This is a genomic window from Candidatus Acididesulfobacter guangdongensis (assembly GCA_004195045.1).
GTDB lineage: Bacteria > SZUA-79 > SZUA-79 > Acidulodesulfobacterales > Acidulodesulfobacteraceae > Acididesulfobacter > Acididesulfobacter guangdongensis.
On sequence record SGBC01000001.1, the window covers coordinates 576715 to 692057 of the forward strand.

Below are 115343 nucleotides of genomic sequence, written 5' to 3' on the forward strand. Positions count from 1 at the left end.
CCGCTCAAATCTTTTATTATTGCCGGAACAGTTTTAAAATTAAGCTGCTTTGCAGCTCTGTATCTTCTTTCGCCTGCTATAAGGTCATATATCTCGCCTCCGGCGCCGCCCTCCGTATTTGCGGAGGATTTTGTTATGAGCAGGGGTTGAATTATTCCGTTTTCTTTTATTGAATTTTTTAATTCTTCCAGTTTTTTATCATCAAAATATATTCTTGGCTGATAAATTCCGGTTTTTATTTTATTTATATCTATCTCAAATATTTTATAATCGGAAGTTTCAACGCCTTCACCGTTATCGGACAGTAAGGCTCCGAGTCCTCTTCCAAGAACATTCCGCTTGATTTTCAAGGTTTTATCCTGCTTATGCTCAAACATTTTTTAATATAATTTAATATAAAAAGTTATCTATAAAGTTATATATATTATATCCTTAATCCTGCAATAGAAAGTTATCTACTCGGAAAAGGTGTCACGGAAAAGGTGTCAGACACCTTTTACTTCCTTTTACTTATATATATTTTATTGCTTTTCATTTTATCTTATTGCTATTTTATTTTTTATTAATATGATCCCTATTTTCAGCTGTAATGCGGCTGCAGCACTACTCAATTATACAGCATCGCACTTATGCCGCCCTATTCATAATTTCTTTAGTCAGTTCTAAATAGCTGCTAGCTCCTTTAGAATTAATTTCATACAAAATAATAGGTTTGCCAAAACTTGAACTTTCCGACAATTTAATATTTCTCGGTATAACATTTTCATAAATTTTATCGCCGAAATATTTCTTAACTTCGTTTATTATCTGGTGGGTCAGGTTCATTCTTGAGTCGTACATTGTAAACAGAACGCCTTCAACGGTTAATTTTTTATTCAGTTTTTGATTTACTATTTTTATTGTGCTCATAAGTCTTGATATCCCTTCTAACGAATAATATTCACACTGCATCGGTATAAGGGCGCTATCTGAAGCAACTAAAGCATTGATAGTGAGAAGTCCAAGCGACGGAGGCGTATCGATAAAAATAAAATCAAAATCCTCCGAAACTTTTTCTATTATATTTTTCTTCAGCAGATACTCTCTATCTTCAATATCGACAATTTCAACCTCTATACCGGCTAAATCTGAAGAAGATGGAATCACGAACAAATTTTTCATTTCAGTAGGCAGAATAGCTTTTTTTGTATTGGCAGAATCAAGCAGACAGTCGTAAACTGTAAGCGCATTTTTATCGCTTCTGCTTATCTGTATATTTAATCCGCTGGTTGCATTCGCCTGAGGATCTGCGTCAATAAGCAAAACTTTTTTTTCGTAAGCGGCAAGACACGCCGCAACATTGACGGCTGTGGTGGTTTTGCCTACTCCTCCCTTCTGATTGGAAATGCAGATAGTCTTAGCCATATAATATTTAAAGCTTAATTTAAATCTTATTAATTATCTTAAAATTCACGATTTGTTTAAATTTTTTATCCCTGTCATTATTATTTTTATACATTAAAATTTTATCAATGTAAAGACTTTTATCGCCATATTTTCCGTTTGTAATTGTATTCGCATCTTTTAGATTAGTTAAAAATAATATTAAATTTACCGGCGGTTCTAAATTTTTCATTTCTAATGAATCTATTAAATGAAACAATTCATTTACATTGAACGCCGCTCTGGTAATTATTGCGTTAACTTTCGGCAATTCATATATTTTATATATATTTTCATTGATGCAGTAAAAATTCTCAAAACCAAGCTTTCTTGCGGCATATTTCTGAAATGCGCTTTTTTTCAATACTGATTCAATTGAATATAGCACCGCATCAGGATTAAAAATTTTTAATATTATTCCAGGCAGACCGGCTCCTGAACCTATATCTAATAATTTCAATATGTTTTTATCTTCATACTTAGTTATATTTATATTTATTATTCCTGCATTATTCTCACCGCAGCCATTATCATATTTATTATATTGATACTCTGTATTGTTTCTTAAATTTTCAGAATTTTCATAAAAACCGCAATCCAGTATTTTAAATACCATTAATGAATCTATTATATTTCTTTCAATAAATTCAGACGGTTCCGTGATAGCCGTAAGATTGATTTTTTTATTCCATTCTATTAATTCTTTATAAAAAATATAGGCTTTTCTTAAAAGTTCTTCTATTTTGCCCGATGTCGCAGTTCCGCTAAAAATTATTTTATTTAAATCTTTTTTATATAATGATTCTTTTAAATATGCGGTAAATTCATTTTCATGCATTTTATTATATTCAGCAGTTGAAATTGATTAATTAATTTAGTTTAATTTATCGGAATATATTTGTTTCACATGAAACATTAATAATCGGTAAGTTAAAACAATTTAAAAAATTAAATTTAAAATAAGCTCGTCAAATGAAACATCCCGCTGCTGCGATCCGTATTATATGTTACAACTATATAATATATAATATGAAAAAATATTTTTATTGTTTAACGAAGCACAATGTGGTACCATAACAGAAGGAACGGTGATCTAAGTTTTAATAATTCAATTTATTAAATTTATTCTTTGTTTCATTAATAATGCAGCAACGTACGACTTAGATTTAAATCTTAATAAAATTGTAATATATTTGTGATAGCACTGCAACATTATTTATACTATAATCTAAAATTTATACTATAACCTGAATATCATTGATTAATTAATTTTAAGGAGAAATTTTGAAATGAAAAACAAAAAGTTTATCGGATTTTTTATTTTTATTGCTTTAATAGCTTTTATCGCAATAAAACCAGCCAAAGCTAATGCTTATGGCATGAACTACAGCAGGTTTTATCTCGCAGTTAATGGCGGTCTGAGTTCAACATCCCTCGGCAGCGGTCTTTCTTCAAAGTCCGGCGGAACCTATAATATTACGCTAGGCGATAATTATCATATGAATAATATAGTTATAGGCGGAGGCGCCCTGCTCGGTTATGCCGACAACGGCAGCTACAGCGGCAGCGGATATTCATTTAATGTTAATTCTGTATATTATGGAGCTTTTGTCAAAGGCGGGTACGACTATGAAAATTTTACCCCTTTTGTAAAAGTAGGATACATCGGATATTCATACTCCACATCTGACAATACCGCTATTTACAGTATAAATTCTGAAGGCGGCGTTTTGTACGGTGTAGGAGTAAAATATTCTTTTACTAGAAATTGGGGCGTAACTGCGCAATACATGGGCGCATCGCTATCAAGCAGCTACAGAGAGAACAACTATTTAATCGGCGTTGACTACAGTTTCTGATAATCTTGCAGCATAGTTAAGATTATAAGAGTATTGCATCAAAACAGATTTATAAAATCAGATTACCGGTTTATAAGGTCGGCTGCAGTCACGGTTAAACCGACCGTACCGGTGATTTGATTTTAACATATTCTTCTTTTAAACTCCTTATATGATTTTTTTATATACTTCCCAATTGTATGATATTAATTACCTCATAAATATGCAGCATTTATATCATATTCTATGTCTCCCTTAACGAATTTTTAATATTTAATTAATAAAATTTTAATAAAATTTAACATTTGATTAATAAAATTTTTAATATACTAATCTTAAGTTGCATTTGAATATTGCTAAATTTATAAAAAAATAAACAATGGGACGGCATAGATTATGAAAATAAAATTTATATCAAATCAAAGGGGTTTTAGCGGATTATTCGGTTTAATATCAGGCATTATTACAATAAGTATATTGAGTGCCGCATCATTATCTATCAATAGCGGAATAATCAACACAAATGAAATGAATAAGGTAATTAATATCGTTAATTCGCTTATTAAGGCGGAAAATTCAGCAATAAACAATTATTTTATTAAAAACAATTCATCGCAAATAGGCTCAAATTCGGATAGCAGCGCTAATCAGAACGGTTATAACTTTTACATGCCGTTAAGTAAATTAATTTCTTATAATTATTTTGCTTCAGGAATTTTGGCAGAATATGGAGGATTAAAATCCGGAATAATTGGCGAAAACAGGAGTCTCGAAATAAATAATATTCCGATTGCAATAAAATTATTTGAACCGGTCGTTAACGGTATATATTATTTTGAGATTGAGATTTATCCCGTTAATGGAAATTTAGCCGGATTTACAAATTATGTTAAAGGTATTGCAGAAGGTATCGACGACAGGTTCGGCGGTGATAACACCGTAACAATATATTCTGGGAATAACAAAATATGGCATCAAGGTTTACTTGCGTCCAAGATAGTTTATATTTCTAATATAACAGGTCTGTTCTCAAGCGGCTTATCGCCTGACCCTTCTCAAAGCGCATCCGAAAATACAAACGGATATACAGGCAAGACATTTTATATAAATTTTGCGCAGGTTTATGCAAATTTTAATCCGTACGCCGGTCTTTACAATGACGGTCCTTCATCAAGCGCCGGATATACAGAGTGCGGAAATAATATCGTAATTACCAACATAACCGACAACCTTGTTTATTCCAGTGCCGAACTTACTACTTCAACAGAAAATTATTTTGGCACTACTTATACATGGTATAATTACTGCAGCGGCGGCATACCGTATAATTATAATGCATCATTGCTATCAAGCTGGGAAAAAATTTACAGCAACGAAAACAACGGGTCAAGCTACGTCTATCTTTCGCCTTTTCCGGCAGATATGCTCCCTAAAATACAATATTGACAGATAAATTATGAGATATTGGATATTAAATTTCAATTAAACGATAGGTAATGATAGGCTTTGATAATTTTATTCTTTAAGCTTATGCTTTTAGATTACATGTAGTGCAATAAATAATAGCGCAAGCTATAAATATTGCTTTTAATTATTTTTTTTATTAATACAATAAAAGCATGTTCAACAAATTTACTTCATTAGAAATATTAAAATATTTATCATTGAAAATTATATTAAAATTTGTCGGGTCTGCCCCTCCATAGCACGCCGCCCATGGAAATTCCGCATATTTCGGCATTACAGGCAAAACTATATTGCCTTTAGAAAATGCCTGCCTCAAGTTTTCCAACCATAAATCTCCATATCTCAACGGTTCAGAAACTTCTTCCTGATTAAATGTACGAGGCGGATAATCTTCAGATCGTTCGAGCTCCTGCCGCCTGATCATGAATTGCAAATATGCCGCCGGCAGCGCAACCCATATTCTTTCTGAATTTATTTTCTTGCCTAAGCTATTTAAATGATTTCCTTCGTCGGTGTTTAAAAAATATTTTATTTCTTCAACGGCAGTTAATAATTCGTGCGGAAGATTTAACTGTTTTTTGTTCGCTCCAATACTCACAGATTTCAATAAATTAAGCGTTTTCTTAATTTTATCTTCAGCGTCGTTAAAATTTGCATTATTAAAAACAAAATTTTCTGAAGATGAAAAATCAGACCAGTCTTCAATTATTAAAGGACCCTTAAAATACATACTATCTGGAATATTAAAAAATCCTTCCGAATTCTTATTTTTTAACAACAGAAGAATATTCGGATCGCTTAATTTCTCCAGTAACTTTTCTGCGTATTCTTTGCTTGCGCAAGACTTTGCGCCATCATCACTACAGCAATTAGACTCAAGTCTGAAGTTTAAAAAAATACTTTCTATATTTTTAATCAATTCTTTAAAAACCCCGAAATAATCAGAATTTGTATTTCTCGCTATCATTCTGTTTGATTCTTTTAAAAATATGTCGACACTGTCCGATAAAGAGTCGGAAATATACTCATTTTCTATTCTTCCGACGGGAACAAACGATATTTTTTGTTTTAATCCTGAATCTCCGGTTATTCTTGTAAATATTGAAGACCTCAGCATTATAATAAATGTTATAAGATCAACTGACTGCCTTAACCATCTCCTCTTCATAATTTGTTTATTTTCTTCCTGCTGCAAACTATCGCTATAAGCATTTTTAATAAAGTAATCATTTACTAACATTATGATTTTTTTGTCTAAATCATCCCCTGAAACTTTCTGCCCGTTTTCATCCGTAAACGCTCCTCTCCCCCTATAAATAAGCTGAACTATTTCCATTAACGAAGATGCTATATTAAAATTCGGAACCAACGTAATAATTGTATCAGTTTTCGGAAAAGATATACCTCTTCCGCCGGAACTTGTCATAAGAAATACTCTCGTTGCGTCTCTTATATTAGGGCTTACCAATCTTTCCCTTTCTATTGCAGAAACGGAAGAATCTAAAATTTTAACATTGTCTTCATTTAAAATAAGTAAATTTTTATCAGTTAATCCTTTGGTTTTATAATATTCAAGAAGCTGCAGTTTTAAATCAGAAAGGTAGTTCTTATCTTGAGCAAAAAATATTATTTGATTAGATTCATTTTTTTTAACGGCACTTGCAATTTCATCTACACAAATGGATAAATTTTTATCCCTGAAATTTTTATTTATCGATTGCTCCTTAGTATCTAAAATTCCGGTTCCTTCTTTATTTTTTCTTTCGTTCAATTCTATGTTGGACATTTTAACCTTGTAATCAATTTCTATGTTTTTAGCAGGAAAACTATTCGCCATAACATGTATAGACTTATATGTACGCATGTTTATTCTCAAATCGTGTATCTTCAGGTCAATACATCTTTTTCCTCTGGATGGAGATATTAAAATTTTTTCAGGCGAAGTTTCTTCTGAATTTAAAAATTTATCTAAAACATTCTCGTTATTCAATGATGCATCTGATATAATAAGCGAAATTTTAAACTTGGATGCGCCGGAATTTCGTGCATTTCCGACATTGTTTAGCGGTTTAAACGGATCTGCAAACTGCTTTTTCAACCAGCCTAATATTTCCTTCACAAATAAAGAACCTGAATCGCTTCCAGTTATTTCATCCGCCATGACAATTATATTCGGAATCCGTTCTGCAAAACGCATTCTTTCTTCTCTCATAGCAGACGAACCGGATTTGTTGCTTGCAAAGATTTGATCCAGCGCATCTACCGTGGATGATTGAGCTGAGCCGCCGTTCTTTTTATTTTTAGTTAATCTATAGCCCTGAAGAGCGAACGATAAAACAAAACGATTTATATCGATATTGGAACTCATTATATCTTTTAAGGCATTAGCGAGACACCTTATAACACCAGACTTAACCCGCGTATTTACCTTAAAATCACCCTCAAAAATTTCATTTTTTTTATATTTGTTGCCCCCATATCTATTCTCAATTTCTTTTTCTTCTTCTTTAGATATAACTAAAATTGAACCTTCGGGTTTTTTAAAGGTTTTTTCATCCATTCCGTCGGCAACTACGCATCCGCTGAGAAATCTATTTTTTTCGGTAAAATTCTTTGCATACAATTTGTCGAAAGAATTTATTAGTCTGGAATTTGACGTCAGTGTAACGCTTTTTTTTAAATTATTTTTGAAACTGGCAATTTTTTGTGTAACATCTCTGTTAATTACAACCCTGGGACTTGCATAAATGAACAGATAACCCTCTTCAAAACTGTTAAGATAATCAATTAATGCCGTCGTTTTTCCAATCCCGGGATTTCCTTCAAGCGCTAGTATATTTACAGAACCAAGCTTTTGATATTTTAATATGATTTTGATAAGAGACGCATGGATATCCCTCAATGTAACACCGTTATTTTTATGATTAATAATGTTAAGCTGCTCTGTAATAATTTCTCTAAAAGTTTTTGGCAAATCTACGATAGACGAAAAAGGCTGCAAATCTGACAGATTCGGATAATTATCGTCTGTCAATTCTTCCGGCAATAATTTTATAGCTTCTTCAACGGTAAACAGCTGCGACATGGAAAAATAATCAGAACTGCCCTCCAGCCGTTCGCTGAATTCTAATGCTAAATCCTGCCCATTATTTATATTGTCTATATATTCGTCTAATTTACCTATTTCTTTAATGCCGTTGTATAAATCCTTTGGAAGTTTATTAAAAATACCGTTGCGCAGAAATTTTTTTATGGATAACTCAACATCGTCAGACTGTTCGTCTTCAAAATTATTTTCTTTATGTTCGGGAATATTTCGATAAGCTTCGCCTAATTTCTTCATTAATTGGAATTTTATATAATTTTTATTATTTGTGCCTTCCTTGATTTGACGAAAATCTGTAAAATTTTTGCCTGTATCGCCATAATTCTGTGATGCCGCACTAAACTCAACATCTGATAGGTCATGTTCGGAGCATGTGGAGGAAATGCTTTCGACACCCACCGGCGTTAATGCTAAAGCAGTTATGTCAAGTAGCCCGCGGTCTAATTTATTAAAATATCGTAAAACTGGAACAGAATTATAAGCATAGCTGCATGCCTGGCATAATTTGTAAAAAGGTTTGTCTTTTGAAGTGAATGCAGACAGATAGGAGCTGATATCATTAGACAGATCAAATGATTCGCCGTCTACTTCAGCAGATATATTTGTAAATACACTTCTTGCATTTATATATGCCCAGTAATGCATAATCTCTTCTAAATGAGCTTTTTCATCGTTAAAATCTTTTATGCCTCCGGCAAAATCTGTATTATAGGAATACTCCTGAATGAGCAGGTAATCTTTATATTTATCTATATTGCCATTGCCGACGCCGTCTTCGGCATAAATGCCGTTTTTATAACTGTCGTATTTTTCTTTATTATTTGTATATATTTTATTTTTTTTGTTTTTCAGAAAAAGTATAAAATCTGCATTGACAGGCATCCCGCGACCGCTGATTCTCAATCCGTTTTCGGACAACGAAGCAATGTCGCCGAATTGTCTGATAAAATTTCTTGCAGTTTCTTCCATGGTTAATTTTACGCTATCATTATCATTCTCGTTGTCAGGAACAACTAAAGGGCACCACAGAAAATCTAAATCAAGATATTGGGTTAAATCAGATATCTGGGTACCGGGAAAATCTTTACAGATATTTTTTAAATACTCCCTCGTAACAGTAAACCCATTACCGAAAGCAAGAATCGACATATGCTCCAAAACACGCTTAAACAGGGACTCAAGGTTCTCATCTGTCAATGAGCATGATTTTATTACCGACAAATAAATGCTGTTGAGATTTTTGGTTCTCCAATCTGCCAGTACAGATGCCGGCTGAAACAAATTTTCGTCTAACATGTTATTTTCAGTGAGACAGGCAAGTACACCCCTTTTTGCAAAAACTTCGTAAGCCTGCCCAAAGATAGACGCGATAGATGTTTTGTGTGTAAAATTTTCCATTAGATTTTATATAACCAGACTTTTTTATAGCAAAAAATACTTATTGATGCAATTTATGCAAAACATTTTTTACATTAGTAAGCACTGCAGAAAATGAAAATACAGCACGCGCTTTATCGCTGTTTAAGTGCAAATTAGTTTCGCCTGCTTCGCCAATATAATTTATATTCGTAAATGCAAACGGATTTAGTTTTGGAAGAAATTGTTTTTTAGAAGAGATTTTTTCTCTTTCTATAAAATGCACGCCTCTCAGCAAAAAGATTATACTGTTGTAAACATCCTTATCTCCGGTAATGCCAAGTATATTCGCTCTAATTTTTTCATAAAGAACTTCATCTGAAAATTTTGCCTCGCTATCAAAAAAATACGTGCAGAAACCGGATTGTGGATAGTATGCTTCATCATAAATTGACAATGTAGCAAACGTGTATATAGGCAGTGAAGTCTTATATAATGAAGATGACATCCTCCTGTCGTCGTACATTTTGTAATTCTCAGAAAACGATGATATCTCAAATCCACTTTCATTCTCATTGTCCCTTTTTCTGAATCTGGTTGCAGAAAAAACATCTTTTCTCAGGGGATAAATAAAGACATCGCTTATCTCAATATTTTTTATATAATCGAATGTAGAATTTAAATAATTATATTCGCTGCTGTCCCGGAGTATGTGATGTCTTTCAAATTGATGCGATAATAATATAATATGATTGTAATTTTCATTCTTTAGCCTTGCTATTTCTTTTATTATATATCTGGGATGTTCAAAAAAATCATTGTCTATAAGATTTACGTCCGTTTTATCTAAGAATATAGATAATTTGTCATCCATATCGGTATTTAACTTATAGGTTTTTACAATCAGCATATCGGATTTATTTCCAGAATATGTATTTACAGGTCTCGTTATATAAGATATAAGAGCCGTATTATTTTTAATATTGTTGACATATTGATAATCATCATCTTGACGCTGCATAGAGCTAATAGAGCTAATAGAGCTAACAGAGTCAACAGAGCTGTCTGCAGCAGCATTTTGCACACGGCTGTCTTGAACTTTCCCATCGTTTAAAGTGAAAGCTAAAGTAGAATTTCTATCTGTTTGCTGGACAATATCAATATTTTTAGATTGTTCACTATTATTAAAAACAGTGCAATTCTTGTCTTTTTTAGCTATTACAATAGGAAAACCTCCCTGAAAAGCAACAAAAGCGCTTCTCTTACGCCATTTTATACTATCGTCGTTCTGTCTCTCATTAAGATTATAACCCTGCATTTTAACTAAAAGCTCATTAGAAAGGATGAGTTCTATTGCGTGGCACATGGCATAAAATTTTTCATCCCTGCTAGGATAATCATCATCATCCTGCAAACGCAAAATATGAACTTTAACATTTTTTGATTCTAAACCGTTGTTAAGACCCTTGATTCTGTTTATAATATAATACGATATAAGATAGACTATTATAGACAAAGCTGAATAATTGCCGACGGAAAAACTGTCTGAAAACTTATTTCCGGTTTTTGTTAGGGTTTTGCTATATAGCATGTTTAAGTCTATTTTATATCTAAAATTAATACCGGGATTTAAACATGCTATATTTTTTTTGCCTGTTGTATGCCAATTTTTATAATTTTCCTCCGGTACAAAACTTATAACGAGAACTTTATCATCCAAATTTCTTTCAATTTTAAAGTTTAGCGGTTTTTCTGCCGATTTATGCAGTATTTTTTCTTTGATTGCAGCCTCTATCTCAACCGTTAATATGGAATTATCGTTCAATCTGTTTATGTCTATATTTCTGCTTTTATCTACAACATCTATATATCTATACCAATTTTGATAGCATCTATCGTCTTTCAATGAATTTCGCCGGCTTGGATTTTTAAAAATCTGCCCTTCGCCTATTGAATCAATATCTATAATATCGGCATCTAATTTTAAATAAAAATTATTTATAGCAGAACTTAAATTTTCTCCGAGCATTTTTTTATTTTTCAATATTACCGAAATTTCAGACGCTATATCATCTACAATCTTGTCTTTATGACTTTTTTTAAGACAGTCAATCATATATCTGATTGTTTTTTTCGGATTGTCTTTTAATCTTGTAATTAAATCGTTTAAAACTTTTTCAAAATCGTCTGCATTCATCGTCTGCCGTTCAGAACCGCATTCCGGATTATTAGACGGGATAACAAGATATAAAAGAATGAGGCTTGATAAATTCTTTTTCACTATTAGATCTTTCAAATAAAAATTTAATGCCGCAGACGCTGTATTGTTAGCTGAATTACTATTAATGCTGTCGGACAGATTCAAGTTTTTATATAAATTTTGTTCTATTTTTTTCAACCTTGATTCAAATGAAGATTTGCCGGTATATATATTTTTTCCGTTTAATTTAAATCTATAAGTTATCTCCCTTTCAGTTATATACCCGTATTTTAATTCTGACAGCTGAACAACCCAGTCCGCCCATACCGGCAACGCCTTATAAAAAGACACGGAATCTGCGTAATCCTCAAGCGGAAAAGCAAAATTAAGCCCAAAATCTCTGCTTATATCAATATAGTAGCTTTTTCGGTTATCAGTTAAAAATCCAAAGAATAATTTAACGTTATTAATATAACATTCTAAATTTTTAGATATATTTTTCTGATAGCTTAAAATTTCCATCAATTTGAATGTTACCCTTAATCGCACTCTGGAAAGAGCATCTCCTGAAATAAAATTTAAAAGTTCATCTACTTCATTATCTGGTTTATTTTTTTTTATCTCTATAGATTCAACAATGGATTCAATTATATCTTCTTGAAATTCTTCTGATTGAAGTTTTTTCTTGATGCCGTTAATAATATTGCCGTAGATGTTGCCGTCTTTTACTTTTTCTATAACCGTAAAAACACGTGCTAAACTATGTTTAACGAATTCTTCTGATTTTATTTCGTCTGCATCGACAAATCTTATCGGCACGAGCGCTGCACAATCACCCCTATTTATGCTGCTGTTGACAAATCTATCATCAAAACCCATCTGTTTTGCTAAATTAAATATTGCCGTTTTAGAATTTTCTGTAAGCAGAGAACTTATTTTATTATCATCTAAGGTTATGGATAATTTTGAAGATATTAAATTATATAATTTTTCAACATTTTCAGAAAAAGATTTTTCAGTATCCGGATGAATGTAGCCGCCGATTTTATGAACTTTTTTATTTTTAATTCTGCCGGTTAATTTATTAAAACCGCTTATAAAACCATTTTCCGTGTCATCCAGAAATCTTTTAAACTCCGTGTGCTTAGACAAAGCGAACAGGAACGATTCCAATCCAATATCTAAAATATGATTATCTTCGTCGAATTTGAAATCGAAACATTCATCCGTCGATTCGGATAGTGCTACGGTTATTAACTTAACAAGCTGCGATAAATTAACACACGGAATTTTACTGTTTAAAGATATAGACGCGCCTTCCATAATTTAAAATATATCTATTTTAATTTGCTTATTATTTAATTTTATTATTATTATTTAATTTTATTATTATTTAATTTTTAAATTTTATTGTATTTATATATTTATTTAACTCTCCGCCGAGAAGTCCTCATCCGTAGGGGCGATTATGATGGGCGGTATTCGGTATTGTTACTTACGCCGCTTTTCTTTCCGTTATCCGGCTGTCATACTGCCTATAGTATTTATTTTATGAATTCATTTTTGCATTTTCTATGTATTATACTATAACATATAATTTACCGTAATAAAAATAATAATAGAATAGATAGGTAGATAGATAGATAGATAGGTAGGTAGGTAGATAGATAGATAAACAGACAGATAAGTAGATAGGTAACGTTTACAGATCAAAAACAACATTGTTTTTAATTAGTTCACTGTAAAATTTGTTATAATTTAATCGTATTCATATTTCTATAATTTTCTATATTTTTTATTATTTTTTATTATTTCGATTCAATCTTGTTCTACAATAAGCAGCAATAAGTTAAATAAACGACTAAACAACTCATTTATTATGAAAATATTATGAAAACTATATTGGTATGCGTAGCCGGAATAACACCGCAGATTATTACAGAAACATTGTATTATTATCTGATTGAGAAAAAACCTCCTATATGGATAGATGAGATTTATGTACTTACTACTTCAGTCGGGAAAGAAACAATAATCAATTCACTTTTAAAAAAAGAGCATGGAGTATTTTATAAATTTTTGTCAGATTTCCACATCGGCTTCCAGAAAATAAAATTTAATGAGAATTCCGTGATTCAGCTCGGCGGAGATTCATATATTAAAGATATTTCGACAGATATGGACAGCGCTGTCATCGGCAATGAAATAGTAAATTTTATAAAAAAAATAGCTATCGATAAAAATACGAGGATTATATGTTCTATCGCAGGCGGCAGAAAAACCATGGGCGTTTATTTGTCTTTAGGTCTGCAGCTATATGGCAGGGAGCAGGATATACTTTCTCATACTTTAGTGTCGCCTGATTTTGAATCCACAAAAGACTTTTTTTACATTCCTCCGGTTCCAGAAAATATTGGGATAAAAGATAAAAATGGAAAAATTATCAAAATTATCAACACAAAGGACGCTACAATAATGTGTTCAGAAATAATATTCGTCAGACTTAGAAATTTTTTAAATATCAAAGATGAATTATTTTACGATGACCTCGTAAACATTGTTCAAAAAAAGGTGGACTACTGCGGCACAAAGCTTATATCTATAGATTTAAAAAATAAGGCGCTTTTGCTTGGAAATAAAAAAGTTATTTTAAAACCTATTGAAATTTGTCTCTACAATCTCTTTTTGTCGAATAAAAAGATGTGCGTGCAGGAATTTTGCGGCGATTGCACGGATTGCTACATGTCTTTAAATGAAATGCGTTCGCAGGAAGTATATAAAAATATTTTAAGATTTTATAATATTATTTATACTGAAAATAGCGGACAATATGAACGCTTAAAAGAATCTTTTAAAAATGACGAAAAAGGAGAGGACTTTTTCAGCCAGAATATTTCCAAAATAAATAAAACATTGAAACAGCATTTAAATCCTTTTGAATTTGCGGTTTATAAGATTTCCAAAATGGGTAAATATAACAAAAGGTACGGTATTTACGTTGATAAGAAAAATATTCTGTCGTGAAATTATAAAAATTCTACTTCTATCCAGCCTATCGGTTCTTTATTCTCATTAATCCAAAGCGAACTTTGATATGCTGCTTTATTTGTAATTATTTTACCGTTCTTTTGTATAGTAATTTCCCTAATTTTATCCAAGCTTTTTGAACCTCCTCCGCCAAGTCTTCCAAGCTTTAAGATATTTTTATTTTTATCTAATTCAAATTTAAAATTTTCAGCATATTTAAATCTTTTACTTTCAATATCGTAAATTTGAGAACCGAATTTTTGTATTGCTTTCATTAGAAGCTCCTTTAACGTATTTTCGGGTTTCTCTTTAGGTATTCCGATATTAAAAAGCAAAGGCATTCTATCTGCAAAATTAGATTTAATAAATTGGTCGTCAATATAAATTTCACCTTCAAACGATGTGTTCTTACTAATTGACTCAAGCAATACTGGCATATGGGTTACATTGCCGGATTTATTTAAATTATTCGGACGGATAATTTTTATATAATTCAAATTATTATTTTGGGTATCACCGGCAGAAAGTTTAAAATCGCTCACATTAATCAACCGAAAGATATCGCTTTCAAAACTTCCGGTTATATTTTCTTTAATATATTTATCTACAATTTTAATTTTTTCATTAATTGTACGTGTTTCCTTTTTTTTTAAATCTGTTTCGCGGCTGAATGATCTTTCTACTTCTAATAATTCTTTTTTAATATTTGCCGCTGTGTTTTCATTATTATCTAACATATAAGACTGAAAAGCATTTTTTAAGGCTCCCTTAAAACTGCTTCCCGGAATATACGGCTGTTTATCTAACCCTCCTCTTATAAAACAGTCCACAGGGGCACGGAAAGGCTCTTTAATATTTTTATCCAGGTAATTAAAGGCTGATTCTGGTGCATCTGCATCTGAATCGTCGATAGGGATTTTATATTCTACAAAATCAGTACAAGATTGAGAATAAATATTCATTAATTGTTTAAAATCGAATGTTCCTGAAGATGTTAAACTCAATAATGCTCTGTAGTAAAACCCGCCGTAAATTTTATCCATATAATCTGATTTATTTATAAAATTTAAGGTTTTTCCTTTTTCATCTATAAAATAATCGGTAGGATAATAACTTTCACCGTTACCTATAAACAATGAAGTAAGCGTTGTAATTTTTACTTTAAAATTCATAATATATTATTCTCCTATAAAGAAAAACGGTATAATATATCCGCTATGCCAGTAATCGTTATATTTAGAAGCAAACACATTTTTAATAGCGTTGCCGTAATATTCTTTTTTAATGAGCGGCTTAAAAGTTGAACCAGGTGTCAGAAGCACTACAGGATTTTTAAAAGGAGTGTCACTGCTGGCAGCGGTACCGCCCATTTTTGGAAATTTAGCATGGCTCTGTATAAATTTATATTCTAATAATTCGTTTTTATCAATATTTTCAACATAACCGTTAGATAAAGACATAATCCAATATAGAACAAAATCATCGTCTGGAGGAGGAATTAGCAGTTCCTTTTCTTCAAATTCTTCTTCTATTGAAAAGTTAAATTTTCCTTTGCCTGTAGATTTGTCTTTTCCAAAACCGTTTTTTCCGATTAGATTAAATACCTCTTCAATTTCGTCTTTTGTAATCAACGAAGTTGAATATTTAACAAATATATTAAGCTCTGTATCTTTAGAATAAAAAGTTTCTTCAACGGTAAATAATTTATTATTAGAATAATCTCCTAATCTATCTATATAATTTTTTTGAATAATAATGTTAGTCGTCTGTTCAACGTTTTCTTCAAATCCGCCTCTGATATTGTCTCCTTTAGAAGTCTGTTTTTCATCAATCCTTCTGCGAATTAAATCGTTTATCTGCGTTAATGTAAGCGCTGTCTTTTTATTCTCATTGTCTTTTAATAAATTAATAAAATCTGTTTTATCTAATAGTGCTGTTTTTTTAATGTCCTTAACGTTTTTATCGTTTAACATAACCGGTTTTAAATAAGGTTTTGGCAATTTATCCGCAAAAAAAGCATTGCTGAATACAACAAAAGGCTCTTTATCAAAATTTTTTAATAAATCTACGAGCCTATTTTCTCCGTATTTATATAAAAGATTCCAGCAGAAAACACCAAAAAGCGTATCGCTTTCAATCTTAGTAACAAAACTTGATGTCGGTTTAATTTCTATCTTCAGACAATTCATTATATTATCGTCCTTATAAAATAATTTTTTATCAAATCAAAAATAAACAGATACTTATTTCTAAATTAAACAATTTAAACTGTTAAAAAAACACAGTCTATTTTTTGATTTCCTGTTCAATATCTTTCAAATCTTTCAGAATATACACATTGCTCCCGTTGTCATCTGATTCTAATTTTGTTGTAAAATTTTCTATACTTACATTATTTTCAAATTCAAATTTTATTTTTCCATATCCTCTTGAACCGCTTCCGCCTAAAGCTGTAAGCTCTAAAAGTTTTAAACCTAAAATTAAATATTTGAAATTTTGTTTATCAATATCGTTAAAAACTAAATAGCTCAAACTGAAATCAAACTCGGCGCCTGCAGGAACTCTTTCAATATTTCTTGGTCCTGACTTGGAAGCTGTGCCGGAAAGTCTGTTAATAGATACTTCAATTTTTTCTTCTGTTAACGCATTCTTTTCAATCATTTTTTTTAAACTTTCTTTACTTAAAGGGCAATCGTTAAAACTAACTCTGGTTGGTCCGCCGTGATAATTTTGCTCAGCGCTGCCGTTACCAAAAATTAAAGTGATCTCATCCCCGTCGCCCTCTTTAACAAAGTGTGGCGTTCCTTCTCCTTTATTGTTAATACCAAATGTTCCTAAATACCATTCAAGCAGCGTTCTTATTTTGCCTTTTAAACTGCTCCCCGGTATATAAGGTTCATCATTTAAAGGATTTTTTATAACTGGATTATCTATTCCGCCGATATGAATTTCATCGTTTCCCGCACCTATATGAAGACCGGAAATAAGTTTTGTTTTACCTTTTAACTCTTTTATTTCTATTAATTTTTGAATCATATTATATATCCCTCCTTAAACTTAATTTATATAATTAAACTTAGTTTAATAAAATTAAGATAATTTAACATAATCAACGTAATTTTATTTATTATTTCATATCCGTTAAACATATAGCTATATTAATCAAAGCGGTATAACAATACACACCGTCTTTAAATCTACTTTGGCAGCGTTCCGGTGGAATATGCAATTATAGATTCGAATAGCGTACAGAATATATTATAATCTTTATTTGTTTTCACAAGATTTAAAACATTATGCTTAATAAATTCATTTAAAAACATGGTTATATGGTCTCTCTGGCAAGCGTAATTTGCCTTTGCGGCTATCATTTTAATATAAGGAAGCTCTTTTTGAAATTCCAACTCCGGGTTTTTGCTGTATTCTATCTTATTTTTGATTGTTAAAATGTCGTTATAAAAACGTCTTAATTGAGTAATTTTATTTTGACCTTCTTTGCCTGTACATGTACTACCTCTTTTTGCAATTTGATTAACTATTTCTTCAGCTTTTTCGCTGAATAAATTAACATTAATATTTTTAGCTTCGCCTATTTCGTCGTAATATTTAATACTATTTATAAAATTCTTTGAATCAGCGTCTAACACTTTTTTAGAGTATTGCTCATGTCTATTATGACTATTACTATTTTGCGATGATTGATTTTTTGGATTATTATTATAAGATTTATTGCCAAATTTGTTATCCATTTATCCTCCTAACTTCTTAATTTACTTAATTTATTTTATTGTATTATTATTAATATATAAATTATCAATATATAATATATTGTTATGAATTTTTAGATAAATTTTTTGATATTTTTTATCTTAATTTTTATTTTCTGTTTTCATATATTATTAGACTTAAAAGAACTTTTAATTTGTCCGAAAACTTTTCTATATCGTAGCCTATTCCCTTCATACTATTTTTTTCGGATTCATTTATTTTTTTATTTTCCTCAATTTTTCTGGCTGTATGATACCTTAACAGAGCTTTCCATTTTGCATTTTCAAGAATACTTTTTTTATTTTTTAAATTTTTTTCCATTTCAATAAACATTAAAATCTTATAAATATACTGCACTGAAGTAGCGTCATAAATAGACTTATATCCATCATATTTCCCTAAAATCTCTTTTAACTCATCATTTCGCATTGTTGTTTGAAAAATTCTTACTGCGTTTTTTCCGTCCAATTTTTTGGCAGCCGTTAATTCTTCTTCGGCGATATCCGCAATTTTTATGAAAGGGACATCTGGTTTGATTAAAAAAATACTGTAGGATACATGAATATAATCATTGCCGCCGATAAATTCTATAAACGTCTTATTTATTTCCCTCCATAATTCAACTATTTCTTTGTAGTTTCCTATTAAAAATAAATCATCGCCTCCGGAAAATACAGTATAAACATTTTGATATTTATCTTTTATTAATTTTTGAATTTTAAATGTGAAAAAATAATCAATCATTCTAGACAGAGAAATAACTTTCGGAAAATTAATCATATCATTTTTTTTATTTTCTGCGCTATCGTCAGCATCAAAATTTTGATTAGTCTCTTTATTTAAACATTTTTTAAACCCGTTTATAAATATTTGACCCATATTATCAATATCGGCTTTTAAAACACCGAGAAATTCCTTGCCGGATATAATTTGCTCTCCGCTGTTTTTAATGTTTCTGTCCTCATCCGCATTTTTATAATTTTTATTAGTTATATTTAAGGCGGATGCGGCTATATGATAAAAAGTTTTTACAGATCCTTCGTCTATTTTATCCAGCTTATCTTTATACTGGTCTTCTATTTTTTTATATCTGATATCATCAATATCCTCTTTATTAAATACCGGTATGTAATTGACAATACGTTTTTTTGCAATTCCCATAAACTCGTCGTCGTAATCCGTTATATCAAAATAAATATCGTCATTGTTTTTCAAGCCGACGCTTAAAGAATTATTTAAATTATTAATATTTTTATTTCTCAGCGAATCGTTGTTTGTTAATTTTATTGATTGCAATAACCAGTTAATATTATTATTCTTATCCGGGTCGGAATTTATATTCAATTCAATTAGATTTGTTTTTGGAATTTTTTCTCCGTTATCTTTAAATTTTTTACATATATTGCATATATGTAAATCTTCTTCTTTTACATAATTCTGAGCATCGGCGGGATGTTCGCCGCAAATATCGCAAACTTCGTTACCTGCTTTTGATATGCTATTAATGTAATCTTCATATACATATCTGTCATGGATATACCGCAATTTTGCTTCTTCAAATTTTAAACTTAAACCTTTATAAACTGAACTAAATTGTCCAAGCTTAAAATACTCCTCGCCGAAACAGTAAGTTGCAATTATAAATTTTGTTTTGCCGAATGTTAACTGCTCCATTTCTTTTTTTATAGATTGCTTAAATTCATCGATAATATTATCCAGACCGGAGAAATTTTGGGATAAAATAACAAACTTTCCTCCAGCGTTTAATACAATAGAGGAAGGCATTAAATCTAATTTTTTACACAATCTATGCGCTATATTTTCTGTAGCAGTCGATACAAATAAAGACCTTGCTCTAAGTATTTTTGCGACATATTTATTTGAATCGCCTTTTAATGAGAAAATAAAATCCTGTATGCCGGAAAAATCTCCTTGAATTAAACAAAAATTGTTTTTTTCTTCGTTGCTGCTATCTGAGCTAATATAATTATTGTGATTACCGTCACCGCCCTGTTCATCTGATTTCAATTTTCGTTGATTAAGGAGAGCGTTCGCAATAGCTGCGACGGCTATTGAATGGTCTGCCAAAGAACTTTCAGGAGAAGTATTAAAACATGAAGCCGGAACTAGTGAAAAATATTTTTCATTTAAATACATTAAAGAAGTTATATAATTTCTTTCATTAAAATTACTTCCCACAAATATTATTTTTTTTAAATCGTTAATATATCTTTCATATAAGCTTAGATAATGTTTTTCGGCTTCTTGTTTTTCATAATCTTTTAAATTATCGTCAATAATATACGGTTTCGTTTTATAATTTAAGATATCAACATCGTATATTAAAGTGGGCTGTTTTGTTTTATTATAAGTTTTGGCGCCGACATCGGATAAATTTATTTGAGAAAAAATAGGATTTAATCTGCATAACTTATAATTACTTTGTTTTTTGTATATATTTTTATTTTCATCTTTCAAGTCAATGTCAGCGCCGATACTTTTTTTGTTTCGGTCGTCTCTGTCTAAACTGCTTGCTAAATGGTCAGCTTTTTGAAGGATTGATTCAAATCCCGAAAGTTCTTTTTTATGATGAGATGAAGCTAAATCTTTTAAAAAGGGAAATATATCCGGCAAATCGGCATCATCTATTGATTCTGCAGTATGCGCGGCATGAAAATATTGATTATCTACAATATATTGTTCGTTGTCACGGTTTTTGATTATTTTTCCGCTTCTCTGTCTTACTTTACCAACATCATGGAATAGAGAAGCCACAACAATTTTAAAGCTGTCGCTGAAATTATCCATATAATTACCCTATTTATTTTATTTCATAAATTTTAATATATTTATTTTTATTCCCCATCCATTTATTTATATTTTATTTATATTTGTTTTTATTTTTACTCGGGTGGTTCCATTTTATAAATAGCATTTATTACTTTTATATTATCGCTGTTATCTTGAGACACATACAAGATGGGGCTTTGAGATTTCAATGAAAAAAATGTGCCTACAACACTGACTAATTTCTGCCCTCCGGTAATATCATAAGCTATTTCGGTATCATTAATTTCTTTATAATTTTCATAATTTTTAATTTTATTTTTATTAAGTTGTTTACGTTCTTCTTGTATATATTCTTGATAGTATTCTTTTTTAATATCTTCTTCTATCTCCTCAAATATCTCGGAAAGTTCGGTAAAATTTTCAAAATCATTTAATTTTCTTTTAATTATTTTAATACCATCTTTAGCGTCAGAATTGTTATTAGAGAAAAAAATCTTAATCAATTTTTCTAGTTTGTCTAATTGGAGGTACGAGCCCTGTTTATTTTTATTATCGTCATTATTATAATTGCCGCTATTATCTGCATTAATGCTGCTTTTTTGAAATTTATTATCTGCATTGTTTACTGCGTTCTGTGCATTACATGTACCCAATAAAATAACATACCTTAAGCAATTTGGGTGCTTAGTTTGATTTTTTTTTATTTTATAAATAATTTTTAGAGGAACTTCCCAATTAAACCCTAATCTATTTTGTTTTAATCTTTCAAATTTTTTTATTTCATTAAAAAAATCATTTACGCAGTCTATATTATTATTGTTATTGTTTTCGTAATTTTTAATTTGAAAACTAAAATCATCCTTAAATTTTATTGAAACTTCCTGTCTGTTTTCTTCAATCTTCAACTTTTCATATTCTCTAAATAATGATATCGGCAAAACAACTGCTTTAAATTTATTTTCACCGAGATTTTGTTCATTGGCTATACTATAAAATTTAAATCTTTTTTTATTTTTAAAGATTAAATAAACAAGCAAAGCTATGATGATAATTATAATTAACGATTTAACGATAAGAACTAATACTATATTTTTATTTGCAGAAAAAAACAAATATCCGGATAAAATATCTATTATATTTGTAAAATAAACGCTCAATATCCCTAATACAACGAGCCATAAACTGATTAAAAAACTTAAAAAGATATAATCTTTGTGTTTTTTTAATAATTTAATCTTATTATGCATTATTGAAACATTTAATCATAATTATTTAGATTGGAGGACTATTGAAAAACGTTGAAAACGACTTTCGATAATATTTGCATAGTTATTCAATAAAATAACAGTTTATATTTAATAGGTATATTTTTTTTAATCTGTAATGTCAAGTAATATTTATAAAAAATTAGGTTAATAACTGTTAAATAACCCGCTTATATCAAGAAATATCTTATAGCGATAGCGATATAAAAATAAAAAATAATTCAAACCATTAAATTTAAAAAATTATAAATTATTTAATTGCAATACACAATGCAATAATAATTATAAATTATTTTATCAAATATAAACAATTTGTCTGTATTTGTAACCAAAAACAACATTGTTTTTTTATTTAATAATTTAATAATTTCTAAACAAAAAACTTCTTATTTTTTAAAATTTTTTTAAGTTAAAATAATTACATTTAAATATGCGGTTTATCTAATAATTCGTAATTTAGAGCGTTTCTGAACATATATTGATTCCAGAACATATATTGAGGAGATTTATTTTGAAAAATTAAGAATTTTTTGATTGCAAAATACAATTATAACTATATTAAATATAAATGAAATATACCTTTTTTCTGCCCGCAAGCGAGTCCGAAAATTTCCTTTTTATGTCTAAACTCGAAGAGCCTGTGGCTATTACCTTTAGGTTAGTAAAATGATCGTGTAAAAGTTTTAACGCGTTAGAGGGGTCGCTAAGAAGCTGAATTTCGTCTAAAATCAGAAGGGATGGCTTTTTAATATCTATGCCTTCGATTGATAAAAAATTTTTAAGCGTGTCAATGCTTGGATGGTTAAAACGGCTCCTATATGACATATCCTCAAGGTCTATATAAAGCGAGTTGAACGAATTTTGGGAGTTAAGCACGTTGATGGAGTTTGATGACGAACCGGAGACAGATTTACAGGAATTAGATTTATCATTGATGGATTTATCTTGATTGTATGAACACTACTTCTCGTCCGGCAATTTCTTCCCAAATTAATTTTATTATATCTCTGTCGAATATCATAAATACAAAATATTAACATTAAGGTTATTGCAAAATTCAATTCATTTTATTCAATTTATTAAGTTATGAAATAATTTAATTATAAATAATTGTATTGTATACAATTTACATAGTTATTTGTTTATATACATATAAATTTTACATAGCAATTATACCATGAAGCTATTTTTAAAATCAATAATAATTAATTATGTATTAGCCCTCCCCCCCCCCCCAATTGACTGGAATAAAATTAGACACTATAATTAAGTCAATAGGAGTTACTTTACACTAAAATACCGGGGAATTTAAACGCTCTTTCCCTGAGGAAATTATATTAACATTAACAACTTTCTCAGCGTAATCTCAGACATAGAATTTATCGTCTCCAACCCTTGAGCTATGTTTTGCTGCCGTTTACATTATCAAGGACAGGGGGATTATTATTTAAATATTCCAAAAGAAAAGCTTTCGAAACCTTAACTTGATTTTTTACTTAATTATCTATATAATAAAAGTAAGAAATACTTACTTATTAAGGAGATTTGTATTATGGAAACTACAAGCATGTCCGTTAAAGGTCAGGTGGTAATACCTAATAAAGTTAGAAAAGCGTTGGGTTTAAAGCCAAATTCCAAACTGATTATAATTCAGGACGGGGGCAATATACTTCTAAAGCCTATAGAAGAACCAGAATTAAAGGATTTTAAAAATCTTATCGCCATGGGGGATGAAATTTCTAAAAAATTAAACCTAAAGCGCAAGGATGTCGGTATGGTTATAAAAGAAACAAGGGATAAACAAAAATGCGTATAGTAATCGATACCAATATATTTTGCTTTGCAATTCCGACCGTTCTCGCGGCCTTAGAAATATTATGGTCATTTTCTTTTAACAATTTTTCCAATCTCTCCTTTGTCCATTCCGTTTTCTTGTCAGGTTTTAAAAATTCATATCTGTCCCAATCTTTGATATAAAAATACAGCTCCTTAACCCAACTTCACCACTAAAGTCCAAAAACCGTTGATGTTCCTATATCTCATTTTTTCTATGGGGACTACACGATATTATGCAATAAAAATTTGAAATAAAATTGCGGAATATTCGGGAGATAATAAATATAAATTTATAAATTTACGTTTATTAAACCGTCACTTTCTCCTGATTTATCGTCACAGAATGTATAATACCAAAAACACCGAATTAAAATTCCTATTTTCACCGACGGAAAAGTCAGGTCGTTACTTTTTATTAAAATAGATATTCTATATTATTTTCTTTTAAATTTAAGATGTTAGTATATAGAATTTAGAGTCAATAATGTAGAATAGATACCCAAAAATCTAAGTTACGGAGGGTATCCAATGGTAACGAAAGACGAGTATTATAAAATTAAGGCTTTGGAATTGCAACAATTTTTTACACTCTAAGTTAAGAATACTTTATTTTATTTCTTTTATTTTGTATTTTAATATTTATCTTTTTATATTTAATAATAAAGCTAACAATAAAATCATGGAACCCCCTGCGTGTCCCCTCATTCGGGTCATTTATTCCTATGGTCACTTTTACCGGAAGACTTTATTTTAACTTTTATTTCTGTCTCAATCCCCTCATTCGGGTCATTTATTCCTATTTTGAGTGTAGATGGCGGATATTACCATAAATCTACAGTCTCAATCCCCTCATTCGGGTCATTTATTCCTATATTTACGTAGTCTTATGAAACAAAATAAAGTCCCTTTTTATGTCTCAATCCCCTCATTCGGGTCATTTATTCCTATGTTTAGATTTAAAAGAGGTTTCGCATACAATAAAAAGTCTCAATCCCCTCATTCGGGTCATTTATTCCTATAAAGAACAGATAGCGGAAAGAACCATTTCGCTGCTCGGTCTCAATCCCCTCATTCGGGTCATTTATTCCTATTTTAAAAAAGGATGAGTATAAAAAACTCATCCATGATCAAGTCTCAATCCCCTCATTCGGGTCATTTATTCCTATCTACACAATTTTGATTTTTTATTATGCCTGTCTATGTCTCAATCCCCTCATTCGGGTCATTTATTCCTATTTATGAACGTCTATGATGGGTATGAAGATGCCCATCACGGTCTCAATCCCCTCATTCGGGTCATTTATTCCTATAGTCGCAGGACTGAGATTAAGAGTAATCGCTCCAGGTCTCAATCCCCTCATTCGGGTCATTTATTCCTATTCGCTTTATTGTTATTGTTTTTAGAAAAAGTAGAAAAGTCTCAATCCCCTCATTCGGGTCATTTATTCCTATTCGCGGTCGCAGTCGCAGTTTTCAGTTTAGGATTTGTCTCAATCCCCTCATTCGGGTCATTTATTCCTATGGAAATAAAAAATATTAGACTGTATAAAATTATTAATGTCTCAATCCCCTCATTCGGGTCATTTATTCCTATGTGCGAAAAATATAATAATATAAGAACAGCTAATAAAATAAATGTCTCAATCCCCTCATTCGGGTCATTTATTCCTATAGTAGTGGCTTTGACTTTTTTTAGGTTGTCGTTTGACTGTCTCAATCCCCTCATTCGGGTCATTTATTCCTATTCACCAAAACTGCGACAGGAAGAATCGAATAATATTGTCTCAATCCCCTCATTCGGGTCATTTATTCCTATATCTTCGGTAAACACCGATGAATTGGCAAAGATATGGAAAGTCTCAATCCCCTCATTCGGGTCATTTATTCCTATGAAGAAGTCGTAGATAAAATTACCGAAGACATGATGTCTCAATCCCCTCATTCGGGTCATTTATTCCTATAAGGGGAGTTAAACATCCTTGCAGAGAGCATCTGGTCTCAATCCCCTCATTCGGGTCATTTATTCCTATAAAAGGCATCCTAATATATGGGAAGATTTAAAAAAGTCTCAATCCCCTCATTCGGGTCATTTATTCCTATGGAAAATTAACAAAGAAAATTTATTTTTTTATCTATAGTCTCAATCCCCTCATTCGGGTCATTTATTCCTATATGAAATAATAAGGAGGCTTTAAAATGGACAACGAAGGGTCTCAATCCCCTCATTCGGGTCATTTATTCCTATTATAGTCAGAACAATCGCATATGAAAACGGCAGCGTAAAGTCTCAATCCCCTCATTCGGGTCATTTATTCCTATACGAAGCGGAAAAAACAGAGGGCGAGGATCAGGACGCGTCTCAATCCCCTCATTCGGGTCATTTATTCCTATCTTTCAGCTACTTATCCGCAATGTTTAGCAATTGATACAAAGTCTCAATCCCCTCATTCGGGTCATTTATTCCTATGGAAGAGAAAAGAAACAAAGAAGAATTGCAAAAAGATGTCTCAATCCCCTCATTCGGGTCATTTATTCCTATTACCTGCTATGGTCAATTCTAATGATGAAATAATATGTCTCAATCCCCTCATTCGGGTCATTTATTCCTATTACCTGCTATGGTCAATTCTAATGATGAAATAATATGTCTCAATCCCCTCATTCGGGTCATTTATTCCTATAAGGTTTTAACCAAAATAAAGAAAATTTAAATAAAGTCTCAATCCCCTCATTCGGGTCATTTATTCCTATTGATGATTGAATTACCAGATAAGAAACAAGTAAATAAATGTCTCAATCCCCTCATTCGGGTCATTTATTCCTATATATGAACGAAAAAATCACTAAAGAAAACAGCAACTGTCTCAATCCCCTCATTCGGGTCATTTATTCCTATTTATCAGGTAACTTTAGCTGCACAGCAACTTGGTAGAAAGTCTCAATCCCCTCATTCGGGTCATTTATTCCTATTGGTTAAAGACTTTCAAGTCTTGAACGACTTAATCAGAGTCTCAATCCCCTCATTCGGGTCATTTATTCCTATCCCATCACGATGGCGATATTTACGCTGTCCTTTCAAAGTCTCAATCCCCTCATTCGGGTCATTTATTCCTATCCCATCACGATGGCGATATTTACGCTGTCCTTTCAAAGTCTCAATCCCCTCATTCGGGTCATTTATTCCTATAAGCCATCATTTATGCCGGAGGCAGAAGCTTTCAAGCTTCGTCTCAATCCCCTCATTCGGGTCATTTATTCCTATCTGTCCATATCAAACGTTATAACTCTGCCGTCTTTGTCTCAATCCCCTCATTCGGGTCATTTATTCCTATAAGCAGTACTTTTAATATAAGATTTATTTTTGAATAATGTCTCAATCCCCTCATTCGGGTCATTTATTCCTATAAGCAGTACTTTTAATATAAGATTTATTTTTGAATAATGTCTCAATCCCCTCATTCGGGTCATTTATTCCTATACTGCAACAAACGGATAGATTTATTAACAAAGAATGTCTCAATCCCCTCATTCGGGTCATTTATTCCTATGCAGAGATATGATAAAAACAATAGGGGTGTGGGAATAAAGTCTCAATCCCCTCATTCGGGTCATTTATTCCTATGGTAACTGGTTATTATAACAGTTACCAAAATGATGAAGTCTCAATCCCCTCATTCGGGTCATTTATTCCTATCCATCTATTTGGTGTTAAACCATACCAGTAAATCCGGTGTCTCAATCCCCTCATTCGGGTCATTTATTCCTATAAAAAAGCACGCCTGAAAGTATTACACCAACTCCTACACCTGTCTCAATCCCCTCATTCGGGTCATTTATTCCTATCTATAATTAACTGTCCGACGTGCGGACGTAAATAAGTCTCAATCCCCTCATTCGGGTCATTTATTCCTATTTTAAAAGATTTTGAGAGATTAAACAAGCTCTCAAAATTAGTCTCAATCCCCTCATTCGGGTCATTTATTCCTATAGATTTAACCGAAGATATTAAAAGATTTAACGAAGATTGTCTCAATCCCCTCATTCGGGTCATTTATTCCTATAAGTTTATTAATAACGATAGTCTTGAATTAGCAGAAGGCGTCTCAATCCCCTCATTCGGGTCATTTATTCCTATAAACAGAAATAAAGAAAATATTAGAACATTATTAAATGTCTCAATCCCCTCATTCGGGTCATTTATTCCTATGCAAGACTTAAGTGGAAAAATAGCCGCTTGCCGCACTTGTCTCAATCCCCTCATTCGGGTCATTTATTCCTATTGCTTTTGCAAGTTCGCATGTGTCGAAAGGCGGTTCGTCTCAATCCCCTCATTCGGGTCATTTATTCCTATTAGATGATATGGATTATACAAAGATTGAAGATTTACTATTAAGCGTCTCAATCCCCTCATTCGGGTCATTTATTCCTATAGCACCATCTTCAACATAAACATTCATAGTATGTTGAAGTGGCATTTTCGCCAACCTCTTCAATATTATAACATTTTTTTTTATATTTGCTATAATTATATTATTCATGTTCAGCATTTTCAGGCTGCGCCAACCTAATTAAATTTTTTAACTGCCAGAAATGTATATAGTTCAATCAAAATAACGAGTTAATGATATTTTTATTGAAATTTAAAACTTATATGGAATGGGTTGGCGATATAATTTTTAAAATTAATAAAATTTTTTTTGCGGCTTTTTTATTATAAAATGTAAAAATCCTTTTCTTCGACATCTGTTTCTTGATAAAGAACGCCGTATTTTAATTTTTTCTGCCAATCTTTTTCGCATACATTAAAATATACTACAAAATCATTTTCATTTATAATATTATGTATTTCTTCCTTTAATCTATTTAAAATATTTTTGCTGCATTCAATTTCAAATACTGATTTTTGGACTCTTATTCCATAATTAAGCATTATTTTAGCAACCTTTCTTAGTCTTTTAATATCTCTTATATCATATATAACAAGCCATTTATCCATTTTTCTTTTTTTTGAAATATCGCTATTAAAAGCATTTTTGAAATATTATATTTTAATGTTTATATTATTTCGAAAGATTCTATTTTTAAGATTTCTCCTTTTCCATCAAATATAGTTTTTTTATTACAAACTTCGCATAGAGGATAAATAAATAAACTATCTCTTTTTTCGTCAATAATAGATAATAAAATTCTAGTTAATTCTTTCATTTTTTCATTTGATATTTCGCATTGAAAAAAAGAATACTGCGTTCTTACACCATAATCTTCAAGTGTATGAGATACTTTTTTTAATCTTTTTGGATCTGCAATATCATAACATATCATGTAAATCATTTTTATTTTTTTAAAAATAATAATACTGCACTGCACCAGCTAACAGCCGCATTGAATTAAATATAATTATTAATATAATTTTCTGTTAATATATTAATCATCTTGCCATAAGAGGCTTGTATTCTGATTCTTCTCCGTTGACAACTCTTTTAAATTGCTTGGCTTGTTCAAGAAACAATTCTTTGTAAGTTATATTTTTTCCCAGAATATTAAAATAAATAGAAGTATCTAATTTTTTTTCAAATTGTCCAATTACTTTTTTGATCCCTTCTTTAGTCAACAATATACCTTTCACATCATTTGTTATAACGTTATCCAAATCGTTATTTTGACAATCGTGAAATTCGGAAGCATCTTTATTTTCCATCTTCTCAACAGGCATTGGAAGGTCATCGTTATCAGGATTAAAATTAACTTCCTGAAAATCGTCTTTTTGAAGAATCCCTAGATTAAACAAAGAAGCAGTAAGAGTATCCACTATCGGAGTTCTGTATTCCTCCATTAAGTCAAGCGTTAAAGAGTTTCGTCCATAATCTAATACGTGAAAATATCCGACATAATTATCCAAACCTGATATTTCGATAGCCGAATCTACTTTATATAGCAATAAAGTGTATAAAAAGCCAAGCACCGCATTAACGTTGTCTTTTGGCGGCATTCTGGATCTGCAATTAAACACTGCCCATTCAGGTATAATTGCATATTTAAACACATCAAAATAATGTTTGGCTCCAATGCCTTCGTATCCTCTTAGTTGTTCAATATTTTTTGCGCTATCTACCAGTTGCATTATAGATTGCATTTTTTCTATTGGTTTCTTTATCATATTAAAATAATCGGTTTTTCGTTTTATTCTCTGCATAAAATTGTACTGATTATACAATTTTGCTTTTACAATATATTTAGAAATATTCAGCACAAATTTCTCATCATCAAGAAGCATAAATTGTTTTTTCTCAGAAAAATATTTTTTCCTTCCTGAAAATTAATTCTGCCGTTGAATCTTCCGTTAGAATTGAGGAATATTATATTTATGTTATGGTGCATTAGCAATCTCAGAGCTGAACCGGTTAAATCAATTTTACCTACAACAACAATCTGCTCTGTTTTAAAAGGAAATATCGTTTTAAGCACATCCTCTTCTTTTTTTAATTGCAAAACATTTCCATGTTTAACTAATTTACCGTAATCTGATATTATATATATAGTCGACATCTTAGATATTTTTATAACTTTCTTTAATTTAATTTAATTAAAATATAACACATATTAGCTATTTTTTCCAATTATAAACATTCAACATGTATTTTGCCAAGACCGAAAGCAGTGCTTTTTCCGATACCTAATATTTCTGAAATTTTGAACATATCATAGCTAATATTGTCTAGATTCTCAATTTCAATATATCCGACAAGTCCTCCAAAAAGCATTTTTGTATGCTGCCTGTTTGAATATCTTGAATAGTCTTCAAACTGAATATTTTTTGACAGTATTTTATAACTCGGTTTGTAATCTAAATATTGCCTCTTTTTTCCTTCAACTTCACATATTCTAAAATAAATAGCCTGCAATAGTTCATCTAACCCTAACATAGCTCTGGCTAAATAATTATTTTGCTTAATTCTTAACGGAGTTAAGAATTCTAATTTTATTTTTTTTAATTCTTTTTCTTGCTGCTCGCCGTTCTTAACTCTGGATGACTTGACTAACGCGTTTTTAAGATTATTATTTGATTTTGATGCTGCGCTATCGGCATTAAAATTTCCGGAAGTATGAGCGATTATTCTAAACGATTTGTCAATGTCAATTATCGCAGCGTAATTCTTGGAAAAAATCTTCATTAAATCAAATTCATTTGGTTCTATATTTGAAATATCAAAACCTTCATTTTTTATTATATTTATTCCGTTAACTTTTATGCTATTTATTAAAAACCTGCTGCGAGCCGACCCTATGCCTATGTCGGTTAGCATTTTATAAATTGCCGCAAGTATGTAAGGATAATAATATATGCCGTCGTTAAACAAAAATAAACCAAAATTAAAGTTTTTCTGATTTAGTTCTATGTCAAATCTATAATCAGGTGTTTTATTCGGCGTTTCAAAAAATTTAAAATAGACACATTTATCAGCGCAAAAACCGTCTTTGCAATTATATGAAGGATTAATGCAAACCGTGCTTTTAAGCCCCATACCAAAAGCGCCTCTGATTGTTGAACCGAGAAAAGGCAATATTGTAAAATTTTTATTTTCTTCCGGACAAACTTCAATATGGATGTATTTCATATTAAGTCCAATATAATTAATATATTGTTAACAGTATTTTTTAATGTTTCATGTGAAACATTATTTTATTACATGTTATTTTACATGATGTATTAATTTGGCAGATAGACTTCTTCCGCTGGAAAATTTAACCAAAACTAGCCGCTTTTATTATTCTAATATTTTAACCCGGTGATATTATAATATTTTATATTTTATACTTTATATTTTATGTTTATATTTTAGTTCCATTAACATTTTTATTGCCCATAAAATATAGTAATATCGATGTGCTGCTGATAATTATGGTGAAGTCTGGTTAATTAAGTTCAAGCCCATTTTTCCCTTAGAACAAAAACCGACAGTTAATCGAATTATAACTTTTTTCAATAATTTATTAAAGATTATTTTTGCAGATATTCTCTATTTTTTTTTGAATATCAGCTTCGGACACACCTCGTCTGAAGCTATAATTTATATTGCCCTCATTTATGGCGTCAGAGACAACAGAAGGAAATCTATTTATGTTATTATCTGCAGCACCGATAAATTTATCTGCTTGCTGCCTGATAGTTTTGATCATTGATTCTATCAGCTGCAAAACATCTTTTTTTGAAATAATTTTATTTTTAATGTCTATATATATTTTTTCAAATTCTATATATGCAGGATTATTTTTAACAAAAAAATCAATTTTGCCTGAGCTTAAATAATTCTTAGCCAGAAATATAATTCTTAACGCATTTATTGCTTCTTTAATATCATATCCGTATACATCTTTGTATGCTAATGTATTTGAAGTATAGTTGTCTTTAGCGATATTTAATCTTTTATTGTTTGCAAGACCTATAAATGAATTTAAATTTTTTTCATAATTCAAAAAAATAAATTGTTTAATCACTTCTATTAAATTTGATAATAAACAATCACCACTGCGAAAAACAGTTTGAATATTTTTTTCGTCATCTGCAAAGCTATTTTTAAAAATTAAGTTCAGCTCATCAGGAAAATAAATGCTGCCGCAAATTAACGGCTCAATAAACTTTACGTTTCCATTCATAGCATGATGTATAAATTCATGGAAGGGTGTTATAAAATAATCATAATTTGATTCAATCACAGAATATCTAATAAATTTATTATTAAAAAAATTGTGAAAATACGGATAGTAAACTATAAAAAAATCATAGTCGCTCTCACTGCTTTGCAGTCCATAATTTCTTGAACCGTAAAACGCAATAAAAGCAATATTAAATTTTTGATTTTTATTCTCTTTCTTACATGAATCAGATAAAACAGTATTGCTTGGAGCACAGGCAGGCATATTACAATAACTGAGCGCAGTAATGTTATTGGAAAGGCTTTTTATAACATCGTAAAAAGCGGAAGACTTTACAAAACCGCTATAAATTTTATCTCTATCCGGTGACATACCGTTATTTTATCACTTTGCATTAGAATATTGCAACAAGCAACAACGGAAATTTCATAAATTATTTACAATATGCATTACTTAACACAACGGAAGCCTATCGCTTTAGAGATTCTAAATAAGCTGAAATTTTATAAACCTGCTTGCCGGTCAGGTATTCATATTTCGGCATTACGGCATAATACTTTTTTCCGTTTATTTCGACTTTTGAACCAGTCTTAAAATATCTATCAGGATTCAATATAACCTTCATAGTCCAGCTGAATCTTTTGCCTAATTTTCCATAAGAGCTGAGATTGGGACCGAGAGTGCCTCCGTTTCCGTTTACAGTATGGCAAGTTATACAGCTGTAATAATTAAAAAGAGATTTGCCTGATCTGAGACTGGAATTTGCGGAACATGTTTTGGGAAACAATAGATTGAATCCGACCATAATAGCAAAAATAAATACTAAAAACATAAAGATAAATTTGAAATTAAAATGGGTCTTTCCATCCCATCTATTCGAAAAAACTGACGGCTCACTATCACATATCATTATATCATTATTATCATAGTTGTTTTCGTTAACTTCTATTTTACCTTCTATCATTTTTGCCTCTATATTTCTATTTATTAAATTTTAGTTTGGATAGTTATTTTTTTTAATTGAATTATATTATTTATTATTATTTATTATTATTTATTATTATTTATTTTTTTATATTAACCAGTTTTGAAATTAATTAAAAGTCTAACATGTATTATTTACCGGTTTTAATTGAAACTTCAACCATCATGCCTGGTTTCAAGATGTGATTTTTATCGTTTAGAATCCTTATTCTTACAGGCAGTCTGTGAGTAACCTTTGTATATGTTCCGCTGGGATTATTTGTAGGTATCAGCGCAAACTTAGATGTTGTTACAGAACCAACAAACTCGACAGCTCCTTTAAATATTTTCCCCGGAAAGGAATCGACCGTGACAACAACGGGGTCTCCCTTTTTGACATTAGCAATTAATGTTTCTTTTACATTAGCCGTTACCCAGACTTTCTTAAGATTATTTATCATAAGTATGGGTGTTCCCGGCGTAATATACTCGCCTAAATATGACATTTTCTCGCTTACAACACCGTTTATCGGCGATTTTATAAACGTGTTAAGATAATTTGCGCGCGCTAATTTATAAGCTGCATCCGCTACCTTAATTGCGGCTTCCAAAGGTTTGATAGTAGTATATTTCTTTGCGCTTATAATACTTTTTGTATATTGCGCATTTACAAAGCTTCTTCTTGCTGACATATACGCCGTTAGGGCGGTATAATAATTCTGACGCGCAACAAGATAAGATGTTTTTAGAGTATCAAACTGCTCACGCGTTATAAATTCTTTGCTTAAAAGTTTAAGACCCCTCAAATAATCTCTTTTGTCTAATTTAAAAGTCAACTTTGCCGCTGACAATGTTGAAGAAGCCTTCTTTAGATTCAACTTGTCTAAATAATAATTATTAAAAGCAGTTCCGGCAAATTCGCCGATTGAACCGCCCGCGTTGAAAAGATTTTGTTTAGCCAGATCATAATTAGCTTTAGCCTGGAGCATTTCAGGATAATAAGTGGATTGATTAATAACTGCTAGAAGTTCACCTTTTTTAACAGGTTCATTTTTATGAACGTATATTGAGCGTATATTGCCGGACACCATTGAGCTAACGGCGTAAATATGCCCGTCAACCTGAGCGTCCTCGGTATAAACATGATTTAAGGAATACAGGTACCATTTTAGAACAAATACTCCCCCTATAATTGCAATTAAAACAATGATTGAAGCAAATATTATATTTTTTTTCGTAAATTTGGAGGCGCTGTCATCCATCCTGCCTGCATTTTTGTTTATATCGGCGTTCCCGCCATTTTTGTTTTTTCCGTTATCTTCATTCATAATACAGAAAAACCTCCAAATTCTTACAGTAATATTACATACTTAAATTGTTTATAAAATATAAAATTAAAATATAGAAAATAAATCTACAGGCGCTAATACTAAAATGAATTATTGCGATTAATCAACATTTAAATTAATACTTAAATCTGTCTATAGTTAAGCGTATGAGTTTCCTCTTAAATGAACCGGTTAACGTTTTAAAGTTTAATATAGAACTGTAATAATCCAATTTTTCAGCGAGCAGATTGTGACGCGCAGAGGCAAGTTCAGCCAGAGCGGTAATAACGTCAACGCTCGTTGCTACGCCTGCTTTATATTCTTCTTCAACAAGTTTATAATTTTTAAAAGCATATGATTCTTCATGTTTTAAAGCTATTATCTGATATTTAAGATTTTGTATATTATAGAAACCGGATACTACGTCTGCCCTCAAATTTCTTTTCGCCTGAATAAGTTCGTACATATTGGCGTTATTTTGAGACCTTGCCTTTTCAATAGAAATAATTCTTGTGCCTCCCTGAAATAAAGGAAACGTTAAAACTCCCGCTGCAGTCCAGTAATGCACATTTCCTTGAGGAATAAAATGGTTATCGGATATGCCGTTGTATGTAGCTTCAAAGTTTATTTTAGGTATATATTGGGTTTCATAATAATAAACCTCATCCTTGGACTCTTTTTTTAAAAATTTGAGAGATTTAAGTCCGGGATTATATTTGTATGCCAATTTTATATATTTTTTCAGGCTGTTATTCAGCAATTCCGGATTTTTCGGTTTAGCTACTTTAAAATTAAAACTCACCCCTATAATTGCCCGTAAATTCGCTTCGGCGGATTTTAATTTATTTTTTGAGGCGATATACTGCTGCTTAGCCTGATAATATTCTGATTTTGCCTGTAAAACATCCGTTATAATGGCAAGACCGGCTTTCAGTTTTGCTTTAGCAAGCTGCAGATGTGATAAAGCTTCCTCCATTGTTTTCCTGTCCGCTTTAACTAAATTTTCATCGCTTAAAACATCATAGTAATCGCTTGCAGTATCAAACAGTTTATTTTGTGAAATATTGTTTAAAGACATCTTGGACGATTTTATAGAATTTTCCGCCGCATAATAAGCCGGTATAGCCGGTATATTAAGCAAAGGCTGCGTCAACGCAAATGTATAGCCGTAAGTAGGAAAGAAAAAAGAAAAAATATTGCTTCCGCCGGAAGAGCCGGAAGACGACTGCGAAGACGAACTCGGAGAATTCTGGTGAAACCTCTGATCTTTATAGGTAAGCGAAATATTCGGAAGCAGCATGCTTATAGCCGTCCACTTAAGCAAAGTTGACTGATAATAAGATTCCCGCTGGGACTTGATGGTTCCGTTTAATTTTGCTACATACAGATATGCCTGATTTAAAGTAATAATTTTTTCGCCGTATGATTTTACGGGATTTAACATGGATACAATAAAACAAAAAAATACAAAATATATCAAAACAAGCGGCAAATGTTTTTTTAACGTTATATATTTAATAAAACTATTGTGTTCAAAACTCCTAAAATCGTTCTTACGTAAAATCCTCATAATAATTTATCCTGTAATTTATAATACTATTGCTAATAGTTTTTATTTAATTCTTTTTTATAGATATATAATATTATAATGACTAATTAGTCATTATGCAACATTTTTTTTATACCGCCCTATTTTAAAAAAATTAAAAGATTATAAAGAGTGAATTATTAATCCTATAGCTGCTAATGATAAAACAACCATCACGATAATATAAAAAAATTTCTGGTTAATTTTAAAATGAAGTTTATTTCCAAAAAACAAACCCAATAAGAGAAAAGGCGCTAAAAATAAAGACATTTTAAAAACCGCAAATGTCAGCAGACCCAGATATATATATAAAAAAGCTCTTGTAATACTGTCAGTTACTGCCACAATCTGAAATGTTGCCCTAAAAGCTCTTTTATTTAAATGCTTCATCTGCAAATACGCAACAATAGGCGGTCCGCCGCCTCCATATAAACTTCCTATAAATCCGCCGAAAAAACCGAGCGGCGCTCCAGCGCAATTATTTGCAAATGGCAATTTTTCCTGTTTGACCGTTAAACCGTAAATTACGTATAATAATATAAATAAACCTAAAAAAATTGTAAGTTTTTGAGGGTTTGCATATTTCAGCAAAATGCCGCCGAAAAGCAGTCCTGCAACGGTAAAAGGCAGCAGATAATTTAAATCATGCCATTTTACTTCTTTAAAATCATACGCTCCAAGAATAATGCTTCCAGCAAAATCGAGAATAAAAACGACCGGAACCGTAAACCTGATAGGGAACAGAATTGTCAAAACGGATACGGAAATTAATCCTGATCCGAATCCTATAGTTGCCCGCACAAAAAAAGCGATTAATATGACAAAAACCGCTATAATAATTTTATAAGTAAAGTAGTTAAAAATTACAGTCATAAATTATATTCAACCAAATATTTTTTTTTAAAAATCATTATTAATTTATTAAAATACTGAAAATTTAGCGCAAGTGCCAATAGGAAGGAGTTTAGCTGTATAATGTTTTACTGCAGTGCATTAACAGAATACTTATCGCTGCCGGCGTAATTCCGGATATACGGCTTGCATCGTAAATAGTTTCCGGTTTTATTTTATTTAATTTTTCAATAACCTCAATAGATAAACCTGATAAACTCTTATAATCCATATTTTTATCTAAACGGTAATTTTCAAATTTTTTCATTTTTTTTATTTCTTCTTTTTGCCTGTTTATATAGCCTTCATATTTTATATAAAGCTCAACACGTTTTAAAATCTCATCGCCGTAATCTCTTATATTTATAAACGGCTTCTTGCTGCCGGACACGTTATCGTGATCGCACAATCCGTCTTCTCCGCTAAAATTTTTCAGCTGCAATATATCTACTTCCGGTCTTTTAAGAATATTATATAATCGTCCGCCCTCGGATATTTTTATAAAATTTAATACTTCATTAAATCCGGTAAGCCTCTGCCTGTAGATATTATATCTTTCATCGTCTAATAACCCTATTTTTCTGCCGTACTCGCATAACCGGAAATCGGCATTGTCTTCCCTGAGCAGCAGGCGGTACTCTGCCCTGGAAGTAAACATCCTGTAAGGCTCTGTCGTGCCCAGAGTGATGAGGTCATCAATCATGACTCCGATATACGCTTCGTCCCTTCCCAAAATCAGCGGCTCTTCGTCTTTAAGTTTTAATGACGCGTTTATTCCTGCCATTATTCCTTGAGCTGCAGCCTCTTCATAGCCGGAAGTGCCGTTTATCTGTCCCGCAAGAAAAAGATTGCCGATTTTTCTTGTTTCAAGCGAATGGTAAAGCTCCGTGGGCAATACATAGTCATATTCAATTGCGTAGCCGGGTCGCAGAATCTTTACATTTTGAAGTCCTTCTATCGTTCTTAAAAAATTCAGCTGCGTTTCTAACGGAAGACTCGTAGAAAGCCCGTTCGGATAATATTCATTAGAATTGAGCGATTCTTTTTCCAGAAAAATCTGATGCCTCTCTTTATCTTTAAATCTGACGACTTTATCTTCTATGGAAGGGCAGTACCTTGGTCCGGTACCTTTAATAACTCCGCAATATAATGGAGATTTATCCAGATTTCCTTTTATAATATCGTGCGTCTTTTCATTGGTATATGTAATAAAACAGCTTATTTTGTTTTCAATTTTTTTATTAGATAATGAAAAAGGGGTAAAACCATCATCGCCGCGCTGCTCTTCAAGCTCAGAAAATGAAATAGTTCTGCCGTCCAATCTCGGCGTTGTTCCTGTTTTCAGTCTGCCCAATTCCAAATTGTTCCGGCTCAGACTTAATGATAATTTATTTGACGCAAAATCCCCTGCCCTTCCTGCTTTATAATTAAAAAGTCCGATATGAACAAGCCCTCTTAAAAAAGTTCCGGTGGTCAATATCACTGCATCCGAAAAAAGTTTATCCCCCGTCCATAATTCTACGCCTTTAACCTCATTATTTTCAACTATTAAAGAATCTGCCATCGATTGTATCAATGTTAAATTTTCGGTATTTTCCAGTACGATTTTCATATATTGCTTATATAAAAACATGTCCGCCTGAGCACGTGACGACCTGACCGCAGGTCCTTTTTTTGTGTTTAAAGTTCTGAATTGAATGCCTGTTTTATCAATTGCCCGCCCCATTTCTCCTCCAAGGCTGTCAATTTCTCTTACTAAATGACCTTTGGCAAGTCCGCCGATTGCGGGGTTACACGACATTTGACCGATATTGTCCAAATTAATAGTGACAACCGCCGTATTTAAACCCATTCTCGCAGACGCAAGACATGCTTCTATGCCTGCATGTCCGCTTCCTATTACGATAATATCAAAATCATTCTTATTCATTATTTTATCAATATATTATTATTTATTTTATTTTTTTATTATTTATTTTATTTTATTTTATTTTTATTTTATGTATATGATGTATATTTAATATATATTTATAGTTATATTTTATATACTCCGAATAGATTATTTACCTATATTACAAAAAGAAAAAATAATACGTTATATTTTATATACTCCGAATAGATTATTTGCCTATACAAAATTCTTTAAATAACGTATCCAGCACATCCTCGTTTGTTACGTTCCCTATGATATTTTCAAGAAAATTAATCCCGTCTCTCAGCTCTATCGATATAATTTCGTACGGCTGGGCATTATTAAAAGCGTTTATAGCATTATTGAGACAGAGCAGGGATTTTTCAAGAAGGTTCTTCTGCCTTATTGTTGTAATTGCGATATTTTCCGGCAGAGACGATTCAATTTTAAGCATCAAATCATACAGATATTTTTTTAATGCGTTTATATTTAAATCATTTTCGGCACTTATAAAAAAAATGCCTGAAATATTTTCGTTTATATTTATATTATCCTTGGTGCATATATTTTTAACAAAAAATTCGTCACCGTCACCGTCTTGCGCATCGGCTGAAATAAAATTTATGCCGAATTTGTTCTCAATCTGTTCTGCAATATAAGCTTTTTTTTCTATAAGCTCAGCTTTAGACAGTTTATCGGTTTTATTAAAAATTAATATCAGTTTTTTATTTTTATCGCAATTTTTAACAAATTCTAAATCTTCTTCATTAAGGATATGTAAATCAGTTCCAGCCGCAATATCTATAAGATACAGAATAATATCTGATTTTTTAATAATTTCGTATGTAAAATCAATCCCCGCTTTTTCAATATTATCGTCTGATATTCTAAGTCCTGCGGTATCTATTATTTTTAAAGTTTTATTAAATAAAAAAAGGCTTTCCTCAATATAATCGCGGGTTGTACCGGGACTGTCGCTTACAATAGCCCTCTGTTTTTTTAGTAGTCTATTTAACAGGCTGGATTTTCCGGCATTCGGTTTTCCGGCTATAACAACATTTAACCCCTGTTTGTTAGCCTCATATTCATTATAGGAATTTATCATATATTCTATGACTTCTTTAAGCTCATTGCCTTTTTGCAGGAATATTTTATTAATATCTTCAAATTCTTCTTCCGGAAAATCAATCAGCGCCTCAATGGACGCTAAAATATATAAAAAATTATCTTTAATGATATTAAGCTTTGCTTCAAGCTTCCCGTTCAGTTCGTTATTAGCGATTAATAGCGATTTGACGGATGTTGCTTTAATTATCTCTAAGATTGATTCCGCCTGGATTAAATTTATTTTTTTATTTATATAGGCTCTTTTTGTAAATTCTCCGTTATAAGCAAGCCTTGCGCCGGATTTTATAATTAATTCTAAAATATATTTTGTATTAAAAATTCCGCCGTGCGGATAAATTTCGGCAATATCTTCGCCCGTGTATGAATTTGGAGATTTCATAAAAACAAAACCGGCTTCGTCTATTACGGCATTTATAAAATAATCATAAATATTACAGACATAAAATTTTTTAGGTTCGTAATCTGAAACAGCGAAATTTGTTTTACCATTCATTTTAAATTTTAGAATTTTGCTGCAGATATCTGTTGAAAGACTGCCTGATATACGGATTATGCTAACGGCTCCCTCGCCTTCAGGGGTTGATATAGCGCAGATAGTATCTAATTCATTGTTTAATATTGAATACATAATCGGAAAAGTATGCTTAATATTTATATTTCTTTCTTCTTTATTCCTTTGCTGCTTATTTATAAGGCATATAAAGTTTATCAAATATTATTGCTTAAGATTAAACAGCGGTCAAAAACTATGATAAATTTTTGATATATAACAAAATATAAAAAGCAATTATATCATTAAACCGTAAGCAAGAAAATATTAATCGGCTTTATATAATCATTAGCATTAGAATCATGCAAACTTTTTATTTATTATATACTGCTGAACAATTGTCAAAATATTATTGACGGTCCAGTATAAAAGAAGTCCGGCGGGGAAATTAATAAAAATAAATGTGAAAACAATCGGAAGAATCAGCATTATCTTAGCCTGCGTAGGGTCGCCGACCATAGGATTCATTTTTTGGGAAATTAGCATGGTCACGCCCATAAGTATAGGTAAAACATAGTAGGGATCAGGCGCTGCAAGATTATGAATCCATAATATAAGCGGAGCGTTTCTCAGCTGGATTGAGGTGCCTAAGGTTGTATATAAACCGTAAAAAACAGGTATCTGCAATAACATAGGCAGACATCCGCCTAAGGGATTAACCTTACTTTCTTTATACATTTCCATGATGCGCTTGTTTAATTCAGCTTTATTGTCTTTATATTTTTCTCTCAATTCATTAATTTTAGGGGTTAATTTTTGCATCTGCTTCATAGATTTAAATCCTGTATATGTAAGCGGATAAAACACAATTCTTATACAGAGCACTAATAAAATAATAGCAAGTCCATAGTTATGAACGAACTTATAAAAAAATTCCAGAATATGAAGCAGCGGTATGGCAAGGAAACTGAAAAATCCGAAATTTAACGTAGAAGAAACATTGTATCCTACAGGATCCAGTAATGACAGTTTTTTAGGACCTGCAAAAATATTATATATTATTTGCTTAGATTTACCCGGGGCAATTAATAATTTTTTATGAAATTTATATCCGGCAATGTTATTATGCTTATAATAAACTGCGCTATTGCCAGGATTTACTACCGACAATAAAAAATATTTAGAGCTGAAGCCGGCAAAAGAAATATCTCCGGTATATTTGACCGGTTTTATACTGTTTAAGGTAATAGTTTTATTGTTTATGTCTATTATAGAAGAATAATTTAAATAATTAGTCTTCCCTTTTATATTAGGATTAAGACCTGCCGACAAATTTAAATTGCCGCTGAACAGCACAGGCAATTTAGATATATTTTTTGCATATATTATTAATTTAATTAAATATCTTTGATTATGTTTTTTTGAAAATTCATATTTTTTTATCAGCAGTATTTTTTTATTAATTTCATAAATAAATTTTAAAGAATCTTTTTTGATTTTCTTGCCGACAAATGTTATTGAAGAAAATTTTTGGGATGGGATAAAATTAATAACTTTATTTATTTTTGACACATTTTGGAGATTAACTTTATCTTTAATATTGTTTGGGCTATAGTAATATTTTTTTAAGCTTAAAGAATATATAGAACCTTCAGGAATATAAAAACCTGCTTTTAAAAGTTTATTTTGAAAAATTACTTTTTTTTCAGGGATTGTTAAAATACTTAATTTTTTTTTATTTTTAAGGTTTACGGATGATTTTTTTAAATTAATTTTTACATTTGAAGAAGAAATGCCGCTGCTAAGTTTTTTATTGTTTATTGAGGGAGCCTTGACATTGTTTTTTGCAGGCTGAGGCATAAAATATCCCCACCCTACAATTAAAGCAATAGACAAAATAACCGCAATTATAACTCTTTTTTCCAAAAAATAGCCGCCTATTAAATTATAATGTTATATTCGCATTGTGTTATGTTAAATTAATGTTTATGAACAACAGGGTCATATCCGCCTTTAGAAAAAGGATTGCATCTTATAACTCTGTAAATTGAAAGATACAGCGCTTTAAAAACATTAAAGGATTTAAAACATTCTTCGGCATATTCGGAACAAGTCGGATAAAATCTGCAGTTATTACCTAAATATGGCGATACAAACTTTTTATATATTTTAATTAAAAAAATAAAAAATAAATTAACCGTATCTTTGCCGCCGATTAAGCCGATTGAAAATTTTTTTATTTTTTCAAGTAAATTATTAAACATTTGTTATTTAATTAAAAAATTAAGACTGCTGTACAACGGCTGAAAAGACACAGGATATTTTAATACAACAATTACACAGTTAAAATTTTTCAAAGAAAATTTATTAAGTCTTAAATATTCTTTTATTTTTCTTTTTATATAATTTTTTTCGGTTGCTTTAAATTTATGTTTTTTAAAACCTACCGCATATTTAAAAGCTGTAGAATGATTAAAAAAAATTATTACATCATTCATCATCCTTTTTTTGCCGTTTTTAAAAACTCTATCGATTTCCTTTTTATTTTTTAAATGATAATCTTTACCGAATTTATAGCTGATTTCTAAAGACATTATGCGACATTATTCAGAACTTAAAAATTATTTAGAACTTATAATAGGAACAAGAATTTTTCTTCCTTTCCTTCTTCTTCTGGCAATTACTAATCTTCCTGCTTTTGTTGCCATACGTCCTAAAAATCCATGTGTTCTTTTTCTTTTTAAATTGCTTGGTTGAAAAGTTCTTTTCATAACTATCTCCGTTTTTTATTAATAATTTAATAATACTCAACCTATAGATTTAATCAAATCATTAGATTAATGTCAATAAATTTTTAGTTAAAAATTTAAATATATTTATTGAATTTATATAATATGCGCCAAGTTATATTATATATAATTGCCGTATATTATAATCTTATACTTTAATCCTGCAATAGAAAATATTTATGCATTTCTTTGCTCGGTTAAGCAAAATATAAGGAAAAGGTGTCAGATTTTATTTTTTTGCATATGGAGTAGTTCAATTAACAAAGAAAATATTTGCAAAAAAATTAATCTGACACCTTTTCCGAGCAGATAACTTTCTATTGCAGAATTAAGGTTATAATCGTTATTGCTAAATTTTAGCAAAACATTATACAATATTATTCACATACTTTAAAAATATTCATATACTTTAAAAATATCTGCGGCTATATTCAGTTTTAAAGATATTATATTTTACAATTGAAAATTTTTTAATTATAATTAGAAAATCTTATTCCAATTTATTGTTTATAAAAATTATTACAGTATTGTTAAATAATTAAATAATTATTTTATTTTATATATATAACTTATTAATTTTATTAAGTTAATTGACCTATCAACAGCTGTTAACAAATATGTTTAATTCTAACTAAAAACTTATTATTATCTTATCTAAATATGGTAAATGATTTTTCGGAACAATTCTTAAATAATTTAAAAGAAGCAATAGGCGCTCAAAATTTTAATTTATGGTTTTCCCCTTCAAATATCAATATTAAAGATAATACCATCATATTTTCTGTGCCTAATAAATTTTATAAAGACATTATCGTTGAATCGTATAAGGAAATTATTTTAAATTTGTGGAAAAAATACAGCAATGATGAATTAAATATTTTATTTAATATAAATGAGGAACTTAAAAATAGCGTTATTGAAACTAAAATTTCAGGTTTAGACGATTTTTTTCCATCCAATAAATCTAAAAAAAATAAAATAGATAATGAAAATATAAATAATTTCCATAATAATAATGATAATGATAATAACACCGCAGATGAATATAAAAAAGATAATTACTCTAATAACGATTTTAATTCTGCCGATAAAACAGATAATAATATTAACGTAAATAAAGATAAAAAAACGACGGATGCTTCTCAGTTAAATCAGTTAAAAAATATAAAAAAGCATTATTTAAATCTTAATACTAAATATACGTTTGAAAATTTTGTTATAGGTTCCGGAAATCAATTTGCGCATGCAGCGTGTTTTGCCGTTGCAAATCTTCCCGGACATACTTATAATCCTATGTTTATTTATAGCGACGTAGGTCTTGGCAAGACACATCTTCTTAATGCAATCGGTAATAAAATAATTAAAGAAAAACAATTAAATGTCTTTTTGGTTTCATCTGAACAATTTACCAATGAAATGATATCGTCTATAAGGGATGATAAAATGGTAGATTTCAGAAATAAATATAGAAACGTTGACGTGCTGTTAATTGACGATATCCAGTTTATTGCCGGAAAAGAAAGAACTCAGGAAGAATTTTTTTACACATTTAATGCTTTATATGAAAATCAAAAACAGATTGTAGTCTCAAGCGATAAGATACCTAGAAATATAGTCAGTTTAGAAGAAAGATTAAGGTCAAGGTTTGAATGGGGATTAATAGCCGATATTCAGCCGCCTGACTTTGAAACAAGGGTAGCAATATTAAAAAAGAAAGCTTTTCTTAATGAAATTGATATGAGTGATGAAATAATTTATTTTATTGCAAGTAAAATTTCAAATAATATAAGGGAATTAGAGGGCGCTTTGATAAAAGTCGCGGCATTTTCATCTTTTACAGGAAAAAAAATAACGCTGGATTTATCAAGAGAAGCGTTGTCAAACCTTATAAAAGAAGAAGAAAAGCCTATGACTGCGGAAATTATTATCAAAACGGTTTGTAATTTTTTTAATATTAAAATACCTGAAATAAAATCTAATAAAAAATTAAAAGAATTTGTACTTCCCAGACAGATAGCTATGTATATAATAAGAACCAATACTAATCTATCTTTTCCTGAAATAGGCGATAAATTCGGCGGGAAAGACCATTCATCCGTTATTTATGCGGTTGACAAAATTAAAAAAACATTAATTAAAGATAAAGAGTTAGAGAAAACCATTCAAAATATAATTAAAATAATACAAAAATAATATATATAAATATAATTATGATTAATTAAATTAATTATATATATTTTATATTTTTTTTTAACATTTCTTGAAATGTTAAATTATTTTAATTTATACAATTATATTCAAATAATTATATATCTAATTTAACAAAAAACTGTTTAAAAATATGTTTAATTTAAAATTGATTTACTGAAAATTAAAAAAATTTTTAAAATTAAACAAAATCATTTAAATAACATCAATTATTTATACATATATTTAGACAGGCAGAATTAAATAAATTTAAATACTTATTTCATTTATTAACTTTTTAGTGTATATTACTACTATTATTATCTTTTAATTATTAATATATAAGTAGTAATAGGGAAACGGTAAAATGTTCAATTTTAAAATCAAAAAAAATATATTTTTAAAAAGTATTCTTATAGTACAGGGAGCTACAGAAAAAAAAATCTCATTACCTGTACTATCTAATTTATTAATAGAATCAGTTTCTCCAAATAAAGAAATATTACCTGATATAATCAACAGTGATGTAATGTTAAATAATTCAGATAATAAAAATAACGGATTAATCAAGATAAGCGCAACCGACTTAGAAATAACGATTAAAGATTTTTGCAGCGCTGAAATAATAAGCGAAGGCAAAATTACATTAAATGCCAGAACGCTATACAATATAATTAAGGAATTTCCTGACGATAAAAATAGTAAAGACGGCAAAAACAATAAAAATGAAGAGATAGATATTGAAATAACAGAAACCGAAACAGGACTTGTTATAATCAGCTATAAAAAAATTATTTTTAAACTTACAACTATTCCTGCAATAGATTATCCTACGCTTTTAGATGTTAAAACTAATGATAATTTTAACGTTGATTTTAAGTTTTTAAAATTTATAATAAATAAAGTGATATTTGCAGTATCGCTATTAGAAGATACTAAAAAAAGTTTATCCGGTATTTATTTTATTTTATTAGAAACGGAAGAAAAAAACTACCTGCGGGTCGTGGCTACCGACGGACATAGATTATCATTAGCCCAAATACCTTTATTTAATAATACAGATAATAAAATAAATAAAATTAATGAAAAATCTTCTGATAATATTGATTCTATATATAATAAATTTAAAGAAGGCATAATAATACCCAAAAAAATTCTTAGCGAATTAATTAAAATAAATTTGGATGATAAAGATGTTTTTGTTAATATTTCAATTAATTCAAATAATATTATTTTTAAATTAAACGATGGAATTAATAATAAAAATAATATAAATTCTATATACGGAACGACTTTTATTTCGAGATTAATAGACGGCAAGTATCCTAATTACGAAGCCATATTACCTAAAGACAATTATAAAACGGCAATTATAAAAACAGCAGAATTAATAAATTCTATAAAAAGGGTTTATGTATTGGCAGAAGAAAAATCTCATTCTGTTGAACTTAGTTTTATCAAAAATTTATTAATTATAAAAACTATTCAAACAAATCAGGGAGAAGCAGTAGATGAAATAGAAATAGAATATGACGGAGAACCTATAAATATAAAATTAAATTCTAAATATATTCTTGATTTTATCAGTAATATATACGATGAAAAAATTGTACTAAAATTTAATACTATATCAACGCCTTTAGTTATTGAACCGCTAATTGAAAATAAAGATAATAGCAAACTAAAGAATCAGACGGATTTAAACGTATTAGATTATAAATTAACAGGCGTTTTTATGCCTATGAGGTATTAAGAAAAATATATGGAAAATTTAAACGATAGCTATAATGCTTCTAATATTAAAGTATTGGAAGGCTTAGAAGCGGTCAGAAAAAGACCTTCTATGTATATCGGCTCAACCGGTATTGAAGGACTGCATCATCTTGTTTATGAAGTAGTAGATAACAGTATAGACGAAGCGTTAGCCGGATATTGCAAAAATATTTATGTCAAAATGAATATTGACGGAAGCGTTACGGTGGCAGACGACGGCAGAGGTATTCCGGTAGATATACATGAGACCGAGGGAATATCGGCAGCTCAGGTAGTTTTGACCGTGCTTCATGCAGGCGGAAAATTTGACAATAAAACATACAAGGTATCGGGAGGATTGCACGGCGTCGGAATTTCGGTAGTAAACGCGTTATCAAAACAGCTTGACCTTGAAATTTATAAAGACGGATACGTTTACAGGCAAAATTACAGTAAAGGTGTTCCATTAAATGATTTAACTAAGTACGAGAAAACAAATAAGAGAGGTACAGTTATTACATTCTTTCCTGATGAAACTATTATGGAAAGCGTAAAATTTGATTTTGATATTTTATCTAATAGGTTGAGAGAACTGGCTTTTTTAAATGCCGGTCTTCATATAAATATTGTTGATGAAATAAATTCTAAATCCCATGATTTTAAATATGACGGCGGTATAAAATCTTTTATAGAATATATAGACCAAAATAAAAATGTTATTTTTAAAGAACCTGTCGTAATATCTGCTCAGAAAAATGATGTTATTGTTGACATAGGTCTTCAGTATAACGACGGATATGCAGAACAAATATATTCGTATGTTAATAATATTAATACAAAAGAAGGCGGAACGCATCTTATCGGTTTTAAATCAGCACTCACAAGGGTTATTAATAATTATTATGCTTCTAACGTTATAAACGCAAAGGATAAAAAACAGCAAATACAGATAAGCGGCGATGACGCAAGGGAAGGTTTAGTTGCGGTAATAAGCGTTAAAATGCCAAACCCGCAATTTGAAGGACAGACCAAGACTAAATTGGGAAACAGCGATATTAAAGGTATTATTGAATCTTTAGTTAATGAAAGACTGACAGAATTTTTAGACGAAAACCCGTCAGTCGGTAAAAAAATTGTAGAAAAATCGTTAGAAGCGGCAAGAGCGAGGGAAGCGGCAAAAAAGGCGAGGGACCTTGTCAGACGTAAAAATCTCCTTGATTATTCATCGTTACCCGGAAAATTAGCCGACTGTCAGGAAAAAGACCCTCAGCATTGTGAAATATATATAGTTGAAGGCGATTCAGCCGGAGGCAGCGCAAAACAGGGAAGGGACAGAAAATATCAGGCAATTCTGCCGTTAAAAGGTAAAATTTTAAACGTTGAAAAGGCAAGATTAGATAAAATTCTCAACAGCGATGAAATTAAAATATTAATTACCGCTCTTGGAGGAGGAATTACCACGGCATCACCAAATCAAAAATCATCCAATAATTCAGAAAATCCTAAAAATAACGACAGAGTTTTCGATATAAATAAATTAAGATATCATAAAATAATAATTATGACGGATGCCGACGTTGACGGTTCGCATATCAGAGCATTACTATTAACATTTTTTTACAGATATATGAAAGAGATTATAGAAAACGGTTATCTTTATATTGCCCTACCGCCGCTGTACGGCGTAAAAAAAGGAAATTCAGAAATATATCTCAGGGATGACGATTCGTTAGAAGCATATCTTAACGAAGAATCGCTTAATTATATCAATGTTTATTATAAAAACGATGAAAATGAAAAAGATATTAAAATATTAAGCAAGGATGAAATTAAAAATATAATTTTAAATATTAAAAAATACAAAAATATAATAAATAAAATAAATAAATTAAATTACAGTAAAGAAATTATAAGTTATTTAGTTGAAAATAATTTTAATGTTTCAGACTTATCAAAGTCGGTTATTTTCGGGAACGGTGATTTTAACAAAAACAAAAACGATATAGAAACAGAAGCCGACAATGATTTAAGCAATGAAAACGCTATAAAAAATAATATCGTTTTAAGTAAGCTAAAAAGTTTTGCTAACGAGTTTTTATATAGTATGAAAATAGCAAACGATGATAATTATGAAGATTTTATAAAAATTTTATTTGTTTCTAAAAATTCCCAACAGCCGAATTTTTATATAGATAAGGATTTTTTAAATTCAGCAGATTATAAAACCGTGTTTAAATTAAAAAACGAGATTAACAGTATTAATTTTCTAAATATTTCATGTATAGCAGAAAGCAAATCTGATGCGAAAGAAACAATCACGGTAAAAAATTATAATGAATTTTATAATCTAATTAAATCAAAAACACCGAATAATATACATATTCAGAGATATAAAGGTCTTGGCGAAATGAATCCCGACCAGCTATGGCAAACTACAATGAACAAAGAATCAAGGATGCTGAAACAAATCAATATTAATGACCTTATAGAAGCTGACGGGATGTTTGATATACTTATGGGGGATAAGGTAGAACCTAGAAGAAAATTTATTGAAGACAATGCCTTAAATGTCTCTAATCTGGATATTTAAATATTTAACATTATAATACATACGTTAGCGAGTTTCATTAATTTTGGGGTGGGTTATTTTAACGCAAGACACCCAAACCAGAGAGGTATTAGCGCTCCTAATTATTTTTGGATAAAAAAATTTCTACAGTTTTAAACCCATCTATTCTATTATCTGCGATATGTTGTATTTGCTGTTTATATGTGTTGTTTTATTTAGGCTGTAATATTTCCGTATCTTTTTTAACCTTTTTGCTCGTTGTCGGCTTGGTTCCGGCAGACCGCCGTTTTTTTACTTCCGCCGTATTCGAATGACTTGACGAAGCTGCCTTTTTTGGTTTAATGGTTTTTAATTCCGCAGGTTGTTTTCTTTTTACGGAAGAAGTTTTAGCAGTTTTTTTTGCCGTCACGCGGCTATATTTAATTTTTGCGGAGGATAAAGGATTCTCTAGAGGATTAATATTTTTTTTATTAGCTAATTGTTTATCGTCATGCGCTTCTGCGATGTCATTTTTACCGTCTGTTTTGTCATCCATCGGATTATTCATCTGGTCTTTAAATTCTGAAGTAGCCTTTTTAAATTCCCTCAAACCTTTCCCCAGAGACTTTCCGATATCCGGCAATCGTTTAGGTCCGAATACCAGCAAAGCAACCACAATAATAATTATAATTTCGGGAGTGCCTATTCCAAACATTTTACCTCCTCTTTCTCTTATATCTTTAAATTATAACACATTAAAATAAAAAAACAATAAATCTCATTATTCTGTTAATTATTAATGATAATAACATTTCTGAAATTAAAAAAAATTAAATATAATTAATGATTATATTTAAGCTGGAAAAATAATAGGCTATTTTATTAGCATAAATATTAAATTTAGTCTTTTTTAAAATTTTATATTAGCATTTGCATATATGAATTATAAATAATGCAATTAATATACCATATTGCATTATTTTTTATATTTAAAAATTATAAAATTAATGAATAGCACAAACCGAATTATAATTATCTATTTCCATGCAATTCAGTTATATTTTATATTCAATTTTAAAATAATAAAACAAAGCTATTGTCCATTTTGGGACACTATATATTGTGCCTAATCGTACTATTTAGTTTAATTAATGTAATTTAATTTGAGAAATTGTTTTTAAATTAAATTATTATAGATACTTATAAAAATAATGCATTATTTTTATATTTGGCATTATATTTGCTATTATATAAAAAAGTAATACCTTATTAAATATTTTTATAAAATATTAAGATAAAAAAATCTGATTTTTAATAAAAAACAAAATGAAAATTTTAATATTATTAATTATGGCTTTTAACTTTTTAGCCATACAAAACGTATATGCTCAAAATAAGTCAAAATTTCAAAAAATTAAATGGATAAGTTTTAAAAAGGCTGTTTTTTCAAATAATAAAGTCAAAAAACCATTTTTTTTAGAATTTTATGCGCCCTATTGCGATTATTGTATTCAGATGGAAAAAAAAGTATTTTATAGGGGAAAAGTAATAAAAATTATCAATAAATATTTTTATCCGGTTAAAATTAATATTGAAGGAAATAAAACGGTAAAATTTTTTAATGGAAAACATTATAGTAAAAAGCTATTGTCTATAAAACTTAATGTTATGGGGACACCGACGGCAATTTTTTACAGTTCAGGGTTAAAAAAAATTTTTACTCTGCCGGGTTATTGGAATGAAGATGATTTTGTTTTAGTTGCCAGATGGATAGCAAAGAAAAAATATAAAATAGAATCGTTGCGTAAATACTATAAGGAGATAAAGTAAATGGGGAAAATAATAAGTTATTGTAAAATTAAGAATCTGTTTTTACTGTATATATTAATATCTATGGCAGTTAGCTTATGTTTCGTTAAAATTTCTTTTGCTGTTAAATCTCCAAAAACACTAAGCGAAGCAATAAAAACAGGTAAAGCGTATTTTTTTAAACCTTATGGTGTAAATGGCAAATCTTGTGCAACATGCCATTTATTAGATAAGAATATAAAAAAAGGTAAAATAACTATAAAAGCCATAAAAGGTATTGCTAGATTTTTTCCTAAATGGAAAAACAATAAAATTTACACACTAAAAGATCAATTGGCGCATTGTATTGTTTATGGAGAAAACGGCTTTAGACCTAACAAAGATTCTAATATCATAAAATATCTATATTTTTACTTATATTACTTGTCTAACGGCTACAGAATAAAAATTATTCCATCTAAAAAAATGCATTAATAGTATTAGTATTTTATAATATAATCAAAATATACAATTATAATTAGAGGTTTTTTATATGTATATATTTTTAAAATTTATATTGTTGTTATTAATTTCTTTTTCTGTTATATCAATTTATAGTAAAAATGCATTTTCTTCAACCAATCAAAAAATAAACACGGTTTCTTATTTTCAACATAAGACGCTAAAAGAATTATATGTGGTGTCGCAGAATCCTAAAAAGTGGCCGTTGCTTTTATCCGATATAAGCAACGCAATTATTTATTCTAATAGATATTTTTTTAGATATAAGATTATTGTAGTTGGTTACGGTCCCGGAGGAATTAAATTTTTTATGAATAAGTATAATAAAAAAAATTATCCCACTATTCAGAGTTTCCACACATACGGCGTTAAATTTGTCACATGCCATTTGACTATGAAAACATTGGGTATAAAAAAATCGCATCTGTTCAAATTTGTAAAAATCGCTTATCCGGGTGCCGTTTTTTATATATTTAAATTAAAAAGCCAAGGATATGTTAATATTAATTACTAATTTATAATTATTAAAAACATTAAAGTTAAATCATTGCATTTGCAGTTCCTGAATATCTATTAAAATTTTAATTAATAAATAAAAATAATTAATTTTATTTATAAGGAGACGAATGCTTATTACATTGAAATCCCGTTTATATTTTGGCTCGATTATTATTTTTTTAATTATTTCAATTATTTTTTTCTTCATTCTGCGGTATGTTTATTTTTTAAGGAGCGCTTCTTATAATCAAGAAGCAATAAGTCTTACCTCCATTTCTTTAGTAAAAATCCAAAGGAATGTTTTAAACATAATAAGCTTAGAACATATAGAAAAATATAAAGAAGAAATAGCAAAATTAAGGAATAAACCGTTTAATCGTAATGCAATCAACTTGAAGATAAAAAAAATTATAAGAAATACAAAAGAAATTCAAAAAGAGAATATGCTTTCTCTCAATGGGTATGTTGACGGATTTAAAAAAGAAAAATTTATTTCTATTTTTGGAATAAAAAAATCATTACTAAGAAGGTATAAAAATAAAAAAATAAATTTAAAATTAAAAATGTTAAGGAGAGAATTGTTGTCTCATAGAAAAGTCCTTTTTAAAATTACAAGTAATCCGTCCCGCTACGGTTTAATTTATTCTCCATTATATATAAAAAAGATGATGAACCCAACTATTAAAAGCGTAGAAGATATAGGTGCGGTGATAACTAAAAAAGTTGCGGATAAAATAAAAGTTTTGTATTTAAGTTTTATAATAATTCCATTTTTTCTGTTGATAGTTCTATTTTTAACCAGTGTATATTTTAAGAAATCTTTCGTTGATAAACTTGAAATAGTAATAAAAAAAATAAAAGATATAGCGCAAGGGGATTTAACGCAGAAAATAAATCTTATCATGAATCCAAAAAATGAGATTGGAGCTCTAATAATGCATGTAAATACATTAATAGAATCTTTAATAGTGAATGTCAAAAGTATTAAAAAAACTTCATCAAATCTTTCAACTCATGGTAAAGGATTATCAGATTCGTCCAGAGAACTTGATAATAATATAAATATTATGAAAACAAAAACTATCGCAATTATTGATTCTATAAAACAGATAAGTTCAGCGGTGGTTGAGATTGCAAAAAATATTTCATTGGCTAATACTATTGTTAAAAATACTCAGGAAGAAACAGGAAAAGGAACTGATTTAGTTAAAAATGTTATTTCTGAAATGAAGCATATAGATAATGAAGTAATAGTTATAAACGGTGCAATAAAAGATCTCGGAGTGTCATCTGAAAAAATTGGAGAAATAACGGTTGTTATTGATGAAATTGCCGACCAAACTAATCTTCTTGCACTTAATGCAGCAATTGAAGCGGCTAGAGCCGGAGAACAAGGAAGAGGATTTGCAGTTGTAGCAGATGAGGTAAGAAAATTAGCCGAAAGAACAACGAAAGCAACAAAAGAAATTACAAACATGATAGTTACGTTGCAGAATGATGTTGCAAAAGCCGTTAAATCAATAGAAGCTGGACGAAATAAAGTATCAAATGGGGTGGACGCAGCAAATCTTGCAGGAAACTCAATAGATGAAATAAAATCTTTGATTGATATGGTTACCGATATGATTACAAGAATCGCGGCTGCAACAGAAGAACAATCAAGTATTTTAGAAGAAATATCCGACTCGTCTGAATCTATTATGCTTGAGCAAGCAAAAAGCTTAAATACAGGGAAACTGGTTGGCGCATCTTCGTCAGAATTGTCTCAGTTGTCAATGGCATTAAATAAACAAATCGGAATTTATAAAATATGATAATGGAATATTTATATAATCATTAATTAACAGTTATGTTTATACATAACATAACATAAAATATGTTGAAATTTATAAACGATATTAGCTTAAGAACAAAACTTCTTTTTTCATCTTTTGTCGTCTTATTTTTTATAATGATTACCGTTAACTCTATTGCGCTGTACACAATTTATGCTACGCTTGTTTATAGAAATTCTTTAAGAAATAATGCACGTAAAAATATGTGCGTATCGCAATTAAAATTTTCATTATTACATAAAGATATTGAATCTATAAAAAATATTCTTTATGAAGTTCATAAGAATAGTTATATTAACTATCTATATATCAGCGTATTAAAAAACAATAAGATAGGCATAAAACATCAGCTTTATTTTGGCTTATATAATGAAAAATTAATAAAAAATATTCCTCCAGATTTAATAAAACACGATAATAAAATCATAGGAAAAGTTTATATACAATTTAATATTAAAAAAGAATTGCAGCTAATAAGACTAAGGGTTTTTTGGGTTGCGGCAAGGTTTTATCTTATAAGTTTTATTTTTATATGCATAGGTCTTGTTATATTTTATTTTATAATATCTAAAATCATAGAACCTCTTCTATTACTTAAAAGCAACATGATGAAAGTATCCAATGGAGATTATTCAGTTCATATACAACCTAGTTCTAAAGATGAAATTGGAAGTTTAGCTGATATTTTTAATTCTATGATTAAAAATATAAAAGGATATATTGACAAAATAGATTTAATTAGTAAAGAAAGGGAGGAATTAAATTGTATGGCACAGATGGGAGAAATGTCCAGTATGGTAGCACATGAAATTAAAAATGCAGCTTATGTGATTAACTCCAGTAATAAATATATAAAAAATAATCTTCATGCTAAAGATAAAAATTTGATAGAATTTATTAATATTATTGAAGAAGAACTAAAAAGGCTTAATAATATGACGGTAGGTTTTATGAATTTTGCAAAACAAAGAGAACCAAAATTAGCCGATATTAACTTGAATTATATAATAAACGAATCACTTCAGATATTAAATTATGAAATAAAAAACGTCAATATAAAAATTATAAAACAATTAGATAATTCTATCGGATTAATAAAAGGCGACAGGGAATTATTAAAGCAGGTTATTATTAATTTGCTTATTAACGCAATGGATGCAGTTAGCAATATAAACGACCCTGTAATAAAAATAATAAGTTCTCCGGCATATAAAAAAGATAAAATATCAATAAGCATATCGGATAATGGAGAAGGTATAAAAATTTTGAATATAAATAACGTATTTAAGCCCTTTTTTACAACTAAAAAAAGCGGAACCGGTTTAGGGCTTGCTATATCTTCAAGGATTGTACTTTTGCATAAAGGATTAATTAAAGCTGAAAGAATAGACGGATTTACTGTTTTTACAGTTATACTCCCAAGGCGGATAATTTTATAATATTTTACTTTATTATACTTTAAGTTAATTTTATATTATGAGCAGAATACTTTTAATTGACGACGAGAAAAATATTTTAAAAACTGTCGGTTCAAATCTTGAACAAAACGGTTTTAATGTTGATGCGGCCATTAGCGCAGAGGTTGCACTTACAAAGTTGGACAGCAATAACTATGATGTGATACTTTGCGATTTAATATTAACAGGGATGAACGGATTAGATTTCTTGAGTCTTGTAAGAAAGATTAATAAAGATATTATATTCATAATGATTACGGCAAACGGTTTTATTGACGATGCCGTTAAGGCAATCAAAATAGGAGCCGATGATTTCATAAGTAAACCGATAGATATGGACGGCTTAATCAATAATATAAACATTTTGCTGAGCAAAAAAGAAAACTACTACAACGAAAATAAACCGCAGTTTGACACTAAGTTAATTTATCAATCTAAAATTATGGAAGATTTAATTAAAGAAATAGGGATGATTGCGAAGGCTCCTTCAAATATTCTAATAACGGGCGAAACAGGAACGGGCAAGGAATTAATAGCAAAAATTATTCATGAAATATCAGGCAGGAAAGGACCTTTTGTCGGAATTAATATTAACGCATACCCTGATAGTTTAATAGAAAATGAACTTTTCGGTCATGCAAAGGGATCATTTACAAACGCCATAAACACACAAAAAGGAAAATTCGAACTTGCATCTAACGGAACATTGTTTTTAGATGAAATTGGAGAAATGCCATTGTTTGTCCAATCAAAATTATTAAGAATATTGCAGGAGCGTGAATTTTCAATGATAGGTTCTAATTCTGTCATAAAACTGACCGCAAGAATTATCAGTGCAACAAATATTAACATAGAAAGTGCCGTATTGCAGAATAAATTCAGAGAAGACTTATTTTATAGGATAAATGTATTTCATGTAAAGGTCCCCCCGCTTAGGGAACGGAAAGACGATATTATGCCGCTCGTTTATTATTTTATAAAAAGATTTAATGCAGAAAACAAAAAGAATATAGTTAGCATATCAAAAGATGTTGAAGAAAAATTAATGCAATATAGTTTTCCAGGAAATATAAGAGAACTTGAAAATATAATTGAGAGAGCTGTTATTATTACCCCTTTCGATACAATTGAAGTAGATAATTTACCAAATTATTTAAAAAAAACAAGTGAAGTCTCGTCTATTCTTATGCCTTCCAATAATAATTTAGATTACGATTTAAATTTGGATACGGTAGAAAAAGAACTTATAATTAAGGTACTTGAGAAATATAATTATAATCAGACAAAAACAGCTGCTTCTATCGGTATATCCCGAAAACAACTAAGAACTAAAATGAAAAAATACGACCTTTTCAATAAACGATAGATTATTTTAAATCTTAAATTTAAATGTTGTCGCAAATTAAATTTGATTTTAATTTTTAATAAATAAAGTCGTGCCGATTAGTATCACAAAAGTCTTTTTTTGCACTATATTGTTCTTATACGGACAATTAATTATCCTAAAAACAATTAATAGTCAATATAAATCAGAAAATATGAATAATCTTATTATGGCATAGTATTTGCTATATATATTTTGCAGTATATAACTATAACTGCGATAAATTTTATTTATTATTAAAAAAAATTTATCATTGTATACTTGTTTAATTATTTTCGCATAAAATTCACAGGAGGAGAGGATGCGATTGAAATTAATCTATATTGGTGCTGCAATATTTTATTTTTTAGTATGTTTGTACAATCCTGTTACTGTGTCTGCAAATAAGCTTAAAAAACAGCAAACTAAATCGCATAACGGTCTTAGTTTTATGCTTGGAGGCAGGTATATAGGCGCGGCTTTTTATGCCGAGAATCAAGGGCAAGGATTTCAAAATGTTTCAGGATATCCGAATAACAATTCATTTCAAGAATTTGCCCAAATGTTAAGAATTAATACATTAATCAAATATAAAAAACTTATAAGTTTATATACCCAGTTTGCACTTTCAAGCGATTATAACGGTATAGCAAATTATTATGGCGGAATTCCTCCGGGATTCCAAACGCTGGCTCAAAATCCTGTGCCGGTCGGTTTTAATAATGATTTTGATACATTTGGTATTAGAGAAGTTTATATTAATTTAAGATTGCCCAATCAATATTTTAGACATATTATATTTGGCAGGACATTTTTGCATTTTGGTCTCGGAGTTGCTATAAGAACCGATGTTGATGGTATATTTGATAATTTTAATGTCGGAAATTTCAATATAACCGCAGGTACTATGATAACATCGATGGCAGCTGCAGGGACATATTGCTATTCTTCAAATAAACTTAATCCTTGCAACACATTGCAAGGACTTGCCGGAACAACGGAAGGGTTTTATCCGACCGCTGCCATGGGCTATACCCATGTGCAAATGGGAACAATCCCTGTGATTCAATTTATAACAAAAAAACCCGTAAAGCATACAGTTTTTAGCGCATGGCTTTCAGAGGCACATCTCAATCAATTTCAGGCTCCGTTGTATAATGTGCCAAATTCTGTTTATTTTCAAACATTTGGTTCATATACTAACGACAATAATTTTTGGCCTACTCTCAACATTACTTTGGCAGGCGGTTCGTTATGGTATGAAAACGGCAAAAATAAGTTTGCGATTGAATTTGATTATCTCAGAGGTAAAGCTATGCCGACGTCGGCTGCTTTGTCTAATGGACTGCTCAATAGTCGCTCCGCTGATCATTATTTATGGACCCAGTGGGGGGGAGCTAACCCAAATTCTCCGCTGACTGCTCCTTTGCTGGTTGAACCGGCAGGCAATAATGCTTATGACACTATTAATTCATACGATATTTATGCTAAAGGTTCAACATTAACGAGCATTAAAAAGATGCCTCTTATGATAGGATTTAAATTTGGGCTTGGTGCTCCGGTAGAGGCAGGTTCATATGATATGTCCGATTATTCAAGGGTTCAAAATCAGCCTACTTTATTTGGCAATCTTATAACTTCTAACTGGCAGATGATACAGATACTCGCTCCCGGAAATAGTTATATGTATGGTGCGCCGTTGTCTTCCAATCTGGAAAACAAAAGAATTGAAGAGATTTTATTCAGAGAGTTTTTACCTGATAAAAATAATTTAACTGAAGCTGTGATACAGGCTAACTGGGTAAAATCAAATATACATGTAAACGGCAAATATGTTCCTCTTTTTGGCGGAAGTAACATAGGAACAGAATTTGACCTCGATTTTGTGCATGTTATTAAAAAAGGTTTTTTCTGGAAAGCTTGGGCGTCTTATATGTTTACAGGAAGAGGGCTTGAAACATTTTATGGTCCGGGTAATTATTCGTCCGGCTGCGTAACTAATGCTTCAACTGCATGCTTAGATACCGCGACGCATAAAAATATAGCTGCAGTGGGTACTGCCATTGTATGGAATTTTTAATTTATTTAATATATTATTGAAAGTTTTAAATCGAGTTTAAAAGAATGACAATACTTTACACAAAACGCACATGATTTAATCAAGTTTTTTATATATACGATTTTTGACTAATAAAAAATAATTTTAAAATTAAGGAGATGACAATAACATGAGCAAAAATACTAGACAGTTTGCCGATGACGGCGAGGAGAAAGCATTCAATACAAATAAAGTAACGAGAAGAGATTTTATAAAGAAAACAATTTTAACAACTGCTTTGACTATAGGAGCAAGTTCAATATTGAATGTTCCAATGGATTCTTTTGCGAAAAATATTTCACTTAAGCCAGCTAAAATGAAAACAAATTATGTTAAAACCATTAATGGAAAAGAAGTAAAGTGGATTGCCAATCCGACTGCTGAAGAAAAATTGCTGATTCCAAAAATAAGTCTTCCATTAATTGCGCAGGACGGAGCTATGGTGCCGATAAAAATGGAAACTAAAAAACTGCAAACCGACAGTCTATATTTAAAAACTTTTTATATATGCGATTTAAATAATCCGCATCTATTGTTGGGTTCATTTGACTTGACGCCATTTAACGGTAAGGCGTATATTTCTACCAGAATAAAATTAATGCAGGAGTCATATGTTCAAGTTCTGGCAGAATATTCCAATAATGAAGTTTATGGCGCAAGGAAACTTGTTAAAGTGACTGTAGGAGGATGTTGATTCTATTTTAAGAAACGTAAAATAATCAAAAAAAGTTTAAATTAGTTAATTAAAATTATGTAGTTTTAATAAAATGAGGGGATCAGAAATGAAGATTGGAACAATAATGATAAGGGTACCTAGAAAAGTAAAAAAAGGAAAAAATTTTAAAGTTTTAACTTTAACAGAACATCCTATGAACACAGGACTTGTGAAAAATCCTAAAACAGGTAAAATTATTCCCGAATGGATAATTAATAAAGTTAATATATTTTATGATAAAAAATTGATAACAACATGTAATTATGGCATAGGAATTGCGGCAAATCCGTTCTTAGCATTTTATGTAAAGGCTGAAAAAAGTGCACCGTTAGATTTTGTAATGCATGACAACGAAGGCAATGTGTATAAAAAAACTGTTCTGATAAATGTTTATTAACTATATTACAATTGCGGGGATTCAATGAAAAAATTTATTGTTTTATTTTTATTTGCAATTATTTATTACGGAGGTTCAGTCAACAATGTTTTTGCTTTAAGCAAAAATGATAAAGCATTTTATACATTAAAAATCAAAAAAAAGTTTAAAAATGTTGTTTTCGATTTAAAGCAATCCATAATAAATGATAATTATGCTATAGTTTCGGTAAATCCTATTTCGCAAGGTATACAAGGCATAGGAAAAAAAATATCAAAATTAGATGTCATTGAGTTTTGTAATTTATCTTATGCATACGATATTCTTAACGGCAATAAAAATTATGCTGCTTTTATGCCATGCAGAGTTGCCGTATATAAACAAGGAAAATATGTAGTTATTATAGGATTTTTACCATCTTTTGCGCTTAAATTTTTTAAAAATAATACCAATATGATGAAAAAAACGGCTTTAAAAGTAAGTCGTCAGATGGTGAGCATTATAAATTCAGTCAAAGATGGTTTTTAAAAAATTTATTAACATCAGGTAATATATATATTTTGTGAATGTTATGTGGATTGATGTCCTACATGAAATATACAAAATAGACAAGATGCAATATATATATTACGAATATTATATGGATTGGTGCGTAGATTATAAATAATTAAATTCCTAATCATAGTTGCATGAATTTTTTTAAGATAAAATAATAAAATTTTCCGTTCTATTTCATTTTAATTCAATTTATTATTAATGGAGATATAAAAAGCCATGAAAAATACTGTTACAAGAAGAGATTTTTTAAAAAAAACCGCACTCCTTACAGGCTATTTAGCGATTAATCCGGTAAATCTCCTTAAGTACAAGCCTGTAGGCAATCTTACTATCATTTGGAATTCAGATTCTCATGCGCATTTAAAACCGGTATTGTATAGGGAACCGTCAGTAAATATAGGTCCTAAAATCATGAACGGCAGACCCGGTCATTTAGTAGGAGATTCTTTCTGTCTATATTATGATATAAACCCAAAGTCGGCTATGGGATATTTTTGTTCTTACAAAAATTTTAATAACCTATCGAAGGAATATGGACCTATGGGCGGATATGCTCATATGAGCACGGTAATCAATAAAATTAGGGATGAAAGATATGGCAAAACTATATTGCTTGATACGGGCGATTCATGGCAAGGAACCGGTATTGCTCTTTTGACAAAAGGAAAGGCTGTCTACACGGTTCAAAATGCGATGGGTTATGACGCAATGACCGGGCATTGGGAATTTACTTACGGGAAGGAACAATTGCTAGAAAATATAAAAAATTTAAATTTCCCTTTTATTGCACAGAATGTAAAAAATGCAACATGGGGAAATTTAATTTTTAAACCATATATTATAAAGGAAGTTAATGGGCTAAGAGTGGGTATAATCGGACAGGCATTCCCATATGTTCCGCTTGCGCATCCAGCTCATTTTGTCGAAGGGTGGTCATTTGGCATAGATACACACCATGCCCAAAAAATGGTAGATCAATTAAAAAATACTGAAAAAGTTGATATTGTAGTTGTACTTTCGCATAACGGACTAGAAGTTGATAGAAAATTTGCAGCTTTAATTAAGGGTATAGATGTAATTGTGGGAGGTCATACCCATGATATTCTTCCAGCACCTGAAATTATAAACAATACTATAATAGTTCAGGCAGGAACTCATGGAAAATTTATTGGGAGATTAGATTTAAATGTTTCAAATAAAAAAATTACGGCTTATGATCATAAGCTTATACCTATTGTATCAAATTGGATTAAGCCAGATCCTAAAATTGCGCAGATCATAGAAGACGAATTTAAACCATATAACAATATATTAAATGAGAAGCTAGGGACGACGGAAAGTTTATTATATAGACGTGCAACATTTATCAGTACGGTTGATAACGTTGCAGAGCAGGCATTTATTGAAAAATTTGATACCCCATTATTTTTTGCCCCCGGCTGGCGTTGGGGGGAGACTTTGCTCCCTGGTTCCGATATTACTATGGAAAATGTTTATGGCGAATATGGAACAACTTATCCTGAGGTTTACAAAACCCTTCTTACTGGAAAACAGTTATTATTGTCGCAATTAAGTGTTCTTAGCGATGTTTTTGCGAAAGATGCTTATTTACAGATGGGCGGAGATGCTACTCGTGTCTCTAATTCAAAATTTCATATACATATAAACGAATCATTTAATAAGAGAATTAAAAGTTGGGAGATTAACGGAAAACCATTAAATTTGAATAAAAAATACTGGGCTGTCTCGACAGGCGGAAAAATGCAAAATATGAACTCAGGTGATAAAGGGTTAACTAAATTTAAAGCATGCGATGTTATTGCGGAATATATCAGAAATCATAAAATTATTCAATCAACCCAAACGGAACAAGTTATATATCGCAAATCGCCTACTGCCGGTTAATACAATGCATCAAATATATTTAAATACCATCTATCATCGAAGCGGTTTATTACTGAATAAAATTGCCTAACTTGTGATTATTATTTGCATACTGTAATTAGATTGATAGTAAAATTAAATCAAATAAATAAAAAATTATCCATAAAATATTGCATGCTGCTATATCGTTCGATATTGGCTTTTATAGCTAAATGATAGTAGTGAACATTATACCAGGAGAAAATTATGAAAAATATATTAAGTATATTTGTTTATACGCTCTTCACCATTTTTTTAACTTTTATATTCATACAAAATTCATATGCAAGAGCTAAAGACATAAATGCGTTGAAATATTTTAAACATCATAAGTTAAAAGAACTTTATCAGGTTCCTCAAAATCCAAAGTATTGGACTTTATTATTGAATAATATTTCAAACAACGTTAGAATTTCAGACACGCATTTTATTAATTATAAAATTCTTGTGGTAGCTTACGGTCCTGCCCTTAAACTTTTTATGAAATCTGACAAAAAATATTACCCATTACTTCAGAGCATTGCCAGCTATGGCGTGAAATTAGTAGCATGCCATCAAACAATGTTAGGAATGCATGTAAAAAAAACGCAAATTTTTAAATTTGTGCATATTGTTTATCCGGGTGCAATATTTTATATTGTACAGAAAGAAAACGAAGGTTATGCGTATCTGCAGCCGTAAAAATAATTAAAATTAATAAATTTTGTCTATATTTCCTATATTTTAACAACCTATATCTTTATTGTTATAAATTAGGCTGAAATATTGATAATAAGTTTTTTATCTAAAAATATAAGTCAATATTGATTTATAATTGAGTTATATAATATTTTATTTATGTAGCATAAAATGGCATTGCAATATATTATTTAAATAGATATTATATTTAGTTAATGAGCAAAATAAAAAATAATGATGAATTTATTTTAAAAGTAAACGATATTTTTTACAGTATTCAGGGAGAATCTTCATTTGCGGGTTCCCCCTGTTTTTTTGTAAGACTGGCAGGATGCAATATAAGATGTCCGTATTGTGACACAAAAGAAGCGTTAACGGATACAAACGCAAAACTAATGCATATAAGCGATATTATAACCGAAATAATAAAATACGGCGAAAATGTAAAATTAGCGGAAATAACTGGCGGAGAACCGTTAATACAGGAAGGCGTTTATGAATTAATGAAAAGATTTTTAAATTTAAAATATACCGTGCTTGTTGAAACAAACGGCACGCTCAGTCTTAAAAGTATTCCGGATGAAGTCATTAAAATAATGGATATAAAATGTCCGTCAAGCGGATATGCAGATTATAACAATGTTGAAAATCTAAATTATATCAATAAAAACGACGAATTAAAATTTATTATAGGAAACATCGCTGATTATGAATTTGCCAAGAATTTCATAAATATAAACAGGAAAATCATTAAAACTGAAAAAATAATCTTCAGTGCCGTCGATGTCGCTGAAAATCAATTTTCATCGCATATTCTAGCCGAAAAGATTTTATCTGACAGACTAAATGTAAAAATAGGACTGCAGCTGCATAAGTTCCTCGATTTGAAATAGTTTTAGCTTTTTTTATATATAGTTCTAAATCCTGTGATATAATTAACAAATTATGATTAGCGGACAATTTCTTTTTATAATTATTGTAGCTGTTTTAACGATTATTATCTCAATCATTATTGTTAAAAACAATATATATATTCCTACCTTTTCAGGCGCTATAGCCGTCGCCTTCGGTATCATGATAAACGGGGCTTTTCAGCAGGATTATTTTTTAAAACGGTTAATAGGACCGTATGCGGTTTATTTATTGATTTCTATATTAATTATTATTGTTTTAAGCAATTTAAACGAACTTCGTTCAAAAAAATATTATTTAAGCCATCATTTCACAGACGAAATACATACCTTTGCAACCGGGACCTACGTGATTGCTTTTTTCACCGTTACCCTGTCAATTATCAAAGAACTCGGCAATATATTAATATTAGCTTACATTTTATTTTTTGCCGGCTTTGTTATCTATTCGTTGTATTTGTTTATTTCTGTAAAAAACTATAAGGCGATATGGCAGGAAAATTATTCTAAAAAAATTCTTATGTATAATTTAAACGGCGTCATTCTTTTAATATCGGTAGCTACAAGTTATGTAGTTATAGACGGGAGTCTGCTTCTGGGAAAATTTTTCAGAGGAAGCACGGACAATATTCTCCTGATTTTGTCTTCATTATTTTATATTGCCGGATTATACATGATAATAAGAAATTATATTAAATATAAATATAAAATTATTGATAATTGGAAAGTCGGCAATGTTATAGTACACGGTGCGGTATCTACATTTGGTCTTGCCTGCGTTATTGCCGGATTCAGCAGTAATATTAATGGGTTAATCTGGATAGCGGCTCTGATATTGTTTATTATAGTAGAAATTTATGAGATAGTATTTATGGTTAAAAGAATTCAATATTACGGCGTCGATAAAGGTATCTTAACGTATTCAACAAATCAATGGGCAAGAAATTTTACTTTCGGGATGTTTCTGGCATTTTCAATAATGTTCAAAATCAAAGATTCCGTATATTATAAAATTAAAATATTGGATTTTAGTTATAATTTAATTTTTTCGTACGGCAAATATTTTGTAATAGGCTTTTTTATCCTTGAATTATTAATATTTATGTATAATATTAATAGGTTAAATAAACCAAAAATATACGAGAGCGATGCTTGACTTCGTTTTTTTATAGTTATATAATAAAATACGTATTATTAAATATTGGTAATATTTATTTTTTGTTTAAAAGATGTTTATTATGCGTTTCCTGCCTTGCTGTTTGATTATAAAATTATAAAACTGAAGCATTTATTTTTAAAAAAAATAGAATATCATTTTTTTTGTAATTTTTATTATGCAGTACGGATTTATTTATTATAATTTTTTATAGTTATTTTTTTATAGCCATTTTGTTTATTAATTTAATGTTAATTTTAAGAGGAATTATGATGGGAAAATCACCTAATCTTACCGGTAATTCGAAAAAAAGTTTGTTATCCGGAAATAAATATTTCAGGATAATCGCTCTATTATTATTTTTAGCAGTACCTGTTTTAGCATTTTCCGGTTGCGCGTCAATGAGCGGCACTACCAGTTCAACCACGTCAACAAGCGGTATGAGCGCAGGCAATATGAACCTGCAGACAAAAATGAGTTCATCTATTTTTCTTCAGCCTGTCCCGCCGAGCGAAAAGATAGTTTATGTAAGAGCTACAAATACAAGTTCTGCAACGGGACTGAATTTTAAAGCTGTCTTAGAACAGGCATTAATTGCAAGAGGATACAGGATTACAAATAATCCTCAGGATGCTTATTTTATGCTTATGTCAAATGTATTATATCTCGGCAAAGAAACTCATGCTTACACAGCGGCAGGCGCACTGGCAGGAGGTTTCGGAGGAGCGTTGATAGGTTCAAGATACGGCTCTACAGGTTCTACGTTAGTCGGAGGCGGACTTGGAGCATTAGCGGGCGGTATTATCGGTGCTATGTTTCAGCATAAAAAATACATGATGGTTGTTGATATCCAGTTGGAACAAAGACAGAAGGGGTCATATACGACTAACGGAACGGCAACGTCTGAAGGATTGGGAAATACGACTACTACCTACAATGCAGGCGTTAAAAATTGGGCAATTTACAGAGACAGGGTTGTTGCAACAGCCAGTGCAATTAATCTGAGATTCAGTTCTGCAGAGCCGGCATTAAAGACGGTCGTCGGAAGAGAAATTTCAAATTTATTATAATAATTGTATCGAATAATTATAATATTAAGATTGTTGTTAATGATATAAGACTTATATAAACTATTTATGCCGTATAACTTTATATATTAAATATGAAATTATACGGCATTTTTAGTTATCGGATTTAAATCGCATGTTTATATATATTCTTTATATTCTTTTTATCTGTCAGGAACATATATTATTATGTTATGTATTTATACAGAACATCAGAAACATAACATTTACATTATCCTGCCCGCTTTTCCCGATAATGTCATAATATTATTAAATACAAAAATACATACAGCGGTAAATTCAAGAAATGCAAAAATAGAAAAAAACAGCTGTGTTATTAAACTGCATCCGGGATTGTCGCTTGATATTATCCAGATTAGCGCCATGCCCAAAAGTCCTATATTAGCCAAATAAAATTGTATAATTATTAATCTGTCGCTGTAAAGTTTAAATCCGCTGAATCTGGGCAATACGTGATAGCCGACGGAATATATCATCATTGCTATAAAACCTAATAAAAGAAAATGCACATGGCTTAAAAGAAGATAGCTTACAGAAGGCGGATAAATTGCCATTATAAAACCTAATAGCGCTCCAAAAACAAAATACAGCAGAGACGCAACGGTAAAATATCGTATTGCAGGACTCATAGATTATTACACCTCGCATAAAGTTAATAAATTAGTTTGCAATTAAATCAGCCAATCATATATATATTAAATAAAATTTAACATATATCATTATATACGATATTAAAGCAGGTAAAAATGATAAAAATCACATATAAGTCTGCAAAAGTATATAGCAGTTAGTCAATATGCGGAAGCGCCGATTATTAATTTTTATTGTTTTGATAATATTGACAGTATAGATTTATAAAACATTGCGGACATTTTGGATTTCTGGCAATGCAGTAAATTCTGCCGTGATTTACTAGCCATCTGTGCATTTTCATCCACAGTTCAGGTTTAATAAGGTTTGTTAAATCTCTTTCTGTATTTTCAACATTTGTAGAATTAGCGAGACCTATGCGGTTTGCCACTCTGAAAACATGGGTGTCGACCGGAAATCTGTTCTGTCCGTAAAATGTACCAAGAATAACATTGGCAGATTTCCTGCCTATGCCCGGTAAATCCACTAATGTATCAAAATCGGAAGGAACATCGTCATTAAACTTATTTTTCAATATTTCTGAAGTGTTAATTATATTTTTGGCTTTAGTATGGTACATGCCGCATGTTTTAATCTGCTCTTCAAATATTTCAAGGGGAACATCGGCAAGATCGGAGGGCTTTTTATATAACTTAAATAATTCTCCGGTTATTATATTAACCCGTTTATCGGTGCATTGCGCAGATAGAATCACGGCTATAAGAAGCTGAAAGGCATTACCGTAATTTAAAAAAGGTTTCAGTTCGCCGTAATTTTTTTCAAACAGATCAATAATATTATTTAATTTAATTTTATCCATTATTATGTATTATAATTTAGTTGTTTTTTTATAAAATAAATTAAATAATTAATAGGGCATAATTTTAGTAAGAGTTTATAATATTCAGCTGCATTTCCGTCAGCTGCGAAATAGCTTTTTTGGCGATAGCGCCGAATTTATTGATAAGTTCAAAATCTATTGGAGTTTTTTCTGCGCACCCCTGAATTTCGATTAATTTTCCGCTTCCTGTCATTACAAAATTAAAATCAAGTTCTGCGTTGGAATCTTCTGAATAATCAAGGTCAAGTAAAATTTCGCTATTTACAATTCCAAGGCTTATAGCAGCAACAGAATCGTAAAACGGCATCTTTTCAATCCTGTTCTGTTTTAATAATTTTAGAAAAGCCAAATGCGCCGCTATATACGCGCCTGTGATAGAAGCGGTTCTTGTTCCGCCGTCGGCGCTTATGACATCGCAGTCGAGCAGGAGCGTAATATCCGGAAAATCCGAGAAATTAGCTACCGTTCGCAGAGTTCTTCCGATAAGTCTTTGAATTTCTTGGGCTCTTCCGTTAATTTTACCCTTTGAAGAATCTCTCTGCATTCGGGTCTGCGTTGAACGCGGAAGCATTGAATACTCCGCCGTAATCCAGCCTTGCCTTTTATCCTTTAAAAAAGGAGGAACTTTATTCTCAACGCTTGCGGTGCATATTACATGGGTATCGCCGCATTTTATCATACATGAACCTTCGGCATATTTCATGTAGTCCGGAATTATCGTTATTTCTCTCATTTCATCAAAAGCGCGATTTTTTTTTCTCATGTTATTTTAAACTTATTTTAAATATTCTATTGTATAATTTAAATTTAATTTTAAATTAGTTTAACTTAGATTAATATCAAGCGAACTGAGCCGACGCTTTCGTTATTGAATATCAAGGTATATATCAAGGTATATTTTTAGAACCTGATCAATAGATCAATATCAATCAAGCTATACCGACGTCCATTTTTTATTCCGGATAAAAAACATATAAAGACCGTTAAACTTAATTGTATTCAAAAGTTTAGTACCTACTAACGAACATACGGACGGTATGTCGTTAAGCATAGACTCCTTATCAGATATTACCATAAGCGTTGCTTCAGGTTTTAATGCTTTTAGTTTTCCGACGACCGCCAGAACAGGAGGTCCTCAGCATAAACCCCTTATGTCTAAAGTATTTATCGAGTCCATCTCCATTTTAATTTTCTCCTGTAATTTAAATTTAAATAATTTTAACTTATTATTTATTACGGCGCTTTGTAAAAATTTTTAATTTTTAGTATAAATAATTAAATTATATTTATAAATTTATATTTTGAACCGCCGCATCAAGAACACCGTTGATAAAAAACGGAGAATCTGCATTACCGAATTTTTTTGCTATTTCAATAGCCTCATTAATAGTGACATTTTTTGGAATTTCTGAATGAAACAATATTTCAAACATAGATTGCCTCAAAATGTTTCTGTCTATTCTTGACATCCTATCGATAGACCAATTTTTTGATACTTTTTGGATTAAAAAATCAATTTTGTCAAGATTATTTAAAGTTCCGGCTGCAATGTCTTTAAAAAAATCAAATATCTCCAAAGATTCTTTTTTTGTATATAATTCGCTCGCAGAGCTTATAAAACCGTTATAAATGAGACTTTCAGAGGCAAAATTCATAAAAAAAGCGTTAAGTCTAAATTCGGTAGAATCAATTCCGCCGTCCGCTTCATATAAAAATTGCACTGCAAGTTCTCTTGCCATTCTTCTTTTTGTCATTATTAAGATATTATTTATATTTGAAAGATTTTAAATTAAACTTAAATATATTATTTTTTAAGTTTTGCAAATAACGTAACCATTTCAACAATGGACATCGCCGCATCGAAACCTTTATTGCCCATTTTAGTGCCCGCTCTTGATATTGCCTGTTCTATCGATTCCGAAGTAATAATGCCGTAGCTGACCGGCGTATTAGAGTTAACTGCCAGCTCTGAAACCATTTTGGCAACCTGCTGCGACAATAGGTCAAAATGATTTGTTTCTCCTCTTATTAAAGTACCTAAGCATATAATTCCGTCGTATTTTTTTGTTTCCGCCATTATTTTAATTGCCATGGGAAGCTCAAATGCACCCGGAACTTTAACCACTGTTATATCCGATTCGTTGGCGCCGGAACGTGTCAGATAATCTATCGCACCGTCCAAAAGTTTAGAATTTATAAATTCATTAAATCGGGATACGGCAATGCCGAATTTGAATCCCGCAGCGCTTAAATTTCCTTCTATTACATTATACATTTTAAAAGACCCCGTTTGCTTAATTATTTTTTTATTGTTTTTTTATTATCAATGTGCAGTATATGACCCATTTTTTCTTTTTTAGTTGTTAAATAATGCAAATTTTTGTGCGTAGGGCAAATTTCAATAGGCACTCTTTCTACCACGCTGAGACCGTATCCTTCAAGACCTATGATTTTTTTTGGATTATTTGTCATCAATTTCATTTTTCCGACACCCAAGTCGACTAAAATTTGAGCACCGACCCCGTATTCCCTCAAATCTGCTTTGAATCCTAATTTTTCGTTGGCTTCAACCGTATCATAGCCTTTGTCTTGCAGATTGTAAGCCTTAAGTTTGTTTACAAGTCCTATCCCTCTGCCCTCCTGACTGAGATAGAGTATAACGCCCTTTCCTTCTTTTTCTATCATTTCCATGGCGTTCTTCAACTGGTCTCCGCAATCGCATCTTTCCGAGCCGAAGACGTCGCCAGTCAAACATTGCGAATGTACCCTGACTAAAATCGGTTCATCTTTTTTTATATCCCCTTTAACCAAAGCAACATGTTCTTTAAAATCAATATCGTTTGAATAGGCTATTATTTTAAATTCGCCGCCGAATTTTGTAGGAATAGTAGATTCAACCAATCTTTTTACATGTTTTTCATGTTTTACCCTATAATTTATAATATCCTGTATTGTCAAAATTTTTAAATCATGCTGTTTGGCAAATTCTATTAAATCAGGCATTCTTGCCATAGTCCCGTCATCTTTCATAATTTCGCATATTACGCCGGCAGGTTTAAGTCCCGCAATAGCTGCAATATCGGTAGAACCTTCGGTTTGCCCCGTCCTGACCAAAACGCCTCCGTTTTTGGCGGTAATCGGAAAAATGTGTCCCGGTCGTACAAGGTCTGTCGGTTTTGCGTCATCTTTAACGGCGGTGAGTATAGTCTGCGCCCTGTCAAAAGCAGAAATACCTGTCGTAACCCCTTCCGCTGCTTCTATTGAAACCGTAAAGGCAGTGGAAAATTTAGATTGATTATTTGCAGCCTGAGGAGGCAGATTCAGCTGGTCAGCTTTTTCCTGTGTTACGGTAAGACATATTAAGCCGCGTGCGTATTTTGTCATAAAGTTTATTGCTTCCGGCGTTACCATCTCGGCTGCCATGGTGAGATCTCCTTCATTTTCTCTGTCTTCATCGTCAACTAAGATAATCATTTTACCTTTTTTAATTTCTTCGGCTGCTTCTTCAACCGTTGTCATCGGCATAATAAAACCTCTTATTTTTTTAAATTTAATTTAATTTAAGTTAATTGTTCAAGCAATTTATTTGAGAAAGCCGTTTTCATAAAGAAATTCACGGGTTATATCGGTCTGTTCCGCTCTGTGTTTCATGGTTATATGCGAGTTTTTATTGTAAGTACTATGTTCTGCGTTATTGTCAAGATTATTGCTGCCTGTGCTTGCTGCAGAGCCTGAATTTTTAAGCAGTCTTTCAGAATTATTTATGACTGCTTTTTCTATTATATCAAATTCGATATTGACAAACTCACCTATTTTTATATCCCCTAAATTTGTAAACTTGTAAGTCAAAGGTATGATGCTCACGTAAAAATCATTATTTTTAATTTCATTAATTGTCAGACTAATGCCGTCAACGGCAATCGAACCTTTGTCGATTAAATATTTGGACGATTCGGGAGCGTTATTTGCAATACCTATTATGTAGGCATTTTTATATTGGCGTTTATTTATAACTTTTCCTGTTCCGTCAATATGTCCTAATACAAAATGCCCGGATATATCGCTATTTACCGATAAAGCGGGTTCAATGTTAACTTTAGTTCCGGTTTTCATATATTTTAACGACGATTTTTTAAATGTTTCCGGCGAAAAATCAAAATATACAGTCTTAGCATTTATACTTCTTACGGTCAGACATATTCCGTTAACGGCTATGCTCTGACCTATGTAGGATTTCACGGAGCATTCAGGAAGATAAACCCCCAATATCCCGCTGTTTGAACTAAATGTTATAGATTTGACCTCGCCTTTTTCTTTAATTATTCCGGTGAACATAATTTATATTTTAATAATTTATTTTAATATTTTAATTTACAGTCTGGTTTATTTAAAAGATTATGATTCTGGATAATAAATTAAAAAAATATCGTCGCCAGTTTTTTTAATGTCCAAATTTTTTAATTTAATCAACTGTTTATTGGTGTATAAATCATTCAAGCCGTCTTTAACGGCATTCCCGGTCTGTAAATTATTATTAAATTTATTTAAATTAATATTTGAAAAATTAATTAAATCGAATGCGCCTATAGAATTTCCGGCAGAATTATTAAAACCTGCAGCCGTACTGTCAATAATATTAATATTCCCTATCAGATAAGGCGTTATATTAAATATTAATTTATCGTAAAGTTTATTTGATATAAGATAAGCAAATAAATTTGGTCCAGGCTCTACAAATATACTTGTAATACCGTATGCTGCGCATTCTTTAAAAATACAGGCGATGTCAAGATAATGTTTTTTTTGTAAAACATCGCAGTCGCTGCCGATAGTAAAACCATTTTTTTCGGCACTCTCGGCTGAATAATTTTTTAATCTGTCTTCATAGCTATTATTATATAACACTTCTTTTATAATTGCACCTTTTTGTTCAAGCAATTTTTTTCTTTTTAATTTTTCTTCGCTATATTTGAAAGAGGTGAAAATAAAAATTTTATCGCCGTCATTTTTATATTTGAAAAGTTTTGAGTCGGCAGGAGTCATAAGATTTGAGTCAATAATAATTTTTGCAAACTTTTTGTCGGCAATGATGTTATCCTTAGCGTATCTGATATTTAATCTTGGATTATCGCTTATAACCGTATTGGCAGATACCATAATGGCGTCATGCATAAGCCGCAAATTATGAGTATATCGTAAAGATTTTTCCGATGACAGATAAAACTGGGTGTTGTTCAGGGCATTATTTTTACTATCCACCGCTGCATTTTTATGGGAAAATCCAATTTTTCCGTCTATACTGACTGCAAGTTTGATTGTAATAAAAGGAAGTTCGGCGCTAATATTTTTCAGGAATATTTCGTTCAGTTTTTTTGCCCTGTCCTCTAAAACGCCATATTTGACATCAATTCCGTTATCCTTGAGATATTTGAACCCTTTACCGGAAACTAAAGGATTAGGGTCTTTCATGGCTGCAACCACGCGCGAAATTCCGTATTTTTTTATTGATTCAACGCATGGAGGAGTTTTTCCAAAATGACTGCAGGGTTCTAAACTTACATATAAGGTTGCCCCTTTCGCGTCGCTGCCTGCCATTTTAAGAGCAATAATTTCAGCATGCGGTCCTCCTGCTTTTTTATGATATCCAGATCCTATAACTTTGCTATTTTTAACAATTACGGAACCTACCATAGGATTGGGAGACGTTAAACCTGCAGCTTTTCTTGCAAGATTTAATGTTTTGGCAATGTAATATTCATCGATGCGGTCAGTCATTTTATTTTTTTTCAATTAAATCAGATACTGTTTCGTATAATTCGTTTATATCTTTAAACGACAGATAGACTGAAGCAAATCTCACATAGCTTATAGCATCGATATTTTTTAGTTTATTAAGAGCAAATTTTCCGATTTCCGTACTTTGTATTTCGTTCAGACTGCTTTCCTCAATCCATTTTTCAACTGATTGGATTATAGTTTCTATATCTTCTATGGAAACAGGTCTTTTTTCACATGCTTTAATTAAACCGTTCAATATTTTCTGTCTGTCAAAAGCTTCGCGTCTGCCGTCTTTTTTAATAATTAAAGGCAACGACATAACAATCGTTTCTAATGTATAAAATTTTCTGCCGCAAAAATTGCACTGCCTTTTTCTGCGGACTGCTTTGGCATCTTTAGATAATCTTGAATCTATAACTTTATCGTCTTCGCTTGAACAAAACGGACATTTCATAGATAATTTTATTATTAATATAAGTATAAATTAAGTATAATAATATATAGAGGCACATGGATAATATAACATTTTTCAGCACAGTTTGTTATTATGCAATTTTTATTTATAAAAAATATTGCTATTATTATAATATAAATTTATAAAAATAAAAAAATAAAAAAGATGTTTTACAAAAATTCTATCAAAGACAACAATGCTTTTACATTAATCGAACTGGTGATGGTTTTGGTTTTAATAGGAATAGTCGGCATAATAGGCGTTGTAGGGCTTGGTTCCGCTGTTTCAAGCGATAGGGCAATTTATGAAAGGCAGTTTGAATCGTCTATCAGGTATGCCCAGCAGTATTCTATGTCTCATTACTGTTTTGCATTTGTAGTTTTTGGTCTGTCAGCTAATTCAAATTCCTGCTCCGTATCTTCCGGCGGAGTGAACTCGGGCGCAGAATACGGCGGATACCAGATATGTGCGTGTCCTTCGTCAAACAGTACAATAAATAGCGGCGGCACATCGTCCGCCCCTGTTTTAATAAATAATCCTCTGGCGCAGGTTGCAGGTTATTTTCAAACCGCATTTAACTACAATATAAAATACTCAGTTCAAAATAATGCCAACGCTGCGCCGAATATAACCGGAAATTATTTTGCTTTTAATTCGGAAGGACAGCCCGGCGTTTTTTCCGCTTCCGCTTCCGCAGATGCTTTTTGCTCACCCCAAAGCGCTCAATATTTTACGCCGTTTTCGGTCGCTGCCGATTCTGCGGCAGATTATTTTATTAACATATCCTTCGGCGATAAACCTTCGGATTCTTTTTATGTTTATCCTAATACAGGGCTTGTAAGCAGCAGCGGCACCCTGCAATAATAACAAAATTATTTATTTTATCCATTCACAAATAATTTTTTTGATGATATAATATTTTTTTAATTTTGTTCGGAAGCTATTTGATATTGATATATTTATTGATATTGATGCGTAAAATTTATTTTATTTTAATTTTGTTTAAAAAATTATTTAAAAAAACACACAAGAAAGGGGGAAATTATTTATGTTTATGCAAAAAATTAAAAATCTGTTTTCTGTATCGGCAATTTCTTTATCGGTAGGTTTATTTGTTTTTGGTTTAGCAGTGTTTGCGGCGCCGAAGTTTGCAAACGCTAAAACAAAAACTTTTTATTGCCCGTTAGGCTATTCTTTTAACCCAAAGTTAGAACTGTGCGAAGGCGACGGAAGCCTGAAAGGCTACAACACTACACCTGCTACAAAGATAAACGTTTTTAAATCAAAACACCATGTTTTTATTTGTCCAAATAAGTATGTCTATTCTAAAAAGATTCAGCTGTGCAGAGGCGAAGGTTCTTTAAAGGGCAGCAATATTCAGCCTACTGTTGAGACCAGAAAAGCAAAACCTGTTTCAAAAATTTCTAAAACTGCTCTGAAAAATATTAAAAAGACTGCTTTGAAGGTAAAAAAATAAGCGGTAAAAAAACAGAACCTGAATTTTATTCTAACTGAATGCAATAAATATTGACCGTATTGCAATCGTTATACACCGTCCGGATTTGGCAATATTGCCGGCGTAATATTATTGTTATTTTTATTTATTTCTATTATCAAGATTAAGTTAAATAAAAAATAAACAAATTGGATGAAATATAAAACATAAAGTGAAAATAATAGCAATATTAAGAAATCAGAGGATGTTTGATATATTAAAAGAGTATGCCGACTTAAATAATTTCGGTATTATTCGTTATGCAGATGTTAAAGATTTTTTTGAAGATTATTCTTCATACTCAAGCGAAGATATTTATATGGTTGTCAACGCTGGAATAGATATAGGGCGTGATGTGCTGTCTCTAAAAAATCTTAAAGCTGTTCAGCAGTTCGGCATTGGTTTTGAAAATGTTGATTTAGACGAAGCGGCAAAAAACAGAATACCTGTTTTTAACGTTCCTACACAAGGTACGGCAAATGCAACGTCTGTGGCAGAACTGTCGATGTTTTACGCTCTTGCCCTTGCAAGAGATTATAACGGATGTATAAATTCTATCAATCACGGCATTGCAAATGAACCTATGGGTATCAGCCTTGCCGGAAAAAAATTCGGTATTATAGGTATGGGCGGAATAGGTCTTGAGCTCATAAGACTTCTTAAGCCTTTTAATACCGTTATTTACGGCATTAAACACTCGAGACCGGAAAAAGATTACGCAAGGAAATTAGGCATAGAGTTTACAGGAACATTTGACGACGATTTTAAAATTATTCTGCCTAAATTAGATTTCCTTATTCTTGCGCTTCCGCTTAATGAAACTACGCAAAATATTTTAAACGGCGAAACAATAGCGCTGCTGAAAAAAGGTTCCTATGTCATAAACGTAGGCAGAGCGGGACTTATTGAAAAAAACGCTCTTGTGGAAGCATTAAAAAGCGGAAGGATTAAAGGCGCCGGACTCGATGTCCTGTGGGATGAACCTGCGCATATAAAAGATGAAATATTTCATTTCAATGTTATAGCGACTCCTCACATCGGCGGAGCCACAGAATCGTCGATTCACGATATAGCGAGAATATGTATAGAAAATATTAAGAATTATATCGCCAGTAAAAGCTTGATAAATTGTGTAAATTCGGAAGCATTAAGTTAGAAGGCGGCAGGCAGATGGATATATGTATAGAATAGAGATGATAAGTTTATTATTACCCTGTTATTGCATTTAAGATTAAAATTAAACAGATAAATATAATAAAAATAGAAAAATAAAAAGGACATTTATGGATTATAAAAATACGCTTAATTTGCCGTCTACCGGTTTTCCCATGAAGGCTAATCTGAAAACCACCGAAGAAAAATTTTTAAAAGAGTGGGATGAGATGGATTTATACGGAAAAATGTCGGAAAAAGCAAAAGAAAAAAATTTTAAAACATTTATCCTCCATGACGGTCCGCCGTATGCAAACGGTCATATTCATCTCGGCACTGCTCTGAATAAAATTTTGAAAGATATTATAATACGATTTAAATTTATGCAGGGCTATTACGCCCCTTACATACCCGGCTGGGATTGCCACGGTCTTCCTATAGAGCATAATGTAGATAAAAGTTTAAAACATAAAGACGCTATTACACAGCTGGAAAAAAGAAAACTCTGCAGGCAGTATGCCGCAGAGTTTGTAGAAATCCAGAAAGCTGAATTTAAACGGCTTGGCGGCGTCGGAAGGTATGACGAGCCGTATTTAACAATGAATTATTCCTATGAAGCCAATACCGTCAGGAAACTGGCTGATTTCATTAAAAACGGCGGGCTTTACAGAGCAAATAAACCGATATATTGGTGCAGTTCGTGCAGAACAGCGCTTGCCGAAGCCGAGGTTGAATATGCGGAAAAAACATCGCCTTCGATTTATGTAAAATTTAAAATGAAATCGGGACTCGGTGATATCGCAAATCTGCCGGAAGGCGAAAGTATTTTTGCGGTGATATGGACAACTACCCCATGGACATTGCCGGCGAATCTCGCAATATCCGTAAATCCTGATTTTGATTATGTTTTTGTTGAGGTAAATAAAAATCTAAACGGCAGCAGCGGTAATGGCAAAGAAATATATATATTAGAAGAAAGTCTTGCCGAAGAAACATTAAAAAAGTTTGGATTTAAAGACGGCGAATTTAAAATACTGACGAAAACCAATGGAAAAAATTTGGAAAATAAGATCGCTGCGCATCCGTTTTTAAATAGGGACTCTATTCTTATTCTGGGCAAGCATGTAAAAAAAGATACCGGTACGGGTCTTGTTCATACCGCGCCCGGTCACGGAGACGACGATTACGCCGTCGGATTAAAATACAATTTGCCCGCATATGCTCCGGTTAACAATGAAGGCAGGTTTGTAAACGATGTAGAGTTTTTTGCCGGAATGCGTGTTTTTGATTCTAATCCCCATGTTATAGAAAAATTAAAAGAAACAGATTCATTAGTTCTTGAAGAAAAAATTGAGCATTCTTATCCTCATTGCTGGAGATGTAAAAACCCGGTTATTTTGCGTTCTACAAAGCAGTGGTTCATTTCAATGTCTATAAATAACCTTCGTGAAAATGCGCTTAAAGCTGTTAAAGAAAACGTCAAATGGATACCTCAGTGGGGGGTCGACAGAATATCCGGAATGCTTGAGGTAAGACCAGACTGGTGTGTTTCAAGACAGAGGTCATGGGGTGTTCCAATTACGGCTTTTTATTGCAAACAATGCGGAGAGCCGCTGATAGATTATGATATTACTATGAAAATAGCAGATGAATTCGAAAAATACGGTGCGGATATCTGGTTTGAAAAGGATGCCGGTTATTTTTTGGACGAAGCAAAAATTAGTAAACATGTCAAATGCAGCAAATGCGGCAGCGAAGAATTTGAAAAAGAAAGCGATATATTAGATGTATGGTTTGACAGCGGAGTGAGTTATTTTTGTGTTCTGAAAAATGATAAAGATATGAAAGATATCGGTTTTCCGGCAGATTTGTACCTTGAAGGTTCCGACCAGCACAGAGGTTGGTTTCACTCAAGTCTTTTAATAGCTATCGGTTCTCAGGACGGCATCCCTTACAAGTCTGTCTTGACGCATGGATTTGTCGTGGACAGTTCGGGAAGAAAGATGTCCAAGTCTCTCGGCAATGTCATTGCGCCGGATGAAATTATAAATAAATACGGAGCAGATATATTAAGGCTGTGGGCTGCATCGGAAGATTATAAGAACGATATGAGAATTTCCAATGAAATATTATCGCGCCTTTCCGAAGGCTACAGAAAAATAAGAAATACGATAAGATTTATGCTGGGCAATCTGTATGATTTCGACGAAAACACCAATGCCGTAAACTTTGAAAATCTGCGCGATATAGACAGATATGAAATGCATAACATATCCATGCTTGCGCAAAATTTATCAAAACACTATTTAAATTATGATTTTCACCTCGTATATCAAAATATATACAGATTCGTTACGAGTTTTTCATCTTTTTATCTGGATATTGCAAAAGATTCTCTTTATGTCGAAGCAAAAAATTCATTCAAAAGAAGGTCTATTCAAACAGTTCTATACCAGGGTTTGGATGTGCTGATTAAATACCTTGGTCCTGTTCTGCCCTTTACATCTCAGGAGGCGTGGAGCTATTTTAACAAAAAAAATAAAGAAACAGAGCTTGTATTTGAACATTTTGACGAACCGTTTGATAAAAAAGACGAAAGTTTCATTGATTTTGAACTTGCCGAAAGGTTTGAAAAACTTATTGAAGCAAGAAATATTGTTTTATCATCCTTAGAAAAAGCAAGAACCGAAAAAACTATAGGCAGTTCGCTTGAAGCATTGGTAATAATAAGAGCTTCCGAAGAAGATTATAAATTATTATCAGAATTTCAAATAAACGAATTAAAAGAAATATTTATTGTGTCCGATTTGCAGATTGAGCGGCTGCAGCCGGATGAAGCAAACGGAGAGTTTATTTCAGAAGCTATAGTAAAACCTGCTCCGGGGCAAAAATGCGCAAGATGCTGGACATTTAAAGAAAGTGTAGGAACTCATAGCGACTATAACGATGTCTGCGACAGATGCTATGATGTATTAATTGATTTGCAAGCAGACAATTAAATTAAATAAAACAGAAGGATAAAAATATTGTGAAAGAACGGAAATATTATGAAAAAGAAAAAAATAATCGCAGCTAATTTTAAAATGAACAAAACGCATCTTGAAGTGCGCGAATACCTGAAGTCGTTTTTTAAAAAATTGAAAGAATTCAGCAGAACCTATGAATCCGATGATTTTAACGGCAATAAAGAAAACGGCTCAAATAGCGGCAGCAGTACGCAATCCGCATCTGTTGCAGGCGCCGCAGAAGCGGAAATAGTCTTCGCTCCCCCCTTCACGGCTCTTAATGAAGCATACAATATAATTGAAGAAAATTCAGAATTCAGAAATATTGTTAAACTTGCTTCGCAAAATGTTTATTGCGAATCATCGGGTGCATATACCGGCGAAATATCCATAGATATGATTAAAGCATTCAATTGTACATACGCTATCGTAGGTCATTCAGAAAGAAGATGGATATTCAACGAATCCGAAGAACTTATTGCTAAAAAAATTTCCGCTATATTATATTACAATACAAAAATAGCAGCCGATATCCGTAATGACGGCGATAATAACGCAGAAAAACATAGCGTCAAATTTTCTGCTGTATCGCCCATATTGTGCGTCGGTGAAAATTTAGAGATTAGAAAAAGCGGAAAAGCCTTTGATTTTGTGGCAGCGCAGTTAGACAGCGCATTAAATTGCTATGCAAAAGATTTAAACGGCGGAACTGTGCAGAATAAGGACGGGTTTAGCTCTATAAAAACAGCGAAAAGTATTAATAGCAATCATAAAGGCAGCGGCAGTACCAACGCTGCGGGTATTGATACCGGAAAGCTCATAATTGCCTATGAACCTATATGGGCAATAGGCACGGGAGCGTCTATAGAACCGGAAGACGGCGAAAAGATGCATAAATTTATATATGAATATTTAACCGCTAATTATTGCATTGAAAATTTTTCGGTAATTTACGGCGGAAGCGTTACCGAAAAAAATATTAATGTATTAATGGAAAAAGACCATATTGACGGCGTATTGGTCGGCGGAGCAAGTCTTGACCCCCAATCTTTTTTTAATATATACAGTTTTGCCGTTTCAAAATAAAATATTGCATATCGCAAATATTGCAAAGTCATGAAAATACAGCAGCGCAGCGATGGCATATTTCTAATTTTGATTATCCTGCGGCAAATTCATCTTCATTTAAAGTTATAAATAATATATAATATAAAAATATGTATATGCAATACTATATATATTAACAGCATACAACTTACACAACATATACTAATAAACAGGTTGATAAAAAAATGAGCGATAATTTTAAAAGTATTCAGCGGGTGCAGCCGCCTAAAGGGACAAGGGATTTTCTTCCCAACGCTATGATTTTGAGAAGAGATATAATAGAAAAAATTAGGAAATGTTTTGAACTTTATGGATTTAGCGAAATAGATTCGCCGGTTTTTGAGTATTTTGAACTTCTTTCAAGAAAATGCGGAGAAGAAATAGAAAAAGAGATTTATACTTTTAAAGATAAAGCGGACAGAAAACTTGGCTTAAGATTTGAGTTCACTTCTCCGCTCGGGAGATATTACGCTTCAAATAATTCAAAACTTACAAAACCTTTTAAAAGATATATAATAGGAAAAGTTTACAGGTATGAAAATACCCAGAATGGCAGGTACAGGGAGTTTTATCAGGCAGATGCCGATATTGTGGGGGTTTACTCAATGTTTGCAGAACTTGAATTAATGGATTTGGCGGTTTTTACACTTGAAAAGTTGGGACTCAATAATTATGCAATACATCTGAATAACAGAAAACTATTAGACGGCATTATTGAATTATCGGGTATACCTGCAGATAAAAAAGAAGCGGCGTTAAGAATTTTGGATAAATTGTCTAAAATAGGCGAAAGTAAAACTGTAAAAGAATTTACAGAAAACGGTTTAACTGAAGAAAACTATAAATCTTTTATTAATTTAGTAAACGGCGGCAGTTTTGCAGAAAAAAATAATGCCGGCAGTTATGCCGGCGGCTATACGGAAAATAATCCAGATATAATATTTTTAGAATCCCTTAAGGAAAAACTTAGAAATAACGCTCAGTCATTAGATGGAATAAATGAGCTTATAGATATTTTTAAAAATTCTAATAAATTTAAGATCGGCAAATATTTAAAGTTTGACCCGCTGCTTGTAAGGGGTCTCGGCTATTATACCGGACCGATATTCGAAATAAAATCGTTAGATGTTAATATCGGCAGTTTTGCGGCAGGCGGCAGATACGATAATCTGCTTGAGCTGTACGGAGCGCGTCCCGAAGGGGCATGCGGATTATCGTTCGGCGTTGACAGAATTATAGATATAATTAATGCGAAAAATCCTGGCTATATTAATGAACTGCCGTCTTCTACCAAGGTATTTGTCGCATATCTTGAGCCTGACGAAAAGGTAATAGACTATGCTTTTAATGTAGCAAAAGAGTTTAGAGCAAACGGCATAGCCTGTGAAATAAATCTTAATGAAAAATTGAATATATCTAAACAGCTGAAATATGCCGACTCAAGAAATATCGGCTATGCCGTCGTAATAGGCAGCAATGAACTTTGTGAAAATAAAATCAAGTTAAAAGATATGAAAAAAGCGGAAGAATTCTTTATATCTATTAAAGAAGCTGTAGAAATTTTAAAATAAAGCTATTAAAATAAAGCTGTTAAAATAAAGCTTTAAAAATAAAATTATTAAAATGAAGCTATGATGATAAACAACAACGATAAACTAAACTATGAATAGAATCGTAAAATCCAGAGCATTTGCCGCAGGCATTCTGATTATTTTATTATATATTGCCGCTTCTTTTGGAATTTATTGTTTAATCAATCATATAAACGATAAGGCAAAGATTAATAATTCATTTTATAAAAAGACTCTATGTCTTGCTAAAGATTTTTATTTTTTAAATTTATATTTAAAACAATACAAGAGTACTAATAATTACCGCTCAAAATCCAACAGTCGCTCCAATCTTCGCTATACTGCCCAAATAAATTCTAAATTGAATGCTGAACAGTATCTACACCATAAATCGGGAGTGAACGCTGCCGATGTAATTTCTAAATTAAATTCTAAAATCAATTCTAAAATATATTCGATAAATAAAAGTTTCCGATATTTATTTAAAAATTTGAAAAGCAGCGATAAGTCTTTATTAAAATTAATACACCCTGTTTTATACAGAGCATTCATAGACTGGAAGAATAAATCTCTGCCGGAATTGAATTTATTAGAAAAACGGAAGAATGTTAAAAATATACCTATCTCACGCTTATCTTTTATATTTTACCGTAATTCGAGGCTATTAAGAAAAGCTTCGGATGCGTCAATGAAAAAAAATATGAATTATATAAGCGATTCCATGCATCTGCTGAGCCTGCTTCTTTTTATAAATTTCTTAATGGTAATTATTATAAGTCCTCTGTTTCTGTATTATATTATTAAGGTTAAAATTCAGGCGGAAGACAATGAAAAGTCGATCCAGTCGATATTTAACCAGATGGTTAGCGGTCTGGTCCTTTTCAGGGACAAATTTATTTACGTAAATCCGGAAGGCGAGAAAATACTTGGATATTCGTCGGAAGAATTAAAAAATATGAATAATTGGGATATTATGTCCTATGAATTTAAAGAAAGCGCAAAATCAAGATATGCAGGGGCTATTAAACATGAAGGCGAAAGAGGCGAATTTCTGTATAAAATCATCGGCAAAAATAATGAAATAAAGTGGGTTCTTTTTCATTCTCTGACTATAAATTATAAAAATAAACCTACCAGATTAGCTAATTTTATAGATTTAACGGAACGGAAAAATGCGGAAGACAAAGTAAAAAATCTTACAAGACTTTATTCTACACTCAGCGAAATAAATCAGCTGCTTTTGAGGGTCGAAAACATCGACGATGTTTATGAAAATATATGCAGAATTGCCGTTGAGAAAGGTCAGTTTAAAATGGCTTTGTGCGGTTTTCCTGATGAGCGCAACAGCAATAAGATAGCCGTTAAATTTTCTTACGGCTTTGTCGGAGACTATCTGGATGATTTTAGCATGTATGTTGACGACGCAATGCCTGAAGGAAAAGGACCCGGAGCTACGGCTTTCAGAGAGGACAGAATTGTAATCAATAATGATACGGAAAACAATCCTATGATGCAGCCGTGGAGAGATAAAGCTCTGAAGATGGGTTTTTTATCCAGTGCATGCATTCCGCTTAAACGGCAAAATAAAATAATCGGGATATTCAGTTTATATGCCGGAGAAAAAGATTTTTTTGACGATAAAGAGATTACACTGTTAGAAGAATTAATGAAAGATATTTCTTTTATGATAAATAAAATTGATTTGGAAAAAGAAATTAATTTTATATCATTCTATGACGCTCTTACAAAACTTCCCAACAGAAATTTTTTCATAGAAAGCGTGAATAACTTTCTTGAAAGAATAGAAAACCGCCCTGCAGCCATAATCTTGCTTGATTTTTATAAATTGTCGTATATTAACAATACATTCGGCTACGGCGCCGGAGACGAACTGCTTATAAAGACGGCTGATGTGCTAAAAGATGCCTTTGACCCGACCGATATAATTTCAAGAATAGGCGGGGATGAATTTGCAATATTCATAAGCAATTTAAGCGATAAGGATTCGGCAGTGCAGTTCATTGACAAAATAAAGCAGTGTTTTAAAGATGAAATAACTATCGGTACGCATAAATTTAATATTTCCTATAATATAGGGGTATCGATTTATCCTGATGACGGCATTACGGCAAACGATCTTTTAAAATCCGCCGATATTGCCCTGTCAAACGCAAAAACTCAGGGTGAAAACGATTATGAATTTTTTACCTCTTCCATGAACGTTAAAGCTTCTGAATTTTTAATGATGAAAAAACATCTTACGGAGGCATTTGTTAATAAAGAATTTGTCGTGTATTATCAGCCGTATTTTAAGGTGGATAAATTAAACAAATTAAACAAGGCTCATGATTACGATGATCACAGCGCAATAGATATGAATAATAATATTGCTCTATTAAATCCCGCTATATACGGCATGGAAGCGCTTATGCGCTGGAACAGTCCCGATTTAGGTCTTGTTTCGCCGGTTAAGTTTATCCCTCTGCTTGAAGAAATGGGTTTAATAAGGCAGCTTGAAGAATTTTTGATTGAAGCGGTATGCAGCGATTTGCAAAACTGGAAAAAAATGAACTTAAATTTAGTTCCAGTTTCTATAAATATTTCCCCCGTAAGTTTTGACTATGAAGTAAAATGGTACTGCAATCCTGAATTGCTTAACAATTCGTCGCATATTTTTGAAGGCGGAAAATTAAGTTTGGCGGATACTATTTTTCAGGCTATAAAAAGGCACGGTCTGGAATATTCTTTGATAAACATAGAAGTAACCGAGGGTTTATTTATTCACCATTTTGACTGTGCTCTTAAAATACTAAACACATTTAAAGCAAAAGGTATGAAAATATATATTGACGATTTCGGTACCGGATATTCCTCCTTGTCGTATATAAAAAATATCCCTGCCGATGTTATTAAGATAGATATTTCATTTATCAAAAGCATGATGGAAAACCAGAAAGTTTTTGCAATCGTCAATACCATTGTAGAACTTTCCGCAAGATTAGGTATGGAAACTATAAGCGAAGGCGTTGAAACAGTTGAACAGCTTGTAAAATTACAATCTCTCGGCGCAAATATGGTTCAGGGGTATCTTTTCTCAAAACCTGTGCCTGAGGCAGAGATACGCAAAATGCTTTAAAAAAAGTTTTTATTGCCCCCATAAATATAGTAATATCAATGTGTTGCTGATAATTATGGTGCAGTTGGGTTAATTATTAAATATTAAAAATATTCAGCTTATTTTGCTAATTGCTTTAATATTTAATAGTTGTTATAAATCGCATATTTCTTAATTTTTTTAATAATAATAGACGCAGTGCATGAAATATTATTTTAGTCATAAATGCAGCGAGAATTAAAAAATTAGAGACGTACGCCGTTTATTATTTTTAAAACTGTTTAAGATATTAATTATGCTTTACTTTGAAATATTAGTTATTTATTAAACGTATTATATATAGTATATATTATATATTTTATATATTGGTTATTTTTTCGTAATTTTTTTCCTGACTTTGACACCTCATACAGCCCAAAGCCTTTAAAATGCTGTGTTTCTATTTTGAAAAAGCGCAATTTGCAGGATGAATTTAATTGCAATTTAACATGCGCAAAATGCATAAAACTAAATTTATAATCGGTGAAAAACGGAATTTTCGTTCGGTGTTTTGAGTACTTTTCGTTCGGCGTTTTAGGGAATTTTAAATCGGTGTTGACATAAAAGGCGTGACCCCGTTCCCATGGGACTTTTAAAGGTTTACGAACTGAGGAAGGAAGGGTATGTTTACGTTACCAATCCGTAAAATTAATGCGGCGTGTAGTTTTGTAGTTTTCAAATAAAATAGCCCCTTGCAATATCTTAGTATTTATCTTATAATCATAAATGTGGGCTAATCCCACTTATTTAATTTTTACAATGAGGCGATAAATATGAAAAACACAGGGCTATTAGAACGGAATACACAGTTAGCGGTTAGAATAGACGATAAAGGCAGGCTTACTTTGCCTATAAGCATAAGAAAGGATATAAATATAAATCCGGGAGATATATTTTATTTAAATTACGATGCGGCAAAAAAACAGATGCAATTAAATAAAGCTATCAATCCCTTTGATGTTTTAGCAGGGGAAGCCTTAAAAGAATATAAGAAAGGCAATGCCAAAAGAATAGAAAAACTTGCAAAGTAAATATGGAAACCGCCTACGATGTTCTGTTTACCGCTAATGCCGAAAAAGACCTGCTAAATCTTAAAAAACTCAAAGAATCCGCACTCGATAAGATTATGGATTTAGAACAAAACCCGCTCAAAGGGCATATACTTAAAGGAAGCCTTAGCGGAGTAAGGGCTTTGAAATTCTCAATTAAAGGAGTCGCCTACAGAGCGGCTTACATTGTTATAGAAGAAGACCGCGTTTGTCTGGTTTTTATGATTGGACCGCATGAAGGATTTTACGAAAAAGCGCAGAGAAGGGCAAAAACTTTTGGAATATAATAAAAAAATCCAACTATTTATTTCATCCCCAACAATCCCCTTAGATGTTTTTGCGCCATAGTCTGCGCTCTTTTTTCGCCGGAGTTTTTGCCGTCAGGCAAAAAACGGAGCAAGAAAAAACGGGAATATTCAATATTTTGTGTCAGCTTGAAAATTAAAAAATTAGGGACGAACACCGTTTATTATTTTAAAACTGTTTAACATACTAATTATGCTTTATTTTGAAATATTAGTTATTTATTAAACGTATTATAACATAGTATGTATTATCATATGTATTATACGCTTTATTCTTTATATATTGGTTATTTTTTCGTAATTTTTTTCTTCCGGAATTCTAACCGGAAGAAATTTAGATTTTTCGTAGGCATGGTTATGAATAACTTCAAGAATAAGGGCATATTGTTCGCCGTTGTACTTCATTAATCTTAAACAGGATACGGTTTGAGTCATCAAGTTTTGCCCTATACAATCCATAATTAGGCATTTTTTTGACGCTTGCCTGTTTAAAATTATCGTTTTGAATAAAGCCTATAATTTTATCGTAATTTTTTTTTACGCCGGAGGTGTTTAAATCATTATATTCAAGAATTTTCATAATTAATATATATAAAAATTATGCGTACGATACGATGATACGCAAGATACGGGTACGCAGGCAAGCAGACAAAATAGATAAGCCGCATATGCTGTTTTGTGCATTTGCCTATTTTTCCTCCCGAAATATTCAATATACAAATCAGATATCTTTATTTTAATAATAAGAATACATGGCGTCAGCAGCAATTATGTAAAAAATAGGGCCGTAATTTATTAGGTTCATAATAGTATTTTGCTACCTATTTGCTGCTGTTTAATTTATTCTTTCGCTTTAACTGGTGCCCCGACCGGAATCGAACCGATGACCAAAGGTTTAGAAAACCTACAGTCTATTTTATAACTCATTGATTTTATTTGTATATTTATACAATATTAAAATTAGGTAGTAATACAGTAGTAAAATAAGCTAAAAACAATATTTGTTATGAATTCATCACTTTTATTTTGGCAGTCAAAAAGTTGTAAGTTAGTTTGCATACAAGAGAAAAAATAAATCCGTCATTTTTTTATTTTTTGTATTTCATTGAACGCATCCAAAAAAAGCAGTATAATTAATAAATAAATGATATATTTATTAATAAAATAATTTATTAGTGCTAAAATTTATAATATCATAATATTAAAATAAAAGATAATTATCCCGTCGCAGGGTTAATTCTTTACGGGTCAAAGGCGAGGGGCGACTATAATCCGAAATTCAGATTTAGATATCCTTATCGTAATTCAGGATAATTATGATATAGATGCCGATATATCTTTTGATAAGCTTAAAGATCTTTATTTTTTAGCGCCGGATAGAAAAATAAGAGATGAAATTTTAGAAATAATAATAGACATTGAAACTAAATACGATATCTTTATAGATTTTCAGATAAGAAACAGAAGCTATTTAGAAACTAACGTTGCCGGTGTTGTGCCGTTATACCAAAATATTAAAAAAGACGGAATATTATTATAATTATAGCAACAGGTTATGACCATAGAAAAAAGAGACAGGGACGCTTTAATAAAATACAAAATAGAAAGAGCGGAAGAAACCATTGAAGATGCCGTTATAAAATTTAATAAAGAAGACATTGCTTTATCTCTCGAACAGGCAAAAGAATTTATTAAAAAGGTAACGAATGTCAATATTGTTTATTTTGAATAATAATTAAAATAAATTTATGAAGATTAAAAATCAAAAACAATAAACTAACGGGTTAATGACAATGAAAGAAGCATCCCTGCAGCCATAATCTTGCTTGATTTTTATAAATTGTCGTATATTAACAATACATTCGGCTACGGCGCCGGAGACGAACTGCTTATCAAGACGGCTGATGTGCTAAAAGATGCCTTTGACCCGACCGATATAATTTCAAGAATAGGCGGGGATGAATTTGCAATATTCATAAGCAATTTAAGCGATAAGGATTCGGCAGTGCAGTTCATTGACAAAATAAAGCAGTGTTTTAAAGATGAAATAACTATCGGTACGCATAAATTTAATATTTCCTATAATATAGGGGTATCGATTTATCCTGATGACGGCATTACGGCAAACGATCTTTTAAAATCCGCCGATATTGCCCTGTCAAACGCAAAAACTCAGGGTGAAAACGATTATGAATTTTTCACCTCTTCCATGAACGTTAAAGCTTCTGAATTTTCATTTTGACTGTGCTCTTAAAATACTAAACACATTTAAAGCAAAAGGTATGAAAATATATATTGACGATTTCGGTACCGGATATTCCTCCTTGTCGTATATAAAAAATATCCCTGCCGATGTTATTAAGATAGATATTTCATTTATCAAAAGCATGATGGAAAACCAGAAAGTTTTTGCAATCGTCAATACCATTGTAGAACTTTCCGCAAGATTAGGTATGGAAACTATAAGCGAAGGCGTTGAAACAGTTGAACAGCTTGTAAAATTACAATCTCTCGGCGCAAATATGGTTCAGGGGTATCTTTTCTCAAAACCTGTGCCTGAGGCAGAGATACGCAAAATGCTTTAAAAAAAGTTTTTATTGCCCCATTAATATAGTAATATCAATGTGTTGCTGATAATTATGGTGCAGTTTGGTTAAAACCCAAATTTTAAACCGAATTGCAAGAATATTTGATTATATTGATCTGTTGGTTCTACATATGACTTTGTAATAAGATAATTTGAATTTACAATTTCATCATTAGCATCATCTATAACAACGCCATTATAAGTAATATTATTTATATTTGATCTTCCCATTTTATTCTGTTCAAATTTAAAGCCTATATAAGGGTTTATAGATATACCATGAATTTTATATAATTTATAACCTGCTTTAATTCCAAATATATATCCTGCTTTTGGCGCCATAATAAAATGTGTAGAATTATTAATTGCAGCACCATAAAATGTATAGCCATTAGAAAAATTATAAGTATGTTCTGCCGGTACTGCACCATTTACTACGTCTTTTATATCATTAAGATAATATCCTTCGGCTTCAATCCATAATTTATTATGCAATACAGGCGGTATATAATAAGCTTTAGCGCCTAATACATAATAATTTAAATGATAATAATCGCTATTTAATCCCGGTAAATCCCTATTCCAATTTACCCATTGATATCCAAAATTAGGAATAACGGCTAATCTATTGCCGATACCTAAATATTTTCCCAAATTAACAACATAACCTAATCTAAATCCATATCTTGACATATTAGACGAATGTGCTATATTTGTAAGACCAACCGGTTCGTCGTATGTTCCTGAACCGGGCAGATATGAATAACTTGCTTTATACCATATAGGAATCTGTTTGGTTAAAATATTCTGAAAAGAAATTCCGTATCCATGAAATCCTATATGTTCACCGTCTTGATATGAACCGGCAGGATTAGACGAAGAAGCAAAAACAGACGGCTCATATTCACCATAGTGGAAATAATCGTTTTCAAAATAAATATTGACGGATTTGATAATGGAATCTACATTTACCCTTTGTGAAACTGATGTTTTATATGCGGTTTGAATTTTTTGACCGATAGGATGATAACTTTCAGGATATCCGTATTTCGACATAGTCTGTGCATAAATATTCGCTGAACTCAGCATAAATATTGCGATAATAGTAAAAATTAATAAAAATTTTTTCATTAACCTTTCCTCCTAAAAGAATTATGTATATTTTAATAATGCAATTTAAATTATATATATTATAATAATTAACTACTTAAACATATTATGCAATCTTTATTTAATATCAGCAGAGCATATATAAAAAAAGTATCTTCAGTTTCCGCTTATACGTATAGAATTTATTAATGCATCTAATTGAAGTTACAATTAAGTATTGGAAATTTAGATTATTTATTCTATGCTGATTTTTATTATTTATTTACATAATAAATAAATTATGTTTATAATATTTTAATTAAACTTATGTATATTTATGCATCACCCTCATGAAATGTCAAGAATTTTTTTAAAATTGATCTAAATATATTATGCATACGATACAATGATACGCAAGATACGGATACGCAGGCAAGCAGGCAAGCAAGATAGATAAGCCGCATATGCTATTTTGTGCATTTGCCTATTCTTCTTCCCGAAATATTAAGCAGTGTATCCACAGTTATAGTTCTATTTTGAACATAGCTTGTAGAATATAGATTTCCGCGCATATAAGAAGTTACGTCTGTCGGGAATGTTTCTTTTAAGAGCCCCTTTATTACGGAGTGCATACCATTTTTGTCGGTAGAACATTCAAACGTCATTATGGCGGTTTTTCCTCTCATCGTTACCGTTGAATTAGGGCAGGCGTTAGACATATAAGGCATTTTAGGCATGACCGGTTTATTGCCGACGCACGAATTAACAGTAAAAGTTGAAGGCGGAACGGTGTATGGCATATTCTCTACTTTAATGTTTCCGTGAAACTGCCACAGCCCCGGCAAAAAAAGACCGCCCGCATAAACTGTATCAGCATAAACAATAGTAAAAAAATATGCCGATAAAAATATTAGAACAAACAGAACAAATCTTACAGTGTTTTTCATTTAGAGCACCTTTTCATTTTAATAAATTCGCCGAATAAATCGCATATAGCACATTTTTTTGTTAGGTTAGACAGATTTATGATTTTCACCTGAAAATAATATTTGTTTGTTGATTATTGATTATTGTGCTAATAATAATAATAATTTTAATTATATTTGTCAACAGAAACATATCCTATTTATTTTATATCCGGAATAATAAGGGCAGACACAATTAATAATATCATTATTAAAATAATCCAAACAGCGGGAATAACATTCTTGACATTTTTAAAATAATGGTTTAAAATTAATAATAAACAAAATGTATCTTAAACTTTTTAAACTTTATAGTTTATTATCTCATTATTATTTTATTCAAAATGTCGGTATCTATAGTAAAGTAATATTCTGTTTTATATATTAATTTATTGATTACTTATTTTAATAAATTAATAATTTGATGCTGACTATTTTATCATATTATTCATACGCAGTGTATATATATTATTTTCGCCTGTAGTTTATCTCTATTATATTTTAAATATTAAATATAAATATAAAAAAGCGATAAAGGCAGCCTTTATTACCTGAATTTTTATTTATCTTCTTCAGTAAAGTCAGTAAAAAATTAAAATTTTTCTTACTTTTTAATTGACTAACTAAACTTATTATCTAAATTTAAAATGTAAAATGCACGATGTTTCTTAGAAACATTTGTAATCAAAAAGATTAACTATTTAAAAATATTTTATGTAAAAAAGACCATATGAAAAAATTTAAAAAAGTATTAATAGCCAACAGGGGCGAAATAGCTTCCCGTGTTATAAGAGCATGCAAAGAGCTTGGTATTAAGACGGTTGCAATTTATTCCGAGGCAGATTCGCAGGCTCTGCACGTTAAAAAAGCGGACGAGGCGTATCTTGTCGGGCCGGGTCCTATCTCAGGATATTTGAATGTTAATAGAATAGTTGATCTTGCAGTTAATATAGGGGTCGATGCGATACACCCGGGTTACGGTTTTTTGTCGGAAAACGCCAAATTTCCCGCATACTGTGAAAAAAGAGGAATTGTTTTTATAGGTCCGTCGGCTAAGTCTATCGCTATGATGGGCGATAAAATAGAATCAAAGAAACTAATGCGTCAAGCAGGCGTGCCCGTTGTCGGAGGTTCCGAAGGCGGAGTCGAATCTGAGGAAGATGCATTGAATATTGCAAATAATACCGGATATCCGGTAATGATAAAAGCTTCCGCAGGCGGCGGCGGCAAAGGAATAAGAATTTGTTTTAACGATGACGATATTAAAAAAAATTTTTCGCTGTCAAGGTCTGAAGCTGAAAAAGCTTTCGGAAATCCGGAAGTTTTTATTGAAAAATACATAGATAAGCCTCATCACATAGAATTTCAAATTCTTGCGGATAATTACGGCAATATAATCCATCTCGGCGAGAGAGATTGTTCTATTCAAAGAAAACATCAAAAATTAATAGAGATTGCGCCTTCTCTCATATTAACCGAAGAGTTAAGGAAAAAAATGGGCGAGTCCGCCATTGCAGCGGCTAAAGCCTGCGATTACAGAAATGCCGGAACCATAGAATATATTATGGATAAAGACGGCAATTATTATTTTATGGAAATGAACACCAGAATTCAGGTTGAACATCCTGTTACCGAAATGATTACAGGAGTAGATATAGTAGGGGAACAGATTCAAATTGCAATGGGCAAAGAATTGGATATTAAACAGGAAGACGTTGTATTAAGGGGCTATGCTATAGAATGCAGAATTAATGCCGAAAATCCGAGAAAAGATTTTGCTCCCAGCACTGGAAAGATTACTGCGTACTACTCGCCCGGAGGCATTGGAGTCAGGATAGACGGAGCTGTATATAAAGATTATGTTTTGCCGCCTTATTATGATTCAATGATTGCTAAAATGACTGTTTACGGAAGAACATGGGATGAAACGGTGAGAAGGGCGTCAAGAGCCCTGCAGGAATTTGTCGTAAAAGGCATAAAAACTACAATACCGTTTCAGTTAAAAATTATAGAAGACGAAGATTTTATAAAAGGAAATTTTGATACTCATTTTATTGAAGAAAGGCAATATTTAAGGGATTATAAGGTACAGCGCGATCCGTTCGACAGGATTCTTGCTATATCGGCTGCCATCGCAGCATATTACGGTATATAAAACTAAAGGAAATAACTAAACTAAGTTAATTTATAAAAATAACGGGCGTAATATTATGAATGAAAAAAAAGAAAATTATATCAGAAAAGTTGATTTTATGGAAGTCGCTTTAAGAGATGCGCATCAGTCGTTGCTGGCTACGAGAATGACCACTCCCGATATTTTGGGAATAGCTCCCGTCCTTGATACTATAGGGTTTTGGTCGTTAGAGGTGTGGGGAGGAGCGACTTTTGATTCATGTCTGAGATTTCTAAAAGAAGACCCGTGGGAAAGACTTAAAAAATTACGCAAATCTTACAAACATTCCCGTCTTCAAATGCTTTTAAGAGGACAGAATTTAGTAGGATACCGTCATTACGCCGACGATGTCGTAGAAAAATTTATAGATTTAAGCGTTAATAACGGAATAGATGTATTCAGGATATTTGATTCGCTGAATGATTTCAGAAATATCAGAAAATCAATGGAAGCCGTAAAAAAAAGAAAAAAGATAGTAGAAGCGACAATATGCTATACGACGAGCCCTGTCCACACAAATGAATTATTTACTGAAATGGCAGTGGAACTTGCAGAAATGGGAGCCGATACGATAGCCATTAAAGATATGGCTGGTCTGCTTTCCCCGATAAAAGCATATGAACTTGTATCTATGATTAAAAAAGTCGTAAATTTGCCTATCCATGTTCATTCGCATTCAACAAGCGGTTTTGCTTCAATGGCGCTGTTAAAAGCAGTTGAAGGCGGAGCGGACATTATAGATACCGCAATATCGTCAATGTGCTGCGGAACGTCCCATCCGCCGACGGAATCCATGGTATTTACTTTATCGGAAATGGGCTATGATGTAGATCTCGATCTTGAAAAACTTAAGGAAGTTGCTGATTATTTTAGAAAAGTAAGAAAAAAATATAAAGTTTTTGAGAGTGAATATACTGGTCTTAATGCCGATGTGCTTGTTACTCAGGTTCCGGGCGGAATGATGTCGAATCTTGCAAATCAGCTTAAGGAACAAAATGCGCTTGATAAAATGGATGAGGTTTTATACGAAGTGCCTCAGGTGCGTGAAGATTTAGGATATCCTCCTTTAGTAACGCCAACTTCGCAGATTATCGGAACTCAGGCAGCTCTTAATGTAATAACGGGAGAAAAATATAAAGTTATAACAAGCGAGACGAAAAATTATCTAAAGGGCTTTTACGGCAAAGCGCCGGCTGCAATAAACGAAGATGTAAGAAAAAGAGCTTTAGGCAATGAAGAATTTATAACCGTAAGACCGGCTGACCTTTTAGAACCTGAATTGGGACAGAATATAGACAAAATTAAAGAATTTATAACCGGCGACGAAGATATTATGAGCTATATATTATTTCCGCAGATTTCCATTGAATTTTTTCAAGACAGAAAAGACGGAAAATTGCCGGATTATACAATTCAAACCGACGGTATGGAATATGCCGCCGATATGTCCGGCGGGTTAGTGCTTTCCGATGAATTTGTGGGAGCGGAAAAATTTAGAGACGGCGACCTTGTGCCGAGTGAATTTATTGTTACCGTGCACGGCGAAAATTATAAAATAAAAGTTGCGGGCGTAGGGCATAAATCTGACCAGAAAAGACCGTTCTTTTTAAATGTTGACGGAACAATGGAAGAAGTAACGATTGAGTCGCTTACGGAAATAGTTCCGAGTTACGGAGGCGAAATAGTCGGCGAAAATGTTGCAAGGTCAAAACGTCCTTCGCCTAAAAGAGAGGGAGACGTCTATGCTCCGATGCCAGGCAGAATTACAAAATTATTGGTAAAAAAAGGCGATACCGTAAGTGCCGGCGATACCGTGCTAATAGTCGAAGCTATGAAAATGGAAAATGAAATCCATACGCCCATAGACGGTATTATCAAGGAAGTATATGTTAAAGAAGGCGATATGGCGAACCCCGACGAGACGCTTATATATGTTGAATAGATTTTGTAGTATAATAATATAAAAATGATTAATTAATATTGATTAATATTAAAATTTAGAAGGTGATTCAATTGACGGTACGCAATCCGGCAGTGGCTGGTTCTTTTTATCCTGCGGATATAAATCAGATAAATGCGCTTATACAATCTTTTAATGTGAGTATTCCCGAACATAAAATAAACGCTTTCGGGATAGTTTCTCCGCATGCGGGGTATGTTTATTCCGGAAAGACGGCTTTTATGGGGTTTTCTTCTATCAACATTAAAAAAAATATAATAATTATAGGTCCTAACCATACCGGTTTAGGCGCTGCTTTTTCTGTTATGAATGAAGGAAATTATAATTTTGGTTCATTTAATGTGCCGATTAATTCAGCCCTTGCAGATGAAATTATTAACCAGAGCGACAGTCCTTTCCAACATGACGATAAAGCTCAGCTGAAAGAACATTCGCTTGAAGTTCAGATTCCGCTGATTCATTATTTTATGACGGATTTTTCGATAGTTCCGCTTGTCATATCGTATGTCAGGTATAATGACGTAATAAAAGCCGCTAAAGCTATTTATAACGCCATTGTGAAATTAAACCTGCTTGACGACGTTCTGGTGGTAGCAAGTTCCGACATGACTCATTACGAAAGCGCCGAAGAGGCTGAGATGAAAGATTCTATAGCTATAAACGAAATCCTCCGGCTGGATTCCGAAGGTCTTTATAACAAAGTTATAAATAATAATATTTCTATGTGCGGATTTATTCCTGTTTCAATTATGCTGCTAATCGCAAAAATGGCAGGGAAAAATAACGCAAAATTAATTAATTATACAAACTCCGGAGAGGCTTCAGGGGATTATTCAAGCGTTGTAGGGTACTCTTCTATTGCAGTATATTAATAATATGCGTATATTGAATAATTCAATATGCATGATTTGCCGCGCATTGTAAACAAATAAAATGTAAGCGGGTCATGTATTTTTTTGCGTTTTAAATAAAAACTTATACAACTTATACAACTTATAATAATAAATAATAGGTATATATATGATATATGTCGTATATACATTTCCGTTTTAAATAAATAATAATACATCATTAATACATTATATGGTAACAATATGGTAAAAACAAGATTTGCACCGAGTCCGACAGGGTATCTGCATATCGGCGGAGCTAGAACTGCACTGTTTAATTATATATATGCCAAACATTTCGGCGGCAGATTTATTTTAAGAATTGAAGACACGGACTTCGAACGGTCTTTAAAAGCGTATGAAGAAGATATCGTCAAAAGTATGCAGTGGCTCGGACTGGTGTCTGACGAACCAATTCTGTACCAATCCCAGAGATTAAATATATACAAAGAATATTGCCAAAAACTTTTAGATGAAGGTAAAGCCTACAATTGTTACTGTACTGCGGAATCTCTCGAAGAAGATAAAAACAAACTTATAGCAGAAGGCAAAAAACCGATGTATTCAGGAAAATGCCGCAACTTATCAGATGATGAACAGAATTTAAATTTACCGCATGTAGTGAGATTTAAAACGAATAGAAGCGGCGGCAGCAAGTTTACCAAATTTAAAGATCTGATACGGGACCAGTCTGTTTCTGTTAATCACAGTGAAATTGACGATTTTGTTATTATGCGGACAGACGGGATACCTACATATAATTTTGCCGTTGTTATAGACGACGCCCTTATGGGCATTACACATATTATAAGAGGAGACGACCATTTAAGCAACACTCCTAAGCAGATACTGCTTTATGAAGCTCTTGGATTTGAGCCTCCTGCGTTTGCCCATGTTTCAATGATTCTCGGGAATGACGGCAAAAGACTGTCCAAAAGACACGGCGCAACGGCGGTTATGCAATATAAAAATGACGGTTTTTTACCTGAAGCTATTATAAATTATCTCGTAAGATTGGGCTGGTCTCACGGCAACGATGAAATACTGTCGCTCGACGAGATGATACAATATTTTGATTTAAAACATATAAGCAAATCCGCAGGCGTATTTAATAAAGAAAAATTATTATGGCTCAATGCTCATTATATAAAACAAAAAACGGCTGAGGAATTAACAAGTCTGATAAATGATATAAATGTAAACAACAACAACATAGATAATGGAAATAATAGCGCCGAAAAAGGCAAAGTAATTCAATATAGTGAAAATGTTGCGGTTTTAATAGACGCTTTAAAGCCAAGAGCAAAAACATTAGTTGAAATAAAGGAAAAAATGGGTTTTTATTTAAATGAAGGCAATATTGCTTACGATGATAATCTGCTCAGCGAAATAGACAAATTTAAACTAAATGAGTCAGACAATAATGAATATAATGATAATTCGGAACAGAAAAAAGCTAATGCAGATGAAGCTATATATTTTCTGAATCAATTAGTGGATTTTGTCAAAAATTTGCGGTTAGACAGTCTAAACTTAAACAGCGCCGACTGCCTTAATTTTATAAAAGAATCTTTCAACGATTTTTTTTCTAAAAACAAATGGTCATTAAAACATAAAGCTATGTTAATAAGAATAGCGCTTACCGGAGAAAAGATAAGCCCCGGCATTTATGAAGTTATTTTTGCGCTTGGCGAAGCAAGAACTCTGAAAAGGATAAATGATTTTATAGAGTTTGTAAGAAAAAATAATAACTGAGATTGCAGCGAGGCAATAACATGAGCAATAATCAACAATTATCCCGCCCTTATAGACGAAGCATTACTGTAATGTTTATAATAAATAAAAAAATAAGAAGCAATAATGAGAAGCAATAATAATAAGAAAAAGAAGTAATGATAAAAGCATTATGAAATTAATCTGCGGTATTGATGAAGTCGGCAGAGGATGTTTAGCCGGTCCGGTAATCTCAGCCGCAATAATTATCGATAAAAAATTAATTCCGTCCGGCATTAAAGACTCCAAATTATTAACCTCCGACAAAAGGGAATATTTTTTTGACTATTTAATGAAAAATGCGGTTTCCGTATCAATCGGTACGTCTTCCAATGTTGAAATTGATGAAATTAATATATTAAACGCAGCATTGCTTTCTATGGAAAGAGCGTTTAATAATCTGACCGTAAAACCTGACGTAGTCATTATAGACGGTCCTTATATTCCTAAAGGACTGAAAAATCTGAATTCAATGAACGACGTTGCTCCTTCCGGCAGTGCTTCATTTAAAGCTCTGTCGGTTATAAAAGCAGATGTCAAAGTAAAATTAGTATCCTGCGCTTCTATTGTAGCAAAGGTTATAAGGGATAGAATTATGATAGAATATTATGATAAAAAATATCATGGATACGGTTTTAGAAATCATAAAGGATATGCGACAAAGGAACATAAAGAAAATATTCTAAAATTAGGATTAACCGATATACATAGAAAAACATTCAAATTTGACAGATAATAAATCAGGCTGCTGCAATTCATTATCGATTATCGGCTAACGGTATTTTATTCTTATCAGGCTCATTAAGATAGCTGCTGCAATTCATAATTGGATTATCGGATTATCTGGCTTTAGGAAACATTACCATAAATATGTAATGATTATTATTATATTTTTGGAATAATGAACATAAATATGTTTTAATTAATTTATCTATGAATTATAATATTAAAAAAAGTTAACGGTAAATTAACAAAATAGTATTTATAAAATAAAATGAAGGCGAAATCATTAAACAGGAAAAAGGGAGAAACCGGAGAAAAATTAGCCAAAGAATTTTTAGAGAAATTAGGATATAAAATTATAGCGGTTAATTTTAGAAAAAAATGCGGGGAAATTGATATAATAGCGGATAAAAGTCAAAATAACATCTATTTCATAGAGGTTAAATCAAGATTTCAGAATAATTTTGGAATGCCCTTAGAAGCCGTTAACGGTAAAAAGATGGATAAGATAGCAAAAGTGTCGGAACTATTTTTGCTGGAGTACCCTGAAATACCGAAATCAATAAACTATGCAATAATATCAATAGAATACCTATCTAACAGTTCGATTAAACTTATATTTTTTGAAAATGGATTTGATTAAATTATCTTTAGCGCAAATTGCTCCAGTACCTGGATTATTAGCTCATAATTTTGAGAAGCATCTTGAGTATATTGACAGAGCAAAACAGGCAGGCAGTGAGATAGTAATATTTCCTGAACTGTCCCTGACGGGCTATTTTTTAAAAGATGCCGTTTATGATTCTGCCATAGATATCAACGATATTAGAACAAATAGTACTGCTGCAGACGCTGCAGAAAAAGATAAGGGTAGAAAAAGTGGAGACAGCGGCTGCAAAAATAAAATAAATAATAAAAATGCAATAAAAAATAATAGCTGCGGATTAGATTTAAAAAAATCTAATAACTATATTTTAGACGGTCTTTTAGATAAAAGCAGCGAGATTGCAATAATTGCAGGATTCGTTGAATCAGATGAAGACTTTAACTTTTATAACAGCACATGTTGTTTATCAGGAGGCAATATGCTGCATGTCCATAGAAAAGTATATTTGCCGACTTACGGTATGTTTGAAGAAATGCGCTATTTCAAACAGGGCAAAGAATTTGGAGTGTTTGATATTTTAGGAACAAAGGCATCTATATTGACATGCGAAGACGCATGGCATCTGTCTTCTTCATATATTGCGGTTAATAAAGGCGCTAAGCTGATTATAATTAATTCCGCTTCTCCTGCCAGAGGCATTGAAGAAGAAAACGATAAATTCAGTTCTGTTAAGATGTGGGAAGAACTGCTATCGGTAATAGCATTTTATTATAAAAGCTACGTTGTATATGTAAACAGGGTAGGTTTTGAAGACGGAATAGGTTTTTCAGGAGGTTCATGCGTATTTTCCCCCAACGGCAAAAAAGACTATTGTCTTGATTATCTTGACGAAGGACTGCTGAATATTGAACTCAATCTTGATTTTTTAAAAAATGAAAGATTTAAAACTCCTATATTGAGAGACGAAAACTTAGATATCACCTTAAAAGAACTTAACGGCATAATAAATAAATAATTATATATTGAAAAAAATAGATAATGATGATCAATCAACATCTGCCGAAGATAGATTCGGCCAATTTCAAAAATATTAATAAACTGCTTGTGAATTTTATTAGAGAAGAAGTAGGCAGAACGGGTGTAAATAAAATTGTGCTGGGGCTGTCAGGCGGTATAGATTCCGCCGTTTCCTGCTATCTCGCGGCAGCGGCGCTCGGAAGCGAAAATGTTTCGGCAGTTATGATGCCCTACAAAACAAGTTCTTCAAAAAGTCTTGAAGATGCTATGCAAGTCGTAAAAGATTTAAACATAAATTATTATATAACTGATATAACCGACCAGATTGATAGTTATTTTGATAAGCCGGTTTATAATAAATCATATTATAATAATTCTGATTTGGATTTTGAAAAAAAATTTAAAGAAAATAATAATGAATTAAAACTCAGAATGGGCAATAAAATGGCACGGGAAAGGATGTCTATCTTATATGATTATTCTTATATTTTAAATTCTTTAGTGTTGGGTACAAGCAATAAATCAGAACTGTTATTAGGCTACGGAACAATATACGGCGATATGGCGTCTGCCGTAAATCCGATAGGCGATATTTACAAAACGCAGATATATCAGCTTGCGAAACATCTCGGCGTTCCCGATAGTTTGATAAACAAAGCTCCTTCGGCAGATTTATGGCAGGACCAGTCAGATGAAGAAGAACTCGGATTCACTTATAAATTGGCAGACGAAATTATGTTTCTTTTAATAGACAAAATGTATAAGCCTGAAGTTGTAATATCTATGGGCTATAATGCAGCTATTATAGAGAATATTTATAATAAAATAAAAAAATCGCAATTTAAAAGAAGATTGCCGTTAATTGCAAAAGTATCGCAGAGGACTATAAACATCGATTTCAGATATTTAAGAGACTGGGTTTGAGATGCGTGTGCTGCTATTATAACAATAAACTGCGGTTTTTATATATTTGCAATCGAAAGCAGCAGTGTTTGAGATGTGCCGCTATTATAATAATAAACTTAAAAAATATATATTAACATAAAATTTCATCGCTATGCATAGCTTGTATGTCGTTGCAACCCCGATAGGAAATCTCGAAGATATTACGATAAGAGCCCTGAAAACTTTACGCTCAGTCAGCTTAATAGCCTGCGAAGACACGAGAAAAACAAGAATTCTTACCTCACGATATCATATAAAATCCCGCCTTGTTTCATATCATGAATATAACAAAAGGGGTGCGGCGGAAAATATAGTTTTACATATTCTTAAAACAGGCGACGCTGCATTAGTTACCGAAGCCGGAACGCCGCTCATTTCCGATCCGGGTTCTTACCTTGTGAGAATGTGCATTGAAAAAGATATAAGGGTTATACCCATTCCTGGACCTTCCAGCGTTATAACCGCCCTGTCCGTATCCGGCGTGGATGTGTCCGAGTTTACTTTTGTAGGTTTTTTGCCTAAAAAACCCGGGAAAAGAAAAAATTTGCTCATGAGATTGCAGGAGGAAGGCAGAACTTTTGTTGTATTTGAAGCGGCAAGAGATATTGAAAAATTGTTTGATGTTATAGAAAATATTTTCGGCAATATAAAAATCTGTTATGCAAAAGAGCTCACTAAGTTTTTTGAAAATATTAAAACCAAAGAAATAAAATATTTGCGTGAAGATTTTAAAAACAATCCTGAACTTCTAAGAGGCGAAATTACATTAATAGTATCGCCTACGGCACCTTCTAACCCAACTTCATCATAATTATCAGCAACATATTGATATTACTATATTTATGGGGCAATAAAAATGCCTATTGGGATTACAAAATGAAATAGATGTAATAATATTAATGGGTTATAATTTTAGAATAATAAAAGTGGTGAAGTTGGGTCAAAATTGTAACAAAAATTTAACATTCCTGTCATAAAACTGTAATACTCCGTTTAGTATAATACCCCAATATGATAAAAATATAATTCATTTTCCGTATTTAATGTTTTGCAATAATTCCGCAGTATAAAGTAAAACAAAATCAAAAAGTAAATCAAGAGGGGAGGATTTATGAACGAAGGCGGAGATTTAAGAAGCGAGCTGCTTCATGATGTTGACGAAGTCGGTCTTGTAAAACATCATTTTAGGACTATGTTTACGGCGGGGATGGGGTTTTTTACGGATGCGTACGATTTGTTTATTATAGGGGTTACCATAGCCCTGTTGGCTCCGATATGGCATCTGACGCCCGTTGACATTGCATGGCTCGGCTCCACGTCATTAATCGGCGCTGCAATGGGCGCATATGTTTTCGGCAGGATATCCGATATCTTTGGAAGAAAGGCCGTTTACGGACTTGAAGTAATCATACTTACCATAGCCGCAATAGGTTCTGCCTTTTCTCAGGATATTATGCAGCTTATAATATGGAGATTTATACTCGGTATCGGCATAGGCGGCGATTACCCTATAAGCGCGATTATTATGAGCGAATATTCAAACAGAAAAGACAGAGGCAAATTAATCGGCATGGTGTTTTCCCTGCAGGGAATTGGATTAATAGCAGGTCCTATAGTTGCAATTTTAATACTTATGCTCGGCGTTCCGCATGATATAGCGTGGAGGATTTTATTAGGATTAGGCGCAATTCCTGCTGCAAGCGTTATCTATCTTAGAAGAAAGATTAAAGAAACTCCGCATTATTCGCTTTCAGTTAAAGGTAATGTTGACGGCACTGTTGCTGCGATAAATGATATAACCGGTTCAAATATTAAAGTCAAACATGACAATCAGCAGGTAGGAGTAAAAGCAAAAGCAAAATGGACGGATATATTAAAATATCCTTATAACGTGAGACTGCTGGGTACTATGGGAAGCTGGTTTCTGCTTGACTGGGCATTTTACGGAAACTCAATTTCATGGCCTCTTGTTATGAAATCGTTTCTTCCGCATGCAACGTTTATACAGGGGTTAGCTTTAGCAACCATTGTCTTTATAGTTTTTGCCGCTCCGTTTTACTGGATAGCGTCTTTTAACTTGGATACACTTGGCAGAAAATTTATACAGACATTCGGATTTATCGGTATGGGGCTAGCCTATCTTATAATATCGTTAGTAAGTTATTCAGGATACACTTTAGCGCCTTTAGCTTTTATGCTGATATTCGGATTGAGTTACGTATTCGTGGAGTTTGGACCGAACATGACGACATTCATTTATCCTGCCGAAGTATATCCGACTTCCATAAGAGGTCTTGGAGACGGTTTGTCGGCTGGAGCAGGAAAAACGGGGGCGTTTATCGGAACGTTTCTTTTTCCGCTGCTTATAACCACAATAAAGATTCAGGGAACATTTTTAGTTCTTGCTATAATTTCCGTAGTTGGAGCTATTTTGACCCTTGTAACGCTGCCTGAAACAAAAAATGTGTCTTTAGCAACAGTCAGCGAAGAAAATCAGTTTGTCAAGGATGGGGATTCTGAATCATTGCAGATGGAAGGACATCCCGCAATAAAATAAATTAGCATCGGTAAATGTAAATTGGAAATCAATTATTAATAATTTTTCAAAATTAAAGAAAATTGCCAATCAAACAATTTTAAAGGACGATTAAGTTATTGCCGATAACGGCAGTGAAACGGCTTATTCGTCCTTTAATATTTTTTAATATTTGATTATCCTTATTTTTAATTACTGATGATGCAACAATATCTTGGTCTATCAGGTCGTTTCATTTCTCATTAATCATTTCTTGCAATTGATTTCCATTTTATTTAGAATAATTTGATTTGTTTTATTTTTAGCATATTTTTCTCAGCATACCACTCACTATCCGACGGACGCATATCAGTTTATCAACTTGTAACAAAAAATTAACCTAACCGTCATCATAATGCAATATTAATTATATATACTATAATAAAATTTCTCGTAAAAGGAAACGAAGCTTGTAATTGAAGTTTATAAATAAAATAGCTCAATAACTGAATACTAATTATATACGTTAATAGAGGTGAGAACTATGGATACGGAAAAAATAGAATACGGCATCGAAGAAAACTTTGCCTGTAATAAGGAAAATATACCGCCGTTAAACGGCAGCGAAAAGTTTTTCGTCAAAACAATATCCGGAAAAGAACCTGAAACAGAAGTTGAAATTTACGAATCGTCTGAAGTTATAGATAAAATAAAAAAATCGGAAAAGCATTTTTTTGAATATTTCATAGGCTTGTGGTAAAATAAAAAGATATAAATAGCATACATAGCGTTCGTGTTTTTATGCAGTAATATAATACTATATACATATATTTATAGCACTATCGGGTATTGAATTATTAAATACTTTCAATAAGATGCTAATAATTGTGTAGAAAATAAACCGTAAAAAAGCCGCTATGAAAACAATCCAAAAAGAAAATTATTCAAAATCAGATACGCATATTCATACAAGTTATAGCGACGGATTAAATACTCCTGAAGAAATAGTTTGCGCCGCCGCCTGTAATAATTTGAACGTCATAGCTATTACCGACCACAATCGGGTGAAGGGAGCCTATATAGCAAAAGAGTATGCGGAAAAAAATCGCCATTTAAATGTCGATGTTATAATAGGAGAAGAAATATCTACAAAAAACGGACATTTAATAGGGCTTTTTATAAAAAATAAAATCATTCCGGGTAAAACCGCTCAGGATACTATCGATGAAATACATAAACAGGGCGGTATTGCCGTATGTCCGCATCCGTATTATCCTATTTCTTACAGGGAGAAAGGCAGCAAACCGCTGCGTTATCTGTTGAGCACCCTTGATTTTGATGCCGTTGAAGTTATAAATAACTCGAGCATATTCGCTTTTTTTTATAATGCCTTATCCTCTCTTGCAAACGCTTCTGCCGGTCTTCCTGCATTGGGGGTTTCCGATGCGCATTCTGAAGAATTTGTCGGCAAAGGTTTTACAAGATTTGCAGGCGTCAGCGCCGAAGATTTACGAAACACTATAGCTGCAAACAATATAACAGCCCATTTTAAAACATATTCTTTTAAAGATACAAATAAACAGCTCTATTATTCTATTAGATCGTTTTACCATTACATTACTATAAAAAATCATGCAGGCTATTAATTATTATTATTTTTTTTTGTTGTGTTTTTTCTGATTATAATGTCATAATATAATTATAATGATTACTATAAGAAAAAATAGATTATTATCTTTTTTATTTTATATGCTCGCATTTTTGAGCGTTGCCTATCTGATAGGTATACACGATTTGAGCTATATTTTCAATACGCCGATGGTCATGGTTTTTCCCGTTAAAACATTGAATCAAAAAAGCATGGCTGTTCAAAAATATATAACAGGAAATATAAATAATAAAATAAAATTTTCAGATATCGCAGGTTCAAATTTTAAAATTGCTAAACAATTAGGTGCCGTTTATTGTTTTGAATGCGGCAATATCCCCGGTCTAAAGTTTTTAATCGCTGATTTTTCAGGCAGCATTATCTTAGTATTGGCTGTTTTCTATTTCTTTCTAAAAAAACTTATCGCTTTTCCGCTCATTCACCCTCCAAAATATTCTTCATTTTAATATTATTTTTCAGTTTTTTATTTTTTACTTATTTATTAAACCGTTTTTTTTATTTTTCAGTTTGCTTTATGCTGAAGTCAAAGTTGTTTAAAAAAAATAAGGAAATTTGTCGCGTTATATGTTCTATATTGCTGTACTGCGGTATTACGGCACTGCAATACACACATACGTGCAATATAATGCCTTCGCAACTTAATAATATTTAATAATGAGGAACAGATTATGTTTTTTAAAAGAACATATTTCAGAAAAAATTATAATTTGATTTATTTTTTTTCATTTATTTTTTTATGCTTTTTATTTTTTTCGTTTTTTATGCTGCAGACCATGACATATCCTGTTCAAGCGGCAGAAGTACAATATAAATCTGGTGATGCAGGACATACGGCTGCAGCAAACGATATTGTATCTTTAAAATATCTTATTAATCAGGCTTTAAAAAATCCTGAAATAAAATCAAGTATATATAAATACTTAGGATATAAAGAAAATATATCTATTGCTAAAAGTCTTCCGGAGCCGGCACTCGGATTCGGAATAACGGATGCGAACGGTCTGAACAACCCGGATATAGGCATTAACTCTATGAGCTACTGGAAGTTCAGCGCATCGCAGGCGATACCGTTCCCGACTAAACTTATAATAAACGCCAGAATTAAAAAATCAATATATAAATCATTAAAGGACAAAACCATTACATTAAAACTTTTTACGATTTTAAACGTTAAAGATGTATATTACAATCTTGCTCTGTTAGAAAAGGATATAAGCACCTTCAAAGAGAATCTGTCCCTTCTGTCCATTCTGCTGAAATATGCCGACGGAGATTATGCAAGCGGCAGATTAAGCGCAAGAGGTCCGATAAGAATAATTTTAGAAACAGACCAGATAAAAACAAGGTTGATATTATTCGAAAAACAAAAAAACAGATTAATTTATATATTGTCAAAATTAACCGGTCTTAAGCCGGCGTATTTTAAAAATAAGAAGGCAAAATTTACAGGGAAGGTTAAACATTTTTCCGATAAATTTAATAAACTTATGAACACGGCTGATAAATTTAATCCTGCTTTAAAAGAAGCAAAAGAAAATATTAAAACTTCTCGGCTGGGTGTAGATCTGGCAAATCAGGGCTATTATCCAAATTTTTCTATTTTTGCCGGTTACGGAGACAGATATTCTCTTCAGCCGGTAATATCAGGCGGCATATCTGTCAGCATCCCTTTATATTTTAATGAAAGTCAGATCCCCAAAATAGAAAAGGCAAAAAAATACAGCATTAACGCCGCCTATAAGTATGACTGGGTTAAATTAAGAACAATTCAGAATTTAAAAACTGCGGTAAGCAATATAAAAAATGATTATAAAGCTTACAGCATTAACAAAAATATAACCGAACCGGAAGCAGAACTTTTATTTAATTCATACGCTAAAAGTCTGATGTCCGGAAAAGTGCAGACTTTTCCGCTATTAGACAGTTTTATAAAACTGCTTTTAATAAAACTTAAAACTTATGAATTCAAAGCTGAATATTTTAAAGACGGCGCTTTTTTAGACGCCGTGATAGGGAAAAATTATTAAATTATAAAATTTTATAATTTTAACTGCAATTTAAACTACGCGTTGCGTTATATATTTATACAATGTATATGTATATACGCAATGTGTATAAACAATGTATATAAATAGCGTTTATAAATAACAATAATAAAGATAGAGGATGATATATTATGAAAAAAATGAGTTATATAGCAGGTCTTGTTATAGCCCTAATAGCAGGTATTGCGCTGTCCGCAGCCTATTTTAGCAATTTTGGCAATAATAAGCCGCCAAAAAAAATAATAAAAAAAATGGTAATGCCGGTAAAAAAAGGAGTTTTTGTAAGTTCAAGGCAAAGGCAGCTTTACGGAATAACCGTCGGTACGGTTAAATACAGAAAAATAAGCCGCATTATAAAATCGATAGGCGAACTCACGACGGCGGAGCCGCTCATCAAGAAAATATCGCTAAGATATAGCGGATATATAACAAAACTTTATGCAAATAAACCCGGAATGAAAATTTTTGCCGGCGAAAAACTTTTTAAGATTTATAGTCCGTCTATTTTTAACGCAGAAAAAAATCTTTTTTTAGCCTATAAAAATTATAAAAATGCCAAAAAAACAAATTATAAATTTAATATTTCCGAAAGCAAACGATATTACCGGGCAGCCGAAAAAAGACTTGAACTATACGGCGGTATATCCGGCAGCCAGATAAATGAAATTAAAAAAGGTATTTATGTAAAATCAGATATTGCTATTTATTCTGATATGTCGGGAATTTTATTAAAAAAATATGTATATTCAGGTCAGCATTTTACACGCGGACAGACACTTTTTAAGATAGCCGGTTTAAATAAATTATGGATGAACGCATGGATTTATCAGAACGATCTAAAATTTATCCGCAAAAACAGCGGCGTATCGGTTGAGTTTTCAGCTTATCCGGGAAGAATTTTTAACGGCAGAGTATCTTTTGTCTATCCTTATTTGAAATCCCGCGCAAGAATCACCGAGGCGAGAATTGTTTTTAATAACAGAAAAGGGCTGCTGCAGCCGGGAATGTTCGGAAATGTCAAATTTGTAATAAAACCGCAGCGTCAATTATCGGTGAAAGCATCTTCTGTCTTATGGACCGGAACTAAACCGTTAGTTTTTATATACGGCGGCAAAGGCTATTTTGTGCCAGAGCATGTTGTTCTGGGTAAAAGATGGGGCAATTATTATCCGGTAATAAACGGTCTAAGAGCGGGCGAAAAAGTAGTAACTTCCGGCACGTTTTTAATTTCATCCGATGCAAATTTGAAACAGTCGGTTAATTCAATGGCAGGTATGCCCGGGATGTAAGATGTAATTAGATAAAAATATACAAGTGGATTTATCAGAATTAAATACAGTATTAAAATATAGTGTTAAATTATACGCATATTTCAACATAAATATTAAATTTACAAAATTAGAGGTCTATATATAATGATTAAAAAATTAATAGATTATTGCATAGAAAATCAATTTATAGTACTTATCTTCATGCTATTTTTGGGATTTTTCGGAATAATCGCCGTTCACAATATCAGATTAAATGCTTTACCTGATATCGCTCCTACCGAGGTTATTATTAAAACTGACTGGTCGGGTGAACCGCCGAATCTCGTAAATTTGAGGGTGACATATCCTATTGAATCTTATCTGCTGTCGGCGCCTAAGGTTAAAGAAGTGAGAGGAACATCCATGTACGGTTCTTCTTTTGTTACAGTAGTGTTTAACAGAGGGACCCGGATTTCATGGGCAAGGGCGCAGATTTTAACATACATGAATCAGATTAAAACGCTTCTGCCTCCAGGCGTAACGCCCGTGCTTGGTCCTTATGCCAATGCAATGGGCTGGGTTTATATGTACGGGCTAATCGATAAAAATCATAATGAAAACTTAGAACAATTGAGAACATTGCAGCAATATTATCTCAGATATGCTCTTGAGTCGGTTCCCGGTGTTGCGCAGGTTGCAACTTACGGCGGTTTTAAAAAAGAATATCAGGTTACGCTAAACCCTAAAGCTCTTCAATATTACAATCTGTCAATCAGCCAGATTGATAATTCTTTAAAATCTTCCAATAACGATATAGGAGCAAGAGTGGTGGATTCGCCGTCGGGCGTTGAACATCTGATATTTGTCAAGGGATATCTGCATACACTGAAGCAGATAAGAAACATTGTAGTCGGTACAACGTCAAATCATGTGCCGATACTTGTAAAAGATATAGGCGTTGCAGAAAAAGTTCCGGCATCTCAGAGGTCATATTCCGATTGGAACGGCAACGGACAGATAGTGGGAGGTGTTGTTATCATGCAGCAGGGAGCTAATACTTTGAATGTCATCAGCGCGGTTAAAAAGAAGATTAAATCGCTTGAAACTTCGCTTCCCAAGGGGGTTAAAGTTATCACTACTTATGATGAATCTTCTTTAATTCACAGGTCTATCAATACGCTAAAAACAACACTGTTAGAGATAATTATCATAGTTCTTCTGGTCTGTATTATTTTTCTGTTTCATTTCCGCTCGGCATTAGTGGTAATAATTATGATGCCGTTTGCAATACTGGGCGCTTTTCTGGCAATGTATCTATTGCACATAAGCGCAAATATAATGTCTTTATCCGGTATTGCTCTTGCTGTGGGGGCAATGGTGGACTCCAGTATAGTAATGATTGAAAATGCCCATTCGTATATAGAAAGATTTGAATACGAACCGGACTCCGTTCCTGAACACATAAAAGCGATTAAAGACAGAAAGAAAGCAAAAAAGATTTATATTGCGGAATCCGCAAAAGAAATGGGCAAACCGCTGTTTTTTTCTTTAATAATAATCGCTGCAGGATTTTTGCCTATTTTTTATCTGACAGGCGAAGTAGGAGCGTTATTTAAACCTTTAGCATATACAAAAACATTTTCCATGCTTTTTGCTGCTTTAATTTCTGTTACCTTAGTGCCTATACTTATGGTTCATCTGATAAAAGGCAAAATAAAACCGCTGGAAAAAAATCCTATTAACAGATTTCTGGTTTATATTTACAGACCTTCTTTAAAGTTTGTTATGCGTTTTAAATACATTTTTTTAGTTTTAACCTTGCTTTTAATGGTTGCGACTTATTTTGTATATACAAAAATAGGTTCGCAATTTATGCCGCCTCTGAATGAAGGCACGCTGTTATATATGCCGTCTGCGCTGCCCGGCTATTCCGGAACGGATGCTCTGAAACTGATACAGATTGAAGACAGAATAATTAAAAGTTTTCCGGAAGTCAAAATGGTTACGGCGAAAGCAGGCAGGGCGGATACCGCTCTTGACCCGGCAGGACTTTCAATGACGGAGACGGTCATAGATTTAACGAGGCGCACAGACTGGCCAAGCGGCATGACGGTGACAAAATTAATAAGCAAATTGAATAAAGCGCTCAACGTACCCGGGCTTGTAAATGTATGGACAATGCCGATTAAAAACAGAATAGAAATGACGTCTGCCGGACTCCGCACACCTATAGGTATAAAAGTGTACGGTTCAAATGTTAACAAACTTCAGAGTATCTCTGAAAAAATAGCATCCGCTCTTTATATGGTAAAAGGAACACAGAGCGCTTTTGCGAACAGGATAAATAACCGACCTTACATTGAAATAAGTCCTGATTACGTAAAAATGGGATTTTACGGCATAACGCTTAAGGAGATTGACGATGCGGTAGATGCTTCAATAGGCGGAAAAACCATTACCACGCTGTATAACGGGCTGGCAAGATTTCCGTTATCCGTGAGATATCCGTACAAATACAGAAATTCTTTATCTGCAATACGCAATATTTTAGTTAAAACCAAAAACGGTCCGTATGTGCCTTTAAAAGAAACAGCCCATGTAAAATATATAATCGGACCGGATTACGTCTCTTCGCAGGGCGGTATCCCCGACGATATTATAGATATAACATTGAAGACTAAAAATATGGTAGGCTGGGTTAAAACCGCAAAAAAAATGATATCAAAAATGGTTCATATTCCGGCAGGATATCATATTGTTTTTTCAGGAGAATACAAATCGCTTCAGCGCGCCGATAAAAAGCTGCTGTTAATTATTCCTATTACTGTGATGATAATATTTTTACTTATTTATTTAAATTTTAAATCAGTTCCGCTTTCTCTTATAGTTATGCTGTCTGTACCTTTTGCACTGATAGGAGGATTTTTTTATGTTTACCTGCTGCATATAACGCTGAGTATTGCAGTATGGGTAGGTTTTATTGCGCTTATCGGCGTTTCGACGGAGATAGGAATGGTTATGATAACAGTCTTAGACGGTCTGTTTAAAGAACGTGAGATGTCGGAGATAAAAGTTTTAGAAAATATGGAAAATGAAAACGAAAATGAAAATGAAAATAAAAACTATAAAAAGCTCAGCAGACAGGACATAGAAGACATCAGTCTTAACGGGGCAATAAAGCGGCTAAGACCGGTAGTAATGACGTCATTTGCTATAATTTTCGGTCTTCTGCCGGCAATGTTCGCTTACGGCGCAGGAGCAAGGACAACAAAATTTATAGCCGCTCCTATGATTGGAGGAATGATTACCTCAACTATATTGAATTTATTGATGCTGCCTATTATTTATTCTATGTGGAAACAATATGAAATTAAGAAAAAGGAAAAAAACAGATAAAAATAGGTATCTGCAAAAATAGATGTCTGGAAAAAAATATGTGTCTGAAGAATTTAAAAATATCTGCTAAAATAAAATTCTGTATAATACTTGACATAATTTAATATTTTTAGTATTCTGGAAATATGGAAATAATAGAAATAATAGACGATAAAGAAATTAAAAATCAAAATATTAATTTTAACGGCAAAGATGTCGTAAATCATAAAGACAACGACAATGATGACAATAAGAAAGATGAAAACTCATACGAAAATTATTATGATGACGATGACGATGACGATTATGACAATGACAATCAGGATGCTGCAGAATTAAAATTTACAATAAAGTCGCTGGAAGCCCTTGCTAACGAAAGCAGGCTCAAGATATTTCGAATGCTTGTTAAAGCGGGGCATTCCGGTTTGACCGTTACAGAGATGTCTAAAAGCTTAAGCATGCCTATGAGCACATTATCGTTTCATCTGGCAAAATTAAGCCAGGCGGATATAATTTTATCTGTTAAAAAATCTAGATTCATAATTTATTCAATTAATTTTAAATCAGTAAATAAACTTATAGGCTATTTAACCGAAAGCTGCTGCAACGGAAATCCCGAAGAATGTTTTGATGATATTTGTAAAAAATAAGATGTAATGTTTATTGAGTTTTTGCAAATTATGTTTTAAATAATTTTAATTTAATTTAATTTAATTTAAATTTTTCACTATGATTATTAGTTTTTATATAGTTAAAATTTTTTCATTATTATAAATTATTATAATTTGAGGTAAGATCTATGGAAAATTCAATAGTTTTAGAGATTTACGACCCAGCTTTATGCTGTTCAACAGGGGTTTGCGGTCCAAAACCGGATATAAAGTTGATAAAAATTAACGATATTTTAAATAAATTAAAAAATGATTTCGGCAATAAGATTGAAATAAAAAGGCACAGCATATCTAATGAACCGAAAGAATTTTTATCTAATAAGACAATACGGGAAATAATAAAAAGCGGAGGCAAAGCGGCTCTGCCGGTATGTATATTAAACGGAGAACTTTTTACCCAAGGAAGATATCCTGAAGAAGGTGAACTTTATGCCGAAATATTAAAATCTTCACTTATTTTAAAACAATAGATTATAGCAATATATTTTAAAGATTTATATAATGCAGCTAAAGGCTGACGGTGCGGCAGTTTTATAGCAGCTTGAGGACAAGTTTGATAATTTAAATTTTTAATCACAGGAGGCGTTTAAGTTTAGATTTATATATTTTCACTAGATTTAATTTGTATGAACTTAAACCGGCAGCATCAACAATTATGAAATATATGTTTTTTTCAGGAAAAGGCGGGACAGGCAAAACGACGATTTCATCGGCTACGGCTCTAAACTTTGCATTAAACGGCAAAAAAACTTTAATAGTTTCTACAGACCCTGCATCTAATCTTTCCGATATATTTGAACAAAATCTCAAAGAAGAAGAAACGAAAATAATTGGCACGGACAACTTATATGCTTCTGAGATTAATGCGGCAGACTCTTTAGAAAGATATAAAGCTAAAGTGCTGGGCGATTCAATTAAAGATTTGGATAACGATGTTGTTTCCATGATAGAAGAAGAATTTAAATCACCCTGCACCGAGGAAATTGCCGGTTTTGATGCTTTTACAGGTTTTATAGCGAGAAAAGATTTTGACGTGATAATTTTTGATACCGCTCCCACGGGTCATACGCTCAGATTAATGAGCCTTCCGTTAAAGTGGACTACTTATATCGAAGAGGTTAAGAAAGGGGAAGGAAGGACATGCATGGGGCCGGTTACAAATCTTGAAGGTTCCATTGAAGTATATAACGAAGCGTTAAGGATATTAACGGATGAAACTTCAACCAATTTTTCATTTGTTATGCGTCCTCAAGAGCTGTCGCTTTATGAAACCCTG

The 115343-nt window shown here is 31.7% G+C and carries 93 protein-coding genes and 1 CRISPR repeat array (2 of these 94 only partly in view); of the genes, 52 read left to right on the forward strand and 41 right to left on the reverse strand.

Going from position 1 to position 115343, the window contains the following annotated elements:
- The 3 genes from EVJ46_02725 to EVJ46_02735 form a co-directional block, all read right to left on the reverse strand.
- On the reverse strand, positions 1–377 hold the 5' end (the start) of the coding sequence (locus tag EVJ46_02725; protein RZD17160.1) for a ParB/RepB/Spo0J family partition protein. Its footprint begins 598 nt before the window's first position; only the first 377 of its 975 coding nucleotides appear in the window; it begins with the start codon at positions 375–377; its stop codon lies beyond the left edge, outside the window.
- A gap of 250 nt (positions 378–627) precedes the next feature.
- On the reverse strand, positions 628–1404 hold the full coding sequence (locus tag EVJ46_02730) for a ParA family protein (GenBank protein RZD17161.1): 777 nt from the start codon (positions 1402–1404) through the stop codon (positions 628–630).
- Between the two features lie 19 nt (positions 1405–1423).
- Positions 1424–2260 carry a hypothetical protein gene (locus EVJ46_02735; protein ID RZD17162.1) on the reverse strand — a complete coding sequence of 279 codons (837 nt, stop codon included), beginning with the start codon at positions 2258–2260 and terminating at the stop codon, positions 1424–1426.
- Between the two features lie 451 nt (positions 2261–2711).
- Here EVJ46_02735 and EVJ46_02740 point away from each other — a divergent pair, with 451 nt between their 5' ends.
- A complete protein-coding gene (locus EVJ46_02740) occupies positions 2712–3281 on the forward strand; it encodes a hypothetical protein (GenBank protein RZD17163.1) in 570 nt (189 codons plus the stop codon).
- Positions 3282–3656: 375 nt separating this feature from the next.
- The gene (locus EVJ46_02745) at positions 3657–4706 is read left to right on the forward strand and encodes a hypothetical protein (protein RZD17164.1); all 1050 of its coding nucleotides are present in this window, start codon (positions 3657–3659) and stop codon (positions 4704–4706) included.
- A gap of 157 nt (positions 4707–4863) precedes the next feature.
- On the opposite strand, the gene EVJ46_02750 is transcribed toward EVJ46_02745, so the two are convergent.
- Both EVJ46_02750 and EVJ46_02755 read right to left on the reverse strand, forming a co-directional pair.
- Positions 4864–9231 carry a hypothetical protein gene (locus EVJ46_02750; GenBank protein ID RZD17165.1) on the reverse strand — a complete coding sequence of 1456 codons (4368 nt, stop codon included), beginning with the start codon at positions 9229–9231 and terminating at the stop codon, positions 4864–4866.
- A 40-nt stretch (positions 9232–9271) separates the two neighbouring features.
- Positions 9272–12712 (reverse strand): hypothetical protein, encoded by a 3441-nt coding sequence (locus EVJ46_02755; protein RZD17166.1) that lies wholly within the window; start codon positions 12710–12712, stop codon positions 9272–9274.
- 567 nt (positions 12713–13279) lie between these two features.
- Between EVJ46_02755 and EVJ46_02760 the strand changes: the two genes are divergently transcribed.
- Positions 13280–14413 (forward strand): TIGR02584 family CRISPR-associated protein, encoded by a 1134-nt coding sequence (locus tag EVJ46_02760; GenBank protein ID RZD17167.1) that lies wholly within the window; start codon positions 13280–13282, stop codon positions 14411–14413.
- Between the two features lie 2 nt (positions 14414–14415).
- On the opposite strand, the gene csm5 is transcribed toward EVJ46_02760, so the two are convergent.
- The 7 genes from csm5 to EVJ46_02795 form a co-directional block, all read right to left on the reverse strand.
- A complete protein-coding gene (gene csm5 / locus EVJ46_02765) occupies positions 14416–15588 on the reverse strand; it encodes a type III-A CRISPR-associated RAMP protein Csm5 (GenBank protein ID RZD17168.1) in 1173 nt (390 codons plus the stop codon).
- 6 nt (positions 15589–15594) lie between these two features.
- Positions 15595–16605, reverse strand: coding sequence for a hypothetical protein (locus tag EVJ46_02770; GenBank protein ID RZD17169.1), 1011 nt, complete (start codon positions 16603–16605; stop codon positions 15595–15597).
- A 97-nt stretch (positions 16606–16702) separates the two neighbouring features.
- Complete coding sequence (gene csm3 / locus EVJ46_02775) at positions 16703–17452, reverse strand: type III-A CRISPR-associated RAMP protein Csm3 (protein ID RZD17170.1); 750 nt, start codon at positions 17450–17452, stop codon at positions 16703–16705.
- A 161-nt stretch (positions 17453–17613) separates the two neighbouring features.
- Positions 17614–18165, reverse strand: a complete 552-nt coding sequence (gene csm2, locus EVJ46_02780; protein RZD17171.1) for a type III-A CRISPR-associated protein Csm2 — start codon at positions 18163–18165, stop codon at positions 17614–17616.
- Between the two features lie 127 nt (positions 18166–18292).
- Positions 18293–20992 (reverse strand): type III-A CRISPR-associated protein Cas10/Csm1, encoded by a 2700-nt coding sequence (cas10, locus tag EVJ46_02785; protein RZD17172.1) that lies wholly within the window; start codon positions 20990–20992, stop codon positions 18293–18295.
- Between the two features lie 95 nt (positions 20993–21087).
- Complete coding sequence (locus EVJ46_02790) at positions 21088–22221, reverse strand: hypothetical protein (GenBank protein RZD17173.1); 1134 nt, start codon at positions 22219–22221, stop codon at positions 21088–21090.
- Between the two features lie 576 nt (positions 22222–22797).
- Entirely contained in the window at positions 22798–23064 is a 267-nt protein-coding gene (locus EVJ46_02795; GenBank protein ID RZD17174.1) for a hypothetical protein, read from the reverse strand.
- Positions 23065–23791: 727 nt separating this feature from the next.
- On the opposite strand from EVJ46_02795, the gene EVJ46_02800 reads away from it, so the two are divergent.
- A complete protein-coding gene (locus tag EVJ46_02800) occupies positions 23792–24055 on the forward strand; it encodes an AbrB/MazE/SpoVT family DNA-binding domain-containing protein (protein ID RZD17175.1) in 264 nt (87 codons plus the stop codon).
- A gap of 709 nt (positions 24056–24764) precedes the next feature.
- Positions 24765–28505: direct repeats of the CRISPR family, unit length 35 nt; unit sequence GTCTCAATCCCCTCATTCGGGTCATTTATTCCTAT.
- Positions 28506–28786: 281 nt separating this feature from the next.
- Here the strand turns inward: EVJ46_02800 and cas2 (EVJ46_02805) are convergent.
- The 16 genes from cas2 (EVJ46_02805) to EVJ46_02880 form a co-directional block, all read right to left on the reverse strand.
- Positions 28787–29071, reverse strand: a complete 285-nt coding sequence (gene cas2, locus EVJ46_02805; protein RZD17176.1) for a CRISPR-associated endonuclease Cas2 — start codon at positions 29069–29071, stop codon at positions 28787–28789.
- Positions 29072–29130: 59 nt separating this feature from the next.
- Positions 29131–29442, reverse strand: coding sequence for a CRISPR-associated endonuclease Cas2 (cas2, locus tag EVJ46_02810; GenBank protein RZD17177.1), 312 nt, complete (start codon positions 29440–29442; stop codon positions 29131–29133).
- 61 nt (positions 29443–29503) lie between these two features.
- On the reverse strand, positions 29504–30349 hold the full coding sequence (cas1, locus tag EVJ46_02815) for a CRISPR-associated endonuclease Cas1 (GenBank protein RZD17178.1): 846 nt from the start codon (positions 30347–30349) through the stop codon (positions 29504–29506).
- Complete coding sequence (locus EVJ46_02820; GenBank protein RZD17179.1) at positions 30319–30621, reverse strand: hypothetical protein; 303 nt, start codon at positions 30619–30621, stop codon at positions 30319–30321. The genes cas1 and EVJ46_02820 overlap by 31 nt, the downstream gene beginning before the upstream one ends.
- A gap of 71 nt (positions 30622–30692) precedes the next feature.
- The gene (locus EVJ46_02825; GenBank protein RZD17180.1) at positions 30693–31691 is read right to left on the reverse strand and encodes a CRISPR system precrRNA processing endoribonuclease RAMP protein Cas6; all 999 of its coding nucleotides are present in this window, start codon (positions 31689–31691) and stop codon (positions 30693–30695) included.
- A gap of 376 nt (positions 31692–32067) precedes the next feature.
- Complete coding sequence (locus EVJ46_02830) at positions 32068–33102, reverse strand: hypothetical protein (GenBank protein ID RZD17181.1); 1035 nt, start codon at positions 33100–33102, stop codon at positions 32068–32070.
- A gap of 97 nt (positions 33103–33199) precedes the next feature.
- On the reverse strand, positions 33200–33694 hold the full coding sequence (locus EVJ46_02835; GenBank protein RZD17182.1) for a cytochrome c: 495 nt from the start codon (positions 33692–33694) through the stop codon (positions 33200–33202).
- A 151-nt stretch (positions 33695–33845) separates the two neighbouring features.
- On the reverse strand, positions 33846–35021 hold the full coding sequence (locus EVJ46_02840; protein RZD17183.1) for an HlyD family secretion protein: 1176 nt from the start codon (positions 35019–35021) through the stop codon (positions 33846–33848).
- A 136-nt stretch (positions 35022–35157) separates the two neighbouring features.
- Positions 35158–36591 (reverse strand): TolC family protein, encoded by a 1434-nt coding sequence (locus EVJ46_02845; GenBank protein RZD17184.1) that lies wholly within the window; start codon positions 36589–36591, stop codon positions 35158–35160.
- Between the two features lie 141 nt (positions 36592–36732).
- On the reverse strand, positions 36733–37482 hold the full coding sequence (locus EVJ46_02850) for a sulfite exporter TauE/SafE family protein (GenBank protein RZD17185.1): 750 nt from the start codon (positions 37480–37482) through the stop codon (positions 36733–36735).
- Positions 37483–37573: 91 nt separating this feature from the next.
- Positions 37574–39430, reverse strand: coding sequence for a tRNA uridine-5-carboxymethylaminomethyl(34) synthesis enzyme MnmG (mnmG, locus tag EVJ46_02855; GenBank protein ID RZD17186.1), 1857 nt, complete (start codon positions 39428–39430; stop codon positions 37574–37576).
- Between the two features lie 190 nt (positions 39431–39620).
- Positions 39621–41168, reverse strand: coding sequence for a tRNA uridine-5-carboxymethylaminomethyl(34) synthesis GTPase MnmE (gene mnmE, locus EVJ46_02860; protein RZD17187.1), 1548 nt, complete (start codon positions 41166–41168; stop codon positions 39621–39623).
- 222 nt (positions 41169–41390) lie between these two features.
- Positions 41391–42956, reverse strand: coding sequence for a membrane protein insertase YidC (locus EVJ46_02865; protein RZD17188.1), 1566 nt, complete (start codon positions 42954–42956; stop codon positions 41391–41393).
- Positions 42957–43009: 53 nt separating this feature from the next.
- Entirely contained in the window at positions 43010–43294 is a 285-nt protein-coding gene (gene yidD / locus EVJ46_02870) for a membrane protein insertion efficiency factor YidD (GenBank protein ID RZD17189.1), read from the reverse strand.
- A 3-nt stretch (positions 43295–43297) separates the two neighbouring features.
- Positions 43298–43624, reverse strand: a complete 327-nt coding sequence (rnpA, locus tag EVJ46_02875; GenBank protein ID RZD17190.1) for a ribonuclease P protein component — start codon at positions 43622–43624, stop codon at positions 43298–43300.
- 27 nt (positions 43625–43651) lie between these two features.
- Positions 43652–43801 (reverse strand): 50S ribosomal protein L34, encoded by a 150-nt coding sequence (locus EVJ46_02880; GenBank protein ID RZD17191.1) that lies wholly within the window; start codon positions 43799–43801, stop codon positions 43652–43654.
- Positions 43802–44479: 678 nt separating this feature from the next.
- On the opposite strand from EVJ46_02880, the gene dnaA reads away from it, so the two are divergent.
- The 3 genes from dnaA to gyrB all read left to right on the forward strand — a co-directional run bounded on the left by dnaA (position 44480) and on the right by gyrB (position 50348).
- Positions 44480–46012, forward strand: coding sequence for a chromosomal replication initiator protein DnaA (dnaA, locus tag EVJ46_02885; protein RZD17192.1), 1533 nt, complete (start codon positions 44480–44482; stop codon positions 46010–46012).
- Positions 46013–46373: 361 nt separating this feature from the next.
- On the forward strand, positions 46374–47759 hold the full coding sequence (dnaN, locus tag EVJ46_02890; protein ID RZD17193.1) for a DNA polymerase III subunit beta: 1386 nt from the start codon (positions 46374–46376) through the stop codon (positions 47757–47759).
- Positions 47760–47768: 9 nt separating this feature from the next.
- Positions 47769–50348, forward strand: a complete 2580-nt coding sequence (gene gyrB, locus EVJ46_02895) for a DNA topoisomerase (ATP-hydrolyzing) subunit B (GenBank protein RZD17194.1) — start codon at positions 47769–47771, stop codon at positions 50346–50348.
- Positions 50349–50538: 190 nt separating this feature from the next.
- Here the strand turns inward: gyrB and EVJ46_02900 are convergent, their stop codons facing one another.
- Positions 50539–51021 (reverse strand): TatA/E family twin arginine-targeting protein translocase, encoded by a 483-nt coding sequence (locus EVJ46_02900; GenBank protein RZD17195.1) that lies wholly within the window; start codon positions 51019–51021, stop codon positions 50539–50541.
- Positions 51022–51632: 611 nt separating this feature from the next.
- Here EVJ46_02900 and EVJ46_02905 point away from each other — a divergent pair.
- The 15 genes from EVJ46_02905 (at position 51633) to EVJ46_02975 (ending at position 67254) form a co-directional block, all read left to right on the forward strand.
- Positions 51633–52136 (forward strand): DUF255 domain-containing protein, encoded by a 504-nt coding sequence (locus EVJ46_02905; protein ID RZD17196.1) that lies wholly within the window; start codon positions 51633–51635, stop codon positions 52134–52136.
- Positions 52137–52589 (forward strand): hypothetical protein, encoded by a 453-nt coding sequence (locus EVJ46_02910; protein RZD17197.1) that lies wholly within the window; start codon positions 52137–52139, stop codon positions 52587–52589. It begins immediately after the preceding gene.
- Positions 52590–52647: 58 nt separating this feature from the next.
- Positions 52648–53130: a hypothetical protein gene (locus tag EVJ46_02915; protein ID RZD17198.1), complete on the forward strand. Its 483-nt coding sequence runs from the start codon at positions 52648–52650 to the stop codon at positions 53128–53130.
- A gap of 112 nt (positions 53131–53242) precedes the next feature.
- Positions 53243–54928 (forward strand): methyl-accepting chemotaxis protein, encoded by a 1686-nt coding sequence (locus tag EVJ46_02920; protein ID RZD17199.1) that lies wholly within the window; start codon positions 53243–53245, stop codon positions 54926–54928.
- Between the two features lie 62 nt (positions 54929–54990).
- On the forward strand, positions 54991–56388 hold the full coding sequence (locus EVJ46_02925; protein ID RZD17200.1) for a sensor histidine kinase: 1398 nt from the start codon (positions 54991–54993) through the stop codon (positions 56386–56388).
- A gap of 37 nt (positions 56389–56425) precedes the next feature.
- The gene (locus tag EVJ46_02930; GenBank protein RZD17201.1) at positions 56426–57772 is read left to right on the forward strand and encodes a sigma-54-dependent Fis family transcriptional regulator; all 1347 of its coding nucleotides are present in this window, start codon (positions 56426–56428) and stop codon (positions 57770–57772) included.
- A 319-nt stretch (positions 57773–58091) separates the two neighbouring features.
- Entirely contained in the window at positions 58092–59849 is a 1758-nt protein-coding gene (locus EVJ46_02935) for a hypothetical protein (GenBank protein RZD17202.1), read from the forward strand.
- A gap of 148 nt (positions 59850–59997) precedes the next feature.
- Positions 59998–60561: a hypothetical protein gene (locus tag EVJ46_02940; protein ID RZD17203.1), complete on the forward strand. Its 564-nt coding sequence runs from the start codon at positions 59998–60000 to the stop codon at positions 60559–60561.
- A gap of 73 nt (positions 60562–60634) precedes the next feature.
- Positions 60635–60979, forward strand: a complete 345-nt coding sequence (gene soxZ / locus EVJ46_02945; protein ID RZD17204.1) for a thiosulfate oxidation carrier complex protein SoxZ — start codon at positions 60635–60637, stop codon at positions 60977–60979.
- A gap of 24 nt (positions 60980–61003) precedes the next feature.
- Positions 61004–61486: a DUF302 domain-containing protein gene (locus tag EVJ46_02950; GenBank protein ID RZD17205.1), complete on the forward strand. Its 483-nt coding sequence runs from the start codon at positions 61004–61006 to the stop codon at positions 61484–61486.
- 246 nt (positions 61487–61732) lie between these two features.
- Positions 61733–63421 (forward strand): thiosulfohydrolase SoxB, encoded by a 1689-nt coding sequence (gene soxB, locus EVJ46_02955; GenBank protein ID RZD17206.1) that lies wholly within the window; start codon positions 61733–61735, stop codon positions 63419–63421.
- Positions 63422–63646: 225 nt separating this feature from the next.
- Positions 63647–64120, forward strand: coding sequence for a hypothetical protein (locus tag EVJ46_02960; protein RZD17207.1), 474 nt, complete (start codon positions 63647–63649; stop codon positions 64118–64120).
- Between the two features lie 212 nt (positions 64121–64332).
- Entirely contained in the window at positions 64333–65010 is a 678-nt protein-coding gene (locus tag EVJ46_02965) for a radical SAM protein (GenBank protein RZD17208.1), read from the forward strand.
- Positions 65011–65062: 52 nt separating this feature from the next.
- Complete coding sequence (locus EVJ46_02970) at positions 65063–66184, forward strand: hypothetical protein (GenBank protein RZD17209.1); 1122 nt, start codon at positions 65063–65065, stop codon at positions 66182–66184.
- 272 nt (positions 66185–66456) lie between these two features.
- Positions 66457–67254, forward strand: a complete 798-nt coding sequence (locus EVJ46_02975; protein RZD17452.1) for a conjugal transfer protein TraT — start codon at positions 66457–66459, stop codon at positions 67252–67254.
- Positions 67255–67478: 224 nt separating this feature from the next.
- On the opposite strand, the gene EVJ46_02980 is transcribed toward EVJ46_02975, so the two are convergent.
- The 9 genes from EVJ46_02980 to nrdR all read right to left on the reverse strand — a co-directional run bounded on the left by EVJ46_02980 (position 67479) and on the right by nrdR (position 74975).
- Positions 67479–67901: a hypothetical protein gene (locus EVJ46_02980; protein RZD17210.1), complete on the reverse strand. Its 423-nt coding sequence runs from the start codon at positions 67899–67901 to the stop codon at positions 67479–67481.
- Positions 67902–68086: 185 nt separating this feature from the next.
- Positions 68087–68722, reverse strand: coding sequence for an endonuclease III (nth, locus tag EVJ46_02985; GenBank protein ID RZD17211.1), 636 nt, complete (start codon positions 68720–68722; stop codon positions 68087–68089).
- Between the two features lie 64 nt (positions 68723–68786).
- Complete coding sequence (locus EVJ46_02990) at positions 68787–69506, reverse strand: ribonuclease PH (GenBank protein ID RZD17212.1); 720 nt, start codon at positions 69504–69506, stop codon at positions 68787–68789.
- 523 nt (positions 69507–70029) lie between these two features.
- On the reverse strand, positions 70030–70497 hold the full coding sequence (gene nusB / locus EVJ46_02995) for a transcription antitermination factor NusB (GenBank protein ID RZD17213.1): 468 nt from the start codon (positions 70495–70497) through the stop codon (positions 70030–70032).
- 50 nt (positions 70498–70547) lie between these two features.
- On the reverse strand, positions 70548–71018 hold the full coding sequence (locus EVJ46_03000) for a 6,7-dimethyl-8-ribityllumazine synthase (GenBank protein ID RZD17214.1): 471 nt from the start codon (positions 71016–71018) through the stop codon (positions 70548–70550).
- Between the two features lie 23 nt (positions 71019–71041).
- Positions 71042–72268 (reverse strand): bifunctional 3,4-dihydroxy-2-butanone-4-phosphate synthase/GTP cyclohydrolase II, encoded by a 1227-nt coding sequence (locus EVJ46_03005; GenBank protein RZD17215.1) that lies wholly within the window; start codon positions 72266–72268, stop codon positions 71042–71044.
- A 57-nt stretch (positions 72269–72325) separates the two neighbouring features.
- Positions 72326–73078, reverse strand: coding sequence for a riboflavin synthase (gene ribE, locus EVJ46_03010; protein RZD17216.1), 753 nt, complete (start codon positions 73076–73078; stop codon positions 72326–72328).
- A 60-nt stretch (positions 73079–73138) separates the two neighbouring features.
- Positions 73139–74518 (reverse strand): bifunctional diaminohydroxyphosphoribosylaminopyrimidine deaminase/5-amino-6-(5-phosphoribosylamino)uracil reductase RibD, encoded by a 1380-nt coding sequence (gene ribD / locus EVJ46_03015; GenBank protein RZD17217.1) that lies wholly within the window; start codon positions 74516–74518, stop codon positions 73139–73141.
- Between the two features lies 1 nt (position 74519).
- On the reverse strand, positions 74520–74975 hold the full coding sequence (nrdR, locus tag EVJ46_03020; GenBank protein RZD17218.1) for a transcriptional repressor NrdR: 456 nt from the start codon (positions 74973–74975) through the stop codon (positions 74520–74522).
- Between the two features lie 165 nt (positions 74976–75140).
- Between nrdR and EVJ46_03025 the strand changes: the two genes are divergently transcribed.
- From EVJ46_03025 to EVJ46_03065, 9 genes are all read left to right on the forward strand, one after another.
- Positions 75141–75839 carry a prepilin-type N-terminal cleavage/methylation domain-containing protein gene (locus EVJ46_03025; GenBank protein ID RZD17219.1) on the forward strand — a complete coding sequence of 233 codons (699 nt, stop codon included), beginning with the start codon at positions 75141–75143 and terminating at the stop codon, positions 75837–75839.
- A gap of 184 nt (positions 75840–76023) precedes the next feature.
- Positions 76024–76452: a hypothetical protein gene (locus EVJ46_03030; protein RZD17220.1), complete on the forward strand. Its 429-nt coding sequence runs from the start codon at positions 76024–76026 to the stop codon at positions 76450–76452.
- A gap of 223 nt (positions 76453–76675) precedes the next feature.
- Entirely contained in the window at positions 76676–77626 is a 951-nt protein-coding gene (locus EVJ46_03035) for a lactate dehydrogenase (GenBank protein ID RZD17221.1), read from the forward strand.
- A 127-nt stretch (positions 77627–77753) separates the two neighbouring features.
- Positions 77754–80621, forward strand: coding sequence for an isoleucine--tRNA ligase (locus EVJ46_03040; GenBank protein ID RZD17222.1), 2868 nt, complete (start codon positions 77754–77756; stop codon positions 80619–80621).
- 48 nt (positions 80622–80669) lie between these two features.
- Positions 80670–81713 carry a triosephosphate isomerase gene (locus EVJ46_03045; GenBank protein ID RZD17223.1) on the forward strand — a complete coding sequence of 348 codons (1044 nt, stop codon included), beginning with the start codon at positions 80670–80672 and terminating at the stop codon, positions 81711–81713.
- A gap of 206 nt (positions 81714–81919) precedes the next feature.
- Positions 81920–83305, forward strand: coding sequence for a histidine--tRNA ligase (gene hisS, locus EVJ46_03050; protein ID RZD17224.1), 1386 nt, complete (start codon positions 81920–81922; stop codon positions 83303–83305).
- Between the two features lie 91 nt (positions 83306–83396).
- Complete coding sequence (locus tag EVJ46_03055; protein ID RZD17225.1) at positions 83397–86441, forward strand: EAL domain-containing protein; 3045 nt, start codon at positions 83397–83399, stop codon at positions 86439–86441.
- Between the two features lie 791 nt (positions 86442–87232).
- The gene (locus tag EVJ46_03060; GenBank protein ID RZD17226.1) at positions 87233–87490 is read left to right on the forward strand and encodes an AbrB family transcriptional regulator; all 258 of its coding nucleotides are present in this window, start codon (positions 87233–87235) and stop codon (positions 87488–87490) included.
- 2 nt (positions 87491–87492) lie between these two features.
- A complete protein-coding gene (locus tag EVJ46_03065) occupies positions 87493–87795 on the forward strand; it encodes a hypothetical protein (GenBank protein RZD17227.1) in 303 nt (100 codons plus the stop codon).
- A gap of 385 nt (positions 87796–88180) precedes the next feature.
- Here EVJ46_03065 and EVJ46_03070 read toward each other — a convergent pair whose 3' ends face one another.
- Positions 88181–88393: a hypothetical protein gene (locus tag EVJ46_03070; protein RZD17228.1), complete on the reverse strand. Its 213-nt coding sequence runs from the start codon at positions 88391–88393 to the stop codon at positions 88181–88183.
- Between the two features lie 1224 nt (positions 88394–89617).
- Here EVJ46_03070 and EVJ46_03075 point away from each other — a divergent pair.
- Positions 89618–90055: a GGDEF domain-containing protein gene (locus tag EVJ46_03075; GenBank protein RZD17229.1), complete on the forward strand. Its 438-nt coding sequence runs from the start codon at positions 89618–89620 to the stop codon at positions 90053–90055.
- A 40-nt stretch (positions 90056–90095) separates the two neighbouring features.
- A complete protein-coding gene (locus EVJ46_03080) occupies positions 90096–90398 on the forward strand; it encodes an EAL domain-containing protein (GenBank protein RZD17230.1) in 303 nt (100 codons plus the stop codon).
- A gap of 68 nt (positions 90399–90466) precedes the next feature.
- On the opposite strand, the gene EVJ46_03085 is transcribed toward EVJ46_03080, so the two are convergent.
- Together EVJ46_03085 and EVJ46_03090 are read right to left on the reverse strand one after the other, a co-directional pair.
- Positions 90467–91531, reverse strand: coding sequence for a hypothetical protein (locus EVJ46_03085; protein ID RZD17231.1), 1065 nt, complete (start codon positions 91529–91531; stop codon positions 90467–90469).
- A 425-nt stretch (positions 91532–91956) separates the two neighbouring features.
- Positions 91957–92436 carry a DUF3617 family protein gene (locus tag EVJ46_03090; GenBank protein RZD17232.1) on the reverse strand — a complete coding sequence of 160 codons (480 nt, stop codon included), beginning with the start codon at positions 92434–92436 and terminating at the stop codon, positions 91957–91959.
- Positions 92437–93184: 748 nt separating this feature from the next.
- Here EVJ46_03090 and accC point away from each other — a divergent pair.
- The 19 genes from accC to EVJ46_03185 all read left to right on the forward strand — a co-directional run.
- Positions 93185–94609 (forward strand): acetyl-CoA carboxylase biotin carboxylase subunit, encoded by a 1425-nt coding sequence (gene accC, locus EVJ46_03095; protein RZD17233.1) that lies wholly within the window; start codon positions 93185–93187, stop codon positions 94607–94609.
- A 55-nt stretch (positions 94610–94664) separates the two neighbouring features.
- Complete coding sequence (oadA, locus tag EVJ46_03100) at positions 94665–96569, forward strand: oxaloacetate decarboxylase subunit alpha (protein RZD17234.1); 1905 nt, start codon at positions 94665–94667, stop codon at positions 96567–96569.
- A 62-nt stretch (positions 96570–96631) separates the two neighbouring features.
- Positions 96632–97459 (forward strand): AmmeMemoRadiSam system protein B, encoded by an 828-nt coding sequence (gene amrB, locus EVJ46_03105; protein RZD17235.1) that lies wholly within the window; start codon positions 96632–96634, stop codon positions 97457–97459.
- A gap of 222 nt (positions 97460–97681) precedes the next feature.
- Positions 97682–99232: a glutamate--tRNA ligase gene (locus tag EVJ46_03110; protein RZD17236.1), complete on the forward strand. Its 1551-nt coding sequence runs from the start codon at positions 97682–97684 to the stop codon at positions 99230–99232.
- A 151-nt stretch (positions 99233–99383) separates the two neighbouring features.
- Positions 99384–99986 carry a ribonuclease HII gene (locus EVJ46_03115; protein RZD17237.1) on the forward strand — a complete coding sequence of 201 codons (603 nt, stop codon included), beginning with the start codon at positions 99384–99386 and terminating at the stop codon, positions 99984–99986.
- A gap of 258 nt (positions 99987–100244) precedes the next feature.
- The gene (locus EVJ46_03120) at positions 100245–100616 is read left to right on the forward strand and encodes a YraN family protein (GenBank protein ID RZD17238.1); all 372 of its coding nucleotides are present in this window, start codon (positions 100245–100247) and stop codon (positions 100614–100616) included.
- Positions 100603–101595, forward strand: a complete 993-nt coding sequence (locus tag EVJ46_03125) for a hypothetical protein (protein ID RZD17239.1) — start codon at positions 100603–100605, stop codon at positions 101593–101595. Before EVJ46_03120 ends, EVJ46_03125 begins: the two co-directional genes overlap by 14 nt.
- A gap of 26 nt (positions 101596–101621) precedes the next feature.
- Positions 101622–102521 (forward strand): NAD+ synthase, encoded by a 900-nt coding sequence (locus tag EVJ46_03130; protein ID RZD17453.1) that lies wholly within the window; start codon positions 101622–101624, stop codon positions 102519–102521.
- A 133-nt stretch (positions 102522–102654) separates the two neighbouring features.
- Positions 102655–103353: a 16S rRNA (cytidine(1402)-2'-O)-methyltransferase gene (gene rsmI / locus EVJ46_03135; protein RZD17240.1), complete on the forward strand. Its 699-nt coding sequence runs from the start codon at positions 102655–102657 to the stop codon at positions 103351–103353.
- 300 nt (positions 103354–103653) lie between these two features.
- Complete coding sequence (locus tag EVJ46_03140) at positions 103654–105099, forward strand: MFS transporter (protein RZD17241.1); 1446 nt, start codon at positions 103654–103656, stop codon at positions 105097–105099.
- Positions 105100–105601: 502 nt separating this feature from the next.
- Positions 105602–105817 carry a hypothetical protein gene (locus EVJ46_03145; protein ID RZD17242.1) on the forward strand — a complete coding sequence of 72 codons (216 nt, stop codon included), beginning with the start codon at positions 105602–105604 and terminating at the stop codon, positions 105815–105817.
- A gap of 157 nt (positions 105818–105974) precedes the next feature.
- A complete protein-coding gene (locus tag EVJ46_03150) occupies positions 105975–106703 on the forward strand; it encodes a PHP domain-containing protein (GenBank protein ID RZD17243.1) in 729 nt (242 codons plus the stop codon).
- 58 nt (positions 106704–106761) lie between these two features.
- Positions 106762–107172, forward strand: a complete 411-nt coding sequence (locus EVJ46_03155; protein RZD17244.1) for a hypothetical protein — start codon at positions 106762–106764, stop codon at positions 107170–107172.
- Between the two features lie 222 nt (positions 107173–107394).
- The gene (locus EVJ46_03160; GenBank protein RZD17245.1) at positions 107395–108753 is read left to right on the forward strand and encodes a TolC family protein; all 1359 of its coding nucleotides are present in this window, start codon (positions 107395–107397) and stop codon (positions 108751–108753) included.
- 149 nt (positions 108754–108902) lie between these two features.
- Positions 108903–110060, forward strand: coding sequence for an efflux RND transporter periplasmic adaptor subunit (locus tag EVJ46_03165; protein ID RZD17246.1), 1158 nt, complete (start codon positions 108903–108905; stop codon positions 110058–110060).
- Between the two features lie 126 nt (positions 110061–110186).
- The gene (locus tag EVJ46_03170; protein RZD17247.1) at positions 110187–113417 is read left to right on the forward strand and encodes an efflux RND transporter permease subunit; all 3231 of its coding nucleotides are present in this window, start codon (positions 110187–110189) and stop codon (positions 113415–113417) included.
- Positions 113418–113542: 125 nt separating this feature from the next.
- Positions 113543–114046 carry a transcriptional regulator gene (locus EVJ46_03175; protein ID RZD17248.1) on the forward strand — a complete coding sequence of 168 codons (504 nt, stop codon included), beginning with the start codon at positions 113543–113545 and terminating at the stop codon, positions 114044–114046.
- Positions 114047–114195: 149 nt separating this feature from the next.
- Complete coding sequence (gene arsD, locus EVJ46_03180) at positions 114196–114537, forward strand: arsenite efflux transporter metallochaperone ArsD (GenBank protein ID RZD17249.1); 342 nt, start codon at positions 114196–114198, stop codon at positions 114535–114537.
- Positions 114538–114722: 185 nt separating this feature from the next.
- Positions 114723–115343: the start of a hypothetical protein gene (locus EVJ46_03185; GenBank protein ID RZD17250.1), read on the forward strand. 1539 nt of this gene lie beyond the right edge of the window; the window shows 621 of its 2160 coding nt (coding positions 1–621); its start codon is at positions 114723–114725; its stop codon lies off the right edge, out of view.

Bases quoted from the DNA above. Each gene is read 5' to 3' on its own strand.
- EVJ46_03155 (RZD17244.1), top strand. From the start codon at position 106,762: ATGATTACTATAAGAAAAAATAGATTATTATCTTTTTTATTTTATATG.
- EVJ46_03030 (RZD17220.1), top strand. From the start codon at position 76,024: ATGTTTATGCAAAAAATTAAAAATCTGTTTTCTGTATCGGCAATTTCT.
- rnpA (RZD17190.1), bottom strand. From the start codon at position 43,624: ATGTCTTTAGAAATCAGCTATAAATTCGGTAAAGATTATCATTTAAAA.
- csm5 (RZD17168.1), bottom strand. From the start codon at position 15,588: ATGAATTTTAAAGTAAAAATTACAACGCTTACTTCATTGTTTATAGGT.
- EVJ46_02835 (RZD17182.1), bottom strand. From the start codon at position 33,694: ATGATAGAAGGTAAAATAGAAGTTAACGAAAACAACTATGATAATAAT.
- EVJ46_02750 (RZD17165.1), bottom strand. From the start codon at position 9,231: ATGGAAAATTTTACACACAAAACATCTATCGCGTCTATCTTTGGGCAG.
- EVJ46_03170 (RZD17247.1), top strand. From the start codon at position 110,187: ATGATTAAAAAATTAATAGATTATTGCATAGAAAATCAATTTATAGTA.
- EVJ46_02755 (RZD17166.1), bottom strand. From the start codon at position 12,712: ATGGAAGGCGCGTCTATATCTTTAAACAGTAAAATTCCGTGTGTTAAT.
- soxZ (RZD17204.1), top strand. From the start codon at position 60,635: ATGAGGGGATCAGAAATGAAGATTGGAACAATAATGATAAGGGTACCT.
- EVJ46_02900 (RZD17195.1), bottom strand. From the start codon at position 51,021: ATGTTTGGAATAGGCACTCCCGAAATTATAATTATTATTGTGGTTGCT.
- EVJ46_03035 (RZD17221.1), top strand. From the start codon at position 76,676: ATGTTTGATATATTAAAAGAGTATGCCGACTTAAATAATTTCGGTATT.
- csm3 (RZD17170.1), bottom strand. From the start codon at position 17,452: ATGATTCAAAAATTAATAGAAATAAAAGAGTTAAAAGGTAAAACAAAA.
- EVJ46_02770 (RZD17169.1), bottom strand. From the start codon at position 16,605: ATGAATTGTCTGAAGATAGAAATTAAACCGACATCAAGTTTTGTTACT.
- EVJ46_03130 (RZD17453.1), top strand. From the start codon at position 101,622: ATGATCAATCAACATCTGCCGAAGATAGATTCGGCCAATTTCAAAAAT.
- EVJ46_02730 (RZD17161.1), bottom strand. From the start codon at position 1,404: ATGGCTAAGACTATCTGCATTTCCAATCAGAAGGGAGGAGTAGGCAAA.
- EVJ46_02925 (RZD17200.1), top strand. From the start codon at position 54,991: ATGTTGAAATTTATAAACGATATTAGCTTAAGAACAAAACTTCTTTTT.
- EVJ46_02820 (RZD17179.1), bottom strand. From the start codon at position 30,621: ATGTCGACTATATATATAATATCAGATTACGGTAAATTAGTTAAACAT.
- EVJ46_03040 (RZD17222.1), top strand. From the start codon at position 77,754: ATGGATTATAAAAATACGCTTAATTTGCCGTCTACCGGTTTTCCCATG.
- EVJ46_02965 (RZD17208.1), top strand. From the start codon at position 64,333: ATGAGCAAAATAAAAAATAATGATGAATTTATTTTAAAAGTAAACGAT.
- EVJ46_03080 (RZD17230.1), top strand. From the start codon at position 90,096: ATGAAAATATATATTGACGATTTCGGTACCGGATATTCCTCCTTGTCG.
- soxB (RZD17206.1), top strand. From the start codon at position 61,733: ATGAAAAATACTGTTACAAGAAGAGATTTTTTAAAAAAAACCGCACTC.
- nusB (RZD17213.1), bottom strand. From the start codon at position 70,497: ATGACAAAAAGAAGAATGGCAAGAGAACTTGCAGTGCAATTTTTATAT.
- EVJ46_02975 (RZD17452.1), top strand. From the start codon at position 66,457: ATGGGAAAATCACCTAATCTTACCGGTAATTCGAAAAAAAGTTTGTTA.
- gyrB (RZD17194.1), top strand. From the start codon at position 47,769: ATGGAAAATTTAAACGATAGCTATAATGCTTCTAATATTAAAGTATTG.
- EVJ46_03005 (RZD17215.1), bottom strand. From the start codon at position 72,268: ATGCCGATGACAACGGTTGAAGAAGCAGCCGAAGAAATTAAAAAAGGT.
- nth (RZD17211.1), bottom strand. From the start codon at position 68,722: ATGGATAAAATTAAATTAAATAATATTATTGATCTGTTTGAAAAAAAT.
- EVJ46_02845 (RZD17184.1), bottom strand. From the start codon at position 36,591: ATGAGGATTTTACGTAAGAACGATTTTAGGAGTTTTGAACACAATAGT.
- nrdR (RZD17218.1), bottom strand. From the start codon at position 74,975: ATGAAATGTCCGTTTTGTTCAAGCGAAGACGATAAAGTTATAGATTCA.
- cas10 (RZD17172.1), bottom strand. From the start codon at position 20,992: ATGGATAATTTCAGCGACAGCTTTAAAATTGTTGTGGCTTCTCTATTC.
- accC (RZD17233.1), top strand. From the start codon at position 93,185: ATGAAAAAATTTAAAAAAGTATTAATAGCCAACAGGGGCGAAATAGCT.
- EVJ46_03090 (RZD17232.1), bottom strand. From the start codon at position 92,436: ATGAAAAACACTGTAAGATTTGTTCTGTTTGTTCTAATATTTTTATCG.
- EVJ46_03055 (RZD17225.1), top strand. From the start codon at position 83,397: ATGAATAGAATCGTAAAATCCAGAGCATTTGCCGCAGGCATTCTGATT.
- EVJ46_03085 (RZD17231.1), bottom strand. From the start codon at position 91,531: ATGAAAAAATTTTTATTAATTTTTACTATTATCGCAATATTTATGCTG.
- cas1 (RZD17178.1), bottom strand. From the start codon at position 30,349: ATGCTTCTTGATGATGAGAAATTTGTGCTGAATATTTCTAAATATATT.
- EVJ46_02990 (RZD17212.1), bottom strand. From the start codon at position 69,506: ATGAGAAAAAAAAATCGCGCTTTTGATGAAATGAGAGAAATAACGATA.
- EVJ46_03160 (RZD17245.1), top strand. From the start codon at position 107,395: ATGTTTTTTAAAAGAACATATTTCAGAAAAAATTATAATTTGATTTAT.
- EVJ46_02840 (RZD17183.1), bottom strand. From the start codon at position 35,021: ATGAATGAAGATAACGGAAAAAACAAAAATGGCGGGAACGCCGATATA.
- EVJ46_02950 (RZD17205.1), top strand. From the start codon at position 61,004: ATGAAAAAATTTATTGTTTTATTTTTATTTGCAATTATTTATTACGGA.
- EVJ46_03175 (RZD17248.1), top strand. From the start codon at position 113,543: ATGGAAATAATAGAAATAATAGACGATAAAGAAATTAAAAATCAAAAT.
- arsD (RZD17249.1), top strand. From the start codon at position 114,196: ATGGAAAATTCAATAGTTTTAGAGATTTACGACCCAGCTTTATGCTGT.
- EVJ46_02740 (RZD17163.1), top strand. From the start codon at position 2,712: ATGAAAAACAAAAAGTTTATCGGATTTTTTATTTTTATTGCTTTAATA.
- mnmG (RZD17186.1), bottom strand. From the start codon at position 39,430: ATGAATAAGAATGATTTTGATATTATCGTAATAGGAAGCGGACATGCA.
- EVJ46_02960 (RZD17207.1), top strand. From the start codon at position 63,647: ATGAAAAATATATTAAGTATATTTGTTTATACGCTCTTCACCATTTTT.
- rsmI (RZD17240.1), top strand. From the start codon at position 102,655: ATGCATAGCTTGTATGTCGTTGCAACCCCGATAGGAAATCTCGAAGAT.
- EVJ46_03065 (RZD17227.1), top strand. From the start codon at position 87,493: ATGGAAACCGCCTACGATGTTCTGTTTACCGCTAATGCCGAAAAAGAC.
- EVJ46_02935 (RZD17202.1), top strand. From the start codon at position 58,092: ATGCGATTGAAATTAATCTATATTGGTGCTGCAATATTTTATTTTTTA.
- EVJ46_03165 (RZD17246.1), top strand. From the start codon at position 108,903: ATGAAAAAAATGAGTTATATAGCAGGTCTTGTTATAGCCCTAATAGCA.
- EVJ46_02850 (RZD17185.1), bottom strand. From the start codon at position 37,482: ATGACTGTAATTTTTAACTACTTTACTTATAAAATTATTATAGCGGTT.
- yidD (RZD17189.1), bottom strand. From the start codon at position 43,294: ATGTTTAATAATTTACTTGAAAAAATAAAAAAATTTTCAATCGGCTTA.
- EVJ46_02910 (RZD17197.1), top strand. From the start codon at position 52,137: ATGGGGAAAATAATAAGTTATTGTAAAATTAAGAATCTGTTTTTACTG.
- EVJ46_02970 (RZD17209.1), top strand. From the start codon at position 65,063: ATGATTAGCGGACAATTTCTTTTTATAATTATTGTAGCTGTTTTAACG.
- EVJ46_03125 (RZD17239.1), top strand. From the start codon at position 100,603: ATGGATTTGATTAAATTATCTTTAGCGCAAATTGCTCCAGTACCTGGA.
- EVJ46_02795 (RZD17174.1), bottom strand. From the start codon at position 23,064: ATGTCATATAGGAGCCGTTTTAACCATCCAAGCATTGACACGCTTAAA.
- EVJ46_02735 (RZD17162.1), bottom strand. From the start codon at position 2,260: ATGCATGAAAATGAATTTACCGCATATTTAAAAGAATCATTATATAAA.
- EVJ46_03045 (RZD17223.1), top strand. From the start codon at position 80,670: ATGAAAAAGAAAAAAATAATCGCAGCTAATTTTAAAATGAACAAAACG.
- EVJ46_03145 (RZD17242.1), top strand. From the start codon at position 105,602: ATGGATACGGAAAAAATAGAATACGGCATCGAAGAAAACTTTGCCTGT.
- csm2 (RZD17171.1), bottom strand. From the start codon at position 18,165: ATGGATAACAAATTTGGCAATAAATCTTATAATAATAATCCAAAAAAT.
- EVJ46_02825 (RZD17180.1), bottom strand. From the start codon at position 31,691: ATGAAATACATCCATATTGAAGTTTGTCCGGAAGAAAATAAAAATTTT.
- EVJ46_03120 (RZD17238.1), top strand. From the start codon at position 100,245: ATGAAGGCGAAATCATTAAACAGGAAAAAGGGAGAAACCGGAGAAAAA.
- EVJ46_03025 (RZD17219.1), top strand. From the start codon at position 75,141: ATGTTTTACAAAAATTCTATCAAAGACAACAATGCTTTTACATTAATC.
- EVJ46_02920 (RZD17199.1), top strand. From the start codon at position 53,243: ATGCTTATTACATTGAAATCCCGTTTATATTTTGGCTCGATTATTATT.
- EVJ46_03070 (RZD17228.1), bottom strand. From the start codon at position 88,393: ATGAAAATTCTTGAATATAATGATTTAAACACCTCCGGCGTAAAAAAA.
- oadA (RZD17234.1), top strand. From the start codon at position 94,665: ATGAATGAAAAAAAAGAAAATTATATCAGAAAAGTTGATTTTATGGAA.
- EVJ46_02940 (RZD17203.1), top strand. From the start codon at position 59,998: ATGAGCAAAAATACTAGACAGTTTGCCGATGACGGCGAGGAGAAAGCA.
- EVJ46_02930 (RZD17201.1), top strand. From the start codon at position 56,426: ATGAGCAGAATACTTTTAATTGACGACGAGAAAAATATTTTAAAAACT.
- EVJ46_02905 (RZD17196.1), top strand. From the start codon at position 51,633: ATGAAAATTTTAATATTATTAATTATGGCTTTTAACTTTTTAGCCATA.
- mnmE (RZD17187.1), bottom strand. From the start codon at position 41,168: ATGTATTCAATATTAAACAATGAATTAGATACTATCTGCGCTATATCA.
- dnaA (RZD17192.1), top strand. From the start codon at position 44,480: ATGGTAAATGATTTTTCGGAACAATTCTTAAATAATTTAAAAGAAGCA.
- EVJ46_03115 (RZD17237.1), top strand. From the start codon at position 99,384: ATGAAATTAATCTGCGGTATTGATGAAGTCGGCAGAGGATGTTTAGCC.
- ribD (RZD17217.1), bottom strand. From the start codon at position 74,518: ATGACTGACCGCATCGATGAATATTACATTGCCAAAACATTAAATCTT.
- ribE (RZD17216.1), bottom strand. From the start codon at position 73,078: ATGTTCACCGGAATAATTAAAGAAAAAGGCGAGGTCAAATCTATAACA.
- EVJ46_02800 (RZD17175.1), top strand. From the start codon at position 23,792: ATGGAAACTACAAGCATGTCCGTTAAAGGTCAGGTGGTAATACCTAAT.
- EVJ46_02880 (RZD17191.1), bottom strand. From the start codon at position 43,801: ATGAAAAGAACTTTTCAACCAAGCAATTTAAAAAGAAAAAGAACACAT.
- EVJ46_03150 (RZD17243.1), top strand. From the start codon at position 105,975: ATGAAAACAATCCAAAAAGAAAATTATTCAAAATCAGATACGCATATT.
- EVJ46_03000 (RZD17214.1), bottom strand. From the start codon at position 71,018: ATGTATAATGTAATAGAAGGAAATTTAAGCGCTGCGGGATTCAAATTC.
- EVJ46_03110 (RZD17236.1), top strand. From the start codon at position 97,682: ATGGTAAAAACAAGATTTGCACCGAGTCCGACAGGGTATCTGCATATC.
- EVJ46_02790 (RZD17173.1), bottom strand. From the start codon at position 22,221: ATGCATAATAAGATTAAATTATTAAAAAAACACAAAGATTATATCTTT.
- dnaN (RZD17193.1), top strand. From the start codon at position 46,374: ATGTTCAATTTTAAAATCAAAAAAAATATATTTTTAAAAAGTATTCTT.
- EVJ46_02980 (RZD17210.1), bottom strand. From the start codon at position 67,901: ATGAGTCCTGCAATACGATATTTTACCGTTGCGTCTCTGCTGTATTTT.
- EVJ46_03060 (RZD17226.1), top strand. From the start codon at position 87,233: ATGAAAAACACAGGGCTATTAGAACGGAATACACAGTTAGCGGTTAGA.
- EVJ46_02760 (RZD17167.1), top strand. From the start codon at position 13,280: ATGAAAACTATATTGGTATGCGTAGCCGGAATAACACCGCAGATTATT.
- EVJ46_03140 (RZD17241.1), top strand. From the start codon at position 103,654: ATGAACGAAGGCGGAGATTTAAGAAGCGAGCTGCTTCATGATGTTGAC.
- EVJ46_02915 (RZD17198.1), top strand. From the start codon at position 52,648: ATGTATATATTTTTAAAATTTATATTGTTGTTATTAATTTCTTTTTCT.
- EVJ46_02830 (RZD17181.1), bottom strand. From the start codon at position 33,102: ATGTCACCGGATAGAGATAAAATTTATAGCGGTTTTGTAAAGTCTTCC.
- cas2 (RZD17176.1), bottom strand. From the start codon at position 29,071: ATGGATAAATGGCTTGTTATATATGATATAAGAGATATTAAAAGACTA.
- EVJ46_02745 (RZD17164.1), top strand. From the start codon at position 3,657: ATGAAAATAAAATTTATATCAAATCAAAGGGGTTTTAGCGGATTATTC.
- hisS (RZD17224.1), top strand. From the start codon at position 81,920: ATGAGCGATAATTTTAAAAGTATTCAGCGGGTGCAGCCGCCTAAAGGG.